The organism is Dysgonomonas massiliensis, assembly GCF_900240225.1.
Lineage (GTDB): Bacteria > Bacteroidota > Bacteroidia > Bacteroidales > Dysgonomonadaceae > Dysgonomonas > Dysgonomonas massiliensis.
The window spans coordinates 115,343-230,685 of record NZ_OEPV01000006.1 but is presented as its reverse complement, the minus strand read 5'-3'; the positions used below and the strand labels follow the sequence as shown (position 1 = coordinate 230,685).

97 protein-coding genes and 1 tRNA gene (1 of these 98 cut by a window edge) are annotated in these 115,343 nt (G+C 36.9%); 64 read left to right on the top strand and 34 right to left on the bottom strand.

Going from position 1 to position 115,343, the window contains the following annotated elements; genetic code table 11:
• Positions 1-267: 267 nt before the first annotated feature.
• Both C1A06_RS07975 and C1A06_RS07970 read left to right on the top strand, forming a co-directional pair.
• Positions 268-2,265 (top strand): DUF3857 domain-containing protein, encoded by a 1,998-nt coding sequence (locus C1A06_RS07975; RefSeq protein ID WP_101689717.1) that lies wholly within the window; start codon positions 268-270, stop codon positions 2,263-2,265.
• Between the two features lie 22 nt (positions 2,266-2,287).
• Positions 2,288-4,189: a DUF3858 domain-containing protein gene (locus C1A06_RS07970; RefSeq protein ID WP_101689716.1), complete on the top strand. Its 1,902-nt coding sequence runs from the start codon at positions 2,288-2,290 to the stop codon at positions 4,187-4,189.
• A 5-nt stretch (positions 4,190-4,194) separates the two neighbouring features.
• Here the strand turns inward: C1A06_RS07970 and C1A06_RS07965 are convergent, their stop codons facing one another.
• From C1A06_RS07965 to C1A06_RS07950, 4 genes are read right to left on the bottom strand one after another with little or no spacing between them, the layout of a single operon-like run.
• Positions 4,195-5,049, bottom strand: coding sequence for a metallophosphoesterase (locus C1A06_RS07965; RefSeq protein WP_101689715.1), 855 nt, complete (start codon positions 5,047-5,049; stop codon positions 4,195-4,197).
• 10 nt (positions 5,050-5,059) lie between these two features.
• Positions 5,060-5,686, bottom strand: coding sequence for an inorganic pyrophosphatase (locus tag C1A06_RS07960; RefSeq protein WP_101689714.1), 627 nt, complete (start codon positions 5,684-5,686; stop codon positions 5,060-5,062).
• A 42-nt stretch (positions 5,687-5,728) separates the two neighbouring features.
• On the bottom strand, positions 5,729-6,859 hold the full coding sequence (gene hemW, locus C1A06_RS07955; RefSeq protein WP_101689713.1) for a radical SAM family heme chaperone HemW: 1,131 nt from the start codon (positions 6,857-6,859) through the stop codon (positions 5,729-5,731).
• A 32-nt stretch (positions 6,860-6,891) separates the two neighbouring features.
• Positions 6,892-8,697 carry an AMP-dependent synthetase/ligase gene (locus C1A06_RS07950; protein WP_101689712.1) on the bottom strand — a complete coding sequence of 602 codons (1,806 nt, stop codon included), beginning with the start codon at positions 8,695-8,697 and terminating at the stop codon, positions 6,892-6,894.
• Positions 8,698-8,984: 287 nt separating this feature from the next.
• Here C1A06_RS07950 and C1A06_RS07945 point away from each other — a divergent pair, with 287 nt between their 5' ends.
• The 3 genes from C1A06_RS07945 to C1A06_RS07935 all read left to right on the top strand — a co-directional run bounded on the left by C1A06_RS07945 (position 8,985) and on the right by C1A06_RS07935 (position 13,901).
• Positions 8,985-10,163 carry a porin gene (locus tag C1A06_RS07945; protein ID WP_101689711.1) on the top strand — a complete coding sequence of 393 codons (1,179 nt, stop codon included), beginning with the start codon at positions 8,985-8,987 and terminating at the stop codon, positions 10,161-10,163.
• A gap of 71 nt (positions 10,164-10,234) precedes the next feature.
• Positions 10,235-11,749, top strand: a complete 1,515-nt coding sequence (locus C1A06_RS07940; RefSeq protein WP_101689710.1) for an oligosaccharide flippase family protein — start codon at positions 10,235-10,237, stop codon at positions 11,747-11,749.
• A 31-nt stretch (positions 11,750-11,780) separates the two neighbouring features.
• Entirely contained in the window at positions 11,781-13,901 is a 2,121-nt protein-coding gene (locus tag C1A06_RS07935) for a S46 family peptidase (RefSeq protein ID WP_101689709.1), read from the top strand.
• 345 nt (positions 13,902-14,246) lie between these two features.
• Here the strand turns inward: C1A06_RS07935 and dnaK are convergent, their stop codons facing one another.
• Positions 14,247-16,142: a molecular chaperone DnaK gene (gene dnaK, locus C1A06_RS07930; RefSeq protein WP_101689708.1), complete on the bottom strand. Its 1,896-nt coding sequence runs from the start codon at positions 16,140-16,142 to the stop codon at positions 14,247-14,249.
• Between the two features lie 179 nt (positions 16,143-16,321).
• On the opposite strand from dnaK, the gene C1A06_RS07925 reads away from it, so the two are divergent.
• A complete protein-coding gene (locus tag C1A06_RS07925) occupies positions 16,322-17,020 on the top strand; it encodes a MarC family protein (protein WP_101689707.1) in 699 nt (232 codons plus the stop codon).
• Positions 17,021-17,088: 68 nt separating this feature from the next.
• Here C1A06_RS07925 and C1A06_RS07920 read toward each other — a convergent pair whose 3' ends face one another.
• Positions 17,089-18,303: an L-serine ammonia-lyase gene (locus C1A06_RS07920; protein ID WP_101689706.1), complete on the bottom strand. Its 1,215-nt coding sequence runs from the start codon at positions 18,301-18,303 to the stop codon at positions 17,089-17,091.
• 388 nt (positions 18,304-18,691) lie between these two features.
• Between C1A06_RS07920 and C1A06_RS07915 the strand changes: the two genes are divergently transcribed.
• The 15 genes from C1A06_RS07915 to C1A06_RS07845 all read left to right on the top strand — a co-directional run bounded on the left by C1A06_RS07915 (position 18,692) and on the right by C1A06_RS07845 (position 31,878).
• Positions 18,692-20,035, top strand: coding sequence for an MFS transporter (locus C1A06_RS07915; protein WP_101689705.1), 1,344 nt, complete (start codon positions 18,692-18,694; stop codon positions 20,033-20,035).
• A gap of 121 nt (positions 20,036-20,156) precedes the next feature.
• Positions 20,157-20,780, top strand: coding sequence for a recombination mediator RecR (gene recR / locus C1A06_RS07910; protein ID WP_101689704.1), 624 nt, complete (start codon positions 20,157-20,159; stop codon positions 20,778-20,780).
• A 13-nt stretch (positions 20,781-20,793) separates the two neighbouring features.
• A complete protein-coding gene (locus C1A06_RS07905) occupies positions 20,794-21,207 on the top strand; it encodes a hypothetical protein (RefSeq protein ID WP_101689703.1) in 414 nt (137 codons plus the stop codon).
• A 24-nt stretch (positions 21,208-21,231) separates the two neighbouring features.
• Entirely contained in the window at positions 21,232-21,675 is a 444-nt protein-coding gene (locus C1A06_RS07900; protein WP_101689702.1) for a BT0820 family HAD-type phosphatase, read from the top strand.
• Positions 21,676-21,687: 12 nt separating this feature from the next.
• A complete protein-coding gene (locus C1A06_RS07895) occupies positions 21,688-22,212 on the top strand; it encodes a GNAT family N-acetyltransferase (RefSeq protein WP_101689701.1) in 525 nt (174 codons plus the stop codon).
• 8 nt (positions 22,213-22,220) lie between these two features.
• Positions 22,221-22,784: an L-threonylcarbamoyladenylate synthase gene (locus C1A06_RS07890; RefSeq protein ID WP_101689700.1), complete on the top strand. Its 564-nt coding sequence runs from the start codon at positions 22,221-22,223 to the stop codon at positions 22,782-22,784.
• A gap of 106 nt (positions 22,785-22,890) precedes the next feature.
• Positions 22,891-24,558, top strand: a complete 1,668-nt coding sequence (locus C1A06_RS07885) for an AMP-binding protein (RefSeq protein ID WP_101689699.1) — start codon at positions 22,891-22,893, stop codon at positions 24,556-24,558.
• A gap of 133 nt (positions 24,559-24,691) precedes the next feature.
• Positions 24,692-24,883: a PG1828 family lipoprotein gene (locus C1A06_RS07880; RefSeq protein WP_101689698.1), complete on the top strand. Its 192-nt coding sequence runs from the start codon at positions 24,692-24,694 to the stop codon at positions 24,881-24,883.
• A gap of 189 nt (positions 24,884-25,072) precedes the next feature.
• The gene (locus C1A06_RS07875; RefSeq protein ID WP_101689697.1) at positions 25,073-25,936 is read left to right on the top strand and encodes an ABC transporter permease; all 864 of its coding nucleotides are present in this window, start codon (positions 25,073-25,075) and stop codon (positions 25,934-25,936) included.
• Positions 25,937-25,949: 13 nt separating this feature from the next.
• Positions 25,950-27,230, top strand: a complete 1,281-nt coding sequence (locus C1A06_RS07870; protein ID WP_101689696.1) for an ABC transporter ATP-binding protein — start codon at positions 25,950-25,952, stop codon at positions 27,228-27,230.
• A gap of 34 nt (positions 27,231-27,264) precedes the next feature.
• On the top strand, positions 27,265-28,278 hold the full coding sequence (locus C1A06_RS07865; protein WP_101689695.1) for a class I SAM-dependent methyltransferase: 1,014 nt from the start codon (positions 27,265-27,267) through the stop codon (positions 28,276-28,278).
• Between the two features lie 18 nt (positions 28,279-28,296).
• Positions 28,297-29,172 (top strand): N-acetylneuraminate synthase family protein, encoded by an 876-nt coding sequence (locus C1A06_RS07860; RefSeq protein ID WP_101689694.1) that lies wholly within the window; start codon positions 28,297-28,299, stop codon positions 29,170-29,172.
• A 16-nt stretch (positions 29,173-29,188) separates the two neighbouring features.
• Positions 29,189-30,358, top strand: a complete 1,170-nt coding sequence (locus tag C1A06_RS07855) for an acylneuraminate cytidylyltransferase (protein ID WP_101689693.1) — start codon at positions 29,189-29,191, stop codon at positions 30,356-30,358.
• A gap of 1 nt (position 30,359) precedes the next feature.
• The gene (locus tag C1A06_RS07850) at positions 30,360-31,247 is read left to right on the top strand and encodes a 6-hydroxymethylpterin diphosphokinase MptE-like protein (protein ID WP_101689692.1); all 888 of its coding nucleotides are present in this window, start codon (positions 30,360-30,362) and stop codon (positions 31,245-31,247) included.
• The gene (locus C1A06_RS07845; RefSeq protein WP_101689691.1) at positions 31,240-31,878 is read left to right on the top strand and encodes a CatB-related O-acetyltransferase; all 639 of its coding nucleotides are present in this window, start codon (positions 31,240-31,242) and stop codon (positions 31,876-31,878) included. Before C1A06_RS07850 ends, C1A06_RS07845 begins: the two co-directional genes overlap by 8 nt.
• 39 nt (positions 31,879-31,917) lie before the next feature.
• Here the strand turns inward: C1A06_RS07845 and C1A06_RS07840 are convergent, their stop codons facing one another.
• Genes C1A06_RS07840 through rfbB form a run of 4 tightly spaced genes read right to left on the bottom strand, consistent with a single transcriptional unit; the run spans position 31,918 to position 36,116 of the window.
• Complete coding sequence (locus tag C1A06_RS07840) at positions 31,918-32,559, bottom strand: DUF6891 domain-containing protein (protein ID WP_101689690.1); 642 nt, start codon at positions 32,557-32,559, stop codon at positions 31,918-31,920.
• 52 nt (positions 32,560-32,611) lie between these two features.
• The gene (gene murA / locus C1A06_RS07835) at positions 32,612-33,916 is read right to left on the bottom strand and encodes a UDP-N-acetylglucosamine 1-carboxyvinyltransferase (RefSeq protein WP_101689689.1); all 1,305 of its coding nucleotides are present in this window, start codon (positions 33,914-33,916) and stop codon (positions 32,612-32,614) included.
• An 18-nt stretch (positions 33,917-33,934) separates the two neighbouring features.
• Positions 33,935-34,936: a UDP-N-acetylmuramate dehydrogenase gene (gene murB, locus C1A06_RS07830; protein WP_101689688.1), complete on the bottom strand. Its 1,002-nt coding sequence runs from the start codon at positions 34,934-34,936 to the stop codon at positions 33,935-33,937.
• Between the two features lie 43 nt (positions 34,937-34,979).
• Positions 34,980-36,116, bottom strand: a complete 1,137-nt coding sequence (gene rfbB, locus C1A06_RS07825) for a dTDP-glucose 4,6-dehydratase (RefSeq protein WP_101689687.1) — start codon at positions 36,114-36,116, stop codon at positions 34,980-34,982.
• Positions 36,117-36,323: 207 nt separating this feature from the next.
• Here rfbB and C1A06_RS07820 point away from each other — a divergent pair, with 207 nt between their 5' ends.
• Positions 36,324-37,658: an NADP-specific glutamate dehydrogenase gene (locus C1A06_RS07820; RefSeq protein ID WP_101689686.1), complete on the top strand. Its 1,335-nt coding sequence runs from the start codon at positions 36,324-36,326 to the stop codon at positions 37,656-37,658.
• Between the two features lie 89 nt (positions 37,659-37,747).
• Here C1A06_RS07820 and C1A06_RS07815 read toward each other — a convergent pair whose 3' ends face one another.
• The 4 genes from C1A06_RS07815 to dnaE all read right to left on the bottom strand — a co-directional run bounded on the left by C1A06_RS07815 (position 37,748) and on the right by dnaE (position 44,467).
• Positions 37,748-39,091, bottom strand: a complete 1,344-nt coding sequence (locus tag C1A06_RS07815; RefSeq protein ID WP_101689685.1) for a S41 family peptidase — start codon at positions 39,089-39,091, stop codon at positions 37,748-37,750.
• A gap of 29 nt (positions 39,092-39,120) precedes the next feature.
• Positions 39,121-39,726, bottom strand: a complete 606-nt coding sequence (locus C1A06_RS07810; RefSeq protein ID WP_101689749.1) for an IMPACT family protein — start codon at positions 39,724-39,726, stop codon at positions 39,121-39,123.
• 586 nt (positions 39,727-40,312) lie between these two features.
• A complete protein-coding gene (gene trxA, locus C1A06_RS07805) occupies positions 40,313-40,630 on the bottom strand; it encodes a thioredoxin (protein ID WP_101689684.1) in 318 nt (105 codons plus the stop codon).
• An 84-nt stretch (positions 40,631-40,714) separates the two neighbouring features.
• The gene (gene dnaE, locus C1A06_RS07800) at positions 40,715-44,467 is read right to left on the bottom strand and encodes a DNA polymerase III subunit alpha (protein WP_101689683.1); all 3,753 of its coding nucleotides are present in this window, start codon (positions 44,465-44,467) and stop codon (positions 40,715-40,717) included.
• 266 nt (positions 44,468-44,733) lie between these two features.
• On the opposite strand from dnaE, the gene C1A06_RS07795 reads away from it, so the two are divergent.
• From C1A06_RS07795 to C1A06_RS07760, 8 genes are all read left to right on the top strand, one after another.
• Entirely contained in the window at positions 44,734-45,498 is a 765-nt protein-coding gene (locus tag C1A06_RS07795; protein WP_101689682.1) for a carboxypeptidase-like regulatory domain-containing protein, read from the top strand.
• A gap of 111 nt (positions 45,499-45,609) precedes the next feature.
• Entirely contained in the window at positions 45,610-47,988 is a 2,379-nt protein-coding gene (locus C1A06_RS07790) for a TonB-dependent receptor (protein ID WP_185116830.1), read from the top strand.
• Positions 47,989-48,073: 85 nt separating this feature from the next.
• Entirely contained in the window at positions 48,074-49,231 is a 1,158-nt protein-coding gene (locus C1A06_RS07785; protein ID WP_101689680.1) for an iron-containing alcohol dehydrogenase, read from the top strand.
• A gap of 237 nt (positions 49,232-49,468) precedes the next feature.
• Positions 49,469-51,205 carry a phosphoenolpyruvate carboxykinase (ATP) gene (locus C1A06_RS07780; RefSeq protein WP_101689679.1) on the top strand — a complete coding sequence of 579 codons (1,737 nt, stop codon included), beginning with the start codon at positions 49,469-49,471 and terminating at the stop codon, positions 51,203-51,205.
• A gap of 290 nt (positions 51,206-51,495) precedes the next feature.
• Complete coding sequence (locus tag C1A06_RS07775; RefSeq protein ID WP_101689678.1) at positions 51,496-52,296, top strand: hypothetical protein; 801 nt, start codon at positions 51,496-51,498, stop codon at positions 52,294-52,296.
• Between the two features lie 156 nt (positions 52,297-52,452).
• Positions 52,453-53,028 carry an RNA polymerase sigma factor gene (locus C1A06_RS07770; RefSeq protein ID WP_101689677.1) on the top strand — a complete coding sequence of 192 codons (576 nt, stop codon included), beginning with the start codon at positions 52,453-52,455 and terminating at the stop codon, positions 53,026-53,028.
• On the top strand, positions 53,025-53,696 hold the full coding sequence (locus C1A06_RS07765; RefSeq protein ID WP_101689676.1) for a hypothetical protein: 672 nt from the start codon (positions 53,025-53,027) through the stop codon (positions 53,694-53,696). The genes C1A06_RS07770 and C1A06_RS07765 overlap by 4 nt, the downstream gene beginning before the upstream one ends.
• A gap of 334 nt (positions 53,697-54,030) precedes the next feature.
• The gene (locus C1A06_RS07760) at positions 54,031-55,122 is read left to right on the top strand and encodes a glycosyltransferase family 4 protein (protein ID WP_101689675.1); all 1,092 of its coding nucleotides are present in this window, start codon (positions 54,031-54,033) and stop codon (positions 55,120-55,122) included.
• Between the two features lie 6 nt (positions 55,123-55,128).
• On the opposite strand, the gene C1A06_RS07755 is transcribed toward C1A06_RS07760, so the two are convergent.
• The 3 genes from C1A06_RS07755 to C1A06_RS07745 form a co-directional block, all read right to left on the bottom strand.
• The gene (locus C1A06_RS07755; protein ID WP_101689674.1) at positions 55,129-55,716 is read right to left on the bottom strand and encodes a thymidine kinase; all 588 of its coding nucleotides are present in this window, start codon (positions 55,714-55,716) and stop codon (positions 55,129-55,131) included.
• Positions 55,717-55,800: 84 nt separating this feature from the next.
• Complete coding sequence (locus C1A06_RS07750; protein ID WP_101689673.1) at positions 55,801-56,334, bottom strand: RsmD family RNA methyltransferase; 534 nt, start codon at positions 56,332-56,334, stop codon at positions 55,801-55,803.
• The gene (locus C1A06_RS07745; protein WP_101689672.1) at positions 56,331-57,131 is read right to left on the bottom strand and encodes a DUF3822 family protein; all 801 of its coding nucleotides are present in this window, start codon (positions 57,129-57,131) and stop codon (positions 56,331-56,333) included. The genes C1A06_RS07750 and C1A06_RS07745 overlap by 4 nt, the downstream gene beginning before the upstream one ends.
• Positions 57,132-57,219: 88 nt before the next feature.
• On the opposite strand from C1A06_RS07745, the gene C1A06_RS07740 reads away from it, so the two are divergent.
• Positions 57,220-58,632, top strand: a complete 1,413-nt coding sequence (locus C1A06_RS07740; RefSeq protein ID WP_101689671.1) for an ATP-dependent DNA helicase — start codon at positions 57,220-57,222, stop codon at positions 58,630-58,632.
• On the opposite strand, the gene holA is transcribed toward C1A06_RS07740, so the two are convergent.
• Both holA and C1A06_RS07730 read right to left on the bottom strand, forming a co-directional pair.
• Positions 58,629-59,633 (bottom strand): DNA polymerase III subunit delta, encoded by a 1,005-nt coding sequence (gene holA, locus C1A06_RS07735; RefSeq protein ID WP_101689670.1) that lies wholly within the window; start codon positions 59,631-59,633, stop codon positions 58,629-58,631. The two genes, C1A06_RS07740 and holA, sit on opposite strands and share 4 nt — an antisense overlap.
• Before the next feature lie 9 nt (positions 59,634-59,642).
• Positions 59,643-60,416, bottom strand: a complete 774-nt coding sequence (locus C1A06_RS07730; RefSeq protein ID WP_101689669.1) for an AMP nucleosidase — start codon at positions 60,414-60,416, stop codon at positions 59,643-59,645.
• Positions 60,417-60,478: 62 nt separating this feature from the next.
• Here C1A06_RS07730 and C1A06_RS07725 point away from each other — a divergent pair, with 62 nt between their 5' ends.
• On the top strand, positions 60,479-60,934 hold the full coding sequence (locus C1A06_RS07725) for a type I restriction enzyme HsdR N-terminal domain-containing protein (RefSeq protein WP_101689668.1): 456 nt from the start codon (positions 60,479-60,481) through the stop codon (positions 60,932-60,934).
• Positions 60,935-60,995: 61 nt separating this feature from the next.
• Here C1A06_RS07725 and secG read toward each other — a convergent pair whose 3' ends face one another.
• From secG to menA, 6 genes are all read right to left on the bottom strand, one after another.
• Complete coding sequence (gene secG / locus C1A06_RS07720) at positions 60,996-61,358, bottom strand: preprotein translocase subunit SecG (protein WP_101689667.1); 363 nt, start codon at positions 61,356-61,358, stop codon at positions 60,996-60,998.
• Entirely contained in the window at positions 61,355-62,113 is a 759-nt protein-coding gene (locus C1A06_RS07715) for a DUF8458 domain-containing protein (RefSeq protein WP_101689666.1), read from the bottom strand. Before C1A06_RS07715 ends, secG begins: the two co-directional genes overlap by 4 nt.
• Before the next feature lie 15 nt (positions 62,114-62,128).
• Positions 62,129-62,641 carry an LptE family protein gene (locus tag C1A06_RS07710; RefSeq protein ID WP_101689665.1) on the bottom strand — a complete coding sequence of 171 codons (513 nt, stop codon included), beginning with the start codon at positions 62,639-62,641 and terminating at the stop codon, positions 62,129-62,131.
• A complete protein-coding gene (locus tag C1A06_RS07705) occupies positions 62,638-63,903 on the bottom strand; it encodes a sigma-54 interaction domain-containing protein (RefSeq protein ID WP_101689664.1) in 1,266 nt (421 codons plus the stop codon). The genes C1A06_RS07710 and C1A06_RS07705 overlap by 4 nt, the downstream gene beginning before the upstream one ends.
• A 111-nt stretch (positions 63,904-64,014) precedes the next feature.
• Complete coding sequence (locus C1A06_RS07700) at positions 64,015-64,506, bottom strand: metallophosphoesterase family protein (protein WP_101689663.1); 492 nt, start codon at positions 64,504-64,506, stop codon at positions 64,015-64,017.
• Between the two features lie 11 nt (positions 64,507-64,517).
• Positions 64,518-65,423 (bottom strand): 1,4-dihydroxy-2-naphthoate octaprenyltransferase, encoded by a 906-nt coding sequence (gene menA / locus C1A06_RS07695; RefSeq protein ID WP_101689662.1) that lies wholly within the window; start codon positions 65,421-65,423, stop codon positions 64,518-64,520.
• 162 nt (positions 65,424-65,585) lie between these two features.
• Here menA and C1A06_RS07690 point away from each other — a divergent pair, with 162 nt between their 5' ends.
• From C1A06_RS07690 to C1A06_RS07635, 12 genes are all read left to right on the top strand, one after another.
• Complete coding sequence (locus tag C1A06_RS07690) at positions 65,586-66,983, top strand: aspartate kinase (protein ID WP_101689661.1); 1,398 nt, start codon at positions 65,586-65,588, stop codon at positions 66,981-66,983.
• 367 nt (positions 66,984-67,350) lie between these two features.
• Positions 67,351-68,172: a MotA/TolQ/ExbB proton channel family protein gene (locus C1A06_RS07685; protein ID WP_101689660.1), complete on the top strand. Its 822-nt coding sequence runs from the start codon at positions 67,351-67,353 to the stop codon at positions 68,170-68,172.
• A gap of 80 nt (positions 68,173-68,252) precedes the next feature.
• Positions 68,253-68,864, top strand: coding sequence for an ExbD/TolR family protein (locus C1A06_RS07680; protein ID WP_101689659.1), 612 nt, complete (start codon positions 68,253-68,255; stop codon positions 68,862-68,864).
• A gap of 34 nt (positions 68,865-68,898) precedes the next feature.
• Positions 68,899-69,567 (top strand): biopolymer transporter ExbD, encoded by a 669-nt coding sequence (locus tag C1A06_RS07675; protein ID WP_101689658.1) that lies wholly within the window; start codon positions 68,899-68,901, stop codon positions 69,565-69,567.
• A 22-nt stretch (positions 69,568-69,589) separates the two neighbouring features.
• The gene (locus C1A06_RS07670) at positions 69,590-70,420 is read left to right on the top strand and encodes an energy transducer TonB (protein ID WP_185116829.1); all 831 of its coding nucleotides are present in this window, start codon (positions 69,590-69,592) and stop codon (positions 70,418-70,420) included.
• Between the two features lie 112 nt (positions 70,421-70,532).
• Positions 70,533-70,736 carry a hypothetical protein gene (locus C1A06_RS07665; protein ID WP_101689656.1) on the top strand — a complete coding sequence of 68 codons (204 nt, stop codon included), beginning with the start codon at positions 70,533-70,535 and terminating at the stop codon, positions 70,734-70,736.
• A gap of 18 nt (positions 70,737-70,754) precedes the next feature.
• On the top strand, positions 70,755-71,741 hold the full coding sequence (locus C1A06_RS07660) for a PstS family phosphate ABC transporter substrate-binding protein (protein ID WP_101689655.1): 987 nt from the start codon (positions 70,755-70,757) through the stop codon (positions 71,739-71,741).
• Between the two features lie 25 nt (positions 71,742-71,766).
• A complete protein-coding gene (locus tag C1A06_RS07655) occupies positions 71,767-73,431 on the top strand; it encodes a tetratricopeptide repeat protein (RefSeq protein WP_101689654.1) in 1,665 nt (554 codons plus the stop codon).
• 221 nt (positions 73,432-73,652) lie between these two features.
• The gene (gene metK / locus C1A06_RS07650; RefSeq protein ID WP_101689653.1) at positions 73,653-74,921 is read left to right on the top strand and encodes a methionine adenosyltransferase; all 1,269 of its coding nucleotides are present in this window, start codon (positions 73,653-73,655) and stop codon (positions 74,919-74,921) included.
• An 11-nt stretch (positions 74,922-74,932) separates the two neighbouring features.
• Positions 74,933-75,685 carry a DUF4271 domain-containing protein gene (locus tag C1A06_RS07645; RefSeq protein WP_101689652.1) on the top strand — a complete coding sequence of 251 codons (753 nt, stop codon included), beginning with the start codon at positions 74,933-74,935 and terminating at the stop codon, positions 75,683-75,685.
• The gene (locus C1A06_RS07640) at positions 75,679-76,434 is read left to right on the top strand and encodes a uroporphyrinogen-III synthase (RefSeq protein WP_101689651.1); all 756 of its coding nucleotides are present in this window, start codon (positions 75,679-75,681) and stop codon (positions 76,432-76,434) included. The genes C1A06_RS07645 and C1A06_RS07640 overlap by 7 nt, the downstream gene beginning before the upstream one ends.
• Before the next feature lie 66 nt (positions 76,435-76,500).
• The gene (locus tag C1A06_RS07635; protein WP_101689650.1) at positions 76,501-77,196 is read left to right on the top strand and encodes a M48 family metallopeptidase; all 696 of its coding nucleotides are present in this window, start codon (positions 76,501-76,503) and stop codon (positions 77,194-77,196) included.
• On the opposite strand, the gene cdd is transcribed toward C1A06_RS07635, so the two are convergent.
• Positions 77,197-77,676, bottom strand: a complete 480-nt coding sequence (cdd, locus tag C1A06_RS07630; RefSeq protein ID WP_101689649.1) for a cytidine deaminase — start codon at positions 77,674-77,676, stop codon at positions 77,197-77,199.
• A gap of 43 nt (positions 77,677-77,719) precedes the next feature.
• Between cdd and C1A06_RS07625 the strand changes: the two genes are divergently transcribed.
• Both C1A06_RS07625 and C1A06_RS07620 read left to right on the top strand, forming a co-directional pair.
• Positions 77,720-78,670, top strand: coding sequence for a glucosaminidase domain-containing protein (locus C1A06_RS07625; protein ID WP_101689648.1), 951 nt, complete (start codon positions 77,720-77,722; stop codon positions 78,668-78,670).
• Between the two features lie 38 nt (positions 78,671-78,708).
• Positions 78,709-79,614 carry a DUF3078 domain-containing protein gene (locus C1A06_RS07620; RefSeq protein WP_101689647.1) on the top strand — a complete coding sequence of 302 codons (906 nt, stop codon included), beginning with the start codon at positions 78,709-78,711 and terminating at the stop codon, positions 79,612-79,614.
• Positions 79,615-79,682: 68 nt separating this feature from the next.
• Here the strand turns inward: C1A06_RS07620 and C1A06_RS07615 are convergent, their stop codons facing one another.
• On the bottom strand, positions 79,683-80,567 hold the full coding sequence (locus C1A06_RS07615; protein ID WP_101689748.1) for an aldose 1-epimerase family protein: 885 nt from the start codon (positions 80,565-80,567) through the stop codon (positions 79,683-79,685).
• A gap of 143 nt (positions 80,568-80,710) precedes the next feature.
• Between C1A06_RS07615 and C1A06_RS07610 the strand changes: the two genes are divergently transcribed.
• On the top strand, positions 80,711-81,265 hold the full coding sequence (locus tag C1A06_RS07610) for an NAD(P)H-dependent oxidoreductase (RefSeq protein ID WP_101689646.1): 555 nt from the start codon (positions 80,711-80,713) through the stop codon (positions 81,263-81,265).
• 78 nt (positions 81,266-81,343) lie between these two features.
• On the opposite strand, the gene C1A06_RS07605 is transcribed toward C1A06_RS07610, so the two are convergent.
• On the bottom strand, positions 81,344-82,135 hold the full coding sequence (locus C1A06_RS07605) for a S1/P1 nuclease (protein ID WP_101689645.1): 792 nt from the start codon (positions 82,133-82,135) through the stop codon (positions 81,344-81,346).
• Between the two features lie 273 nt (positions 82,136-82,408).
• On the opposite strand from C1A06_RS07605, the gene C1A06_RS07600 reads away from it, so the two are divergent.
• The 10 genes from C1A06_RS07600 to C1A06_RS07555 all read left to right on the top strand — a co-directional run bounded on the left by C1A06_RS07600 (position 82,409) and on the right by C1A06_RS07555 (position 103,163).
• Positions 82,409-85,063 (top strand): TonB-dependent receptor, encoded by a 2,655-nt coding sequence (locus C1A06_RS07600; RefSeq protein WP_101689644.1) that lies wholly within the window; start codon positions 82,409-82,411, stop codon positions 85,061-85,063.
• A gap of 22 nt (positions 85,064-85,085) precedes the next feature.
• The gene (locus C1A06_RS07595; RefSeq protein WP_159461392.1) at positions 85,086-87,038 is read left to right on the top strand and encodes a choice-of-anchor J domain-containing protein; all 1,953 of its coding nucleotides are present in this window, start codon (positions 85,086-85,088) and stop codon (positions 87,036-87,038) included.
• A gap of 122 nt (positions 87,039-87,160) precedes the next feature.
• Positions 87,161-88,756, top strand: coding sequence for a SusR family glycan utilization regulator (gene susR / locus C1A06_RS07590; RefSeq protein ID WP_101689642.1), 1,596 nt, complete (start codon positions 87,161-87,163; stop codon positions 88,754-88,756).
• Positions 88,757-88,994: 238 nt separating this feature from the next.
• The gene (locus tag C1A06_RS07585) at positions 88,995-92,033 is read left to right on the top strand and encodes a SusC/RagA family TonB-linked outer membrane protein (protein ID WP_101689641.1); all 3,039 of its coding nucleotides are present in this window, start codon (positions 88,995-88,997) and stop codon (positions 92,031-92,033) included.
• A 13-nt stretch (positions 92,034-92,046) separates the two neighbouring features.
• Positions 92,047-93,618 carry a RagB/SusD family nutrient uptake outer membrane protein gene (locus C1A06_RS07580; RefSeq protein WP_101689640.1) on the top strand — a complete coding sequence of 524 codons (1,572 nt, stop codon included), beginning with the start codon at positions 92,047-92,049 and terminating at the stop codon, positions 93,616-93,618.
• 15 nt (positions 93,619-93,633) lie between these two features.
• Positions 93,634-94,686 (top strand): SusF/SusE family carbohydrate-binding protein, encoded by a 1,053-nt coding sequence (locus C1A06_RS07575; RefSeq protein WP_101689639.1) that lies wholly within the window; start codon positions 93,634-93,636, stop codon positions 94,684-94,686.
• Positions 94,687-94,714: 28 nt separating this feature from the next.
• Positions 94,715-96,928, top strand: coding sequence for a glycoside hydrolase family 97 protein (locus C1A06_RS07570; protein ID WP_101689638.1), 2,214 nt, complete (start codon positions 94,715-94,717; stop codon positions 96,926-96,928).
• A gap of 59 nt (positions 96,929-96,987) precedes the next feature.
• Complete coding sequence (locus C1A06_RS07565; RefSeq protein ID WP_101689637.1) at positions 96,988-98,838, top strand: glycoside hydrolase family 13 protein; 1,851 nt, start codon at positions 96,988-96,990, stop codon at positions 98,836-98,838.
• Between the two features lie 580 nt (positions 98,839-99,418).
• Positions 99,419-100,438 carry a LacI family DNA-binding transcriptional regulator gene (locus C1A06_RS07560; RefSeq protein WP_101689636.1) on the top strand — a complete coding sequence of 340 codons (1,020 nt, stop codon included), beginning with the start codon at positions 99,419-99,421 and terminating at the stop codon, positions 100,436-100,438.
• A gap of 256 nt (positions 100,439-100,694) precedes the next feature.
• Positions 100,695-103,163, top strand: a complete 2,469-nt coding sequence (locus C1A06_RS07555; RefSeq protein WP_101689635.1) for a glycoside hydrolase family 95 protein — start codon at positions 100,695-100,697, stop codon at positions 103,161-103,163.
• Between the two features lie 638 nt (positions 103,164-103,801).
• On the opposite strand, the gene C1A06_RS07545 is transcribed toward C1A06_RS07555, so the two are convergent.
• The 3 genes from C1A06_RS07545 to C1A06_RS07535 form a co-directional block, all read right to left on the bottom strand.
• Complete coding sequence (locus C1A06_RS07545) at positions 103,802-105,466, bottom strand: ligand-binding sensor domain-containing protein (RefSeq protein ID WP_145996363.1); 1,665 nt, start codon at positions 105,464-105,466, stop codon at positions 103,802-103,804.
• An 82-nt stretch (positions 105,467-105,548) separates the two neighbouring features.
• The gene (locus C1A06_RS07540; RefSeq protein WP_221405680.1) at positions 105,549-106,622 is read right to left on the bottom strand and encodes a response regulator transcription factor; all 1,074 of its coding nucleotides are present in this window, start codon (positions 106,620-106,622) and stop codon (positions 105,549-105,551) included.
• Positions 106,623-106,812: 190 nt separating this feature from the next.
• A tRNA-Arg gene (locus tag C1A06_RS07535) sits at positions 106,813-106,884 on the bottom strand.
• Between the two features lie 127 nt (positions 106,885-107,011).
• Here C1A06_RS07535 and ung point away from each other — a divergent pair.
• Positions 107,012-107,674, top strand: coding sequence for a uracil-DNA glycosylase (ung, locus tag C1A06_RS07530; protein WP_101689632.1), 663 nt, complete (start codon positions 107,012-107,014; stop codon positions 107,672-107,674).
• 11 nt (positions 107,675-107,685) lie between these two features.
• Here the strand turns inward: ung and C1A06_RS07525 are convergent, their stop codons facing one another.
• On the bottom strand, positions 107,686-108,642 hold the full coding sequence (locus tag C1A06_RS07525) for an aldo/keto reductase (protein ID WP_101689746.1): 957 nt from the start codon (positions 108,640-108,642) through the stop codon (positions 107,686-107,688).
• 294 nt (positions 108,643-108,936) lie between these two features.
• Between C1A06_RS07525 and megL the strand changes: the two genes are divergently transcribed.
• Complete coding sequence (gene megL, locus C1A06_RS07520) at positions 108,937-110,133, top strand: methionine gamma-lyase (protein WP_101689631.1); 1,197 nt, start codon at positions 108,937-108,939, stop codon at positions 110,131-110,133.
• 55 nt (positions 110,134-110,188) lie between these two features.
• Here megL and C1A06_RS07515 read toward each other — a convergent pair whose 3' ends face one another.
• Together C1A06_RS07515 and C1A06_RS07510 are read right to left on the bottom strand one after the other, a co-directional pair.
• A complete protein-coding gene (locus C1A06_RS07515) occupies positions 110,189-110,779 on the bottom strand; it encodes a hypothetical protein (protein ID WP_101689630.1) in 591 nt (196 codons plus the stop codon).
• A gap of 297 nt (positions 110,780-111,076) precedes the next feature.
• Positions 111,077-111,760, bottom strand: coding sequence for an SIR2 family NAD-dependent protein deacylase (locus tag C1A06_RS07510; protein WP_101689629.1), 684 nt, complete (start codon positions 111,758-111,760; stop codon positions 111,077-111,079).
• 168 nt (positions 111,761-111,928) lie between these two features.
• On the opposite strand from C1A06_RS07510, the gene bamJ (C1A06_RS07505) reads away from it, so the two are divergent.
• From bamJ (C1A06_RS07505) to C1A06_RS07485, 5 genes are all read left to right on the top strand, one after another.
• Positions 111,929-112,513, top strand: coding sequence for a BamJ family beta-barrel-assembly machinery protein (bamJ, locus tag C1A06_RS07505; protein ID WP_101689628.1), 585 nt, complete (start codon positions 111,929-111,931; stop codon positions 112,511-112,513).
• Positions 112,514-112,559: 46 nt separating this feature from the next.
• Complete coding sequence (gene bamJ / locus C1A06_RS07500; RefSeq protein WP_101689627.1) at positions 112,560-113,579, top strand: BamJ family beta-barrel-assembly machinery protein; 1,020 nt, start codon at positions 112,560-112,562, stop codon at positions 113,577-113,579.
• 126 nt (positions 113,580-113,705) lie between these two features.
• Positions 113,706-114,170 (top strand): Lrp/AsnC family transcriptional regulator, encoded by a 465-nt coding sequence (locus C1A06_RS07495; protein WP_101689626.1) that lies wholly within the window; start codon positions 113,706-113,708, stop codon positions 114,168-114,170.
• A gap of 193 nt (positions 114,171-114,363) precedes the next feature.
• Positions 114,364-114,996, top strand: a complete 633-nt coding sequence (locus C1A06_RS07490; RefSeq protein ID WP_101689625.1) for a PASTA domain-containing protein — start codon at positions 114,364-114,366, stop codon at positions 114,994-114,996.
• On the top strand, positions 114,996-115,343 hold the 5' portion of the coding sequence (locus C1A06_RS07485; RefSeq protein ID WP_101689624.1) for an RluA family pseudouridine synthase. The gene runs 747 nt beyond the window's last position; 348 of the gene's 1,095 nt are visible here — the first part of the coding sequence; it begins with the start codon at positions 114,996-114,998; the stop codon falls past the right edge of the window. The genes C1A06_RS07490 and C1A06_RS07485 overlap by 1 nt, the downstream gene beginning before the upstream one ends.

The window sequence follows — 115,343 nt, the reverse complement described above, 5'->3', positions numbered from 1 at the left end:
TAAAAGTAATATTCGAAATCGCGATACCATAGCAACTTACCTCACAGAAGACACAAAACTCAATCACATATAATAAAAACACACTTCTACGACTACACCTTATAATCTACTGTTACCTAATATCCTATCCAATCTGGTTTTGCCAAAGGATTTCAAGATAGATCTTTAAAACTCTAATTATTCGCATTTTTAATCAGAAAACAGTTCTTCCCTATTGTTTTTTTATTATTTTTACACATATATTAACACCCAAGAGAAGGAAATACTATGAAAAGAAGAACTCTAACTATTATCTGTACATTAATCTTGTCTCTAAGCTTTCCTACACTCATCCTTGGACAATCTCAATATGGGAAAATCACCATGGATGAAATGAAGATGACTACTTGTGACATTGACTCTAGTGCAAGTGCTGTAGTATTGATGAAAGATGGATTTACACAATTCTTGTACAAGGATTTAACTGGCCAATTCGTACACGAATACACCTTTCGCGCAAAGATTAAAATTTTGAAAGAAGATGGCCTCGAATATTGTGAAAATAGTATTTTCTATTATGTTGGCAGACAGATAGATTCTCGAGAAGAACTTCGGGGACTATCGGGGACAACTTATAATCTCGAAAACGGAAAAATAACCCGAACTAAATTAACGAAAGAATTTATTGTAGAAGAAGAACATGATGGCGAAAATAGACGCACTAAATTCACGATGCCCGGAGCGAAAGTCGGGTCGGTTATAGAGTTCAAATATACTATTACATCGCCTTTCAATTATAGTATTCGCGACTTTGATTTTCAGTCATACATACCAGTTCAACATGTAAAATATGAAATAATTATTCCTGAGTATTTTATATATAGTACACCAATACAAGGTTATGAAAGAATTGATTCTAAAAATGAGCCCACTAATGTTCGTATTACAATGAGACTACGTGATGAATATAATCGTCCATTTACATACGATGATAATTGCTCGGGAGTGAAACAAATCCACGTTGGAGAAAATCTTCCCGCAATGAAACAAGAGCCATTTATGTGGTCGAGAGGAGATTATATTAGCAGATTGAGCTTTGAACTTAGGAGCTTTCAATTCAAATACAGCATGGTCAAACAGTACTCTACAACATGGGCCGATATAGATAAGAGATTGTTCGAACTTGGAAGCTTTGGTGGTAGTTTAAAGAAAACGGGAATATTCAAGAATGATCCGAAACCAGCTACGCTTGACATAGCTGCTGCCTCGAAGATTATCATGGAACTTAGATCAAAGGTGAAATGGAATGAAAAGAGCAGTATTTCGGCCAGTAATCTTGACAAGATTATGAAAGAAGGGCTTGGCGACTCTGGCGACCTGAACTTCCTAGGTATAAATGCTCTAAATGCTGCGGGATTCGAAGCTTTTCCTATTATACTCAGCACACGTTCTAACGGGCGCATTCCGCTAACACACCCTTCTATTACAGCCTTCAATTACACCATATTAGGTGTAGTGATTGACAACAAATTATATACAATTGATGTTGCCGACAAATATAGCATATGGAATGTCCTTCCAGATAAAACCATGGTTACAAAAGCACGTATAATGCAGAAAGACCGTACTCGTTGGGTTGATCTTTCAAGTTCGTCTAAAGGAATTGAGTATATCATGTCAACCTATAAATTTGACGAATATGGACAATTGGTAGGTGATATAAATACTACATACAGAGGTAAAAGTGCTTACGAGTTTAGAAAAGTATATTACCAAAAACATAAGGATGAAGCTGATTATATTGACAATCTTTCAAAAGCAGTAGGTATGTCGATTGAGAATTTCAAAACAGACAACTTGAATAGCGCTTCCGGACAAGTAAAACGCAGCTTCACTATTAAACCTGATAACAGATTGGGTGATGACTTACTCTATATCGACCCGATGGTTATAAAACACATTTCGGAGAACCCTTTTAAGTCTGAAGAACGGAAATTCCCGGTTCAGTTCGATTACTTACAAGATTATATACAGGCCATAAACATTATTATTCCAGAAGGATATGTAGTAGAAGAGCTTCCTGAAAGCATTTCGTATATGTTGGATGAAGAAGGTAATATTAAATTCACTTATCAAGTTTCAGCAAATGAACATTCGGTATCAATACAATACAGATATGACTTAAAAAATCTACTTATACTCCCTGAAAAATATCAAGACATTAAAGAATTCTATGCTAAAATCATAGAGAAATGCTCCGAAGTAATTGTTCTAAAGAAAGTATAACGACTAACAAAGACTTAACGATATGTACAAAATACTCTTAGGACTTATCGTATCTACAATATCAATAATCCTGCCTAGCTATGGGCAGGATTATACTGTAAATACGATTCCCGACAGCTTAAAGAAAAACGCGAATGCCGTAATTCGCGACCTGAATCAAACTTATATTCAAACTGATGCCAATAATGGGATTTACACAGTAAATAAAGTAGTAACCATACTCAATCGTAAAGGCGATGATTATGCACATTTCGTTATATCGACCGATAAATTTTCGGAGTTGACTAAATTCTCGGGAATATTGCGCGATGCATCAGGGAAGATTATAAAAAAAATAAAAAAAGGAGATTTACTCTATTCGAGTCTCGAATTCAATAGCTTCACTACTGGTAGCTATAAAATCTCCTACGAGTGCCAATCACCATCATATCCATTCACTATCGAATACGACTATGAACTAAAATCAAAAAATGGCATACTATACTATCCATATTTCATACCTATTATTGGCACAAACATTGCTACTGAAAATATCTCTTTCACATTAGAAGCTCCTCAGAGTATAAAAGTTAGACATCATTCCAATTGCGATTACAAGATAAACCATAACACAAGCAATAACAAGGATATCTATACTATACAAGAGTCTAACATTTCAGCCATAGAAGGCGAAATATGGCAACCGAAATATACAGAACTATACCCTATAATAACATTTGCACCTAGTAGTTTTTGTTATGATTCGTATTGTGGTAATATGGACAGTTGGAACAACTATGGCAAATGGGTCAACCAATTGTTACAAAACAGAGATATCCTCCCTGCGGATTTGATAGACAAATTACAGACTATGACTAGCTCTGCCCAAACAGAGAGGGAGAAAATAAAAATAGTTTACGAATATTTGCAACAAAACACTCGTTACATCAGCGTACAACTAGGGATTGGAGGCTTACAACCCGAAACAGCTACCAATGTAGCTAAAAACAAAATGGGCGATTGCAAAGGTCTTAGCTTCTTAATGAAAGCAATGCTAAAGGTGATCAATATAGAATCAAATTATTGTGAAATATACAGTGGCAAAGGACGCAAGTACCTAGACGCTAACTTTCCGAGTATGACACAAACTAACCATGCGATATTGCTCGTTCCTCTAGATAATGATAGCATTTGGCTGGAATGTACGAACTCCACCATACCATTCGGATTCATTCACTCAAATATTGTAGATCACGATGTTATAGCAATTACCAATGATGGGGGTAAATTGTGCCATATACCAGCCTACAACAACAAAGACTATACGACTGAGACTGTGATGACAATTAATTTGGATGAAACGGGTGCTGCATCAGGATATATAGAACTCAAAAGCACGATGGACGTAGCGATGTATGTATCAGACTTAAAGAAACAGGATAGAGAAACTCAGATAAAATATTTGATGAGTGAAGTTAAGATGCCCAAAGTTAAATTTGGAAATATTGACATCGCGTACAGTCCTAGCGAAAAGCCTATAGCTACTGTTTCAAGTAAATTCGAAGCATCCAATATTGCCAATAAAACCGGTAGTAGATTATTTTTACGATCTTACCCTCTCAGCAAGGGTAATTTCAGAAGATTTGGATCAGCCAAGCGCATACACGACATAGAGATTCCTCAGCAATATATCCAATCAGATATCATTAAATATGTCCTACCAGAAGGATATTCAGCTGAATCGCTTCCTACCGATATTAGTATAGAAAATGAGTTTGGAAAATTCACAAGAAAACTTTCTGTTGAAAATAATATCGTAACTTCAAAAGTTACAATCGATATTAAATCTGGCAAATACGACAAATCGTCTTACGAAGACTTAAAATCATTTTTCGGAAAAATTGATTCGGCACTTGCAACAAGACTAGTATTCAAGAAGGATTAAAATAATTAAAGCTTTTTCAGCCTAATCAGGACAACCTCGGGGTGGGCAAAGAACCGAAAAGGAACTCCGCCCATCCCGATACCAGAACTGACGTATAGCTGTGTATCTTTCTTATTCATCCAACCATAACGATATTCATGTTTACTTGTAATCAAATCCTGACTAAATTGTCCGGGCATCACTGGTGCCCAAAATCCGAAAAGAGTAATTTGACCTGCGTGCGTATGACCAGATAAAATAAGGTCAATTTTATTGGATTTTAATTCGTCGACAAAGTTTGGTTGGTGCGACAATAAAATACAAAAATCTTTTTCCGATATATCATCAACTGTACTTTCTATACGAGTTTCATCACACCACCAATCGCCGACACCTCCTATTTTAATACTATCTGTACCAGATCGCACCCAGCACGATTGATTATCCATCATTCTGATACCTGATTTTTTCAATCCTCTGGCAATTTTATCAGCTCCAGACCAATGATCATGATTTCCCAATACAGCATAAACTCCATCTTTCGCTTTTAGCTTAGATATCTCGTCAAGAAAAGTATCGATATACTTTGCTCCAGAAACATAATCACCTCCCATCAGGATAATATCAGGATAAAGTTTATTAACACTATCAACCAATGCCCTAAGATCTCCTCGATCGAAATCGCTATCGGTGTGAATATCCGAAAGAAATGCTATTGTTTTACCATCAAAGCTTTGAGGTATATCTTTATGACTGAACACATAATTTCTTAGATGTATATTACGTGCCTCGTAATACGCATAGAGTAAGCATACACCTACTATAAAAAGAAAAGCAAGAAATATATTCCTTGCTTTTTTACTCTTTATCCATCGAATCATCTACAAGAAATTATTCGTCAAATTTATGATCTTTAATCAAGTTCTGATAATCATCTGCAGCTCTACGAACAACATCGCGTGCTGTAGCCGCATTATATATATGGAGAAGCACACATCGAGGTTCTTTCTCTCCGGGTATATCTTTATATGTAGTAAAATAATGGCGAAGACGATCAATCACCATAAACGGTACATCTTTGATATCCTGATACGAGCTATATATTGCATCACCTTCAAGAACAGCAATTAGCTTATCATCGGCTTTATCTTGATCCAACAGACGTAATCCACCGATAACACGTGCTTTCACAATGATATCACCATGGGTAATATCTTTTTCAGTGAGTACACAAATATCTATTGGGTCACCATCACCTTTCACGTCTGTTCTTTTCATCTGCTCGTTTGTCAGCTCAGCAACTTTATCGCCACAATACGTTTGTGGTAAAAATCCGTATAATGCTGGTACAATATTTGAGAAACGCTGAGGACGGTCGATAGATAGGTATCCGGTTACTTTATCTACTTCATACTTTACAGTATCAGTAGGAACAATTTCGATGAAAGCATTTACAACTTCAGGACAATTTTCGCCGAGTGAAATGCCGTGCCAAGGGTGTGCTTTATATCTTCTCATTTTTTAAATACTATTAATATTTAGCAAATATACGACATTTTATCACTTAACAAATATCAAATCACTCATAATACCATCAGAAATAAAAACTCCTTTGTCTGTCAAGATCAGCCTTCCATCTACTTCTTTCAAGCATTCACTCTTCAAATATCGCTTTGCATACCTCAAGCAGTATTCTAACATTTTGCTACCGAAACGCGATTCCAAAGTTTTTAAATCAACACCCCATTTTGTTCTCAGACCAGTCAATATAAAATCATTATATTGCTTATCTAAATCCAATATCTCGTACTCAACATCAAGCTTATCTTTGTCCAAAGCATTGATATACTTAGTTAGTGATGAGACATTCCAAGCCCGATCTTTTCCATTGAAAGAGTGCGCTGAAGGTCCAATTCCCAGATACTTCTCTCCCAACCAATACGAAGTATTATGTTTCGAATATTTGCTGTCTCTAGCAAAATTTGAAATTTCGTAATGTTCAAATCCTCCTTTTCGCAAGCGATCAATCATCAATGAGAACATGTCGTTGCTTAGTTCTTCATCAACTTCCGACACTTTATGTTTTTTTAACATTCTATATAGTGCCGTTCTTTCTTCATAAATAAGATGATATGCCGATACATGCTGAATATCTAATGACAAAGCAATATCCAAGTTTCGATTCCACACATCAATAGTTTGATCGGGAAGACCATATATCAAATCTATACTTATGTTATCAAAACCTCTGCTTTGTGCTAGTTTTACAGCATCTATTGCCGCTTGTGCAGAATGTCGGCGATTTAGAAATTTCAATTCAGGGTCGCTGAATGTCTGGATACCAATACTAAGCCTATTGAATGGCAACTTGGCGATGGAATCAAAGAAACCGGCAGTCAAATCATCAGGATTGGCTTCGAATGTTATCTCGGCGTTCGACTCAACCGTATAATTCTGATAAATAGAGTCGAATATGCGTTTAAACTCTTCGAAATATAATTGAGAAGGTGTCCCTCCTCCGAAATATATAGTTCGGATAGGTTCACCTTCAACATAATCTTTTCGGACTGACAATTCTTTTACAACTGCATCAACATATTGCCTTCTTTTCGAGTTATCCGTTCCAGTATAGAAATCACAATAGATACATCTTGTCTTACAGAATGGGACATGTATATATATACCAGCCATATCAGCAAACAGAAATTAGTACTGAATACACTTTATTCATACATCGTATCAATAAGATCTTTATACTTCTGAGCTACAGCTTTCCGTTTTACTTTCAATGTATTTGTAAGCTCACCGCCTTCCATTGTGAAAGGTTCGGCTATTAATCTGTACCTCTTTATTTTCTCAAATGGAGCAAAACTAGCCTGCTTCAACTCAATACGTCCATCAAGCATACGCAAGATTTCTTCATTCTCGATCAGATCGTTAATATCATTATATTTGATACCATTCTCATCAGCATATTCTTTCAATATGGGAAAATCAGGAACAATCAGCGCACTCACGAATTTACGATCATCGGCAATAACAACTACTGTATCAAAGAATTTATCCTCAGAGACTCTTGTTTCAATAGCCTGAGGTGCAATGTATTTTCCGTTAGATGTTTTATACAAATCTTTAATTCGTTCAGTAATAGTCAACACTCCATTTTCATACGTTCCGGCATCACCAGTTCTGAAAAAGCCATCTTCAGTAAATACTGCTGCTGTTTCTTCGGGTTTATTGTAATACTCACGCATTACCGTTTTACCTTTTACCAGTATTTCATTATTTTCACCGATTTTCACTTCTAAACCCGGCATTATTACACCTACTGAACTTAAAACAAAAGGTTCATTTGGAGGATAACAAGTAACAGTGGCGCAAGTTTCAGTCAAACCATATCCTACAACAATAGGAATATCTACTGACTGAAGAAATTCATTTACAGTATCTGACAATGGAGAACCTGCACATGGGAACATCTTGCCCCGCTGTATACCGATAACCATTTTGAGCACTCTGAATACTGTATTTTTATAGAAAAAGAACTTTATAGATGTACCTAAAGGAGCTTTGAGTCCTTTATTCTTATAATCAAGATTATATTTTTTCCCGGTACGTATAGAATGCGTATAGAGCCATTTCATCAGACCCTTCGAACTATTAATCTTCTCTTGTACTCCAGAATATACCTTTTCCCAAAAACGGGGCACACTACACATTACTGTAGGATTCATCTGTTTTATCGATTTCTGAATATTCGGAGCATCTTTATTCACAATAATACGCATTCCTTTATGCAGTGCATAAAATGACCATGCCTTTTCAAAAACATGGGCCAATGGCAAAAAGCACATTGAGCGTTCTTTGTCTGTCATATGCGGAAGTCTTATATCATGGATACGGAAGACTTCTAAAAATGTAGCATGAGTCAAGACTACTCCTTTTGGTTCTCCGGTTGTACCAGACGTATAGATTATACATGCAACATCCGAATCTTTACGAGATTTAGTACGGACACGAACGGTTACTTCCGCATTCGAGTTTTCGCCCATAGCGATAAACTCATCAAAATAAATCGACGTCTTATCTGCAGGATGTTTTACGACCTCAGGATTGTAAATTACTAAGTGTTCTAACACCGATGAGTCCTGCTGAACCTTATATGCGTTGTTATATTGAAATTGGTCTCCAACAAATAGCAATTTAATCTGAGCATCATTTACGATGTATTCAACCTGACTGGTCGAAGATGTAGCATAGATAGGAATAGCAATACATCTATTTGCAAACGAAGCAAAGTCAGTTATTAGATATTGCGGTACATTCTGAGAATAAACTCCAATGCGATCTTCTTCTTTTACCCCCAACTCGGCCATCGACCATGCTACACGCATAATATCGCGAGAGAAATTACGCCAAGATATGCTTTTCCACTTTTTATCTGTTTCGTTATAATACTTTAAGGCTGTACGTTTGCCATATTTCTGAGCCTGCTTGTGAGGCAATATGGATAGATGATAATACTTCATGCTAATCTTTAGTTGATATATGTTGCCGCAAAGTTACTCTTTTAATACTAAATTGTATAAAAAAAAAGCACTTTTATAGTTCACAGAACAGTTGTTGCCTAGACAACATACGTCTTATTATCAAACAATTATAAAGACAAAAACTATTTAGATATTTATTTTCACTAATAGAATCATACTATTTAGATAGATATTATATAGGCTACTTTCTTTTTTTATTAAGTTTGCAGCCGAAAAAAAACATTTACATTTTTAATATAAGCATTAAGTAATAGACCCCTAAAATAATGAGTCTACAAAAACGTTTCGTCATCACTGTCATCGCAATCACTACTTCATTTAATCTCTTTAGTCAAGAAGCTTCTAGTATCACCGATTGGGTGGAAGAAGGCAAATCTCTATACGAAGGAATATCGGGAAAAGAGAAAGAACATAAAAATATAAGTATTGATCTTCACTTACGCGCTGGATTCGACCTTGATATGCTCGATTCGAAAACTTCGGGCAAATTCAACATGCGTGAAGCAAGAATTGACATCAAAGGCAATCTCACAAATTGGTTATCATTCAGATATCGCCAAAAACTGAATGAAGGCAATAGCAGCAATGGAAATATAGACAATCTTCCTGCATCGCTAGATGTACTGGGATTAGGAATTAAGCTTTCAGATAAATGGTCTACATTCATAGGAAAACAAGCCGTATCATACGGAGGATTTGAATATGATCTCAACCCAATTATGATCTACGACTATTCGGAAACGCTGCTTAGCTTATACGGATTTATGACTGGAGTAAATATCATATATAATGTCACCAAAAGCCACGAATTACAATTTCAGATTGTGAACAGCCGCATGAAAAGTAATATTGACGAAGCTTACGGACCTGGATTTAAAGACATTTCACTTCCTTTTATATACACCTTGAATTGGAACGGAAATTTCAGCAATACATTCTTTACAAGGTGGTCAGCATCGTTAATGAGCCAAGCCAAAGGTAAACAAGCATATTATTACACAATGGGAAATCAACTGAATATTGACAAATTCAGCATGTATCTCGATTTGAATTACTACACGAAAGACATTGATGACAATGGTGTCATAACAGCTCTCACCGGAGGAATCAATGGTCACAATGCTTTAGACGTAGACTACAAAGGAATTGTATACCAAATTGATTACCGCCTGACACCTAAGTGGAATATATTCGGTAGAACTTCTCTTGATGTTACTTCTGTCAATAAAAGCCACAAAGAGATTGAAAAAGGAACATATAAAACTCTATTTGGTTATCAAACGGGAGTTGAATACTACCCGATGCAAAAGAGCAATTTGCATTTCTTCCTTGCTTATGTAGGCAAATACCACAAATTCAAAGAAAAAGCTAAATCATTCGAAGCTGACAATTATTCAGAAAACAGAGTAAGTGTAGGATTTATATACACTTTACCTGTATTTTAAAAATGATTTTAGCCGAGCAATAAATCCATTTCCCTAAAATATCTATTACTTTTGTAGCTAAACAATAAATTATGGCTGCAAAAGGGATGAAAGGACTGGTCAAGGATACTGCAATCTATGGATTGAGCAGTATTGTTGGTCGTGCACTCAATTGGTGTCTGAATCCTTTGTACATGTATATATTTGCCGATCCTACCGAATTGGGTAAGATGAGTGCAATATACGGATACGTCGCTTTATTATTGGTACTGCTGACTTATGGTATGGAAACCGGTTTTTTCCGATTTATGAATAACAATCAGGACGATCCGCGTCGCGTATATTCTACATCACTCATATCATTAGCATCTACTTCTATTTTATTCATTGCCCTTTGCTTTATATTCATCAACCCGATAGCATCTTGGATAAAATATCCTGATCATAACGATCATATCCTGATGATGGCCGTTGTAGTTGCAATGGATGCTTTTATGGTTATTCCTTACGCATATCTCAGATATAAGAAGAAAGCTAAACAGTTCATGCTATTCCGATTGATGTTTATTTTCTCGAACATTATCCTCAATCTGTTTTTCTTACTCGTATGTCCTGCAATACATAAATCGAACCCTGAGCTAATCAGTTGGTTCTACAATCCTAATTACGGCATAGGCTATATATTCCTAGCCAACCTACTATCGGCATTACTTGTCCTAATTATGCTGATACCAGCTACAATGAAAGACCTGAAACTCTGGTTCGACCGAAGTATTCTAAAGCGAATGCTAAAATACTCAGCCCCTCTTCTAATACTAGGTATTGCCGGCGTAGTGAGTCAAGTAGTAGCACAGATTACCTATCCTTATCTGTTTGATGATCCATCTGAGGCATTCCGCCAATTGGGCATTTACACCAGCAATCTAAAGATAGCCGGAGTCATAACGATGTTTATTCAAGCCTTTCGCTATGCTTACGAGCCCTTCTTCTTCGGTGTAAATAAAGATAAAGACAATACTCAGTCGTATGCTGATGCGATGAAGTACTTTGTACTATTCTCTTTGGTAATTTTCCTCGGTATACTATTTTATATAGACATCATTACATACATTTTGACTTTGATAGGAAAAAATTACGTAGTGGGTCTCAACATCCTACCAACAGCCATGATGGGTGAAATTCTGTTTGGAATTTACTTCAATCTTTCAGTCTGGTACAAACTGACAGACAATACTAAGTTCGGAGCTTACTTCTCCGTGATGGGCTGCATTCTGCAAATTACAATGAACATCATTTTCGTACCGATGTTTGGCTATATTGCCAGTGCATGGGCTACACTCATTAGCAATTTTATCATCATGAGTATTTCATATTATATAGGTCAAAAATATTATCCGATACAATACGATCTGAAATCGATATGCTATTACTTCATCGTTGCCGGTATACTCTTCGCCGCAGCAATGTATATTCCTATCGAAAATGATATTTTGCGGACATTGCATCGCACAGCAATACTGGCTCTGTATATTGTATTCATCTTCAAAAAAGAAGATATTCAAATTAGTAAACTGCCTTTTATAGGCAAATTCTTTAAACGTAAATAAAACCAAATAAACCATTATTAATCAGTAGAACATGAGAAAATTATTACTAGCAATAGCTTCTATCCTTCTGCTTACATCCAATATGTATGCTGACGAGGGAATGTGGCTACTAAAAGAGCTGAACAGGCAGAGTGCTGCAAAGATGAAAGAATTGGGATTCAAATACCCAATCAATAAATTGTATAGTGAAGAAAATCCTTCATTAAAAGATGCCGTCGTTATCTTCGGTCGTGGCTGTACAGGCGTATCTGTATCTGACAAGGGACTGATCTTTACAAACCACCATTGTGGTTTCGGTAATATTCAAGAGTTGAGTTCGGTTGAACACGATTACCTGAAAGACGGTTTCGTAAGCCAAACATTCGAAGAGGAGCTATACGCTCCGGGATTAACAATCTCTTACCTTCAAAAGACTGAGGATGTGACTGACTATGTATTGGCAGACGTTACTGATGCCGATAGCGAAGAAGCTCGCGAAGCTAAAGCTACTGCTAAAATCAGCGAATACCTGAAACAATACGAAGGTCAGGAATTCATCAGTGCTAAAATCATCCCTTTCTATACAAAGAACAAATACTACCTTGTTGTTTATGAAGTATTCAACGATGTACGCTTGGTATTCACTCCACCGCAATCAATCGGTAAATATGGAGACGAAACTGACAACTGGATGTGGCCTCGTCACACTGGCGATTTCTCGGTATTCCGCGTGTATGCCAACAAAGACAACAAAGCAGCAAATTACAGCAAAGATAATGTTCCTTACAAACCTAAATATTCGGTTCCTGTATCACTGAAAGGATACAAAGAAGGCGACTACGCGATGACTATCGGTTTCCCTGGAAGCACAGAGCGCTATATGTCATCATTCGGCATCAAACAAATGGTCGAATCGGAACACAAACCTCGTATTGAAGTTCGTGGCGAAAAGCAAGCGATCTGGCGCGAGGCTATGAATGCAAGCGATGCTATCCGTATCAAATATGCTGCAAAATACGCTCAAAGCTCTAACTACTGGAAGAATGCAATGGGTATGAACGAAGCAATTGCTAAGCTTGGAGTCATTCCTCAAAAACAAACTCTTGAAAACAAATTCCAAAGTTGGGTACAATCGACAAACAACACGAAATATGCTGAAACGCTTTCGATGCTTGACGAAGGTTATACGCAAACAATGGATGCGGCGAAATACCTTACATACTTCTCTGAAACATTCAACAATGGTATTGAGATCGTTCGTTTGGTCAATACATTCAAAAGAGCTCAAAGAAATGACGGCGACAAGATCGGCGAAACTGTAGATGCAAAACTTGGAGGTCTGTACAAAGACTATGAAGCTGCACTGGATCACAAATTGATGCCTACATTATTGAAGCTATATGCTGAACGTGTTCCGAAGAAATACCAACCTGCTATCTATGATACTATCCAAACAAGATTCGGTGGCGACTACAACAAATATGCTGATTGGGTATATGCAAACAGCAAATTCACTTCACTAAAAGGTATCCACGAATACATTGCAAAAGTCAAAGAAGATTCAACTTACGTTGATCCAGCAATGGAATTGGTAAGCACTATGCAACAGCCAATGATGAATATATATGCTGACATCGAACCATATGCTGATAAGCTTAGCAAAGGTAGTCGCTTGTTCATGGCCGGTCTTATGGAAATGGAGCCTAACAAGGCATTCTATCCTGATGCTACTTTCACTCAACGCCTGAGCTATGGCACAGTTAGAGGTTACAAACCTGCCGATGCTGTTACTTACAATTATTACACTACCCCTAAAGGCATCTTCGAGAAATACATTAAGGACGATCCTGAATTCCACGTACAAGATTACATTCTAGATCATCTTCGCAAACAAGACTTCGGTCGCTATGCTGACAAAGACGGATCGATGCATGTAAACTTCCTATCGAACAACGATATTACTGGAGGAAACTCGGGTAGTCCGGTATTCGATAAAAATGCACATCTTATCGGACTTGCTTTCGACGGAAACTGGGAATCATTGAGCGGTGACATTACTTTCGACAATGATGTACAACGTTGTATCAATGTTGATATCCGTTATGTACTTTATGTAATCGATAAAGTTATGGGATGCCCTCGCTTAGTTGATGAATTGACTATAGCTAAATAAGAATTACAATACAACTTTTAAATAGGCTGACTCTGTTTGAGAGTCAGCCTATTTATTTTGCCTCACTCGCAAAAAGTAACACTTTACTACAAATATTCGCCACTATATTGATTTTACCCTAAACCCCTAATGGGGCTTTTTCTTATATCTTCCCTTTCAGGGGATAAGAGGGGCATTCTGTTAAAAAGTAACACTTGTGTACAGATTTTCTTTACTGTTTTTATTACGATACTTTTATTCTTTCAATGAACTCTTCTTCTATGTATAGATAAAGTTTCTTACAAAAAACAAAAAAGCCTCATCTTTTCAGACGAGGCCTTTTCTCCTAAACTCTAAACTAATCTATTATTTCACTTCTTCAAAATCTACGTCAGTCACATTGTCGCCATCTTGGCTGTTTTCTGACGAAGCTTGTTGTCCTGCATCAGCACCACCTTGTTGTTGCTGATTGTACATATTTTGGCTCATTGCGTGAAGCAAGTTATTCAACTCTTCGATAGCTTTGTCGATAGCGTCGATATCTTGTGCTTTATGAGCATCTTTCAATTTTGTAAGAGCTGCTTCGATCGGAGCTTTCTGATCAGCAGGAATCTTATCACCAAGTTCGTTCAATTGTTTTTCTGTTTGGAAAATCATTGAGTCAGCTTGGTTCAATTTGTCGATTCTTTCTTTTTCTTTCTTATCCGATTCAGCATTAGCAGCAGCTTCATCCTTCATACGTTGAATTTCAGCATCGCTCAATCCCGAAGAAGCTTCGATACGGATTGATTGCTCTTTACCTGTTGCTTTATCTTTTGCCGATACGCTCAATATACCGTTAGCATCGATGTCGAATGTTACTTCGATTTGAGGCACGCCACGTGGAGCTGCAGGTATACCATCTAAGTTGAATACACCAATTTGTTTGTTATCTTTCGCCATCGGACGCTCACCTTGTAGTACATTGATTTGTACTGATGGTTGATTGTCGGCAGCAGTCGAGAATGTTTCGCTCTTACGTGTAGGGATTGTTGTGTTCGACTCAATCAATTTTGTCATCACACCACCCATTGTTTCTATACCTAATGAAAGTGGAGTTACGTCTAGAAGAAGAACGTCTTTCACATCACCAGTTAAAACTGCACCTTGAATAGCAGCACCTACTGCAACTACTTCATCTGGGTTTACACCTTTCGAAGGAGCTTTTCCGAAGAATTTCTCAACTTCAGCTTGGATTGCAGGGATACGAGTAGAACCTCCTACAAGGATCACTTCATCGATATCGCTTGCTGAGTATCCAGCATCTTTCAATGCTTGACGACAAGGTTCGATTGATTTACGGATCAAGCTATCAGCCAATTGTTCGAATTTAGCACGAGATAATGTTTTAACCAAGTGCTTTGGAATACCATTAACCGGCATAATATATGGTAGGTTGATCTCAGTTGAAGTTGTGCTCGAAAGCTCGATTTTTGCTTTTTCTGCAGCTTCTTTCAAACGTTGAAGAGCCATCGGATCTTTACGCAAGTCAAGACCTTCTTCGTTTTGGAATTCTTCAGCCAACCAATTGATGATTACGTTATCGAAGTCATCACCACCAAGGTGAGTATCACCATTTGTAGATTTCACTTCAAATACTCCATCACCTAGTTCTAGGATTGAGATATCGAAAGTACCTCCACCAAGGTCAAACACTGCGATCTTCATATCTTTATGAGCTTTGTCAAGACCATAAGCAAGAGCTGCAGCTGTTGGTTCGTTTACGATACGAGCAACTTTCAAACCTGCAATTTCTCCGGCTTCTTTAGTAGCCTGACGTTGAGCATCGTTAAAGTAAGCTGGAACTGTAATTACAGCTTCGTTTACTTCTTGTCCAAGATAATCTTCAGCTGTTTTCTTCATTTTTTGAAGAATCATTGCCGAAATTTCTTGTGGAGTATATAATCTTCCGTCGATATCTACACGCGGAGTGTTATTATCACCTTTCACTAGTTTATAAGGTACGCGTGGAACTTCGCTTGCTGCTTGATCCCATGTTTCACCCATGAAACGTTTGATTGAGTATATAGTTTTTTCAGGGTTAGTGATTGCCTGACGTTTTGCAGGATCACCTACTTTACGTTCGCCTCCGTCAATGAAAGCTACTACCGAAGGTGTTGTACGTTTACCTTCATTGTTGGCGATAACGATAGGCTCGTTACCTTCCATCACAGATACACACGAGTTTGTTGTACCTAAGTCGATTCCTATAATTTTTCCCATTTTAAATATTATTTATTTGTTTATTATTTTCTGTTTTTTAAATCTATCTTTTTCGGCTATCTTTATTGTCGTTGATAGCAACACTTGTAAATAATCAAATCCTATGCCAAAAATTAATCAACATTAAACTTTATGACAAGGCATGACTATTTGGCAGTTTAAAACAAACGATTCAAGATATGGATATAACGATCATCAGAGAGCTTGGAGTAACACTCGTAACCTCATTAATTACACTCTTTCCCATAGTCAACCCTATAGGAAACGGATTTCTTATCAATAGCTTTCTACATGGCGTTCCCGAGACCGAACGCAAGAAACTTATAAAAAAGATAGTAACATATTGTATATTTATAGGATTGGGGACTCTCCTACTCGGCAGATTAGTATTATTCCTTTTCGGACTACATATTTCTGTCATTCAATTGGCGGGGGGAATCGTTATCTGCAAAACAGGATTGGAATTACTTGCGGCTCCAAATGAGGAAAGCGAGAAAAGTGAAAAGGACGAACAAGAAGAAGCAACTGCCAATATTACACTCAGTAAGATTAGAAAACAATTATTTTATCCGATAACGTTCCCTATCATTATGGGTGCCGGTAGTATTTCCGTTATTCTGACAATGATGGCAAATGCTACGATGCAAAATTCCTCATTACTGCACACTCTTATTAGTTCTGCTATTATTGCAATAGCTATCATTGGCATATGTTTGTTACTATATATCACGGCTACCCAAACCAGACTAATAGTGAAACGATTAGGTCCATCCGGACATATAATCATCAACAAACTCATAGCCTTTATTACATTCTGTATAGGGTTACAGATATTACTGCAAGCAATATCCGCTCTATTCAGTATAAAGATATTCTAAGCTTACAAATACAAGAGAGCCCTATTCCTTTACGAAACAGGGCTCTTTATTATTAATATCATAACGGACTATTCTTCCCAATCATCTCTTCCATGATGTATTGCCAACCCTCCAGTAGATGTTTCTTTATACAATGAAGGCAAATCATGTCCGGTTTGTTTCATCGTGATGACTACCTTATCAAATTTAATTAAGTGTGTTCCATCCGATAACATGGCATACGAGCATGAATCCAGTGCACGAACAGCCGCAAAGGCATTACGTTCGATACATGGCACCTGAACTAGCCCACACACTGGATCGCATGTCAATCCCAGATGATGTTCCAATCCCATTTCGGCAGCATATTCGATCTGTTTTGTCGAACCGCCAAACAACTGAGCTGCAGCCGCTGCTGCCATAGCACAAGCCACACCGACCTCGCCCTGACAACCGACTTCGGCTCCTGATATCGAAGCGTTATATTTAACGACATTACCAAACAAGCCGGCAGTCATCAAAGCTCTTATTATTTTTTGGTCGCTTACACCATGAGCTGTTTTCAGATGATAAAGTACTGCAGGTAGAACTCCGCATGATCCGCAAGTAGGTGCTGTTACTATTTTTCCGCCCGACGCATTTTGTTCCGAGACTGCCAAAGCATATGAGTATATCAATGCCCTACTTTTCATAGAACCCGAATATCCTTTTGCTTTCACAAAATAAGTTGAAGCTTTTCGTTGCAAGCCCAAACATCCCGGAAGAAGCCCTTCGGCATCGAGCCCTATACGTATAGCCTCTTGCATTGTTTCCCAAACTTCTGTCAGATATTCGACAATTTCATCACGTCCTTCTCTATCTTCGACATACTCCCAATAGGTTTTACCCGTTTCCTGACACCATGCAAGAATATCTTTCATCTTGCTTTTGTCGTAAACGACAGCTTCATCTATTCTAGAATTTTCGTCGGCTAAGTCGCCTCCACCAATACTATATATCAACCATTCGTCAAAAACATTGCGTTCTGCATCTAAAGCTTCAAACAATAATGCATTCGGATGGAAAGGTTTATTCTCTTCAGGTTTCCAGACTATTTCACATTCAACTGGCTCAAGCGTACTTATAATTGCTGTATCAGTTAAGTGACCTTTTCCGGTTGCAGCCAGACTTCCATACAATGTTACTCTGAACGAAGCGGCCTGCGGATTACGTTCTTTGAACATTACAGCTGCTTTCTGTGGCCCCATAGTATGACTACTGGATGGACCATAACCAATTTTGTAAATGTATTTTATAGATTTCATAGCCTTGGGAATTATGAAGAATTAACGAGTCTTTATAATATTTTTTAATTTTTTATATCGTTTATTATGTAAATATAACCTATTAAAATGGATATATAGAAATTATTTTTATTAATATTGTGAAATGTTTTAAAACATATTTTATAATTAGGTCAACTTCATTTTAGATGAGTAATTTTGCTATGTAAAATAAAAATGAAACAATCTTCATATACCCTAATTAACCATGAAAACTATGATAGCCTAAACAGGCATCATCCGATAAGATCAAGAAGTAACAACTAACGCAACAGTATTACTTCTTGATCTTATTTTGTTAAAGCTCATCCGAAAACAATTTAAACAAGAGAAACCAAATATAAACCAAAAACGAAGAAAACAATTAATTATGACTACTGACGTACAAAAAAAGAATTACACACTACCAATCATTGTGATGATATTCCTTTTCGCAATGATCGCGTTTGTGACCAACCTTGCTGCTCCTATCGGAGTTATATGGAAAGGTAAGTTCGAAGGATCGAACATGCTAGGAATGATGGGTAACCTAATGAACTTTGCAGCTTACTTTTTCATGGGTATACCTGCAGGTAAATTACTAGCAAAACACGGATATAAAAAAACAGCCCTAGCGGCGATCGTGGTTGGATTCTTAGGTATCTTCACTCAATACCTATCTGGTGTATTAGGAGTTAACTCTACATCATTCGGACTACCTACAAACTTCATCATCTATCTACTAGGTGCATTTATCTGCGGTTTCAGCGTATGTATGCTTAATACTGTAGTAAACCCTATGCTAAACACGCTTGCAGGTGGTGGTAACAAAGGAAACCAATTAATCCAAGTAGGAGGTACATTCAATTCATTAGCAGGAACACTTACTCCACTTATGGTAGGTGCTATGATTGGACAAGTTACAGCTTCGACTGCAATGTCTAACGTAAATCCACTTCTATTCATCGCAATGGGTGTATTTGCATTTGCATTCATCATACTTTCAATGGTTGCTATCCCTGAACCACATTTAGTAAAAGCTAGTACAGAAAAAGCTGTAGTTAAAGAAAAAGACAAATATAGTCCATGGAGCTTCCGTCACCTTAAACTTGGTGTTATTGCTATCTTTATCTATGTAGGTATCGAAATCGGTGTACCGGGCACATTGAACTTCTTCTTATCAGACACAAGCGCAAGCGGAGCAGGCTTAGATCCGGCAAATGCTTCTGCAATCGGAGGTTCGGTAGCTGCTACATATTGGTTCTTGATGCTTGTGGGACGTTTTATCGGTAGTGCTATCGGTTCTAAGATTTCTAGTAAGATGATGCTTACGGCTGTATCTAGTACAGGTTTAGTATTGGTATTAGCTGCTATCTTCTCTCCTATTGAGACTCTAGTATCTATGCCTGTATTTAACGGATCTGCGTTTGGAATGGTACAAGTTCCTATCAATGCACTATTCTTAGTACTTTGTGGACTTTGTACTTCAATCATGTGGGGTGGAATCTTTAACCTTGCAGTAGAAGGACTTGGAAAATATGTTGCAACAGCATCAGGAATCTTCATGATGATGGTTGTTGGTGGAGGTATCCTTCCATTCTTCCAAAACTGGGTTGCCGACCAAGCTGGATATCTAGCTAGCTACTGGGTAATCGTTGCAGGACTAGCTTATTTGTTATACTACGCGCTAGTTGGCTGCAAGAACGTTAACAAAGACATACCTGTAGAAGACTAATCATCTACATATTAATAGAATATAAGAAAAGGCTTCCGTCACATTAACGGAAGCCTTTTTACATTTCATAACTCTAAAATTATTATCTTTGCAAACCTCTTAAACGAGTGCTGTATAAATAATGAATCAAAAATATCCATCCATATTATTAGAAAATGCAGTAAATGAGTTTGCCAAACTACCAGGTGTAGGGCGTAAAACTGCATTACGTTTTATTCTGCACATGCTGAGACTCGACACAGATTCGGTCGACGCATTTGCTGAAGCTATTGTTCGATTGAAACACGAAATCAACTATTGCAAAGTTTGTCATAATGTATGCGACGAGGAAGTATGCTCTATATGCAGCGATCCAAGACGAGACGCATCAACAGTCTGCGTAGTTGAAAACATCAAAGAAGTGATGGCTATAGAAAACACCATGCAGTACAAAGGATTGTATCATGTACTTGGCGGCATCATTTCACCAATAGACGGTATCGGTCCTGCAGATCTACAGATCGAAAGTCTCGTAGAGCGTGTATCTACTGGAGAAATCAAAGAAATCATATTGGCACTAAGCACAACAATGGAAGGTGATACGACTAATTTTTACATCAACAAGAAACTAGCACCATACAATCCTAAAATATCAATCATAGCACGAGGAATATCGATTGGTGACGAAATAGAATATGCCGACGAAATAACCTTAGGTCGTTCTATCGTCAACCGAACCCCATTCAACGATTCGTTCAGAATGTAATAACATAATAAATATGCATAAGCAATTTAAAACCATATATTGGATCAATCTTCTTATTTTCATTATTGGATTCCTTGGCCTTTTACAAGTAAAAGGTCCCGATTTTGGCACTAATATAGAATCTGACATTGCCTTCGAGAGATATGCGATCATCATAACTCTTGCTAGTATACCATTAGCACTGAAGCTATTTCACAACATGATGTCTAAAACCAAGAACCTGGATGCATACGCCACTGAAACAATATATAAAAAAGCTTATTTCATCCGTTTAGGCATATTGGATTTAGCTGCAATAATCAACATAATCGGATTTCATTTATTCGAAGCTACAAACTTTATCTATATGACTATTGTTGTATTAGCAGCAATGCTGTTCTGCTATCCGAGCAGTAACATACAGAAAACTGAAGAGGAAGAGTTATAATTTATCTCTAAAAAAACAACAGCTATGATTATCGCAGTAGACTTTGATGGTACAATCGTTGAACATGAATACCCCAGAATAGGCAAGCCCATTCCATTTGCAATTGAAACGCTCTTACAATTACAAAAAAAAGGGCACACCCTCTTACTATGGTCTGTTCGTGATGGCGAATTACTTCAGGAAGCTATAGATTACTGCGCCAACAAAGGGCTTGTTTTTTATGCGGTCAACAAGAACCATCCGGACGAAGATCCTCAAAACGTTTCTCGTAAGCTGAATGCCGATATCTTTATAGATGACCGCAATGTAGGTGGACTTCCCGATTGGGGAGTAATATACAATCTTATATACGATAATGACTTCAGCGGAAACTCACTCCAAACAATGATGGAGGAAGACAGGCATTACCCACGCCGAAAAAGGAATTTCTTTATCCGCTTGGGCGAAATGTTTGAAAAGGGATATTAAATCAGTAATCTGATGTTACTAAATAATTCTATATTGCAACTCAGAGCTCTCGAGCCGGAAGACTTGGACATGCTCTATATATGGGAAAATACCCCTCCCCTATGGATTCATGGGAACTCACTGTCTCCATATTCGCGGATGGCTCTTCGTCAATACATAAACGAGACTCAGCAAACCGATATATACGAAAGCAAACAACTTCGCTTGATAATCGAATTAATGGAAGATAAATCTGCTGTTGGAGTTATCGATTTATACGATTTCGATATCAGAAACAGCCGTGCAGGAATAGGCGTACTTATCGATGCTAGCTATCGTAACAAAGGCTATGCAGCACAAGCTCTGACAATAATAGAAGAATACGCATTCAATTTCCTAGCTCTACATCAACTCTATGCTCATATATTAGCGAGCAACGAAGTCAGCTTGCGTCTATTTCAAAATGCAGGGTACAAAGAGACCGGTGTTTTAACAAATTGGGTGCAAACAAAAAAAGGAACTTTCGAAAATGTACATATTGTACAACTCAATAAATAACTATTCAGATGAACGAAGACATAAAACAAGCACTTGATGTGCTCTACGCCGGAGGATTGATTCTATACCCTACCGACACTATTTGGGGAATAGGCTGCGATGCGACCAACGAAGAAGCAGTAAAGAAAGTTTACGAGCTCAAAAAACGCGTCGACAGCAAGGCTCTTATCACACTGGTAGACAATATGTCAAAAGTCGAATTTTACGTAAAAGATGTACCAGGAATCGCTTGGGATTTAGTAGAAATTGCAGACAAGCCTCTGACTGTAATCTATGACAATGCCCGCAACCTAGCTCCTAATCTTGTAGCCGAAGACGGAAGCATAGCAATCCGTGTAACTCAAGAAAAATTCTCTCAGACACTCTGTCAACGTTTCCGCAAAGCTATAGTTTCTACATCTGCAAATATTAGTGGCGAACCATCACCACAATCATTCGAAGATATCAGCGAAGAAATAAAAAATGGAGTAGATTATATCGTAAAATTCAGACAAACCGAAAAGACGAAGTCTAAGCCATCAAGCATCATAAAACTTGGAACTTCGGGACAAGTCAAGATTATCCGCGAATAAATATCCGATAATTTTGCATCTTTTTGCAGTAAGTTCATTAAAACTATTTGGTAATTCTTTTTCCTGTTGTATATTTGCACACTTACACTAAAAATGTGCAAATCTTATGATAAAAGAGAATTTTATTAAATTATACGAAACAAGTTTTAAGAAAAACTGGGATATGCCAGCGATGTCTGATTATTCGAAGAAAGAAAAACTTCACTATAAAGACATCGCTTTCGAAATAGCCCGCCTACATATATTACTGGAAGAGGCCGGAATACAAAAAGGAGATAAAATTGCCCTAGTAGGTAAAAACAATATCCCTTGGTGTGTTGCCTATCTTGCAAGCATCACATACGGAGCAGTGATTGTTCCTATACTACAAGACTTTCATCCCAATAATATCCAACATATTATTCATCATTCCGATTCGAAACTGCTTTTCGTCAGCAATTCAATCTGGGAAAAGCTAGAAGGCGAGCAACTGGAAAACATCGAAGCTACTTTTTCTACCGATTCACTATCGTTTGATCTATTGGAAGAAAAAGAAGAAGGCAGGTTCTGTAAAATTCATGCTACAATTGATTCTCGCATCAAAGAGAAATATCCAAATGGCTTTAAAGCTGAAGATATCAAATATGCTGATGTTGACAACTCCGAACTTATTATAATAAACTACACATCCGGAACAACCGGATTCAGCAAAGGCGTAATGCTTACAGCCAACAATATGGCCGGAAACGTAACTTATTCGCATTACTTAAAACTTTTACGTCCAGGCGATGATATCGTTTCCTTCTTACCATTGGCACATGCCTATGGCTGTGCATTCGAATTTCTTTATGCACTGACTGAAGGCTGCCACGTAACATTACTAGGCAAGGCTCCGACACCTAAGATACTACAAGATGCACTTGCCGAAGTTAAGCCACATCTGATAGTCACAGTTCCACTTATCATCGAGAAAATTTATAAAAAAGCAATACTTCCTCAGATAGAAAAACCTGCTATCAGAATGGCTCTGAAAGTTCCTATCTTGCGCGAAAATATATATGCAAAAATCAAGAAAGGACTTATGACTGCTTTAGGGGGCAATTTCAGCGAAGTCATTATCGGAGGAGCTGCCCTAAACAAAGACATTGAAGAATTCTTATACAAGATAAAATTTCCATTCACTGTAGGTTACGGAATGACCGAATGCGGTCCACTAATATCTTACGATCATTTCGATGAATTTGTACCTCGTTCATGTGGCCATATCCTAGACAATATAATGGAAGTACGTATTGACTCAGAAGATCCGTATAATGTAATCGGAGAAATTCAAGTCAAAGGTGAAAACGTAATGAAAGGCTACTACAAAAACGAAGAGGCTACAAAAGCAGCCTTCACTGAAGATGGATGGCTAAGAACCGGAGACTTGGGTACAATCAATGAAAAAAATCAGATCTTCATCAAAGGACGATCAAAGACAATGCTTCTAGGAGCAAATGGACAAAACATTTTCCCTGAAGAATTGGAATCACAATTAAATAACCTGCCTTTCATCCTTGAAAGCTTAGTTGTTCAACGCGAAGGCAAACTGGTAGCACTCGTATATCCGGATTACGAATCGCTAGACGTAGCAGGAGTAGATCAAGATATGCTTCCGGCAATTATGGAAGACAACAAGAAAGTTATAAACAAAGCCGTCGCTAGTTACGAAACTATTAGTGCGATACAGATATACCCTACCGAGTTCGAAAAGACACCTAAAAAGAGTATAAAGCGCTATTTATATGAGAATTAATGGTCATTTTAACCAAATCGTAAAAAAAACGTAATTTTCTCAAAAAAAACCTTGTTTATGTTGTACAACATATGAAAAATTGCCGTACATTTGCGCCGTAAAACGAACCATTAATTTTTAATTACACTAAGCAATGAAAAAAATTATCCTTTTAGCTGCTGCTGCAGTTGCTATTTCTTTCGCATCTTGCGGAAACAAATCAGCTCAACAAGAAGAAAACGCTAACGAAGCTGTAGAAACTGCTGTTGAAACAGTTGTAGAAGAAGCTCCAGTTGTAGATTCAGTTGCTGCTGTTGCAGACACTCTAGTGAACGCAGCTCAATAATTCTGAAAAGAATTTCAAAAAAGTTTAACCTGTATGAGTTTCTCATATAGGTTTATTTTTTTTATAAAAACGACACAAACAAACATTTGCAAGACTTATACCTTATCCTATATACAGCTAGTAATTTAGAAAGATAAAATAATTATCTTTGTAGGTATTTGTTCACAAGCTTCAAATAAAAATCAGCACATGAGTTTCCAATCCAATGAACATTGGGATATAATAATTGAACCTAAAACCAGACGTTTTTCATTAAATCTGAAAGAAGTGTGGCAATATCGCGACCTACTACAGATGTATGTCAAAAGAGATATCGTTACGATGTACAAACAAACCATACTAGGTCCGCTATGGTTCATCATACAACCCCTATTTACAAGTATCATGCTGATGTTTGTATTTGGTGGCATCGCAAATATATCAACAGACGGGCTTCCGCAGATGCTATTCTACATGTGTGGTGTAATGAACTGGACTTATTTTGCAGAATGCCTAACCAAAACATCCACTACGTTCACTACGAATAAGGATGTTTTCAGCAAAGTATATTTTCCCCGATTAGTGGTTCCTATATCGGGAGTTATATCCAATCTTATCCGACTGGGCATACAAATAGGGTTATTCTTGTGTATGTACTTGTATTTCTATTATAATGGAGCAAATATACATTTCACGTCATACATATTTCTATACCCATTCTTTGTCGTATTACTTGCAGCCCTCAGCCTAGGGTTCGGGATTATAATATCATCATTAACAACAAAGTATCGCGATTTAGCAATTCTTTTTACTTTTGTTATTCAATTATGGATGTACGCTACACCAATAGCCTACCCGCTATCGGTTATGAAAGAAAACTACGAGCAATATATGTGGATAATTCAACTAAATCCCGTAACATCCATAATGGAGGCTATACGTTATGCCTTCATGGGCGTAGGAACATTTAGTTTAGAGTCATTGATATACAGCATCTGTTTCACCATCATAATATTACTAATAGGTATTATCATCTTCAATAAAGTGGAAAAAAGCTTTATTGACGTCGTATAAACGAGAAATCAATATGTCAGATATAGCAATAAAATTTGAGAATATATCGAAACAATATCGTTTAGGTGTTGTAGGTACGGGCACAATCAGCCATGACCTCAACCGTTGGTGGTATAAAGTGAGGGGCAAAGAAGATCCTTATCTGAAAATCGGCGATACGAACGACCGCTCGCAAAAAGCCGAAAGTGATTATGTCTGGGCACTTCGCGATATCAGCTTCGACGTAAAACAAGGCGATGTATTAGGTATTATTGGTAAAAATGGTGCAGGGAAGTCAACCTTACTCAAAATATTATCCCGAGTTACATCTCCCACAACGGGTTCCATTAAAGCAAAAGGCCGTATAGCATCCTTACTGGAAGTAGGAACAGGATTCCACCCTGAGATGACCGGTCGTGAAAACATCTACATGAACGGAGCTATTATGGGTATGACTAAGACAGAAATCACCCGCAAGCTAGACGAAATAGTTGATTTTGCAGGAATAGAGCGATATGTCGACACACCCGTAAAACGTTATTCGTCAGGAATGACTGTACGCTTGGGATTCGCTATTGCGGCACATCTTGAACCCGAAATCCTAGTCGTAGATGAGGTACTTGCTGTTGGTGATGCCGAATTTCAGAAAAAAGCAATCGGCAAAATGCAGGATGTATCGCAAGGAGAAGGTCGAACAGTTCTTTTTGTGAGCCACAATATGGGATCAATCAAAAGACTTTGCAATACAGGAATCTTACTACAAAACGGAACAATTATTGATAGTGGAGACATAAACTATGTAACCGATCAGTATCTAAAGGCATATATGAATCAGCAGATACGATACTCTGCTTTCGATATCAAAAAGAAACAACCAATAAACATCAATAGCATCGAGGTATTTGCTGCCAATAAGAAGGAAAGTACAATTTTCGACATCGAAGATCAGTTGCATGTTAAAGTCGATTACACCGTCAACGAAGATAATCTGACCGGCTCTAACATATCCTTTGCCTTATTCAAGGATGGGGCTTTACTGCTTAGATCTTGGGATGTAGATATGAATCAAAGTCTATTGAAAGGACGTAGTAAAGGGCATTACGAAGCAACTTTTGCCTTACCTGATTTCTTAACGACCGGAACTTACTCAATATCTATCGATTGCGGCAGAGCTGGTGTTGGAGTATACCAAAAACAAGACGATTGCTTGGTATTCGAATTGGAAAATACCGAAATAGATGGAGCTGCCCGCAGCTTCACCAGAGGCGGAATAGTCCGTACGAATATCGATTGGACAAACGATTTAATAGTATAAAACACACAAACTACAAAATAACTAAGACTTAGATATGATAAGCAACAGATATAGGAACGATAATAAAAATGGAATTCCTCTTAATTCTACTCAGCAAGAAGCAAAAGCTAGAGTTGAGCAGAAAATTAAAAATGGCACATATACATTTGAAAATGTATCATGTCCTATTTGTTCCAATAGTGATGATTTCGATACATTAGCAGAAAAAGACAGATACGGATTGTCATGCACAACTGTAGCTTGCAAACGCTGTGGTTTGCTACTCACAAACCCAAGGATGACTCAGGAGTCATACAATCAGTTTTATGATAAAGAATATCGTCCTCTATATTCCGGATCAGGTACGTCAACCGATTTCTTCTTTCAGCGTCAACACAATTCAGGGATGAAGATCAGCAACTTCATTAAAGAACACTCTCCAATCAAAGATTTATCGGGAAAATACGTGGTCGAAGTTGGTTGTGGTGCAGGAGGTATTCTCAAAGCTTTTAAAGATCTGGGTGCAACAATCACTGGATTAGATCTTGGCACCGAGTATTTGAAATATGGAAGAGAAAAACACGAGCTCAATCTCGAATCGGGAACTATACATAGCTATAATTTCGAGAAAGCTCCGGATGTTATTATATACTCACACGTATTCGAACATATTTTGGATGTTGAGAAAGAAATTGAAAGACTAAAAGCCATCAGTCACGAGAAAACAATTTTCTATATCGAAGTACCTGGTGTATATAGTATTGATACTGTATATAGTTCCGATATTCTATCGTATCTTCAGAATGCGCATACTTACAATTTCACACTGAAAACATTAAAAAATTTGTTTGCAAAGCATAATATCGAACTAATATATGGAGATGAATTTGTACATTCGCTATTCAGTCCTAACGACACTAGCATAGAAAAAGAAATAGAAAATATATACGAAGAAGAAATTGCATATTTGCAGAAAACGGAGAAGCGTTTCAATACGTTATCTTTTACTATCAGCCAAAAGATTGCAATTCTATCGATGAAAATCAGACGTCGCCTTTTCAAAAAATAAATCACTAACTTTCAAAATATGAATAAGCCACAAATAATAGCTGAAATCGGATGTAACCATAAAGGTGATATGGAGATTGCTAAAGAAATGATAATGGTTGCAGCATCATTCTGTAAAGCAGATGTTGTTAAGTTTCAAAAAAGGAATAATAAAGAACTTCTTTCAGATGAAGAATATAACGCACCGCACCCAAATCCGGGCAATTCGTACGGAGCAACATACGGAGCACACCGCGAATTTCTTGAATTTGATCTTGAGCAGCATAAACAACTAAAACAATGGTGCGAAGAATATGGTGTAATCTATTCTACATCAGTATGGGATCTAACTTCAGCTGAGGAAATTATTTCTCTAACTCCGAAGTTGATTAAGGTTCCTTCGGCTTGTAACTTGAACAAAGAAATGCTTGAATACCTCTGCGATCATTTCGATGGCGAAATTCACCTTTCGTTCGGCATGACTACTCAGGAAGAAGAAGAAATGATTGTTTCTTTATTCGAAGAAAAAGGCAAAGCTAAGAATCTTGTAATATACAGTTGTACTTCGGGTTATCCTGTTCCGTTCGAAGATATTTCATTGCTCGAAATAAGTCGTTTACGCCAAACATTCGAACATCGTGTGAAAGCTATCGGCTTCTCAGGCCATCACCTTGGAATTGCGGTCGACTCGGCAGCAGTAGCACTAGGCGCTGAATGGATCGAGAGACACTTCACATTAGATCGCACATGGAAAGGCACTGACCATGCAGCATCATTGGAGCCTGATGGTATGCGCAAGCTAGTTCGCGACTGCAACGCGGTATGGAGATCTCTCACATACAAAAAAGAACAAATCTTATCAATAGAGGCAGTACAACGCAACAAACTGAAAAAGAACCAAATCAAATGGCAATAAGCCATCAATTAAAAATATGTCAATAATTGCATTTATTCCCGTAAGAGGAGGAAGCAAATCAATACCTCTAAAAAACATCAAGCCTTTGTGCGGCAAACCTTTGGTTTGTTGGAATATCGAGGCTCTTGAAAACACCACTCAGGTAGATAAAATTATTGTTGCTACCGATTCGGAAGAGATTATCAATACGCTTCACAACTTCGATTACAAGAAAGTAGAAATTTACAGACGATCGGCCGAGAACGCGACCGATACAGCAAGTACAGAAAGTGTTATGTTTGAATACATAAACAAGTCCAACTTAAAAGTGGATGATCTGTTTATGTTAGTTCAGGCAACTTCGCCTTTTACGCAAGCTTCGGATTTCGAAAATGGAATAAATAAATTAAAATACACCCAATCCGATTCACTTCTTAGTTGCGTCCGTTTCAAAAGATTCATCTGGAATGAAGACGGAACGTCTAAGAACTACGACTTCAAAAATCGTCCTCGTCGTCAGGATTTTAAAGGAGAATTGCTTGAGAACGGAGCTTTCTATATCAGCTCTGTTGGGAATATATTAGAAAGTAAAAACAGACTATCAGGGAAAATCGCAATTCACGAAATGCCAGAATTCACGGCTCTCGAAATAGATGAGCCTGATGACTGGATCACAGCTGAAGCTTTGATGCAAAAGCATATATTACAGTCTGATAAAAAAGTTTCAGATGTAAAAAACATCAAGCTGTTCCTTACCGATGTTGATGGTGTTTTGACCGATGCAGGAATGTACTATACCAATAGTGGCGATGAATTGAAGAAGTTCAATACTCGCGATGGCATGGGTTTGCAGTTACTTCAAAAAGAAGAAATAAAAGTTGGCATAGTAACATCTGAGGATACTAAAATCGTAGAGAATCGTGCAAAGAAACTCAAAGTCGATTATCTTTATCAGGGTAAACGAGATGGAGGTAAATTGAGTGCTGCTCTCGAAATATGTAAGCTCGAGAATATCTCAATCGAAGAAGTAGCATATATCGGCGACGATGTGAATTGCTTCGAATTGCTTTCGAATGTAGGATTCCCTGCTTGTCCGGCAGATGCTGTTGACAAGATAAAGGCAATACCTTACATCAGGATCATGCAGAAGAAAGGAGGCGAAGGAGCTGTTCGCGAATATGTGGATTACATATTGACTCACAAATAATATGCTAGATAGACTTAAATATTGGTTTGTACCGCAAGGTTGGAGTAACCTGATCTGCAAAATAGGGCAAAAAGCCGGAGTTGGTCATGGCTATAAAAATATCCAATTTGATGCAGAGAAACTGAAAGCTTTCAAAGGCATTCACAAAGGTGAGCGTTGTTTTATTTTGGCATCGGGACCATCCATAAACAAGCTAGATTTAATGCCTCTGAAAGACGAATATTGCATTGCTGTAAGTCAGTTTTTTCTACATCCCGATATTGAGACTATTAAACCTGAATATCATTGCTTCGCACCTCAACACGAGCCTTTCGACGATGAGACGAACAAGATTATCTTCGATAACTATACGAAACATTATACATTTCCTATAAAGGCTTTTATCGGGACATCAGATTACGAGTATTCTTATTACAACTACCTGATCAAACATCCCGAATGCAAGGTTGATGCTACGTTTATCAATTATCAACAAGCACCTCATATGGATGAATCTAATTATCTCGATTCTGAATTATGGAATCTAGACAAACATCCATTCGGACTTTCGACAGTTATTTATACTGCTATCCAAGTAGCATATTACTTGGGCTTCTCGGAAATATACTTACTTGGCGTCGACCATGATTACCTCAACGATCTTGATCGAAGCGACGGGCATCATTTCTATGATGACAAGAAGAGTTATAGCGACAAAGAGCATCTGAGCAAAATTTCGAAAGAGAAATGGTTCTACATCTATTATAGTAGGTGGATGCAATATCGACTGATGATGCAGTTTCTGAACAAGCAGGGAGTTAAGATTTATAATGCTTCTCCAGGCAGTTATCTCGATGTATTTCCTTTTGCTGATTATAACGATACCATAAGTAATAAAACAAATGGCTAATTTATTAAAGAAAATACTCAGAGCCCTTAGATCTCTAGATGGTTCTAATTTATTTTACAATGCTAATCGTGTAGTATGCTCTACAATTAGCCCGACTGTCAAGTTGTGCAATAAGCATATTGTTAACCATTCAACAATAGGAGATTATACTATTATTGCAGAAGGTTCGCGCATCGATCTAACTACAATTGGCAAATTCAGTTCAATAGGGCCAAACGTTATGTGTGGCTGGGGAATCCACCCTACAAATGGAATTACAACATCATCGATGTTTTATTCTACACGTAAGCAAAATGGATTTTCTCTTAGCTCTACAGATAAAATTGTAGAACGCAAGAAGATTACAATAGGCAACGATGTATTCATTGGCATGAATGCTATTATTCTGGATGGTGTTACAATTGGCGATGGAGCAATCATAGGTGCAGGGGCTGTCGTTTCGAAAAATATCCCCCCTTATGCAATTGCTGTCGGCTCACCAATACAAATAATTAAATATCGCTTCGATGAAGATACTATAAAGAAATTACTCGAAATAAAATGGTGGGATTGGGATCTGGATAAGCTCCAAGATGTAGAAGGGTATTTCTTCGATATTGACCAATTCGTTGCTAAACACTATAAAAAATAAATGCCTGATCAAAATCAGGCATTCGTTTTATTGTATCAATTAATCTCGCATGTTAATTAGTGTTCTATCATAGGTCCATTTTTCATCGGCATCTTCATCCGAAACGAAAGCATTTTGCCAATTAAAATTAACTATAGATATCGGCTGAGAAGCTGTATTATTCCAGCTTACTTCAAAACCTGCTTTAGTTAATTCTTCTCGAATAATATTTCCAATCAAGATAGACTTTTTATCATCATTTTCTTTGGCTCCACCAAAATGTAAATCAAGCTGATCCTCATTTATTGCTTGTTCAAGATCTTCTTCGCTATAGAAACAGTAACCTATAGGAGACAAGCCCTCATCTTCGGCATCAATCCAAATATCCTGAACATCAAACATTGCATCTGATGCGTCAACTCCAGCATTATGCAATGCTATAATTCTCAGACTACTCAAGGTATCAAAAACCACTTGCAATCTATCTAAATCTGTTGGATGGCTCCAAGACTTACTTGCTTCCTGATTTTTATTATACTCACGCGTTAAAACTTCACGTATCCAAACCTCGGTTACTTCATGCCCCCAACCTTCATCATCAACCATGTCTTGAGCATTTGCGATAATATCTTCGAGAGATTCAAATCCTGCCTTAATACTTATAAGGAAATGATCGAAGATGTATTTTTCATTCTCTGTCATAGCCTTAGTCAAATTCGTTTTTTTGCCTTAATTAATTTTTATTGTTAACAATTTAATTTACACGTAATATATTTGCTCCTAATTGATTCAAGCGGACATCAATATTTTGATAACCTCTGTCAATCTGGTCAATGTTATGAATCGTACTTGTTCCATCAGCACACATTGCTGCAATAAGCAATGCAATTCCGGCACGGATATCCGGCGAAGTCATTGTAGTAGCACGTAATGCACAACGACCACGTCCAATAACTGTTGCGCGATGCGGATCGCAAAGAATAATCTGTGCACCCATATCAATCAGCTTATCTACGAAGAATAATCGGCTTTCGAACATCTTCTGATGTATCAGTACACTGCCTCTTGCTTGTATAGCTACCACCAGGATTACGCTCAACAAGTCTGGTGTAAGTCCAGGCCAAGGGGCATCAGCTATTGTAAGGATAGAGCCATCGATAAAAGTATCGATCGTATATTCATCTTGTTGGCGAACAACGATATCATCCCCTACTCTTTCTAGATTGATACCTAAACGGCGGAAAGTATCTGGTATGATACCCAATTCATCATAAGCTACATTCTTTATAGTTATTTCTGATCCGGTCATTGCTGCCATTCCGATGAAACTACCTATCTCGATCATATCTGGCAATATGCGATGTTGAGTTCCCCCCAATGAGGTTACTCCTTCAATACTTATCAGATTTGAGCCAATACCCGTAATCTTTGCTCCCATACGATTCAGCATTTTGCATAATTGCTGCAAGTACGGTTCGCAAGCTGCATTATAGATAGTTGTTTTACCCTCAGCAAGTACTGCCGCCATGATAATATTTGCAGTACCAGTTACCGAAGCCTCATCAAGGAGCATATATGCTCCTCTCAACTTATCGGCAGTAATGCTATATAACTGTCGCATCGAATCATAAGCGAAATCTGCACCTAATTTTTGTATTCCAATGAAGTGCGTATCCAGACGACGACGACCTATTTTATCACCTCCTGGTTTTGGTAGTAAAGCTTTTCCGAAACGTGCTACTAATGGTCCAATAATCATCACCGAACCACGAAGCGAAGCGCTTTTCTTCAGAAATTCCGGTGTTTCAAGGTACGCCAAGTTTACTTCGTCTGCTTTGAAAGACCAAGTATCTTCACTCAAACGTTTCGTTTTCACCCCCATATCGCTCAGAAGAGCAATAAGGTTATTAATATCTAATATATCGGGAATATTTTCAATAACGACCTCCTCAGGTGTAAGCAAAACTGCGCATATTATTTGCAATGCTTCATTCTTTGCTCCTTGAGGTGTTATTTCTCCGCTTAGACGGTTCCCTCCTTCAATTATAAATGATGCCATTCTATGTATTCTAATTTTCTAAAATATTCTTACTTCTGGTTCTAAATCTATATTAAATTTATTCTTGACAGCCGATTGAACCTCGTTCATAAATTCAATTATCTTATTACCGTCAGTTGTTCCATAATTAACAACTATCAATGCCTGATTTTGGTATGTACCAATGTCTCCAACTCGTTTTCCTTTATAGCCGGCCTTATCGATCAGAAAAGCAGCCGATGTTTTTACCCAACCATCGCGATATGGGTAGCATGGCAAATCCGGATATTTCTTTTTAATCTCATCTGCCTCTGTTATTCTGATATATGGATTTTTGAAGAAGCTACCGGCATTTGGTAATACTTTTTCATCAGGAAGTTTACGGCGACGGATTCTTATTACAGCGTCGCGTACATCTTGTACTGTAGGTTCATCAATATCTTCCAGTTCATTATTCAAGTCTATATATTTAGGGATATAATTGAAGCTTTGTTTCAAATGGAAGACCACTGATATCACGACATATTTCCCCTCACGTTTGAATATACTATCACGATATCCGAACCCGCATTCAGCACTCGTGTACGAAGAAATTTCACCACTATGCACATCCAAAGCTATTACCTCACGGATACAATCCTGAACCTCGGCTCCATAAGCTCCAATATTCTGTATCGGAGCTGCACCAACCGTTCCTGGAATAAGCGATAGATTTTCCAAACCGGAAAATCCGTTTTCGACAGTATATTGGACAAATTGATCCCAATCTTCCGAAGCCATAGCTTCAATATAGACATCATCGTCTTCGTCACTCGAACTCTCGCGCAAGCCGTACATCTCAGGTTTGATTACCAATCCATCAAAATCTTTCGTAAAGAATAGATTGTTTCCTCCGCCTATTATGAGTTTTTTCTCATTCGGATAATCCGACAGACACTGTTTTAATTCTTCGATATTGGTAGGCTTACAAAATATCTTTGCAAAAGCCTCTGTCCTAAATGAATTGTATTCTTTAAGCTGGTGACGCCTATAATACTCCATGGTGGAATTGAATTCTGATTAAATTATTCTAATTAAGTATTATTTATCTATTGCCATACATAGACTCGTAGTACTTCATATAATCGCCCGAGGTAACATCATCTACCCACTGCTGATTATCGAGATACCAATATATTGTTTTCACAATACCCTGATCGAACATTGTTTCGGGTAACCAGTTCAGTTCTTTCGATATCTTCGTTGGATCGATCGCATAACGTTTATCGTGTCCTTGGCGGTCACGTACAAAAGTGATTAGATCGTTATTTATCCAACTAATATCTATGGAACCATCTGCTGTCGATTCTTGTTTTTTCAGTACTTTTCTATATTCAGGCTCTTTTTCCATGATATCATGTATGGTTTTTATAACCAGTTTCACAATATCGATGTTAGTTTTCTCATTATGTCCTCCTACATTATACACTTCGCCTAGTCTACCATTGTGTAGAACAGCGTCAATCGCTTTACAATGATCTTCAACATACAACCAATCGCGCACGTTGCTACCATCTCCATATACCGGAAGCGATTTTCCGGAAAGTATATTTTTAATAATAAGAGGAATCAATTTTTCCGGGAAGTGATAAGGTCCATAATTATTCGAGCACCTTGTAATATTTACCGGCATTTTATAAGTCTCGCTATAAGCTTTCACTATAAGATCAGCACTCGTTTTTGAAGCACTATATGGCGAACGCGGATCTAGCGGAGTATCTTCTGTGAAATAACCCTCATCACCTAGCGAGCCATAGACTTCATCAGTTGATACTTGCAAAAACTTAACACCCTCTAGCCATATAGGATAACCATTATCATCCTGACCATCGGTCCAGTATTTCTTTGCTATATCTAGTAAGTTCTGAGTACCTAATATATTTACCTGTAGAAATAGTTGCGGATTTTCGATACTTCTGTCAACATGACTTTCAGCTGCAAAATTTATTACATAATCAATTTTATGATTCGAGAAGACTGCCTCAACATCTTCTTTGCTACAAATATCTCCTTTCACAAAAGTCAATCGCGAATCTTTCAATTCTTCAGAAAGTGTAGCTAAATTTCCAGCGTAAGTTAACGCATCAAAAACTATGAATTTTGCATCCTGATACTTTTTAAGCATCAGTTTTACAAAATTGGAACCTATGAATCCAGCTCCGCCGGTAATAAAGTATGTCATGCTATAAATCTACTAATAGTCTCTTTATTCTACAATTAACTAATACACAAAAGTAAGTAAAATAATCAATTTACAATACAAAGGTTTCTCAAGTTTAGAAAAATAAAAAACACAACACAAAAAGATATTTTTTATCATAAAATGTAACATTTTTCTATTTTTATTCGTACTTTTGTTACATAATTAATCAAAACACTATAAAAGAAGATGAATACTGAGCAAATTTTAAACGAGCTAAAACAAAGATTCCCCAACGAGCCTGAATATCACCAGGCTGTACATGAAGTTTTGGACTCAATCGAGGAGGTTTACAACCAACATCCTGAGTTTGAAAAAGCAGGTATAATCGAAAGACTATGCCTCCCTGATCGTATCTTCTCTTTTCGTGTAACATGGGTAGACGACAAGGGTAATGTTCACAACAACATGGGATACCGCGTTCAACACAACAACTCAATCGGTCCTTACAAAGGAGGTATTCGTTTTCACTCATCTGTAAACTTATCAATCCTTAAGTTCTTGGCCTTCGAGCAAACATTCAAAAATTCACTTACAACACTACCAATGGGTGGAGGTAAAGGTGGTTCCGATTTCAATCCGAAAGGGAAATCAAATACAGAGATCATGCGTTTCTGTCAAGCTTTCACAACTGAACTTTGGCGCCACATTGGCCCAGACACCGACGTTCCAGCTGGAGATATAGGTGTTGGCGGTCGTGAAATTGGTTATATGTTCGGTATGTACAAAAAACTAACACGCGAATTCACTGGAACATTCACCGGAAAAGGCTTAGATTTTGGAGGATCACTTATCCGACCAGAAGCTACTGGATATGGCAATGTATACTTCTTACTGGAGATGCTAAAAACGAAGGGTATCGATATAAAGGGTAAAAAATGTATCGTTTCTGGATCAGGTAATGTAGCACAATATACATGCGAAAAACTAATCGAGTTAGGTGCTATTCCAGTAACTTTATCAGATTCGGATGGTTACATTTACGATCCGTCAGGAATCACTTTGGAAAAACTAGAATATGTCAAAGAGCTTAAACAACTATATCGTGGTCGTATCCGCGAATATGCTGAAAAATTTGGCTGCAAGTATGTTCCAAACGAACGTCCTTGGAGCGAAGTCGGCGAGATAGCACTTCCTTCGGCTACTCAAAATGAGATTAGCGGGGAAGATGCTAAAAAACTTGTAGACAACGGAGTTATTGCTGTATCGGAAGGTGCAAATATGCCTTCGACTCCTGAAGCTATCAAAGTATTTCAAACAGCCCAAATCCTTTATGCACCAGGAAAAGCAGCGAATGCTGGAGGTGTATCGGTATCAGGACTAGAAATGACTCAAAACTCGGAACGACTTACATGGTCAAGCGAAGAGGTTGACGAAAAATTGAAATCGATAATGACAAATATCCACTCGGAATGTGTAAAATACGGTACCGATGAAAACGGTTATGTGAACTACGTAAAGGGTGCAAACATTGCCGGATTCATGAAAGTTGCGAAAGCAATGATGGCACAAGGAATTATCTAACATCATCTATATCTACTCGAAGCAAGCGATTATCAATACAGATAATCGCTTTTTTATTGCATCTTAGCTCATAATCTATCTAGTATCGATTAATGTTTCCTCTCTGAATTTATCATATTCAACACATAGTCCATAGCCTGATCTGCATCCACTTCATAATGAGGAATAGCTCCATGAGTATTTTCATCTGTTGCGCCATAGACATAGAATTTCTTACAAGACATTCCTATAGGTAATTTTGTAATAGGCAGATAATCCATTCTAATATCTCCAAAACAAACAGCCTGCCCTCCTGTTTCTTCTCCTACTACAGTTCCCATATTGAAATACTTGAATACCCACGCAAAATCTGCAGCTGAAGAAAATGTATAGTTGCTTGTCAAAAGATAAGTATTTCCGGTGTATCTGAGAGGATTATCCCGCAACTCGATCAATTTAGAATCGTCATAAATAGTAAGTCCGCGTTTAGACTTAGCTTTCGCCTCCTCAGATAATTTATTCCATAATCGATTACCTATTTTCACGGTAGTATGACCAAATAACTCGAAAGGAACCGATGAAATATATTGAAATAATTCCTTACCTAATGCAGAATATCCACCTCCATTATTCCTTACATCAATAATCAGATTGTTGATGTTTTTCTTTTTAATTTCAGAAAAAGACGAGTCTAAAAACACTTTAAATTTATCCAAATTATCAAAGCTTCTGAAATCAATAGTAGCTATACTCTTATCTTCATCGATATCCAACACATATGGTTCTCTATCCTCACTCGATTCGTTTATATTTCCGAAAACGACAGACGGATCAACAGCCGGAATAACACAAACGGCTGCAGGTTCATCATTATATCTATAAGAAATTTCATATTCATCAGCAAGATACTCAATCCATAGCAGATAGCCGAAACGGAGTTTCAAAGACTCCAATCTATAAAAATCTTTCTCTCCACTCACGTATTTCAGCAAAGAGAAAATAACATCCCTACTTTCAACTCCATTGATAGAAAGAATTTCCGCTCCTATAGGGATAGATCCTGATTCAGCAAGATCTTTCAACATAGTCAACGACAGATTTTTCTTATCTATATTTATTTTCAGTGGGAAACATTTAGGTGATATACCATCCAAATTTTCCTCGATAATTCCCAGGTTAGTATGCCCATCCCCTAGTTTAACCACCAGAGGTGCCATTTTTTTATAGAACTCTAGAACTGTCATAGAATCTGCTAGTGAAGACTTTATCAGGGTTAACTCTTTTTCGAAAGCCTCTTTAGGCATTACCTCAAACATATTAGGATGATAATCGTCTATAATTGCATACAAACTATCAGCATCAGCGTACAACTCACTCTTACTAAACTTCTTTTGTGCAAAACTTGCATTTACACAGATAGCAAACAATAATAAAATCAGGCTTTTGGTATTCATAATATTTAGATTTTGGGTTAACTAACATATCAGTCTTTATCATCAAATCTTAAGCTCTCAACTTTTTCAAGGCGACCTATCAGCTGATCAAAATCGCCTTTACGAATCCGCAAACTCATCTGACAATCCATATCATAACTTTGAGATAGTATCGTAGGTTCTAAATCTTTCACAATCTTCATTACATCGTTCATAAAAGGATATTCGAAGACGAAAGACACATCACAATCTACAGTCTTTTCTATTATTTCAGCTTCGCCAATGGCTTGTGCCGCCGCTTCGCGATACGCTACGATCAAGCCACTAGTTCCGAGTTTAATTCCACCAAAATAACGAACAACAATAACCAGAATATCTGTCAACTCATTCGAGTTTATCTGGCCTAATATTGGCTTACCGGCCGTACCCGATGGCTCGCCATCGTCATTCGAACGAAATTCTATTCTATCGGCACCTAACATATATGCCCAACAAACGTGGCGAGCATCGTAATATTCTTTTCTGTATTTTTCCAATTCTAATTTTACATCCTCAACAGTTTGCACAGGAATGGCATAACCGATAAACTTGCTACGCTTCTCGGTAAAAATACTTTTAGTTGTTTCTTTTATCGTTTTAAAGACATCATCCATCATAAGAACAAACTTACAGAAAAAAGGCGAATCGCTGAACATCAGTCTCCAATTTGTTAAAAAGCAACACTTGTGTACAACTTTCAGCGTATTTATTTCGTGCTACTTTTCTAAACTTCGCTTTTCTATTATAGATAATTTTCGAAAATAAAAAAGCCGATACTCAAACCGAATAAAAACTCATAACAAATCAAATGAGTCTAATATTATTCTCTAAAATATTTTACAATTAAATAAATACAGACTAAGATTATATGCAGAACCGTTATGGCAATTAGATAAAACCACCAAACTAAACCAGAACCTCCATCACCTTGAAAAAACAAACAATAATGTAGAAATAAATTATATACTAAAAATGCCCCTAAATTTACAAGCGTAAATTTCCTACTATATCTAAAAGAAGACAGAATCAATATTAAACAAATAAAACTACATACATACAATAGCAGATTATCGCTCATAGAAGACTTTGAATTAAAATTAGAGTTTAGCAGCACACCTAAAACACCCACTCAACATCCACAATATTACAAAAAAACCGATACTCAATAAAGAATACCGGCTTATATTTCAGATAGAAAATAGCTTACTTCAATAAGTTATTTATTTTTTCGATGAATGCAGTTTTTTGAGCTGCTCCGACTTGTTTATCTACGATTTCACCATTTTTGATGAATAGAATTGTAGGGATGTTGCGGATTCCATATTTCGATGTAATCTCGTCGTTGTTGTCAACATCTACTTTGCCGATTACAACTTTTCCTTCGAATTCTTCAGCCAATTCATCGATGATAGGGCTCACCATACGGCATGGTCCACACCATTCTGCCCAAAAATCCAATACTACTGGTTTGTCTGATTTCAACACTTCTTCGAATGTTGCATCTGTTACTTCTAATGCCATAATTTGATTTTATTTTAATTCTTATTAATTTTATATTCTCTGGTATTATACAAAGATAATAAAGGATTTTGATCTGTAAAAATCTTAGTTTATTTTGAAAACCAAGCTCTCACTTTCGGTCAGATAATCGATCAATTCTTTTTTCACCGACACCTTTACATTTCGCGAGAATAAATCTACCTTCATATTACGTTCGCCATCTACAACTTCGAAATAAAGCAATGAATTTCCGGGCGAATCTTTTGTCAACATAAATAATTCCTCAACAGTCTGTTTTGTCATATCATGTAACGGAAGTGTTATAGTAATTTTCTCAATCAGGCTATCTTTTACATCAGGTAACAGCTGTATCGATACGATTTTAAATTCAAGCTGATTTTCGTTGAAACGACGTCCTTGCACACGCCCTTTGATAAATACATACAATCCTGGACGACCATATTTCGAGAAATTGATATAATCATCGCCAAAAAGAGGGATCTCACCACTACCAGAGAAATCTTCAATCTTCAAGATCATATATGGTTTCCCGTTTTTAGTAATTCCTTCACGGGCATCAATAACTAAGCCTCCTAACGATATTTCTTTATTTTTGAACGATTCTTTGTCCTCCATATCAGCCATCTTCATATTGCAGACATGCTCCAATACCAAAGAGAATTCATCCAGTGGATGAGCCGAAAGGTAAATTCCGATAAGATCACGTTCTTTACCCAAGCGTTCGAGATCGGACCATTTAGCAGCAAAAGGAATTTCAGGATGCGCAATTTCAACAGCAGCATCGCCACCAAACAACGAAGTTGCCGCCTGCTCTTTATCTAGTTGATACTTATTTCCATATCGCACAAGCAAATCAATAAACGCCTCACCTCTCGAATTTAATCCAAAGAATTGCTCACGTGTTATTTCTTTAAACTCATCAAATGCTCCTGCCAAAGCTAACGATTCTATATTCTTCTTGTTACAAGAACTTAAGTTGACACGTTCCACAAAATCGAAAATACTTTTGAATGGTCCATTATTCTGACGCTCTTCAATTATATTTCGAACAGCACCTTCGCCGACTCCTTTTACAGCTCCCATTCCGAAACGGATATCACCAGCTTTATTTACCGAAAATTTAAGCATCGATTCATTCACATCCGGACCCAGTACGTTCATTCCCATCGCACGGCACTCATCCATAAACTTCGTGATCTCCGTTATGTTCGACAAGTTTCGTGAAAGAACTGCGGCCATATATTCGGATGGATAATTTGCTTTCAACCATGCAGTCTGATAAGCTACCCACGAGTAACATGTCGCATGTGATTTATTGAAGGCATACGAAGCAAATTTTTCCCAGTCGGCCCATATTTTATCCAATACCTTCTTATCGTGTCCGTTCTTTGTCCCTCCGGCAATAAACTTATCTTTCAGCATATTCATCTTATCGATAAGTTTTTTACCCATCGCCTTACGAAGCTCGTCGGACTGACCACGAGTAAAATCTGCCAGAAGTCGCGACAAAAGCATGACCTGCTCCTGATACACAGTAATACCGTAAGTATCACTCAGATAACGCTCCATGATGGGAATGTCGTATGATATCTCTTCACGTCCGTGCTTACGAGCAATAAACGACGGAATATAATCCATCGGTCCCGGACGATAAAGCGCATTCATCGCAATAAGGTCTTCAAACTTACTTGGCTGAAGTTCTTTCAGATATTTCTGCATACCAGCCGACTCGAACTGGAACGTTCCGGTTGTTCGTCCGGCACTATATAATTCGTAAGTCTTAGGATCTTCGAGCGAAATAGTATCTATGTTTACTGTTTCACCCGTAGTATCTTTTATATTTTCGAGGGCTTCTTTGATGATCGACAAAGTTTTCAATCCCAAGAAGTCCATTTTTATCAATCCCGTTTCTTCAATAACCGAGCCCTCATACTGGGTAACCAGCATCATTTCTCCGGTTTCTTTATCTTCGGCCGTACTTACCGGTACAACATCCGATATATCTTGTTGTCCAATGATAATTCCGCAAGCATGTACTCCGACATTACGCACATTACCTTCCAGCATTTGTGCATATTTCAGCGTATCGCGCATTGTTGGGTCGGGGCTGTTCGCCGCTTCTTTCAACTCTGGGACATAAGCAATGGCATCTTTTAGCGTTACTTTTTTCTTATCTGGGATACGATCGGGTACGAATTTCGCCAAGCGGTTCGAATCTGCCAAAGGCAGCTTCTGTACACGAGCAACGTCTTTGATTGCTGACTTAGTAGCCATCGTACCATAAGTAATGATATGCGCTACGCGTTCTTGCCCATATTTATTGGTTACCCATTCCAAAACCTTACCACGACCATCGTCGTCAAAGTCGATATCAATATCGGGCATCGATATACGATCGGGATTCAAGAAACGCTCGAAAAGAAGGTCATACTTAACAGGGTCAATATCCGTGATTCCGAGACAATAGGCTACTGCAGATCCGGCAGCAGATCCACGACCGGGGCCTACGGCTACACCCATTTCGCGGGCTGCAGCAATAAAGTCTTGCACGATAAGGAAGTATCCGGGGAAACCCATAGTTTTCATAGTTTCCAACTCGAAATCCAAGCGTTCGACCAATTCCGGATCACGATCTTTTCCATATCTTTTGTCGGCACCTATCATTGTCAGATGTCGCAGATAATCGGACTCCAGTTTAATACGGATCACCTTGTCGTAATCACCTAATCTGTGATAAGCTTTTTCGCCAAATTCAGCTATCAGGTCTTCTTCCGAATATTTCTTTTTATATTCTTCTTCCGTACCGAATGATGCATCAATATTGAAGAATGGCATCAAAGCATCCGAATCGATCGAATAATATTCTACCTTGTCTGCTATTTCCAGCGTATTGGTCAAAACATGTGGAATATCAGCATAAATTGCTTGCATTTCGGCAGTCGTTTTCAACCACTCCTGCTTTGTATATCGCATACGCTTCGGATCATCAAAATCTTTACCTGTACTTAGACAGATAAGTCGATCGTGCGCATCAGCATCTTCTTCTTCGGCAAAGTGTACATCGTTTGTCGCAATTACTTTCACTCCTAGTTTTTCACCAAGACGAAGTAATTCGGCATTCACTTGTTGTTGCAAAGGATATGCTTCAACATTTGCATCGGGACGAGTTGTTTTATGACGTTGTAGTTCCAGATAAAAATCTTCACCAAAAAGATTTTTGAACCACATAATAGACTCTTCTGCACCCTCGAGGTCACCTGCCATGATTTTTTTAGGAACTTCACCTCCTAGACAAGCAGTAGAAACAATCAAACCTTCGTGATATTTTTCCAAAAGCTCTTTATCGATACGCGGACGCATATAGAAGCCTTCGGTCCAACCATGAGATACAAGTTTTATAAGATTCTTATAACCTTTTTTATTCTTAGCAAGAACCACCAAATGCCAGCCACTCATATCTGGCTTACCTTCTTTCAATTTTCGGTTTCGACGAGCAACGTAACACTCGCAACCTATGATTGGCTTTAGTTTTTTTGATTCTTGTTCTTTTATTTGACGATCCAAATCAGCAAGCTTTGCTTTTTGCTCGTCGCTTTCGGGTTCTTCAAGAAGTTTTTTCTGCTCAGCTTTCAATTCTTTGATAGCCGAATCAAACTTCGAATTTTTCTTTTTTGTATAGTTATAGAACTCTTTGATACCAAACATAGCTCCATGATCGGTAAGAGCAAGAGCAGGCATTCCATCACCCATAGCTTTATCTACAAGATTGGATATACTAGCCTGACCATCAAGCAGCGAATACTGCGAATGGACGTGTAAATGAACGAATTCACCCATTTAAATAAACTTTTCTGTATTTTTTTTAGAGTTGATAAAGATAACTCTTTAATCAGAACTAAACCGATTAATTAACATACATTTTATCAACATCTGAGTTCTTTATATTCTAAAATCGTTTCGATTATTGAGAACTAAACAATTAGAGTCTGGTTAAAGTTTTCCATCTCAATACTGTTTTTTTAACAAAATTTTCTCTTTCAACTGTAACCTTTTACATTTTCAGTTCGTCTCATAAATATAAGAGTCCTTAAAACTATTAAGCTATGAAAAAATTATTACTATTTACTCTTTCTCTTTTCTGCTATTGCATCATAAATGGTCAAAATACGGTTACTATTTCAGGACAAGTTACAGACTATGAAGGTAATCCGATTGACAGCTGCTGTGTTGCACTACATTACAATAATTTCACGGAAGCTTATAGCAGCTATACAGACAAACAAGGATTTTATTCTTTAAAGAATGTCAAAGCAGGCAAATACATGGCAATGTATGCATTACGACTAAAAGAATATCCCAGAGCCGATCAGGTACCAGATGATGATAAACGTTTGGAATTCTGGGCTTGGAATATCATAGCAGACAGAGATTTGGTCATTAATCCCAAATACCATCGTCTGGAGCTATATGGCACAAATGCATATAAAGTCGAAGGGGGTTATCCCGGGCTATTTATATACACCCGTCCCATGAGTACTGGAAAGGTTCTCAAGTATTCTAAAGAAATACAATTAAACAAAGCACTCGCCGAAAAAGTAGCTGACATTTCGGTAAAACCTGAGCATTTCAAAGTTCAAGTATATATTGACGACAAAGAAGTCCGAGTAAATTCAGTCCAGCCGGTCACAGAATATGTTGGCGACAATAAACCTATGGGAGCATTTCTCATACAAACGGAGCTACCTAAAGAAAAAACCGGCAAGCCCTATCTTATAATAAGAGTAGTCGCCGAAAATACAGAAGAAGGTGAGAAAGGCGAAAACATTATTTTCTACGAATTAAAAGACTACCAAAAGGCTCCTAAATAAAAGAATTACCCAAACTTTCATTTTTGATATTAAGCACACCCACTAAATAACAGTTATAACGAAATATATTTTACTTTTGTTATAACTGTTATTACTTTAAGATTGCGACTAATGTCAAAAAAAGCTTTTTTATTCATTCTATTATTTATACCAACTTTACTCTACGCACAACAAATCAGAATACACGGTAAAGTATACAACGAACTCCATCAGCCGCTGGAGCATGTCACTGTTTCAGTGCTAGAAAAAGAAAATAGCAGTATTTCCGACAAAGATGGGAGTTTCAACTTCTATATTAGCACAACCGACAGCATAACTATCCGATTCTCTATTTTGGGATATCAAAAAGCCGATGTATTTATCGGCAAGCCAAAAGATGATTTCAAGGTAGATGTTATATTAAAACAGAGCGACAAAGAATTAGCTCCCGTAAGTATCAACGCGACCCGCCGACAGACAAATGCGATGGAGCAGCTAAAACTATCGGGAGCAGCACTATTACCCTCTTCATCGGGCGGAAATATTGAAGCTTTGATTGCGACATTAGCTGGTGTTAGCTCAACCAGCGAATTGAGTTCTCAATATTCAGTTCGGGGAGGAAACTTTGACGAAAACATGGTTTATGTGAACGGCTTTGAAATATACAAGCCTCTTCTCGTCAGATCTGGACAGCAAGAAGGTCTTAGTTTTATCAATTCGGATATGGTTGACAAAGTCGGCTTTTCATCGGGTGGATATGGAGCTGAATATGGAGATAAATCCTCATCCGTACTTGATATAAAATACAAAGCTCCTCGTAAATTCGAAGGTGCTGTATCGGGCAGCTTGTTGGGAGGAAGTGCATACTTAGGGAACAAAACCGGCAATTTTTCTCAGATAACCGGTATCAGATACAAGACAAATCGTTCTCTGCTAAAAAGCAACGATACAAATGCCGAATACGATCCATCTTTCATGGATGTGCAAACATATATTACATACGATCTAAGCCCAAAATGGGAAGCTTCTTTTCTTGGAAATTACGCTTACGACAGCTATAAATTCACACCTAAGACCCGAGACACTAAATTCGGCCTACTTGACAATCCTATGCAATATAAAGTATACTTCAACGGATGGGAGCGTGACAAATTTGTAAACTATCATGCTGCATTAAGCATTAAGGGACAGATAACTGACAAGCTGCGTTTAGGATTTACAGGAAAAACTTTTTCGTCTGACGAACGGGAATCATACGATATCCAAGGACAATACCGATTAACTGATGCTAACGATGAGCTGAAAGGTATCGGCACGTATATGGAACACGCACGTAACAAACTGAAATCCGAAGTATACGCAATCAGCCATAATGGTAGTTATCAAACGGGCAAACACTCTCTGAAATGGGGATTGACATATCAGCAAGAAAAGATAAATGATCGCATATCGGAATGGGAAATGCGCGATTCGTCGGGATATTCTTTACCCAACATAGATGATAAAGTTCGTGTTTACTGGAATCTGAAATCGAAAAACAAACTCAATACTTCGCGATACAGTGCTTTTGTTCAAGACAATTTTCTTCTCGATATATCAGCAGGAACATTCATCCTAAATGCCGGAGTACGTGCCTCGTATTGGGATTACAATAAAGAGTTTTTGATAAGTCCTCGTGCATCGGTCAGCTTCTTACCTTCATCAAACGATCAGTTGGCTTTTCGATTTGCAACCGGTCTATATTACCAATCGCCGTTTTACAAAGAGATATTGCAGATACATAGCACGGATGGTAACAATACAATGAAACTAAATGAGAACATTAAATCTCAGCGATCTATCCATTTTGTAGCGGGTAACGATTACTATTTCAAAGCAAGCGACCGCCCATTTAAACTAACAACCGAAGTATATTATAAACATCTGTCTAACATCAATCCATATATCATCAACAATGTAAAGATCCGCTATCAGGGCGATAACATAGGGAAGGGATACAGCATGGGATTGGATCTGAAACTTTACGGAGAATTAATACCTGGTACAGACAGCTGGGTAAGCTTCTCATTAATGAAAACCGAACAAGAAATTAACGGTAAAAAAGTTCCGTTACCAAACGATCAGCGCTACAATCTCTCAGTTTATCTACAAGACTACATGCCGGGATACGACCGATTGACTTTATCTGTCATAGGATATTTTTCGCAAGGGCTACCAGTCAGCGCTCCGTACAAAAACTTCGACAGTGGCTATTTTCGATCAAATGCATATAAACGTGTAGACATAGGTGCTGCATGGCAATTACTGGGAGAAGATTTTCCATCGCGCAAGGAATCGCCTATACTTGGAGCATTTCGCAACATATGGCTCGGCTTAGATGTATTCAACCTCTTCGATATGAAAAACGTGAATACCTACTATTGGATTTCCGATGTACACAACGACCAGTACGCCGTACCCAATTATATGACTGGACGTCAGCTAAACATCAAACTGAGAGCCGAATTTTAAAATCACTTTTTAATACTACTTATCCATTATTCATCGAAAGTTTTACTAACTTCGTTAGGTAGAATAACCAATAAGAAAATTCCATATGAAAAATTTCAGCTATCAAAATCCCGTAAAGATTATCTTTGGAAAGGATACGATCAAAGAAATATCGAAAGAAATACCGGCAAAAAGCAAAGTGCTCATCATTTATGGTGGTGGTAGTATAAAACAGAATGGAGTTTACGATCAGACGATAAAAGCTCTTGCTAATTTCGAAGTACATGAGTTTAGTGGTATTGAGCCAAACCCTCATTACGAAACTTGCATGAAAGCAGTAGAACTGATTAAAGAAAAAGGCATCACCTATATTCTTGCCGTAGGCGGCGGATCGGTTATAGACGCTACAAAATTTATTGTTGCAGCTGCATGCTACGAAGGCGAAGACCCTTGGAATATTCTTGCTAAAAACGAGAAAGTAAAAAAAGCTCTTCCATACGGAACAATCCTTACTCTATCGGCTACCGGTTCGGAGATGAATAGTGGCGCTGTTATTACACGCGTCTCAAGTGAAGAAAAATTAGCTTTTCACTCCGCAAAAGTATTTCCTCAATTTTCAGTTCTCGACCCAGAAGTAACTTATACCCTCCCTGCAAGACAAATCGGCAACGGAGTAGTCGACGCATTTGTACATGTTATGGAACAATATCTGGTGGCTTCGGACGAAGACACAAATATGCAAGATTATTGGGCCGAATCTCTACTAAAACTTTTGATTGAAGAAGGACCAAAAGCCTTACGCGACCCTCAGGATTACAATGCACGAGCAAATCTGATGTGGGCTTCGAGCTGGGCTCTGAACGGCTGGATAGCTTGCGGAACTGATGAAGACTGGGCTACACACATGATTGGTCACGAACTAACAGCATTCTATGGTCTGGATCATGCGCAAACATTAGCTATCATTCTTCCCGGAGTTATGACGGTTCTTAAAGAGCAGAAAGCCAAAAAGATCATTCGTTTAGGTAAAAATGTATTTGGCATAACGACTCACAACGAGAAAGAAATAATTGATCGTACCGTACGAGATGTAGAGCGTTTCTTTGAATCTTTAGGCGTTAAAACACGTTTGTCTGACTACAATTTAGGCAAAGAAGCGATCGATCGTGTTCGCGACAGGCTCAATTCTCGTAAATGGAAATTGGGCGAATACCAAAATATTACGGGTGATGTTGCAGCACAGATACTAGGCATCAGACTATAACATCAATTTCGAATAAAAATATACCGGTTTCAGACCGGTATATTTTTTATCTGCTAGAAAACTTAATAATCCATATAAACATTTTTCTATATTTATTTTGAAATACCACAACAATCCACATCCTTAGCAAAATATGAGTAATAAAATACTTCAAAAAGGCTTTTTTTACTATCTTTGCTTGGTTTTTGGCCTACTGGTCATTTCTTTAGAATAATTACCGTAAAATAGATACGCATTATGCTACATGAATTTACACTTTCCAACGGAAAGGCAATGATTAATTACACTCTGAAGTACTGTGATACTAAACAAAAACTGCTCAACAGTTATGGCTTCCGCCGTGTAATCGAATCCTTCATCAGACAAGTCCTTAAAAAAGAAGAAATCGTCATATATAACTACTATCTCGAAACGTTCAAGACAGAAGAAAATCTGACTAACTCATTGATCGAGGTTTTCAAGCTTCTTACCGTTTTCAACATCAAAGAAGTAATACAGGTCAATAAAAATTTCGCAATATTCTTTGAAGACAAAGACTTGTTTATCGAGATTACCGAACTACTTCTTGCATACTGGAAACGTTTGGAACGTTATGCAATTGTACATAGCAATCGTATCAGCGATGGTATTCAGAGCACACGTTTCATCCCTGCAAATACAATGTTCAATGAGCTGATACTTGCAACAGCACGTCGTATACAAGAAACCGTAAACGAACATCCTACACGTATATATCGTCAAAGCACAGCCGGAGCATGTGCCGGAATTACTCTTAACGACGTGAATTGGAACTGCCCTGTAGAGTACAAAGGATTGGCAGGAATACCATTCATCAGTAAGGTCATCATTCAACCGCCATTCATATCATACACAAAAATGAATACCCGTTCGGGATTGTTCCAAGAATACAAACAAAATCCGTTAACGAATATCATTTTGAACGAAGACGATTGGTTTGCATTTCCGGTCAAAGTTGGTAATATGCTTACATTCGTGTATTTCCACCGCGACTTTATGGTACACGGAATTTCACTATCCAATCTGTTTGAAATAGCAACCGAAAACGAATATATCGGTAAAAAACCGGATATTATCTACGTATTCGGATATCCTGATGGTGATGAGGAGAAACGTACATTCTATTACAAGGATAAGAAAAACGACATACTGATCGGTTATGCTAATCATTGTGACGAGATCGACTACTTCGGATATATGAAGAAAATGTTGTTGACACTTCACAATGTTAAGCAAATCGAGAAAAACAGACTTCCTATACACGGAGCAATGGTAAATATCGTTCTTAAGAACGGATCAGAATCAAACATTGTCATCATGGGGGATAGCGGCGCAGGTAAATCTGAAAGCCTCGAAGCGTTTCGTATGCTGAACGATAGCTACATCCGTCATATGCGTGTAGTATTTGATGACATGGGCTACTTGACCAAAGAGGAAGACGGAACAATAAAAGGATACGGAACAGAGATCGGAGCATTTGTCCGTATCGATGATCTTGATCCAGCATACGCATACGAGCAGATGGATAGAGGTATCTTCACCAATCCGGACAAGGTAAATGCGCGTGTGACTATTCCGATTTCGACATACGAAGTCATCTCGAAAGGTTATAAAGTTGACCTTATGCTATACGCTAACAATTACACAGAATCTGACAAGAAAATCTTATTCTTTGATGACTTAAACAAAGCAATCGAAGTATTCGAAGCGGGAACACGTAAAGCAAAAGGCACAACAAGTGAAACTGGTCTGGTTCATTCATACTTTGCAAACCCTTTTGGCCCTGTACAAGAACAAGCTAAAACCGAAACCTTAGTTCGTTCATACTTCAAAGATATGCAAGAAGCAAATGTTAAGATAGGAGAAATATACACATCTTTAGCTATAGATGGAAAGTCTAAAGACGGACCTCGGGCTGCAGCGGAAGAACTATTCAAGCTAATCAATAATGAATAAATAACCAACGTAACAGCCGTACAAAAATTGTATGGCTGTTACGTTTATACTAAACAAACTTTCAGAATTTTCCATCAACGCAACGCAATAAAACACAAACAGTTATTATTCAACCAATAATAGGGCAGCCCCGTTAGGAATAATTAAAAAAATAATATTATTTTTGCTTATATATAAAAATAAGATTTAACTTTGCAGCCTAACATTTTATATTATATCTTAACATAGTATATTACTGCAGCACTCTTTAACAAACTTTTAAAAATTACATCGTCTCTTACTGTGTGCATATGAAAAAAATTTATACAACGATACTTATATCTTTTTGCGCATCATTATTCTTTAGCATAACACTTTCAGCTCAACAAAAACAACAAAGATGGTTTGATCGTAGAAAGCATATATTTCTTAACCAAATTGTTCTGTCAGCCAATGTATCTACAATGGGGATTGGACTTGAGGCTTCTACGGCACTCAGTGATCATTTCATGATACGCTCAGGAATTGATTTCTTTCCCAAAAGTATTGGTTTAAGTGATCAAATTGCAGTAAAAGATGATATATTGCGAAGAGAAGTTGGCTATCATCCCGACTATGACGTGAAATTCAAACCTCAAGTATTTACAGGACATGTCGTGGTAGACTACTATCCAAATAAATTTAAAAACTTTTTTATTTCGGGAGGACTTTATGTAGGTATCACAGATATAAAAGCTGAAGGATATCTAGTAAAACCTGGCACTAACGAACGCTCTGAACTGATAGATCCAAAAGGAGAATGGCCAACTCTAGTATTAAGAAATCAACGCTTGAATATTGACGGGGGACAACTTAATGCAACAATCAGATTAGGAGAAATAGTAAAACCTTACCTAGGTATAGGTTATGGGCGAGCAATTCCAAAATATAAAAATGACTGGGGGTATCGCTTCGAACTTGGAGCTTTAATACTTGCAACTGATGAAATTCGTCAAGGAGGTCGCAGAGCTCCAGTAGATTATAGAAGCCCTGCTATTAATATTGATAAATACTTTAAATGGGTAAAGGTCTGGCCAATGCTTAGTTTTAAAGTTACATTTAGAGCAAAATAACTACAACGACAAAAATAAATTGAAAAGGCCCAAGCTTTACTGTTTGGGCCTTTTCAATTTTAAGAAAAATAAGTTTACAACCATCAACTAAGATCTAACATTCCATCCAATCAAAATATTTGAATAAAATGCTTAGATTTGTAAAAAGAATTTTAATTGCGCTTATTTAGTAAACATAAACAAGAGCTCACGGATGATGAGCTGCTAGAGTTGATAAGAAACGGGAAAAGTCAACCGTATTTTGGACAGCTCTACGAACGATATATTCCACTAATATATGGTTTGTGCCTAAAATATCTAAAAAGCGAGGCTCTTGCTCAAGATGCAGTCATCGACATATTCGAGAATCTTTCTTCTAAGATTGAAACATACGAAATAAGCAACTTCAAAAATTGGATGTATAGCGTTGCCAGAAACCACTGTTTCCAGATTCTACGTGACAATAAAAAAGAAATTCTTGTAGATTTCGACTCGAATATTATGGAATCTGACGAAATTTTGGATCTATTAAGCGAAGAAACTCTAGACAAAGAAAAAGAATCGGCTCTAAACAACTGCATAAAACATCTTCCAGAGCCACAACGAATAACTATAAAAATGTTCTTCTACGAAGACAAATCATATGCAGACATAGCTACAGAGACTGGATTTAACCTTAAGAGTGTCAAAAGTTTCCTTCAAAATGGAAAACGAAATTTAAAAATTTGTGTAGAAAAACATCTAAAAATATGAACCTATTAGATTACATACAAGGAATCAGGAAGGGACGCGATGCCAACCGCATCGAGAAAGATGCTTTACGCGATATTTTCACTTACGAAGCTCTGGAAGGATATGACTCTGTAAAAGGGAACCACAGTGCAAACATAAGTAAGCTACAGAAGCAGATTCAATCAAAGAGCAAACAATCGAGCAATAGCAATCTATTTATCAGAGTAGCTTCAATAGTTGCAGTAATTGTATTTGGAATTGGCGGATATATGGTATTCGACCTTAGCAATCCACACTCCACTAGCCAAGGCTTATCTGCAATGGATTCGAAGAAAACCGTAGCTATCATCAATATATTTGTTCCTGATGATTTTTACAAAGAGCACAAAGCGTCAATAAAGAAAAATAACTATCAGGCTAAAAAGAAATATTTATCTGTAAATATTACCCCTTTCAACATCGAAGAAGAGATCACAGCAAAAGTTAGTAAGCAAGAAATTTCAGAACTATCTAAACTTCGAAATAAATCTATCATTGATATATATATTCCAAATGAAGAATATCAACGAAACGAAATCGAAATAGCAAAAGGAAATAATAGAGCAGAAATTATTAGTGAAGAATCTAGTTCCAATACAATCGATATATACATCCCATCCGAAGAGTACAATAAGCAAAAAGGCAATTGATATTTAAAGAAAAAGATCGTTTGTGAAGAAGAACGAAACCCTATAAAAGCAGAAAAGCCCGCAATATCACATCGCTGACTTTCCAACCTTAACACAAACAGTGCAAATATAAATAAATATTATAAAACAAGCAAACCGATTGAAAAAAACTTTTTCATATTTCAGTGTATATATATACAATTTATCTATACTACATTTACATAAGAAACAAAAAGACAAAGACGATTATGTATCTATGCTAATATTGGGATGAATATTTATTCTTAAACCCAGTTAGACAAAAGACATAAACAACTAAATACAAATAAAATAGACAGCAGAAACAATATCCTTCATGCAATCAAGAAAAATAAATAAGAAAATAAACTTCATTTTGCCATTCAAGCCACGCAGACCTGCTGGGGGATTTAAAATAATGTATGAATATGCAAACAGACTTGTTCGCATAGGCTATGATGTACACCTATACTATCCTATCGAAACTCCTTTTATGAATTATAGATTGCCATATTTGTGTAGATATATATTGACTTTCATTGAAGGATTTAGAAGAAATAAGTGGTTTGATTTCGATAAACGAATCACCATGTCATACATTCCATCCGTTAAGGATAAATATATCGCTGATGCTGATGTTTCACTTGCGACTTGGTGGGCAACTGCCCAAGAAATGGGAAATCTTTCGAAAGAAAAAGGCAAGAAAATAAACTTGATACAAGGCTTCGAGAATTGGGAGGGGCATGAGGAGCTTTTATTCAAATCTTATGACATGAAAGATGTAACAAATGTAGTAGTTGCCAATTATCTTGCAAACATAATTAATCAACATACCAAAAAAGAAACTTATATTATACACAATGCTGTAGACAGTGATATATTCAAAATTAGACAACCCGTCGAAAAAAGAAATCCGTTCTCTATAGCAATGGTGTATTCCATCCAAGAAATTAAAGGTTCGAAATATGGAGTTGAAGCACTTCGATTAGTAAAAGAGCATATACCTCAATTAGAAGTGGAACTATTCGGTATTTGCCCACAGCCTGAGGATTTACCAGGATGGATGAAGTTTCATCGCAACCCAAGCGATTTACCTGAATTATATAATCGTAATTCAATCTTCATAACCAACAGCTTTAACGAAGGATTCAGTCTGGTAATACTAGAAGCTCTATTATGCGGCTGCGCTGTAGTATGTACAGACATTGAGGGACATCAGCATTACAGATCACCAGAAGGAAATGCTGCAACGTTTGTTGAAGCCGGCAATCCTAAAGCAATGGCCGAGGAAATCATAAGATTAATTAAGAACAATGATGCACGAATAGATTTAGCCAAACGAGGAAATATAGTGGCTCAACAATTCGACTGGAATAATGCAATCAACAAAATGGATAGCCTGATAAAGAAATTACTTGAAACAAATTAATATCAGTTATTTATCAGATCGATGCGCAGCATTATAACATGAACGACACAGAGGCTGATATTCCTCAAGTTCTCCTAACATTACTTGCTTATCATTAGCTACCAATCGATGTGAATAATTTGCCAGACAACCACAACGAACGCATATTGCATGAACTTTCATCACATCATCTGCTATAGCACAAAGTCCGGGCATAGGTCCAAAAGGAGTACGTTTAAAATCCATATCAAGCCCTGCAACTATAACACGAATACCTTCATCGGCCAATTGTTGACATACACCAACTAAGCCTTCGTCGAAAAACTGCGCTTCGTCTATTCCTACAACCTCAACGTTGGATGATAATAATAATATATTGCTTGAATGTTCTACCGGAGTAGATGGTATCGAATTCTTATCGTGCGAAACGACTTCACAATCCGAATAACGCACATCAATAGAAGGTTTGAAAATCTCAACAACCTGTTTAGCAATCTGAGCACGCTTCATACGGCGAAGTAATTCTTCGGTCTTACCCGAAAACATCGATCCACAAACAACCTCAATACTACCGCGTTTGGTAGTTTCGTTCATTTTATTTTCCGTATAAATCATCTCAGATAATTATGATATTCTTTGTTCAGTACTTATTAACAAAATAAAAACACCTACCATGAGGTGTTGTCTTGCAAAGGTAAATTATTTCTCGAAAATACTAAAATTTACACTTCCGTATTCACGCCTCTCGCGAAACGACGGATATGAAGAAAAATCATAATCTTTAGAATGCTCAAGAATAAAAAGGCCTCCGTCTTTTATCATATCCTTTTCCAAAATTAAGCGAGGCACATCTGCAAAGTTTTTCAGATCGTAAGGTGGATCGGCAAAAATAAGATCGAACTGATCTTTACAGAAAGATAGATATTTAAACACATCCATCTTGAACACCTTCATATTATCAATCTTCAATTGCTCTTGTACTTTTTCGATAAAAGCAGCATGAGAAAATTGTTTTTCGACACAAGTCACATACTTGCAACCGCGTGAAGCCAATTCGAAACTAATACTTCCAGTTCCACCAAAAAGATCAAGCGCTTCAACATCCTCCCAATCTATCTCATTATTCAGAACATTGAATAGATTTTCTTTTGCAAAATCGGTTGTCGGTCTTGCTTTGAACGAAGGTGGCGGATTGAACCGACGACCACCATATTTTCCACTTATAATTCTCATAATGCTAATAAATCAACAGGAACTTGTTTACCTCCAAGATTAGGAAAGAAGAGTGTATCAAATTTATCGAAATGACATATTTTCTCTATATACGTACTCAGTACGTCATCAACCATTGCTGGACGATCGCCGATAATATACAATTGATCGTCTGACTGATCCAATCCACACTGCTCCCACAATTTAAGTATAAAATAAAGCTGAGTTCTGATATTCTGTTCTTTGTATGTCAAGCTATGTTCTACACTATTATCCGAAACACAAATCACATCCATAAGGCCTGAATGATAATTTACATACATACGTCGCGATGTAATTTTTCCGGAAGTTTGCTGGCTGAACAATTCACACAGAGGGCTTATATGGTGAACAAACTCAGGTCCGCACAGACTTCTTTTAAGAAATTCGCACAACTCTTTTTCGACTGCAAAAATCGTATGACTTGATTGACTTTTATTTGCACAACTTAGCACCGATTTAGCCTCAACCGAGCTTACGGCATTGTACATATCCAAACGTTCTTTTTCCTCGAAATATTTATCTGGAACTATTGTATATTGAGGTGTTACAAAAATCACTGAAACTGACCGAAATTCCTGAGTTAGAAAATTAAAATCGAATATTATTCGCTGAATGTTTGACAACAATGTATCCTGAGAGAACTCGGTTCCACTCACAAAACGATTGTCGGGATGTTCGGCATCGGCAATAGAGAACATAAACTCATCATCTTTAATACGGATAACAAGATTATAATTTTCAGATTTACCAAGATCAATCGTTTCGGGGATAAACATGCTTTACTTCTTTTGTTTGTGCAAATGTAGCAAAAGATATTTTTATCTGCTACTTTTGTCTAAGCATTAAAAATTGACGACTAGACAGATGATCCAGAAATTCTTCCTTGAAAAAATAAAGCAAAACTTTCCATTCGAACCGACAGCAGACCAGAGTCTGGTATTGGAGCAGATTGTTGAGTTTTTATTTACGCAAAAGGATGAACTGGTATTTCTTCTGAAAGGTTATGCCGGAACGGGGAAATCATCTTTACTTGGAGCATTGGTCAAAACAATGACCGAATTTAAACAGAAAACCGTCTTATTGGCTCCGACTGGTCGTGCCGCAAAAGTCTTTTCGGCTTATGCTAATCATCCGGCTTTCACAATACATAAGAAGATTTATCGTCAACGAAAATTCTCTGAAGATGTAGGTAGTTTCAGCATTATGGACAATCTACACAAGGATACACTTTTCATCGTAGACGAGGCCTCTATGATCAGCAACGATGGATTGGATTCGTCTGTTTTTGGAACGGGACGGTTACTTGACGATTTAATTCATTATATCTATTCAGGCGAAAACTGCCGTCTGCTTCTTATTGGCGATACAGCTCAGTTACCGCCAGTCATGCAAGAAGATAGTCCGGCACTTCAAAGCCCCGTTCTTGAGGGCTATGGACTGAATGTTACCGAAACATTTTTAACTCAGATTGTCCGTCAGGCCGAAAGTTCGGGAATATTATTTAATGCTACGAATATCCGTACTGCACTGCACGAAGAAACTACTGACGATTATCCTAAATTACGTTTAAATGGCTTTGATGATATAGTCAAAGTTTCGGGCGAAGAATTAATTGACGAAATAGGTTCGGCATATGATCGCGATGGTATCGAAAATACAATGATCATTTCCAGATCGAATAAACGTGCAAATATATACAATCAAGGAGTACGGAATCGAATTCTTTGGCGTGAAGAAGAATTATCAACCGGTGATCTGCTGATGATAACGAAGAATAATTACTTCTGGACCGAAGAGATTAAGGATATTGAATTTCTGGCTAATGGTGAAATTCTAGAAGTCTTACGCATCCGAAAACAGCAGGAATTATATGGATTCCGTTTCGCCGACGTTCTTGTCAGAAGCGTTGATTACGACACCGAACTTGAGATAAAAATACTACTCGACACGCTTACATCAGAAAGTGCAGGCTTGAGTCGTGAACGATCGCAAGAACTGTTCTATAACGTATTGGAGGATTACAGCGATTATTCGACTAAAGCTGCAAAAATGAAAAAGATGAAAGTCGATCCTTTCTTCAATGCTGTACAAGTAAAATTCGCCTATGCCGTAACATGCCACAAGGCACAAGGTGGAGAATGGAAGAATGTTTTTTTGGATATGGGCTATGTTCCTCAGGAATTTCTAGGTGTCAATTTCTACCGCTGGCTATATACTGCTATCACACGTGCTAGCGGGAAACTTTATTTGGTAAATCTGCCTGACGAGTTTGTTTAATGCGCTATTTTATATAATAGCTCCTTCAGCAATTCGCCATCCGAAACCGAAATATTTCCGAAGCCTTTTCCTTTTGCATCATAAGTCCGAAGCAAACTAATAATTTCCATGCATTTGAATGCATTGTAGTTACGTACGCCAGTAACATAATCGCGAGCCTGAAAAGTACTGCGTAACCCTAGCTCTGCAGCCAAGCCTTGTTCGGTCTTATCTTTTGCCCAATAACAGATCATCAAGTTACTGAAATAATTAAATAAGACTGTCAACGTTAGAATCAATGGATTATTTTTGGGATTCTTCTCGAAATAATCAGCAATCTTGTTCATCTTCAAAACATCACGCTCTACAATAGCTTTCAACAACTCGAAGTTATTATAATCTTTACTGATTCCGATATTCAACTCAATCAGTTCGGCCGTAACCTGCCTTGTATTAGGAGGCATAGCTATCAACAGCTTATCAACCTCATTGGTAAACTTCTTCAGATCGTTACCCAAGTAGTCAGTCAACATCTGCGAAGCTTTACTATCAATACTCAATCCTTTCGATTGAATATAAGAAGTAACAAAAGCGGGCATCTTGTATTCGGGAACTTTGTTCGACTCGAATACGACACCATGTTTATTTATCTCGCCATAAAGTTTTTTACGTTTATCCAACAATCCTCCTTTGTAATTCAAGACGAGAATTGTACTATTCAGTGGATTTTGTGCATAAATAGCTAACTCTTCCAATTTACTAACATCCTGAGCTTCTTTTACTACTATCAGCTGATATTCCGACATCATCGGAAAACCTCGTGCAGTAGTTATCAGACTACGTACATCCGTATCACGACCATACATGATAATCTGATTAAAGTCTCTTTCTTCTTCGGGTAATACCGTATTCATCAACAAGTTTGTCAACTCGTCAATATAATAAGGCTCTTCCCCCATCAAAAGATAGAGAGGTTTGAATCGTTTGGCACGAATCTCCGCTTGTAGTTGCTCGAATGTCATCCTATTCTGTTAATCGAAACGTAAATGTTTTACAGTTTCTCCTTTATTTATCAATGTTTGAAGAGCCTTGATACCTACCATCACATGCTCGTCGACAAATTTTCGAGTTACCTCGCTATCACTTTTCTCTGTTTTCACACCATCTGAAATCATAGGCTGATCCGATACCAACAGAAGTGCTCCGGTAGGAATTTTATTGGCAAATCCGCAAGTAAACAAAGTCGCTGTTTCCATATCAACAGCCATTGCTCTGATCTTACGAAGATAGTCTTTGAATTCGTCATCATGCTCCCAAACGCGACGATTGGTAGTATAAACAGTTCCAGTCCAATAATCACGATTGAAATCCCGAATATTTGAAGACAATGAACGAAGAAGATTAAATGCTGGCAATGATGGTACTTCTGGCGGAAAATAGTCATTCGACGTTCCTTCTCCTCTGATAGCTGCAATTGGAAGAATATAATCTCCAAGCTTATTAATTTTCTTGATACCTCCACACTTACCTAAGAATAGGACTGCTTCGGGTTCAACAGCACTCAATAAGTCCATAATTGTAGCTGCATTAGCACTACCCATACCAAAATTGATAATCGTAATACCCTCAGCCGAAGCATTGGGCATATTACCATCTTGTCCAAGGATAGGCACTTTAAAATAGTCAGCAAAAATCTCGACATAACGAGTAAAGTTTGTCAATAGAATATGCTTCGTAAATTGCTCTAATGGTCTTTTGGTATATCGTGGCAGCCAATTTTCTACTATTTCTTGTTTCGTTTTCATATATGTCTTATTTTTGTTTTAGCTTATCATACAGCCGGACAAATATAATAAAAAACGACCAAATGTTCGAGTTAAACCTACCCTCATTCAACCCCAATATCAAAAAGGTAAATGGACGAATATCAATATTCGATCGTCTGCGTCGTCGTTTTGTAGCCTTAACACCCGAAGAATGGGTACGTCAGCATTTTGTCAATTTCCTTATTACTGAACGTAATTACCCCGAATCGCTAATTGCCAACGAGATCCAGATTGACCTAAACAAGCAAAAGAAACGTTGCGACTCTGTGGTATACGGCAGGGATATGAAACCTTTGCTTATACTGGAGTACAAAGCTCCTGAAATAAAGATTACGCAGGAAGTATTCAACCAGATTGCAAATTACAATATTGTCCTTCATGTAAATTACCTTATAGTATCTAACGGTATGGAACATTACTGCTGTTACGTAGACTACGAAAAGCAAAGCATTAAATACCTTGCGGATATCCCGTCGTACGAATCTCTATTAAAATAACATGCAAAAGAAAAAGACACCTCATTTGAGATGTCTTTTATATATTTTATGCTTAAGAGTATTACTCTGCAGGTTGTGCTTCTTCTGTAGCTGTTCCTTCAGCCGGAGCACCAAGATCTAGAGGTAGAGCTGAGTTTGTTCCCATATCCGGAGTCAATGGAGTTGTAACCGGAGCTTGAGGGATAATATCTTCTACTGCAGCTTTCGGGCGTACTACAACAGCTAGAATACTCATCACAATAATGAAACTAGCTAGTCCCCAAGTTGCTTTTTCTATAAAGTCAGTTGTTTTTCGAACACCCATAACAGCATTCGATGATGCAAAGTTAGAAGAAAGACCTCCTCCTTTTGATTTTTGAACTAAAACAGCCAATATCAATAATACAGATGCAAATACAATTAATACAGTAATAAGCGTACTCATTTTTTATCTTCAAATTTCGAATTTATAATCAATTTTTCGAGAAAACTCAATTGGTCTGCAAAGTAAATGTTTTTTTTTGGATAATTCAAACTTAAATGTTTAATTATTTTATAAGCTTTCTCATATTTATGTTGTTTGACATAGATTTTAGCCAAGGTCTCCGTAAAAAACAGATCATCTGCTAGTTCCTCTTCTTTGTCGATATCTGGTATTGGTGTAGACTTTGCCGGATCGGTCGCGTCTATCTGTATACTTATGCCCTCATCTGCTTTTTCGATAAAGGAATCAATAATATTTTGATGCTTTAAATTATTTGATGTTTTCGAAGATACTTCATCTGACACATCATTTATATCACCAATATAAGCCAGATAATCCGATGAAGCCAATGTTGTACTTGATAAGTTATACTCAAAATTGTCATCAAAATCATTTCCTTTAGTCTCAAAGAATGCATCCAATAAGATGCTAGTTCTATCTTCCGACAATTTACGTCGCTCGACTGTATTAAAGAACTGATTATATTCTTCTTTCAGGATATAAAAGAACAAAGCTTTCCGATCTTGAACGAAAACACTATACTTTGTCAACTCGCCTCTGAATGACTTACTATCATACAAATAAACAGCCTTCAGATACAAAAATAATGCCCCTTGAAAATATGGATACTGATCAACAATTGACTTCAGCCGCAAGATATCCGACACTTCCAAGTCATCGTCGACTAACAGCCTGTACAATTCATCTTTATCCATCTACTGAAATCCGTATTACCAATTAGACATTGTCGAGTTAAATATTTGGTCGATAATCTCTTCGTTTATCTCTCTAACAAGTTGCTCCTGAACCTCGTCAATACTCTTACCGCTTTCAAAATCTCGATATGCAGTAAAAACCTCCCCATCTTTATCCTCTTCAGGATTCACATTGTTACGATAACGAATACGAACAGAAACCGTCATACGTGTTTCTGAAGCATACATATCTTCTTTAACTGCCAAGGGAGCGAAATCGTAGCGAATAATTTCGCCTTCCAGCTCTACATTTGGATCATAATCCGTAAACTTCAATTTCGTATTACGTGTAAAAACATCACGCAGCCTCTCATTAAACATCTGAGCCATCGGCGCGTAAACTAACGTAGCATGATTATTGAAATCATGAATTTGAATTGTTTTTATTTTACTATAATCAATCGACGCCCCATTGAAGCTATAGGACACTTTACACGCACCTAACAACAACGTAAACCCGAGCATCAAAAACAAGATGACTTTCTTCATAAATCTTCCAGATTATAAGCTTTTATTTTTCTATATAGTGTACGCTCGGATATCTTCAAGTCCTGAGCTGCATTTTTACGTTTTCCCTGATGACGTTCCAATGCCTTTCTTATCATTTCCTTTTCAACTTCCTCAAGAGACAATGAATCTTTATCAACATCGGTCGAATCAATAACCTGAAATTCACCATCATCATCAATCACATCCTCTTTGTCGTATAAATTAGCATGCGTATCCTTCGTTATGATAGCAGGTACATTCTTATCTGTCTGAACAACTATAGGCTGATATGCCATGTCTTTTTTTACTTCAGCAGCAGTAAGATTTCCTGAAACCAAATCGTGAACAATCTTTTTCAGGTCATTCATATCCTTTTTCATATCGAACAAGACCTGATAAAGTATCTCACGTTCATTATTGAACATACGCTGTCCATCCCCATCATGAGGTTGTAATGCTATCATACCAACTTCGTTTGCTGGCAAATACAATTTCAGAATCTCTGGTGTAATTTCACGGTCTTGCTCTATTACCGAAATTTGTTCGGTAATATTCTTCAACTGGCGAATATTGCCCGGCCAACGATAATCAACCAACATCTGACGTGCAGCATCTGTCAAGACTATAGCCGGCATATTATACTTCTCGGCACAATCGCTAGCAAATTTGCGAAATAGTAAAGGAATATCTTCTTTTCTATCGCGTAACGCTGGGATACGAATAGGCACAGTATTTAAGCGATAATACAAATCCTCGCGAAAACGACCATTCTTTGTAGCTTCAACCATATCCAGATTCGTAGCCGCAACAACTCTAACATCAGTCTTTTCTACTTTCGACGAACCCACTTTCATATATTCTCCGGTTTCGAGAACGCGTAATAAACGAGCCTGAGTAGATAGAGGTAGCTCCCCTACTTCATCTAAAAATATAGTTCCTTTATTCGCATATTCGAAATAACCTTTACGTTCGCCGGTAGCTCCCGTGAAAGATCCTTTTTCGTGTCCAAACAACTCCGAATCGATTGTACCTTCGGGTATCGAACCACAATTGACCGCTATATAAGTACCATGTTTACGATGGCTATTTTGATGTATAAGTTGAGGAAAGTTTTCTTTTCCAACTCCACTTTCTCCGGTAACAAGTACAGAAAGATCGGTTGGTGCCACCTGCAAGGCAACCTCAATAGCTCTATTCAACTCAGCATTATTACCAATAATACCAAATCGCTGTTTAACTTGTTGTATATTTACTTTTGCCATTACAAGAATATCTGATTGTTAAAGTAACTGACAAAGTTACATATTTATTCCAACTTTGTCAGGCTTTCGTTCTTAAGATTTACTAAGACACACAGAGAATACTTCCTCGAACTAACCATTTAATTCTATCACTTCAAGATCCGTAATATTCCCATCATCCAAGACAAAACGCACCAAAGTACGAACGCGATGAAAACCGGACTTCCCTGCCGCACCTGGATTTATATGCAGGCACTTAAGCGTTTCATCATATCTCACTTTAAGGATATGCGAATGCCCTGTAATAAATAACTTTGGAGGATTTGCAAACAGTATTTTCCTTACACTCGGCTCATATCTACCCGGATATCCTCCTATGTGAGTCATCAGCACATCCACTCCTTCCAACGTAAAACGTTGAAATTCGGGCACAGCACGACGAACACGCGCATCATCTATATTGCCGTAGACTGCACGCAACGGTTTAAAAGCCTCAAACTTCAACAGCAGATCCATCGATCCTATATCACCCGCATGCCACACTTCGTCACAATCCGCAAAATACGATTCATACTTATCATCCCAACAGGAGTGGGTGTCCGAAAGCAATCCTATCTTTTTCATTCTATTTCAGATTACAGATTTATACAAATCACAAAAAACAACGACAAGAAGAAGGTGGATACAGAAGTAAACTTCAAATAAGGGTCCAAAGCTTTATTATCGGTTATTCGAAAAACGTCAGTCAATATTTTCAAAAATGCAACAAAAACAACTAGATACAAGCACTGATACCAAGATGACATATATAGCAAATTGAAAGCTATGAAACAAAATAAAGTTCCGAGTATCAGAAATGCGTGATACTTCTTGGCATTTGCCAATCCAATGCGAACCGGAACTGTTATTTTACCGGCATTGCGATCGTTATCCAAATCGCGCATATTATTGGTATTAAGAACTGCTGCCGACAACAAGCCCAATCCTATAGCAGGTAACCATGGGAAGAAATTCAACTCGTGCGTATGTAGGAAATAGGTACCAACAACGGGAACTGGGCCAAAAAATACAAATGAAAAAACATCACCCATTCCTTTATATCCGTAAGGATTATCTCCGACTGTATATTTCAGCGCTGCTATTATAGCAAGAAGTCCGATCAACAAAAATGCTATTATATATATAGGTGATAAAAACTGTAGAGCAGAATACACTAGCAGAACACCAATAACAGCCGACAACAACACCGTTATATATATAGCTCTTTTCATCTCGACGTATGTTATTGCCCCACTTTGCATTGCTCGCTGAGGCCCCAACCGCTCACCTGTAGTATCCGTTCCGTGCTGAAAATCGCCAAGATCATTAGCAAGATTAGAAAGCAATTGCAATATAGCAGCTATTGCAACTGTCAGGACAAAGATCCACCAACTAAATTTACCACCATAATAAGCCATTCCACTGCCACACACTGCAGTTCCAACGGCCAAAAACAGCGTCCGAGGCCGAAACGCAGACACCCAAGATTTTAATGAAGCCATTTTATTTACATTCTATTTTTCGTTCAAAATTACATTTTTAAATGCGATTTCCGGTCAAAACAAGCGGTTTAAGCTCCAAAAAAAATATTTTACGACAGAATTATGTATATTTGCAGAATATTTAAACATTTCATTATTAATTAAGACTAGCTTAATAGCAATATGCTTACAGTAGAAAAAATTGGCGGAACATCCATGTCTCAATTCAAAGACGTAATGGATAATGTGATCATCGGGAATAGAACTCCGAATGAATTGTATAACCGAATTTTGGTTGTATCGGCATACAACAATGTTACCAATTGGCTACTAGAGCATAAGAAAACCGGTGAACCAGGCGTGTATGTTCAATTTCTTGAAAATGCCGATTACAGCATAGGACTTGACAGCCTTTGCCAAAGACTTCTGCACATCAACGAAGGATTCGAAGAAATCGGACTTAATCTAAAAGAAGCCAAAGAATTCATTACCTATCGTATAGAACAAGCTAAGACAATGCTATTCAGCCTTACACGTGTATTAGCTTCGGGATACGTAAATGTAGATGATATATGCCTTGCAGCACGCGAAATACTAGCTTCGATAGGCGAAGCACACTCTGCATGGAACTCTGTAAACATCCTTAACAACAATGGTATTACGGCTCGTTTTATCGACCTATGCGGATTCAACGATTCAATGCCCCTTACTATTGACGAACGTATACACAAAGCATTCAGCAAAATAGACTTCAGCAGCACGCTATGCATAGCTACCGGCTACACAAAAGGCACTGAAGGAATTATGAGAGCATTCGATAGAGGTTATACCGAAGTAACATTCAGCAAAATAGCAGTAGAAGTTAATGCTCAGGAAGCTGTCATCCATAAAGAATACCACCTCTCGAGCGCCGACCCAAACATTGTTGGTGTTGACAAAATTGTACCAGTAGGACAGACGAACTTTATCGTTGCCGATCAGCTTGCTGATATTGGCATGGAAGCCATACATCCGAAAGCGGCAAAACCCCTAGAACTTGCCAACATAAACATCAGAATCAAAAACACTTTTGAGCCAGAACATCCTGGAACGCTGATTACAAAGGACTATGTATCCGAGGTACCCAAAATAGAAATAGTTTCGGGAACAAAGAAAGTTTTAGCAATAGAGATACACGACCCGATGATGGTAGGCGAAGTCGGTTTCGACCTCAGAATCATGCAAACTTTCGAGAAATATGGTGTAAGTTACATCCTAAAATCGACGAATGCCAATTCCATCACAATGGTAGTATGGGACAACTATAAATCGCGCGAAATGATAGCAGACCTAGAACTTAACTTCTATCAAGTAACTACAAAACGAGTAGCCTTAGTATGCGTTATGGGAACAAACATAGCTCTACCGGGATTCTTGTATCAAGCAGCAAAAGCATTATTTGAACAAGGCATCAATGTCGAAAGTTTTGCCCAATCACTAAGACAAGTCAACATGCAGTTTGTCATCAGTCGCGAGCATTACGAAAAGGCTGTAATTGCATTAAATGATGCACTTTGCCTAAGGAATCAACAAGAATTATAAATAATACTAAATTGATTGGATATATATTATTATTATTATAAATTTGCCGCCGAACAAATAACAAGGAAACACTTTTCTTAAATCGAGAAAAAAAGATAATTGCTAATACCACATTTTCGATCGTGACAAACCAGTTAATTAAAATAATACCAACATCCGTAAACAGAACGTCTAAAAGTCGTTAAAATTATTCAATAAAAATAGGTGAAACCATTGTTTAACGAAATGGATTTGTATATTTGTGTGCCAAATAAAATCAAAAATGAGGCATAACTAATATCAGAAGCGACAAATAAAACGAAATATTTATTTGAAATATATTATTAATTATAAATTTATTCACTAAACTAATTTATTTATTATCACTATGGGAACTAATAAAAGCGCAAGTAAACCAGCAAGCAGATCTAAAGGAGCATCAGCTGGATTTATCATTTTAGGCTGTGCAATTATTGCATTTTCTTTCTTTATCTTCGTAGCTGGAGATCCTAGCGGATTTGACGACAAAGGTAATCCAAAACCTGGAAACTGGTTTGCTATCCTTTACACTGGGGGATATGTAATTCCTATCGTTATCACACTATTACTAACAGTATTATCTCTTTCTGTTGAAAGAATCTTCGCTCTTAACAGAGCTAGCGGTAAAGGTAAAATCGCAAAATTCGTTATCGAAGCTAAAGCTAAACTTGCTAACGGCGACATCGACGGCGCAAGCAAACTTTGCGACGAGCAAAAAGGTTCAGTAGCTAACATCCTAAAAGCTGGTCTTGTAAGATACAAAGACGTAGAAGCTATTTCAGGTATGACAAATGACCAAAAAGCTGCTATCATCCAAGGCGAAATCGAAGAAGCTACAACGCTAGAACTTCCTTACCTTGAAAAAAATCTAAACATTATCGCAGCTATTTCATCTCTAGGTACACTATTCGGACTATTAGGTACGGTACTTGGTATGATCAAATCGTTCCAGGCGATGAGCCAGGCTGGATCACCAGACTCAACTAAACTAGCTCTAGGTATCTCTGAGGCCTTGATGAATACAGCGATGGGTATCGGTACAGGTGCTGCAGCGATCATCTCTTATACATACTTCTCTGGTAGAGTAACTAATATGACTAATGCTGTTGACGAAGTTGGTTTTGCTATCGGTCAGACTTATACTGACGCTCACGGTGGTATCACTAAATAATTCGCGTTAACGATATTTACATATTAAACTGTGGATTTCTGTATAGAAATCACTCTATTAAATAAAAGAAGTAAAATAAAATGGGAAAAGTAGCAACTAAAAAACACGATACATTTATCGACATGACCGCCATGTCGGACGTGACTGTACTATTGCTTACTTTCTTCATGTTGACAGCGACTTTCAAACCGAAAGAACCAGTAGAGGTAATTACTCCAGGATCTATTTCGGAACGTAAAATACCAGAAAACGACGTAATGACAATCCTTGTGGATGATAATGGTCGGGTATTTTTAAATCTGGATAAACCAGAAGACAAACTAGCTGTACTAGGCAAAATGGCTGCATATTATCAGCTTCCTGAATTGAATGGACAACAAAAAGCATCATTTAGAGATTTAGCATCTATCGGTGTTCCAATGAACCAACTTTCAGGATTCTTGAAATTGCCTTTGCTTGACCAAGATGAAGAATTGAAGAAAGGGAAGGGTATTCCCCTAGACAGCGGTAACAATCAGTTAGCAGACTGGATTCGTTTTTCGAAAGAAGTAAACGAAAACATGAAGTTCTCAATCAAAGCTGCAGAAAAAACACCTTATCCACTAGTGGACAAAGTGATGAAAACTTTGGTTGATCTGAAAGAAAATCGTTACAGTCTTCAAACCGTACTTAAAGGTATTAGCGAAGAGTAATCTTCTGCACAATTAAACAAAAGAAAAGAAAAAGATGGCAAATATTTCAGCAGGCGACGGTGGCAAGAAAAAAGGCAAACCGCAACAACTAAACCTACGAGTAGACTTTACTCCGATGGTGGACATGAACATGCTTCTTATCACTTTCTTCATGTTTGTTACTACTCTGGCTAAACCTCAAGTTATGGATATTGTAATGCCACTTGACGATAAAAACCTTAATGAAGAAGACAAAAACAAGGTTAAAGAATCGAAGGCAATTACAGTACTACTTGGAGGTGACGATAAAGTATATTACTATACAGGACAGTTAGGTGCTGAAGCTTATAACGATTATACATCTGTAACTCAAACAGATTTTTCGGCAAAAGGACTTCGCGCACTACTGCTTGAGCGTAATGCTGTAGCTGTAGCCAAGATGAAGGCGCTTAAAGAAGAAGAGCGCACAAACAGAAGGTTAACTGAAGAAGAGAAGAAGCAAAGAGAAGACGAGATTAGAAACGACAAAGAAAATCAAGTGGTAATTATCAAACCAACTGATGAAGCAACTTTCAAAAATCTTGTTGAAGCTTTGGACGAAATGGCAATATGTAGTATTGGTACATACGCGATTGTAGAAGCGACTGACGGAGACAAGTTTCTTGTGAAAAACTATGAGACTAAAGGACAGTTCGGACGTGATAATCTAGCACCAGCCAAATAATTAATGTTTAAAACTAGAAATTATGAAAGATATTAATATAAATTCTGGCGAATGGTGTGACGTTGTATTTAAGGATAAAAACAAACAATACGGAGCATACCGTTTGCGTCAAACATCTTCTAAAAGACACGTTGTAGCTTTAATAGTAATCCTTATTTTAATGCTTGTTATATCTTTCCTACCAGGACTAATCAGTGCTGTTAAGGAATTGAATAAAGCTAATGATTTGGGAACTATGGAGGATGAGATGGTAATGTCAAATATTCCAGTTGAGCAAGAACTTCCTCAGGAACAAATTGCAAAACAAGAAATGGCACCACCACCACCACCATTGAAGTCTACAATCAAATTTACACCTCCAGTGATCAAAAAAGATGACGAGGTGAAAGAAGAAGACGAAATGAAAGCTGTGAGCGAAGTACTAGAAACAAAACTTCAGGTTTCGATGGCAGACGTTAAAGGTACAGATGAAAAATTCGGTATCGCTATTGACGAGCTTAAAGAACATAAAGTTATTGTTGAAGAGAAACCACAAGAAAAACCATTTACGACGGTAGAACAAATGCCGACGTATCCGGGTGGTGAAACTGAGATGTACTCTTTTATTAGTAAACAATTGAAATACCCAGTAACAGCACAAGAATCAGGCATACAAGGACGTGTTATCGTACGATTCGTTGTTACATCAACAGGTGAAATCTCTGACGTAAAAGTATTACGTGGTATCGACCCTGCTTGTGACAAAGAAGCTACTCGCGTTGTAAAAATGATGCCTAAGTGGGTTCCTGGTAAACAAAATGGACGTAACGTAGCTGTATACTTTACACTACCGATTATATTCAAGTTACAATAATAAAAGCAACTCTCGCTTAACAGAGAAGCTAAGACTATTATTTAGCAAAAAATACTTAGTTCAAAAGAAGAGAAGTTGGGCAACCTCTTCTCTTCTTTTTCAAATTTAGAAGATGGAAAATAAAAATAAAAACAAAAAATCTCTCCGTTTTGTATGGAGTTTTGTCATGATTTTCGTCTATTTAAGTGTAGCATATATGCTAACTCAAACCAAAATATTCGAAAATATAAGCGAAACAATCCGCTACGCCATGGCTGTGGTATTTGCAGTATATGGTATTTTTAGGGGCTATCGTTTATATAAACATGGGAAATAAAACAAAATCCAGAAAATTATGAAAAAGCTAAGTTTATATTTTTGCGCTATTCTAACTACAATTATTTTGGCATCTTCTTGCTCGAGAGGGCCCAAAATAACAAGAACCGATACCGAAACTAGCGGTGTTGCACAAATCACTGTGGACGAATGCTTAGCACCGATCATCGATGAGCAAATTCAAGTATTTGAAGCATTGAACTACGAGGCAACGGTAGTTCCTCTATACACAAACGAAAGAAATGCATATGATCTTTTCGTAAAAGACAGTGTGAGGTTAATAATTGGCACACGCGAATTAACAACAAACGAACAAAAAACCATTGAAAGCCGCGAACAGACAGTATGGTCACAACCATTAGCTGTTGACGGCATTGCTTTGATAGTAAACAAAGCAAATAAAGATACACTGATATCAACACATGATATCAAGCGAATTGTGAATGGTGAAATCACAAACTGGAAACAGCTATATCCAGATTCGAAATTAGGCAATATCGATATAAGATTTGACAGCCCAAATTCAAGTACAGTAAGATTCATCACTGAAAACATCAATGATAATATACCTCTTGCTCAAAACGTGAAAGCAATATCTAATGATACTGCAACTGTAGACATCAGCGAAAGGACACCAAACCAAAGAGTTATTGACTACGTTTCTGAAAATCCGAATGCATTAGGACTAATAGGAGTAAATTGGATCAGTAATCCGAGTGACTCGCTAAGTATTAGTTTTATCAATAACGTAAAGGTAATGTCAGTCAGCAAAGAAGAAAAAGCTACGAAACAAAACAGTTACAAACCATTACCATATCAGTTTTCACTACAACTATATCCACTTCAACGCATCGTTTATATAATTATTTCTGATGCACGTGGTGGACTAACAACTGGTTTTGTTAAATTTGCAGCAGGCGAGAAAGGCCAACGTATTGTTTACAAAGCTGGGCTTTTACCAGCATCACAACCGGTAAGACTACTACAAGTAAGACCTGAATATTAATAAAAACAACTAAATAATAACAGAAATGAAATTGAAGTATTTATTAACAGCTGCATTAAGCTTTGCGATCAGCCTGTCAGCCTTGGCTCAAAACAACCTAGGCTTCGACTATTACAAGCTTGGAGAACTTGACCTTGCAAAAGGAGTATTAACTAAAGAAGTAGCACAAGATCCAATTAAATCAAATTATTTTCTTGGAGAAATTGCTTACCGCGAAGGTAAACTCGACGAAGCAAGAGCATATTACCAAAAAGCACTAGCAAATGATGCAGAAAATCCATATGGACTAATCGGTATCACAAAACTTGATTTTAAAGCAAATGCAAAAGAGGCAACTAAAACTCTTAACAACATTGCTAAAAAGAACAAAAAAGATGCTGATATTTTAGTAGAAGTTGCTCAGGCATTCCTTGACAATGGTCAAGAAGAAGATGCACTGGCAAAAGCTGAAGAAGCTCGCAAAGCTGACAAAAAATCACCTTGGGTTTACATCTTCTTGGGCGACTACCATCTAAGCAAAAAACAAGCTGGAGATGCAGCAGCTCAATACGACCAAGCTGTAACGTTCGATCCTAATTGCGCAGTTGCAAACATTAAAAATGCAAAAATTTATATGCATATCAATGCTGAACAAGCAACTGACAGACTTAAAAAAGCGATCGAGTCGAGACCTGAATATACAGTTACTTACAAATATTTAGGAGACAGCTACTATGACAGAGGTTTCTACAAAGAGGCAATGGACGCATATAACAAATTCTTTGCTACTGGAAACTATGCAATCAAAGACATTACAAACTATGCTGCAGCAAACTTCTTTACTGACAACTATGCAGAAGCAGGTCGTCTTATAGCTAAAGGATTGGAGCATAACCCAAATGATTTTGTATTGAATCGTCTAAAAATGTACACTCTTAACAAAGAGCAAAAATATGACGAAGCTGCTGAAGCAGCTGCAAAATTCTTCGCTATTACAAGAACTGACAAAGACACTGTAAAATATATTGTACTAGACTACACTAGCTATGCAAATATTTTGAAAGCAAAAGGTGATATCGAAGGAGCAATGGCACAAATCGATAAAGCAATCGAACTAGATCCAACACAAGTTGTATTCTATAAAGAAATTGCTGCTGATCTAGCTAACAATGACAATTACGGTGGCGCTGCACAAATGCAAGCAAAATATATTGCTAAAGCAGGAGAAGCTGCAGAAGCTCAAGATTACTTCCAACTTGGACGCTACTACTACATGGGAGCTTCTGAACTTAGAAGTGCTGAAGATGAAGAAACAATAGCTACAAAAAATGGATATATCGCAGAAGGAGATAAAGCCTTCGCTGAAGTAGCTACAAGAATCGAAGACAGCCACCTTGGTAACTTCTGGAGAGCTCGTATCCAAACTCTAGCCGACCCTGAAAGTACTGAAGGTTTAGCAAAACCATACTATGAAGCTGCAGTTGAAACTATCCTTTCAAAAGAAGATCACAACAACGACAGAGAGCTTGTCGAAGCTTACACTTATCTAAGCTACTACAACTATCTACAATGGGATTCTATGACTAAAGCTAAAAAGAATACAGAAGCGAAAGAAGCAAAAGAAAATATGCAGAAATATACAGACCTACTATTAGGAGTAGATCCAGAAAATGCAACAGGTCTTCAATTCAAACAAGTATTGGAACAATAATTCAGATCTATATACGTGATTAAGAAAAGAATCCATTCCTTTAGAAAATGGATTCTTTTCTTTTATTGATTATCATATACTTATTTTTTATAACTTTGCATCCGAATTAAAAGTGGAAAGATTTGTATGATTGCAACCACAGGTAAAAAATGCTAAAATAGTTATCAAAGCTGCTGCATACCCTTTCAATTCACATAGTTGAACAAACAAAACAAACCTTTATGAGTTATTTATTTACATCAGAATCGGTATCAGAAGGCCATCCTGATAAAATTGCCGATCAAATTTCGGACGCACTACTCGACGAATTTTTAGCGTATGACCCTGATTCGAAAGTAGCATGTGAAACTCTGGTTACTACCGGACAAGTTGTACTGGCTGGAGAAGTTAAATCAAAAACATACATCGATATTCCTGAAACAACAAGAAGAGTAATCGAAAACATCGGTTATACAAAGAGTGAATATCAATTCGAAGCAAAATCTTGTGGCGTACTATCTGCTATACACGAACAATCTGACGATATCAATCGCGGTGTAGATGGTAAGAGCGACCCGATGGAACAAGGAGCAGGAGACCAAGGTATGATGTTTGGATATGCGACAGATGAGACAGACAATTACATGCCTTTGGCACTAGACCTATCTCATGCACTTCTACACGAGCTGGCTGCGATTAGAAAAAATGAAATCGAGCTAATGCCATATCTACGTCCAGATGCAAAATCTCAAGTTACGATCGAATACGACGATTGCGGGAAACCATTACGTATTGATACAATCGTGATCTCGACACAACACGATGAGTTCGGCGACGATCAGAAGATGCAAGATAAAATTCGTGAAGATGTTATAAACATCTTAATTCCTCGTGTAAAAAACAAATATAAATTCCGTGAAGATGTTATTAGTCTCTTTACTGAAGACATCAAATATTTTGTAAACCCAACCGGCCGTTTCGTTATCGGAGGTCCTCACGGAGACACAGGTTTGACTGGCCGTAAAATCATTGTAGATACTTACGGTGGTAAAGGTGCACACGGAGGGGGAGCCTTTTCGGGCAAAGATCCATCGAAAGTAGACCGTTCTGCTGCTTATGCATCTCGTCACATAGCTAAAAATCTTGTAGCTGCTGGTGTTAGTCCAGAAGTCCTCGTACAAGTATCTTATGCTATTGGTGTTGCAAAACCAATGAACATCTATATCAACACATACGGGCGCAGTAACGTTAAGCTTTCGGATGGCGATATAGCTAAGAAAGTGGAAGAGCTATTTGATATGAGACCAAAAGCAATCGAGAACAGGCTTAAATTGCGTAACCCGATATATCTGGAAACTGCTTCTTATGGACACATGGGACGTAAGCCTCAGGTTGTAAAGAAAACATTCAAGTCAAAATATCATCAAGAAGAACTTGTACGTGAGGTAGAGTTATTCACATGGGAAAAACTTGACTATGTAGATCAAATTAAAGCAGCTTTCAATCTATAAAAGAGTGATTGATGATAAGTGCAACATTACTAACTAATATATCGCAAGGGGGTATCTTACACGAAGGCATCCCTTTGCCTTTTAGTCTCGAGCAAGCCGACGGGATATTTATCCTTTGTACGATTTGCTTTATGATGTTTGCATATATCTATCAAGGAAGTTTCAAGACAGCAAAGACAAATCTATCTCTTGCTTTTTCTTTCAATCCAGATAGCTACGAGTCACATAGTCTAACAACTCGCGACATATGGTATAGCTACTATCTGATTCTGCAATTCACCATTTTCGTATCGATAACTGCATACAGTTATTTTATAGAGAATCCTGGGTATAGAGCCTATGATGGGGAACCATCTATTACTATAATCATGTTTATAGTAGTAATATCAACCTTTCTTCTGTTAAAGCGGTTGATCTACAAAATGATTGGATCGATATTCGATATTCAGCAGGAGATGAAGATATTCGAATACTCACAATTATTTATAATCGAACTGTTAGGCATTATCTATTTTATACCGACATTATTGGTAATATATTCAGGATATGCACACAATATGATATGCATATTGATGGCTGTTGTTTTTATAGCAGTACAATTTATATTTTTTTGCCAACAACTGACTTTTTTTGTTCGCAAAAAATTTAACTTTCTCTTTAGTATTGCCTACCTTTGTACCGTGGAAATTATTCCATATGTATTACTAATTACAGCTATAATTTATTTATATAATAACACCAAAGCATTAATTGTTTTATGGTAAAAGTTAAAAAAATATTAGTATCGCAACCTAGCCCACAAACCGAAAAATCGCCTTATTTCGATATTGCTGAAAAATACGGTGTACAAATGGATTTCAAACCTTTTATTCGTGTAGAAGGCTTAGATGCTAAAGAATTCAGACAACAAAAGATTAATATCCCTGAATATTCGGCAATTATCTTTACAGCAAAAGTAGCTATAGATCATTTTTTTGCGCTTTGTGAAGAAATGCGTATAACTATGCCAGAGGATATGAAATATTTCTGTATATCTGAGGCCGTTGCGCTTTACCTACAAAAGTATATTGTATACCGCAAGAGAAAAATCTTCTTCAGCACGACAGGTAAAATGGACGGACTAGCTACATCACTAACAAAACATAATAAGGATAACTTCCTTATGCCTGTATCTGATGTACACAAAGATGATATCACTGCTGTTTTAGAAGAAAAGAAAATCAAATATACCAAAGCTGTAATGTACCGCACTGTGAGTAATGAATTTACAGAAGCTGAAATTATGTCTTACGATATGTTTATTTTTTTCAGTCCAGCTGGAATAGTATCGTTATTTAAAAATGCTCCTCACTTCGAGCAAGGAGATAAAGCAATAGGTTGCTTTGGCGCAGCAACAGCTAAAGCTGTTAAAGATGCAAACCTAACGCTAAATTGTGAAGCTCCGCTACCAGGTATTCCTTCAATGACTGCAGCTCTGGAGAACTTCCTTAAAGAAAATCACAAGAAAAAATAAGGATTATAACAACAAATAATCAGGAGCTTAATCTTTTATACAGATTAAGCTCTTTTTTATGAAAAGATGATTAAGCATTACGAAGAAATAGGAGAAATTGATATTCGCCCCAACCCCAAGGCTAAATCGATTATTGTACGCTATCGAGATGGGATATTTCGATTGACATACCCTATAGGCTTAAGACAAAAAGATATAGACCTAGCTATATTAAGACTTCGAAAAAGACTAATTGCGATGAAAGAAAATGCCCCTAAAAGTCATCAATTCATGCCTTCAAATGATTTTCAGACATTTAGTTTCACCGCACGAATTATAGAAAAAGAGAAAACACAGTTCAGTCTTATATTTAAAGAGGGAATTTTATATATAGTGTGCCCTTCGGGCTCTAATTACACAGATCAGAATCTACAAGAACGCATAAAAAATGCTATTACTCTGGTCATGCGTAATGAAGCTAAGCGTTTGTTCCCTGATTGGATTAGAAACTTAGCAAAAAGGAATGGTTTTGAAGTAACATCGGTCAAAATAAACAATAGCCAGTCTAGGTGGGGAAGTTGTTCTTCACAGAAAAACATAAATCTTTCATTATACTGCATGCTTCTCCCCCAACACCTGATTGAGCTTGTGATGTTACACGAATTATGTCATACGGTCGAGATGAATCATAGCGAACGATTTTGGTCATTACTAGATAAAGTAACAAACGGCCGTTCAAAAGAATTGACGGCCGAATTGAAAAAGTTTAAGACAAACTTTTAATTATATCATCGAGTTGAATCCAAAGCTCAAAGGTAGAAGATCTTTGACTGACCCCAACTCATATACTGTATCTTTATTACACATCAGAACGCGAATAGGCTTCGGATTCTTATCTTGAAACTCACTCATCACCTGCCGACAAGCTCCACAAGGAGTACAAACTTCTTGTACATATTCTCCATTGGTATATGCCGTTACCGCTATCGCCTCTATTTCCATATTCGGATTTTGCGAGTGAGCATAAAACAAAGCTGTTCGTTCCGCACAAGTACCTGAAGGATAAGCCGCATTTTCCTGATTATTACCCACTAATATACTTCCATCAGTGAAAAGGATGGCAGCACCTACCGAATAGTTAGAATAAGGAGCGTATGCTTTCAAACAAGCTTCACGTGCACTTTCAATTAATTTTTTCTCAACTTCACCACACTCATCAATTTTGTATATGAGTAATTTTGTTGATAATGTTTTTATTTCCATAGCAAACAACTATTTTTACACTAAATTTTGATTAGTGACTGTTATGAAACAAAAATACATATATAAAAGCTTTAATAAGCTATTTTTAATTCTTTTTATTTTTTGCTTGCCCTTCGCAGTTTTGGTTTCTCAAAACAAAAGATACAAACTATATGACGATTACATCGACAAATATAAAAATGTCGCAATCGATCAGATGAAAAAACATAAAATTCCAGCTAGTATTACTTTAGCACAAGGCTTATTGGAATCTGGAGCCGGACAAAGCAAGTTGACTAAAAGCTCGAATAATCACTTTGGCATTAAATGCCATAACGATTGGAAAGGCGAAAGTGTACGCCATAACGATGACTTCAACAACGAATGTTTCCGTAAATACAGAAATGCTCATGAATCTTTCGAAGATCATTCTAAATTTCTTTTACGTCCGCGATATAGAGCACTATTCAATCTCAAAATTACAGACTACAGAGGTTGGGCAAAAGGACTGCAGCAAGCAGGTTATGCCACAAATAAAGCATACGCCAATAGTCTGATTCGATTGATCGAGACTTACGAATTATATAAATACGATAACCCTAAATATAGCAGTGGTACAGCACAGAGTAAAGGCAGTACCCAGCTTGGTCCAACTACGCAACCAATACAACAATGGAAACATACACCATACAAAGATCACAATCTTGTCTATGTAGTTGCTCGAGATGGCGATACTTATGTAGGTATAGCTACTGAATTTGGATTCAAAGCAAAAGATCTATGTAAATACAACGAAGTTCCAGAAGATTTCCCTTTAAAAGATGGAGATATCGTTTACCTCCAAAAGAAAAAGAGCAAAGCAGACAAACCAAACTATGAGCACGTGGTGCAAATAGGCGAGTCGATGCATAGTATATCTCAACAATATGGTATCAGAGTAAAGAATCTGTACAAGATGAACAAAAAAGACTTTGAATACATACCAACAGAAGGTGATGTTCTAAGACTTAGATAAACAATAAATAACAATTTAAACACAACAATTTTTACACAATGAGAAGAATTCTACTTATGGTATTATGTGCTGTATGCGCATCTTATGCATTCGGGCAAGATGCCGAAGCTGAAAACACGGATAAGAAATGGATATTAAAAGGAACTACTGGATTAAATATCACTCAAACACACCTAAGTAATTGGTCAGCTGGAGGTGAAAGTTCATATGCCGGAAACTTATATCTGAATGGTAGTCTCAACCACAAATTCGGAAATTGGTTGTGGGAAAACATTTTAATATTAGACTATGGTCTTACACGAAACAAGACAAATGGAGTCCAAAAGACAACAGATAAAATAGACTTCTCTACAAAACTTGGATATTCGACAAACGACAAATGGTTCTACACAGCAATGGCAGGATTCAATAGTCAATTCTACAAAGGTTATAATTATCCGGACAAAGAAGAATATATCTCTAAGTTTATGGCTCCAGGATACTTGACGACATCAGTCGGTATGGAGTATCGTGCAAAGGACCGTTATTCTGTATATATGTCTCCACTTACGAGTAAAATGACTTTCGTAACAGACAATTACCTATCAAATATTAAAGGAGGATCTTTTGGTGTAGATGAAGGGAAACATTTCCGTTCAGAATTTGGTGCATATATTAAGGCTCGTGCTGAGCAACCGATCATGGAAAATGTAAAAGCTGTAAGTACTCTTGATCTTTTTACAGCTTATGATGATAGCTTTGGAAATATTGATATTGATTGGGATCTGATGATAACCATGAAAATAAATAAGTTTTTATCTGCATCCATCAATACAACTTTAAAATATGATGACGACATTAAGACTTTCAAAGCATCTAATATTGAAGGGGAAGAACCTATCCAAAGAGGAGCAAAAGTTCAGTTCCGTGAGATATTAGGTATTGGTGTTGCTTATACTTTCTAAATATACTAGTTAGATAAATAAAGAGGACGATTTCAAATTTGGAATCGTCCTCTTTATTATAAGTATCATTAAATATTGTCTATCTCAATAATATATGATGTGCTGAACTCTTGTCCTATATCCAGACGATTCATATAATCGCGTCCAGAAATATCCCCCTCGTACCCTACTTTATCGCAACGTCCATACCAAGGTTCAATACAAACGAAGGGACAATCATTTATAGCAGGAGACCACAATCCGACCAAAGGCGCATCGAAATGTAGAGACAGATAAGGCTCTTTTTTCTTTGTCAGTAATGAGACTGTACGAACTTGACCATCTTCTATTATCAAAGCATCTTTGTTGAATATATTAATATCGATAGGTAAACTTCCATCCGACGCTAAGTTCATCTGGTATTTGACATCGGGATCAATACAACCCTTTTCTTTTATTAACTTATACTCAATTTCTGACTTTTTATCAAAGCTAAAATATCCACGTAGGCTTTCTTTGGCATCAAAATCGGGATAATTAAATGCCGGATGAGCACCAATCTGAAAATACAATACCTTATCATCTGTATTTCGGACTTTCCATTTTACAATTATTGACTTATCTAGCAATTCATAACCAATAACTAGCTCAAAATTAAACGGATATTTTTTAAAAGTTTCATCATTACTTTTCAAGATATACGATACGCTAGTTTCTGTATCCTCAATCAAAACAAAATCACAATCACGGGCGAAGCCATGCTGAGACATATTATATACTTTTTCCGCATAACGGAATTGTCCGTTCCATAAACTACCAACTATCGGAAATAAAACCGGAGAATGACGTTTCCAAAACTTAGGATCAGCTTGCCACATATATTCGTATCCAGTCTTGTTTGCTACGACACTAGAAAGTTCGGCACCAAACGACTTTATCTTGATTGTCAAATTCTCATTCTTCAATATTTTCATAGTCAACATTTTAATTTAGTACAGCAAAGGTAAGAATAATAACAAGAGGTCAAGGATGGATTAATACTAGTATTTTTAATTTATTTAGTTATATTTTGACATATATATTTAGTAACTTTGAGATACTAACTTAAAGACAAATTATGATAACAATTTTATTTACACACCCATGGCACGGCAGCTTTAACAAGGCTATTTTAGACACCGTTACAGCAAAACTAGACAAAGAGAATAAACAGTATCAAGTTATTGATCTAGTAAAGGATAATTTCAATCCTGTAATGCAAGAAGCCGACCTAAGATTATATAGTGCAGGGAAAGCTGCTGATCCATTAGTTGATAAGTATCAGAAGATGTTAAAAGAATCTGATGAAGTAATCTTTATATATCCAATGTGGTGGGGCATGATGCCTGCTGATCTTAAAGGATTCTTTGATAAAGTTCTTTTAGTTAATTTCTCTCATAATTACGAGAATGGATGGACTCCACTTCTTACAAATATTAAAAGAACTTTAGTCTTTACGACAAGCCAAAGTCCAACAGCAAACTATAAAAACTTCGTTGAAGAAGTTTTCTTGAAGACAATGTTATACCCTGTAGGCTTCCAAAACGGAGAATGGATTAACTGTGAAGGAACAAGTCATGGCACAAACGAAAATCGTCTCGAGTTCTTGAAGAAAGTAGAAGAAACTGTTTAAACATGCAATAGCTGATTTATCAGCACAAAAAAAGGATTTTATCATATGATAAAATCCTTTTTCCGATATATAATGTAGTTAAAAAATATCATTCAACATTTTAGCTAATCTAAGTCCTGCCTTTTGAAGTTGGCTATTAAGAATTGGGCTAACTTTATAAAAATAATTATAGCTTAGTTCATCATCAGGCTTAACCATAGCATATAGATCATCCGCTACCAAATGAGAATCATACAACCAATCTTCTATAGTTCCCGCTTGTATTCTTTTTTTATCTTGTTTCGAAATCACATTCAATACTGTAGCATATTCGGTATATGAGTATTTCTCATTATCAACAAGTTTTGAGTCCCACAATGAATGCAGATTCGTTTTCTGACCAAACCATGTAAGCTTAACAAAATTGCCACCTCTATCTTCTTCTCTGCCAGCATGCATAGGTTGGTGCATATCACCAACAAGATGAATTAAAAAGATTAAGGCTTCGCGCCTTTCTGCTACAGGCTTCTTCTTATCTTTCAATATAGCTTCAAGATGTAAAACTGCCGAATATAAGTTATCTTGTCCTGCATTCTTGATATGCTCCACATATTCTTGCCTAGTACCTCCCTTAGGAGCGTTTACAAAATGCCATACATGCGTATTATCCCATCTGCCTGTTGTATCAGATTTTATAAAATCAGCCCAGTTTGACCAATATGCCATATGCTGATTACCTAACAATTTCTTAACATTTCTCTTAGCTTTACAACTCAAATTACGTTCTGCAATCTCAGCAATAGTACGATGCCCCGTAGTTCCCCAAGCAAAGATATTGGATGAAAAAGACAGCAGAACATATAACAAAATAAAAAATAAATATCTTCTCATATCATGAATTTTAGTGGTTACAAAAATAATTAAAACTATTCTATATTAAAGGATAAGGCGATGAACATGTTTTAAGTCATCATAATTTTAAATTAAATTGGACAATTTAACATTATCTTCACAAATCTATAGTAACTTTGCATATAGATGTTAAAGGATTTGAATGTTTTTACTCCAACTCAGCATCAAACTGATATATGGAGTTCTGTACAAATAATTAGTAATCTACATTGAACTAGTATTTAAATTATTAATGAATTAAAACAACCACTTATGAAGCTTAAGTTGACATTTATTATGTTATTCTTATTGACATGCACTCTAACTGCATTTTCGCAGGTTACAGTAAAAGGTGTCATCGTCGATAAAGACTCACAAGAACCTCTTATCGGGGTATCAATATATTCCGATACAGATAAAAAAGGAACAGTCACTGATTTGGAAGGAGGTTTCACTCTTAATTTAGCTAAAGAAGGAGTAAATCTAAAAATTAGCTACATAGGATATATTGACCAAGAACTTCCGGCAAAATCGGATATGGGAACAATTGGTATGGTAACATCTACAGTAGGACTAAAAGATGTTGTTATTACCTCTTCAATAGCAGTAAGACGTAAAACACCAGTAGCACTTTCTGTTGTAGAGCCTGAAATGATTGAAGCAAAATTAAGTACTCAAGAATTTCCGGAAATTTTAAATACTACTCCTAGTATATATGCGACTAAAGCTGGGGGAGGTTATGGTGACTCACGTATGAATATGCGCGGTTTCGAAAATGCAAACATTGCTGTCATGATTAACGGTATCCCTATGAATGACATGGAATGGGGCGGAATCTACTGGTCGAATTGGAGTGGTTTGTCTGATGTAACTCGTTCGATGCAGGTTCAACGTGGACTTGGTGCTGCAAAAGTATCAGCTCCATCAGTAGGAGGTCTTGTGAATATCGTTACTAGAACTACAGATGCAGAAAAAGGCGGATCAGTAGGTTATGGTATGGGAAATGACGGATACAACAGAATAGATTTCAGTTTATCAACAGGTTTAACAGACAATGGTTGGGCTGCATCAATATTGTTATCTAAGAAGTGGGGCGATGGATATATACAAGGTACTGAATTTGACAGCTACACATATTTTGCAAATATATCAAAACAATTAGGCAGCGACCACCAGTTGTCATTTACTGCTTTTGGCGGACCACAATCACACTATCAACGTAAAGACGATATGCTTATTGAGGAATGGCAAAAACAACCAGAAAAATATCGTTATAACGCAGCTTATGGTTTTGACATGAATGGCCAACGCAAAAAAGGTATAGGTTATAATAAATATCACAAACCTCAAATTTCACTAAACCACTCATGGAATATTAATGATCGTTCTAGCTTATCAACTAGTGCTTATGTTTCATTAGGATACGGATACGGATTATCAGGACAAGGCTTTGATAGCAGTTGGAGAAACAAATGGTATGCAACGTCAAATGATGGTAAAATAAATAACGAATTCAGAACACCTGACGGTACGTTTGACTATGGAGCTATCTATGAAATAAACCAAAATAGTGAAAATGGGTCTATGATGGCGACATCAAAAAATATGAACAACCATAATTGGTACGGTTTATTATCAACATATACTACACAGCTTACAAAAGAAATAGAAGTATATGGAGGTATAGACTTACGTTATTACAAAGGGATGCACAAAGCTGTCCTAGAAGATTTATACGGAGGAGAATTCTTCAACAACTATGATAACAGAAGAAATGTTGGTTATAAAAAAGGAGATACTGCTTGGCAAAATCAAAAGCTTAAAAAAGGAGATGTAGTATACAGAAACTATAATGGGTATGTTGTAGAATATGGTGTTTTTGGACAAGCAGAATACAACAAAGACAAACTCTCGGCATTTGTCGCTGGGTCACTGAATAACAAAACTTACTGGAAAAAAGATTTCTTCTACTACGAAGGTAAAGACCAAAAATCAGACTCGAAAGGTTTCTTAGGTTTTACGGCTAAAACTGGCGCAAACTATAACTTTAACAAACATCATAATGCATTTGCGAACATAGGATACATTTCTCGCGCACCATTCTTCTCTGGAGGTTTATTCCTAAATGCTGAAACAAGCAACGAGATGAACAAAAAAGCAAAAAATGAAAAGATCTTCTCTTTCGAACTAGGTTATGGATTTAAGTCATCGATCTTCTCTGCCGACTTGAACTTATATAGAACAATGTGGATGGACAAATCGATGGCCACAACATTTACAATTGAAGGCTCAGAAGAACGTGGAAAATTGAATCTAACAGGTGTAGATGCATTGCATCAAGGAATAGAACTTGAATTTGCAGTATATCCAATCAAAGATTTAACACTAAAAGGGATGATATCTCTCAATGATTGGCATTGGACAAGTAATGCATCAGGTTATTCTTATGATTCACAAGGACAGCCTCTAAATTCATCTGGAGGACAAGCTTCAGGTGTTGGAGCTCCGGATCATGCACTAACTCAAGTAAACCTGAAAGATGTAAAAGTAGGGAACTCTGCACAAACTACATTTGCATTAGAAGGGAACTATAGAGTACTTAAAGATATCAGATTCGGTTTAACTTATAAATATTTTGCAAGAAACTATGCCGAATTTAAACTTAGAGGTCAAGACATGAATGTTGGGGGTACAAACGACTATACAACACCATGGCGTATCCCATCTGCTGGAGAATTGGATGCAAATTTAAGCTGGAGATTCAAGTTTGCAGGTTTGGATGCAACGCTTTATGGAAACGTAAACAACTTGTTGAACAATATTCGAATAAGCGATGCTGTTGATGGTTCGGGACATAATGCTCAAACTGCTCAAGTATACTACGCATTCGGACGTACATATTCATTAAGACTAAAAGTCAATTTCTAATCCATCAATGAAAGAAATAATTATGAAAAAAATATTTTTACTTTTATCATTATCAACGCTATTCATGTATAGCTGCCAGGATGTGAATGACGATTTCGATTGGCTTGACGGCCTAACAGATCCTCAGAATGTCAAGGCTTATGAATACACGATCGCCGAAGCTGATTATGCGACTATTGCTTCTGCAGCTAAAGGAACTGAAAATGAAGAATCTGCTAAATTGCTACAAACGGCTAAGATATTTTCAGATGTAGCTCCTGCCGACAAATTAGTACCATATCTTTTAGCTAAGAAGTATTTTACTGCTGACGTCGGGTCTTCGGCTAAGATCACTTATCAATACCAATCTGAGCGGGATGCTGTTGTAAGTGCATTATCAACATCAGAAGATAATACACCATATATTCTCAAAAATGAGGACTACAAAGAGATTTGGGATAGAACGCCTTTCGCAACGGCATTAACACCAGCAAAATCACCTGAGACGGTACTTCCTGGACTACTAAAAACAAAATATACAGAAGCAAAGTCAGGAGACTACAAGATCATAGAGTACGCTTATTCTGAGGATGAGCCTATTACTAAGATTGTACAAGATATGAAAGTCGATGAAGATTTTGAAAACAATCCGTCAGGAGCTGGTACAAACATCAAAGTTGATATCGAGAATTGGACGAATGTAGATGTCAGTACAGCAGCAAATATATTCTGGCAGTCGCGAGAATACTCTGGTAATAAATATGCTCAGATTACATCGTATAAATCAGGAGCTCTAAATGATGCTTGGCTTATTTCACCTCAAATTGATTTAACAAACTCTACCACTCCTTATTTTTCATTCGACATTGTTACTGGAAACTATAATGCAACATGCTTAAAAATTTTCATATCTGAAGATTTTGATGGCAATACAGCCAATGTACTAGCCGCAACATGGACTGATATTACGACTAATTTCACTCTGCCAACTCCAGCCTCTGGCTATTCCGCATGGGCTAGTGCTGGAACAATGCCAATAGGACAATACAAAGACAAAAAAATACATATTGCATTCAGATACGAAGGAGATGATTTGAATACAACAAAGAAAACTACTACATATCAAATTGACAACGTAAAAATATACGATGAAGTAGTTGGATTTGAAGTAGAATCTAAAGAAACACAATATGCAGCATACACATTTGATGGTTCTGCATGGAAAGCCGCTGCTAGTTACATCAAAGTTCTTCAACCTAATGATTATGCATCCATGACTTTGACAAATGGAATTCTAGCCAAAGATAAAGCATCTCACTATCTGCCAATATACGCAGCGAAAAACTTTGACTATACATTACCAGGCAACGATCTAGTATTTGTATATCAAAATGAAAAAGGAAGCTTCTACGCAGATCGCGTAAAATGTGTTGAAGTTGGGAAATGGGAAGTTCAGAACTTCATTGAGACTAAGACAGAGCAATTTATGCTTTCGACTATTGGATGGGTATTCGATCCGACTTTCGTTGTAACGATGGTTAAAGGTAAAGGAGAAACAGATGATTATATGCTTGTTGTACAAGAAGTAATCGACACTAAACTTGAGAGTACTCCTACTATTGTCAACTCATACAAGGATACTGAATACTACTATGGATTCAATGCTAACTATGGTAATATCACATACCGTGACAAAGACCGCGTATATGACCCATCATATCCAGCTAGCGCATCAGAGGATGAGAAACGTGCATTCTGTGAACAACGTACATTAGAAGGCTTTGCAATATATCTGAGAAAGAAATTTCCAGATGCTGCAGCCGAAGTGAATGGTGTGGAACAAAAAGCAAGGATTACAACCACTTTGTATTATGGTCCTGCATCTTCTGACACTGAAGCATTTACTTATGAATTCCAATGTTTAGGAAATAATGAGTGGAAATATCTACAACGTACATCATTAGCTACAGGAAAAGTGGAAAAAGCAGAAGAATAAAATTTATTCTAAATATAATTTAAAAAAGCCACTTCATGATAGAAGTGGCTTTTTTTATAGATTAAATTGTCATTCACAAATGAATGTTATACTTTTATTATTACATAATAGAATTAACATCTATGAACCGAATATTAATCTTTATTATACTCTCTTTTCTTAGTATAGCTTCGATAGCTAATACATTTGATCTTGATTCTGCTTTCAAAGTGCTTGATCAGGCAATAGCTCATCGCAATATATACGAAGCAAAAAAGCTAGATAAAATATTAGAAATAAAAAATCAGATTCCTTATATTCTCGATGATGCTTCTAAAATTACACGATACGATCAGCTTACGCAAGAGTATAAAGGCTATCAGCTAGACTCTGCATTGATTTATGCACGTAAGAAATTCAACCTTTCAAACAAGCTTAATGATCAGAAGCTAATACAATACTCCCTAATGAATGAATCAGAAATACTTAGCATGATGGGAATGTACAACGAGGCTCTTGGGATACTCTCTAATATAGACTCAAAAACTCTAGATAAAGACCTTCTCCCCTATTACTATCATATCAGCCATTCGACATATTTATATTTAGCAGACTATGCAGTTGAGCAGGACGAAAAAGACAAATACAACAAATTAGTATATCAATATAAAGATTCAATATTATCATTGTTAGACGAAAACACTGTCAACTACCGCATTGTTAAAAGTGCCCAATACCTGATGGATAGAGACTTTACAAAGGCTCTTGAATTAGCAGAAAGTGCATTCAATGAAGCTACGGACGAACACACGCAAGCAATATGTGCCTATGTATTATCGGATATCCATAGCCAGATGGGAAATAGAGACAAAGAAAAAGAATATTTGATAATATCTTCAATCAGCGACATAAAATCAGCAGTAAAAGAATACATATCCTTGCGTAAATTAGGGATATTACTCTACGAAGAGGGTGATATTGATAGAGCATATACATACATGAAACTCTCACTTGAGGATGCTATATCTAGTAATGCAAGAGTAAGAACACTGGAAATATCTGAAATGCTGCCTTTGGTTAGTAAAACATACGACCTGAAGATGAAAGCAGAAAACAAGAGACTTGTTACAGCGTTAATTATCATATCAGTACTATCTGTCGTACTAATTATTTCTATATATTCTGTATACATTCAACTGAAAAAATTGGCTAAAGCTAGGCGTAACCTCAAAGAGATAAATAACAATCTGAAACGTTTAAATCTTGAATTATCCGAATCAAACTATATCAAAGAGGAATATATCAGCTATGTATTCGTAATGTGCTCTGAATACATTGACAAGCTTGAAGATTTCCGAAAAATGGTAAATCGCAAAGTTAAAACTGGACAAATAGATGATCTGCATAAAATAACTAGTTCTTCGTCATTAGTCGCAGATGAACTTAAATCATTTTATAAAAGCTTTGATACTATATTCCTAAATCTTTATCCTAACTTCATCGATGATTTCAATTCTTTATTACTAAAAGAGGAAAGAATAACACCTAAAGAGAGCGAATTATTAAGTCCAGAAATGCGTATTTTTGCCCTAGTAAGACTAGGAATTAATGATAGTATTAAAATTGCAAACTTCCTTCACTACTCTTCTCAAACCGTTTACAACTATCGTTTGAAGGTTCGAAACAAGGCCATATCAAAAGACGATTTTAACGATGCAGTTACTAAAATTGGCAAGTAATTTCAAGTATAAAGCCTACTTTACAGAGTAAATAAACTTACTTTTTTCCAAAAACAACAAAACTTATAACATTGTATATCTGTTTATTAATAAATAGCAGGACTTACTTTGTTAATCTACCGACATAAATCATGGTAGACATATCATTCTATATTTGCAATATCTCTTATTGACCATGTAAAACAGTCAAAAGTCGATTAAACAAATAATAGAATTTATAAATATTTAAGTCTAAATCATGAATCAAAAAATGCAGATGAAAAACGTAAACGTCTTTCTTGGATTCCTTTTAGGGTTATTCCTTTTGTTCAACAGTAATATGCAGGCACAAAATGCCAAGAATATTACAGGCCAAGTATTGGACAATATGGGTGAACCTCTAATAGGCGCAAGTATTGTTGAAAAAGGTACAACAAATGGTACCAGCGCAGACCTTGATGGTTATTTCTCCCTTAATGTACAGCCAAACGCAACTTTGGTTATTTCTATGATTTCATACAAATCTCAAGAAATATCAGTTGCAGGTAAAAATGAAATAAAAGTTACTCTTGCCGAAGACAATGCTTTGCTTTCGGAAGTAGTTGTTATCGGTTATGGTAGCGTTAAAAAAGAAGATGTTACAGGTTCGGTATCCACTATTAAGATTGATGACCAAAACAAAGGTCAAGTGACAACTGCTCAAGATCTACTATCAGGAAAAATAGCCGGAGTATCTGTCATCTCTAGTGGAGGACGTCCCGGAGATGGAGCACAAATCCGGATAAGAGGAGGATCATCATTAACAGGTAAAAACGACCCACTGGTAATCCTGGATGGAGTTATCATGAGTAACGATCTTCCGGGTGCTTCGAATTATTTAAGCATGATCAATCCGAATGACATTGAATCATTCACTGTACTGAAAGATGCCTCAGCCACAGCTATCTATGGCTCGCGCGCTTCAAATGGTGTGATCATGATCACAACGAAGAAAGGGACTGGCAAGAAAATACAACTTTCATATAATGGGACATTCTCATTGAGCAAAACGAGAAATACTGTTGATGTCATGAATGGCGATCAATACAGAGAATTTATTCATGAGAAATTTGCAAACAACAGTAAATATAACGAGGCGATAGCGGCACTAGGAAATAGTAACACAGACTGGCAAAAACAGATTTTCCAGACTGCATTCGCGACAGATCATAATGTAAGTGCTTACGGAGTTGTTGCTAATATACCATATCGTGCTTCGGTTGGATATACGAGTGAAGAAGGAACACTTATCACATCGAAACTAGATCGTGTAACATCAAATATTTCATTATCTCCATCACTATTCGATAATCATCTGAAGCTGACATTCAACGCCAAAGGAATGTTCTCGAAAACTAGATTTGCAGAAGCTGGAGCAATTGGAGCAGCATTAGCTTTCGACCCAACACAGTCGGTATACGACGAAAATAGTATTTTCGGTGGCTATTTTACTTATGCAAATGGGAAACAACTAGTAACATTAGCTCCTAAAAACCCAGTTGCGACACTTCGTATGCGTGACAATACTGCCAACGTACAAAACTTGATAACAAACCTTCAAGCTGATTATAAACTTCATTTCTTCCCTGATATGAAAGTAAATATGAACTTGAGTCTGGATGTTGCCAAAACCAAAGGTACAGACTATAAAAATCCATTTAATCCTGATGGTTATAATAGTATTGATACTGAAAGTGGATTACGCAAGCGTTTCGAAAACTTCAGAAACAACCAGCTTTTCGAAATGTATGCGCAATATACCAAAGATATAGAATCTATCAAGAGTAAGTTTGATGCGATGGTCGGTTATTCTTGGCAACGCAATAAGAAAACAAGTGATGAGTATTCTCATTGGGTCTCAAAATACGATGATTCAAACCTAGAGAGATCTGACCGTGGTGCAAATTTCTTTGTACTCCGCGAGAACTATTTGATTTCTTACTTTGGACGTTTCAATTATACATACGATAACAAATACTTATTGACATTTACACTGCGCAGAGATGGTTCTTCTCGTTTTAGCGAAGATAACAGATGGGGGGTATTCCCAGCCACAGCATTAGCTTGGCGCATAAGCGAAGAAAAATTCATGAAAGGTTTTGATTCGTTAAGCGATCTAAAACTTCGTTTGGGATGGGGTGAAACAGGACAACAAGATTTAGGAGATGAATATATGTATCCAGCAAAACCGATATATATTGCAGGTAAAGAGTTAGGATATTATCCAATGGGGTTGAATGAAGATGGTTCTATCAATTGGATAAAACAAATGAAACCAAGATCATACAATCCAAATCTGAAATGGGAAACAACAACAACATGGAATGCCGGCCTTGACTATGGATTCTTGAATAATCGTATCAATGGGGCAGTAGATGTATATCTGAGGAAGACAACAGACCTGCTGAATCGTGAAGCAGAACTTGTCGCAGGTATCAGCTTTGATGAGCGTATGCCGCGCAATATTGGTTCACTCGAAAATAAAGGTATCGAATTCTCTATAAACGCAATTCCTGTTTTAACAAAAGACTTTGAATGGAGTTTAGGTTTTAACATTGCATACAATAACAGCAAGATTACAAAACTTAACGATGTAGAAACCGAAGGATATACTGGATTAGGTGAAGGGAATACAGGTGGTGACGGAGGAGAAAGGCCTCAACGCTATATGGTAAATCAAGCTCCACGCGTATTCTACTTATTTGAACAAGTGTATGATTCGAATGGGAAACCCCTAGAAGGTGTATATGTTGACCGCGATGGCGATGGTACCATTACTGATGCCGATCGTTACTTCGGTGAAAAACCGGCAGCTGATGTACTTATGGGATTCAATTCGAAAGTAACATACAAAAAATGGGACTTTGGATTCAATGGTCGAATTTCGCTAGGTAACTATGTTTACAATGCAGTTGCAGCCAACAGAGCAGAAATGGCTCCAGGATCTATTCTAGCTTCAGGAGGATACTTAACAAATAGGCCAACGTCAGCATTCAGTAGTAATTTCGAAAGCAAAATGCTATTATCAGACTACTATGTACAAAACGCATCATTCCTGAAGATAGATAATATTACTTTAGGTTACACATTTGATAAACTATTCAGCTCCAAACTGAAAGCCAGAGCTTACTTCACTGTACAAAATCCGATTGTATTCTCGAAATACGATGGACTTGACCCTGAAGTAGTTGATGGTATAGATTTCGACATCTATCCTCGTCCTTTGACATTCTTATTTGGATTTAACTTGAATTTCTAAAAAGTAATTACTCATGAAAAAAATAATATACAATTTCAGAAAAGTTATGTCTATTGTGGCTATACTTATTGCTTCTACAACTCTGGCTACATCTTGTACAGACGATTTAAACACGAAAGAAGAAGGGCCTAACGTAGAAGAGGATCCTTATGCAGACCCTGAGAATTACCCTATTCTTCTCGCTAAAATATATGCCGGATTCAGCCGTATTGGATTAACAGGTCCTGATGGAGACGGGGATATACCTTCATCGCAAGATCAAGGAAAGACTAACTTTCTGAGAATATATTTCAACATGCAAGAGTTAACTTCTGACGAAGCAAAATGCGCATGGAATGATAATGATGAGAAATACTACTCGCAATCGATGCTTACACCAGACAACGCAATCGGATATATGTTCTACCAGAGATGTATGGCCAACATTGCCTTTGCTAACGAATTCATAAGACAAGCAAAATCAAAGATCGTAGAAGTAGAAAATATCGATCGAATGATAGACGAAGCACGTACATTGAGAGCATTGAACTACTATTTCTTACTCGATCTTGTAGGCAATCCAGGTTGGATATCAGACGAACACCCTATTGATGGTTCGTACAAACCTCAACAAATAGGTAGAGCTGGTTTATTTGAGTGGGTAGAAACCGAACTAAAAACTGTCTTAGAAGACGGAAAACTACTTGACTATTCAGCTTCAACATATGGACTAGTAACTAACCAAATGGTCCAAAGCATTCTTGCTAAATTATACATTAATGCTGAGGTCTATACCGGAACTGCTCGCTGGAAAGATGCTCTTACATATGCAAAAATGGTTACTTCTCATGCCCAATTAAGGCTAGAAGACAATTATCAAAACTTATTTTGTGCAGACAATCACAAATCGCAGGAGATAATTTTTGCTCTTACTTACGATTATGATAATGCGCAAGACTGGGGTGGCACTAAATTCATTATGGCTTCCTCTAAAGATGATAATATAAGTTCTGACATGTTAAACTTTGAAGAAGGATGGGGTGGCAACAGAGCTACTCAGCAATTAGCAAATCTTTTCGCTCCGGCTGATAAAAGAGCACTTTTCCATACCGAAGGGAGAACTAAAGAGATGGAGCATCTTGGAATTTTCTCAAGTGGATGGGCTGTTGTTAAATTTACAAACAGAAGCTGGGATGGAGCAGTGAATCCGAACGGTACAAATAAATGGCCTGATACCGATTTCCCAATGTTCCGCCTTGCCGATATAATTCTTATTCAAGCAGAAGCTGAACTTAGATTGAACGATAATAATGCTATCAATACATTCAATAAAGTATATGCACATCCAAGAACAGGCTTAACAAAGAAAAGCTCAATTACTCTTCAAGATATTTTAGATGAAAGAGGACGTGAACTATACTGGGAAGCACATCGTCGTACCGACCTTATCCGCTTCGGCAAATTTGCGACTGGATATAACTGGGCTTGGAAAGGTGGAGTAAAAGATGGAAAAGATATCGACAAAAAATACGAGTTATTCCCACTAAGTACAAGACACTTGACAGGAAATCCTGACCTAGAGCAAACAGAATTATACAGAAATTAAAAAAGAGAAAGAATCATGAAATTCAAAAATATTTGGTTACTACTACTAATGTCTGTATTTGCATTTCAGGCATGTGAAGATGATAAAGATCCAAAATATAATGGGCAGGCAACTTCTGCGCAGATATTAAATACCCTGCAAGAACAATATACTTTTAAGAAAGAAATTGCTGAAGAGACTTTTGAAGTATTCAGATTTGCAGAAGCTGACTTCGGTTATCCTGCATCAATTACATACACTTTGGAAGCTGATATAGCAGGTGAAGAATTTAAACAACCAGTAGAAGTGGCAACTAGTATAGGAGTCGACAGTATGCTGGTAACTGTTGCTCAGATCAACAAAGCGGTAAATACTCTGAGAAAAGAATATAAATTGAACAACGAATTCGAAAAAGTTGAGCTTCGTATAAAGGCGAATATATCTACATTCGTAGAAGCTGTATATTCAACTATAGTATCTACAGAAGTGAATGTATATGAAGATCTTCCTGAAAACATCTACATGATTGGTAAAGCCTTTGGTGACTGGAACTGGAAGAACCCTGGAGTTGTGAATATGACTCCAGTAAATGATGAAGCTGGTAGATTCTGGGCAATCAGATATATTAAAGCAGGTAGTCCATTCAAGTGGAATAAAATTGAAGATTGGGATGGTGGAGATTTTAATAGTCTAACAGTCAACAGTGGTTTCAGCGTAGTAGATGGTAATGCAACTGTAGACAAAGACGGATTATATATGATATACATTGATATGGCTAGTGCCAAACAAGAAATACGTATTGAGCCGGCTACAATATACGGCATTGGTGATGTCTTTGGAGGTTGGGATTCGGCTAAATATCCATTCGAGATAAAAGACAGCGTAGCAGTCATCACTGCACCAAATGCTGGGAACTTAAGAATGTATGCAGGCCTTACAAACGGCAGTGATTGGTGGAGAAGAGAATTCAACGTATTTAGTGGAGTGATCAAATACAGAGGGAATGGAGGCGACCAAGATCCAGTAAGCGTTACTGCAGGACAAATCGTAACCCTTGACTTCAACGCTGGTACAGGAACGATTAAATAAAAATACAAACTAATAATTTATATTTATAATGAAAAGAACAATTGTACATATTGTCATGCTTTGTATGTTATTTACAAGCATGGCATATGCCCAAGAGCTAAAATCTCCGAATGGAAATTTCGTAATGAATTTCAGCATTCAAGAAGGTGGTATACCTACTTATAGCCTGAAATATAAAGGTCAGGATGTAGTAAAACCGAGCAAACTTGGCTTCGAGTTGAAACGCAATATAGATGGAGCACCTGCTAGCTTCGATGATTTCGCACCTAAAGCTGATGCAGATTTCAATAACAAATTAACTTCGCTATACGATGGTTTCACATTGGTGAATGCTGCAACTAAATCGGTGGACGAAACTTGGCAGCCGGTATGGGGCGAAACAAAAGATATTCGCAACCATTACAACGAACTACTTGTAACACTTGATCAAAAAGCGACAGATCGCCAGATGATGATCCGTTTCCGCATCTTTGATGATGGTCTTGGTTTCCGTTACGAATTTGCAGACAGCAAGAATCTAACCTACTTTGTTATCAAAGAAGAAAAAACTCAGTTTGCAATGGCTGGAGATCATAAAGCATGGTGGATTCCTGGTGACTACGATACTCAAGAGTATGACTACACGACTTCTAAATTATCAGAAATCCGTGGTCTGATGAAAACTGCAATCACACCAAATACGTCTCAGACTCCTTTTTCTCAGACTGGTGTACAGACATCTCTACAGATGAAAAGCGATAACGGAATTTACATCAACTTGCACGAAGCTGCTTTGATTAACTTCCCTGCTATGCATCTTGATTTGGATGACAAGACAATGACATTCAACGCACACCTAACTCCGGACGCTGTAGGCGACAAAGGCTATATGCAAGCTCCATGTACAACTCCTTGGAGAACAATCATCGCTAGTGATGATGCACGCGAAATTCTAGCTTCAAATATGACATTGAACCTAAATGATCCTTGTAAGATTGAAGATACTTCATGGATTAAGCCAGTAAAATACATGGGTGTCTGGTGGGAAATGATCACAGGAAAAAGCAGCTGGCAGTATACAGACGAATTAAATGGTGTGCAATTAGGTGTAACTGATTACACAAAAACTAAACCTAACGGTAAGCACGGTGCAACAACTGAAAATGTAAAAAGATATATCGATTATGCTTCTAAACACGGCTTCGATGCACTTCTTGTTGAAGGTTGGAACGAAGGATGGGAAGATTGGTTTGCTCGTTCGAAAGATTATGTATTTGACTTCGTAACTCCATATCCTGATTTTAATGTTGCTGAAGTACGCGACTATGCAAAAAGCAAAGGTGTGAAAATGATGATGCACCACGAAACTTCAGGTTCTCTTCGCAACTACGAACGTCATATGGATAAAGCATATCAATTCATGGTAGATAACGGGTACAATTCTGTGAAAAGCGGCTATGTTGGTAACATTATTCCACGTGGTGAACATCACTATAGTCAATGGGCTGTGAACCATTATCAATATGCTTTTGAGAAAGCTGCTGAATACAAAATAATGGTTAATGCACACGAAGCTGTACGCCCAACAGGTGTTTGCCGTACATGGCCTAATCTTATAGGCAACGAATCTGCTCGCGGAACAGAATACCAAGCATTTGGAGGTAACAAACCTAATCATACAACTATTCTGCCTTTCACTCGCCAAATTGGTGGCCCTATGGACTTAACTCCAGGTATCTTCGAGATGAATATCTCTAAACTTAACCCTGATAACGGATCACATGTAAATTCTACAATAGCTAACCAGTTATCGCTTTACGTAACAATGTACAGCCCACTGCAAATGGCTGCAGATCTTCCTGAAAACTACGATCGGTTCTTGGATGCTTTCCAATTCATCAAGGATGTAGCAATTGATTGGGACGAAAGCAAATACCTTGAAGCTGAGCCGGGTGAATATGTTACCGTTGCCCGTAAAGCTAAAGGAAGTAACAATTGGTTTGTTGGTAGTACTTGTGGTGAAAAAGGTTATTTGTCTAATATTTCATTCGATTTCTTAGATGCTGATAAAACATATATAGCTACTATATATGCAGATGACAAGGATGCACATTACAAAACAAATCCTCAAGCATATACTATCAGAAAAGTGGTTGTAACAAATAAATCAAAATTAAAACAGCAGCTTGCTCCTGCCGGCGGTTATGCTATCAGCATAATAGAAGCAGATAAGGCGGCGACGAAAGGTCTGAAAAAACTTTAATCATACGCTAAAGAAAGACAGACTAAAAATCTGTCTTTCTTTTTTATAAAATATTTGAAATGAAAACTCTTTATACAATACTGTTTTTCGCAATTATAACTAGCCAAAGCATATGGGCCTTTGAAGTAAAAAAGGTTGATCCTGCATTTTGGTGGTCGGGAATGAAAAACAGCGAATTGCAAATCATGCTCTATGGAGATGATATAGCTTCTAGCGATATTAGTATTACATCGAAGACTGCCACGATCAAAGAAATAGTAAAACTGGAAAATAAAAACTACCTTATTCTTTATCTTGATCTATCAAAATCAGAGCCTGAGAAGTTTAATATATTATTAAAACAAGGCAAAAAGACCAAAACAATTCCTTACGAACTGAAACAAAGAAAAGAAGGTTCTTCAGAACGTATAGGTTTCAATTCGAGCGACGTTCTATACCTTATTATGCCAGATAGATTTGCAAATGGAGATGAATCGAATGATGTCATTGGAGGGATGAGATGTCAGACTGTAGACAGAAATAAACTAGATGCTCGTCACGGAGGTGATATTAAAGGGATTGAGAACAGCCTCGATTATCTTCAAGATCTGGGCGTAACAGCTGTATGGCTTAACCCAATACAAGAGAATGATATGACACACGGATCATACCATGGATACGCCATAACAGACTACTATAATGTAGACAGACGCTTTGGGAATAATGAAGACTTCATTCGTCTGGTTGACAAAGCACATGACAAAGGTCTGAAAATAGTAATGGATATGATCTTCAACCACTGTGGTGACGAACATTTCTTCTTTACTGATAAGCCTTCGAAAGATTGGTTTAACTTTCAGGAAAATTATGTTCAGACTTCATTCAAAACAGCTCCTCAGTTCGATCCATACACATCAAAATACGATTTTGAAAAAGCGGTTGATGGATGGTTTGTTGAGCCTATGCCCGATCTAAATCACCGCAATCGTCACGTAGCCCGCTATCTCATGCAAAGTAGTATTTGGTGGATAGAGTACGCTGGCATAGATGGTATACGTCAGGATACGCATCCATATGCTGATTTCGATATGATGGCACAATGGTGTAAAGAGATTAACGAAGAATACCCGGACTTTAATATCGTAGGTGAAACCTGGTTGAATAGCAATGTTGGTGTTTCGTTTTGGCAAAAAGACAGTAAACTTGCGCAGCCTCGAAATTCGAATTTGAGATCGGTAATGGATTTCCCACTTATGTCAATAATGGGTTCTGCTTTCGACGAAGAAACTAACGAATGGGATAAAGGTTTGGCACGTATTCACGATTATCTTTCGCAAGACATTATCTATGCAGATCCCCAAAATTTACTCATATTCTTAGATAATCATGATACAGACCGCTTCTACAAAAATGAAGAGCAAACAGCTAACCTAGATAGGTATAAACAAGGTCTAACATTTTTGCTAACAACACGTGGAATTCCTGAACTATACTATGGAACCGAAATTCAGATGTATGGTAACAAATCGACGGGAGATGGAGCTATTCGTCAAAACTTTCCTGGGGGCTGGCCGCAAGACAAAAGATCGGCTTTCAATAAAAAGGAACGTACAGATAGAGAAAATGCAGTCTTTAATTTCACTAGAAAACTACTGAACTGGAGAAAAGGAAATGACGTAATTGCAAAAGGAAGTTATAAGCATTTCTCAATACAGAATCAAATATATGTGTACGAGAGAAAATTAGGAGAGAGATCAATCGTTGTAATTTTGAATGGAGCGGATTCCGATAAGTCGATTGATTTAACAAGTTACAAAGAAGTACTACCCTACTCGACATCTACAGATGTACTAACTGATAAAACAATCAATCTAGATAAAACTCTGAATATTGCTTCGCGTGGAGTTTATGTACTAGAATTTGGCAAGTAATAATTTATATAATAGATTTTACTAAAATAGAAAAGGCATCCTTAGGGATGTCTTTTTTTGCATATGCCTTAAAATAAGAAATGGCTGTCTCACGACAACCAACCTTCATTGTTAACCTTAAATCTAATACCATGAAAAACACAGTACAAAGATAGCAATATTTATGTTATACAACACAAATTGCAATAAAATTAATGTTAAAATTAAATTATTATTCTGTTACTCTAAATTAGATAACTATCGGACGGGAGTTGAAAACACTTGCTTTAAATTTAAGAAAGGATTTAAGCATATGCCCTAAAATAAGAAATGGCTGTCTCACGACAACCAACCTTCATTGTTAACCTTAAATCTAATACCATGAAAAACACAGTACAAAGATAGTAATATTTATGTTATACAGCATAAATATAGACACAATCAATGTTAAAACATTTTCGTCTATTAAGCGATTAAATAAAAAGCCACAAGAAAGCATAAGGCTAGATGCATAAAAAAAGTTATCAATGGTATGAAGCAATAAACATTCTCAGCGAAACAAAACAAATTAATAAATTACATATTATATTTATATTTGTGTATGAAAAAAGTCAGACATACTTCGTTGAAGGATCTAGCGACCGAATTGGGAGTTTCTATTTCCACTGTTTCCCGGGCTTTGAAAGACAGTCCTGAGATTGGTACTGAAATGAAGAAAAAGGTTAAAGATCTAGCTAAAAAATTAGGCTATCGTCCTAATCCATTTGCTATGAGTCTTCTAAAAAATGCGCCGAGAATTATCGGAATTATTGTGCCTGATATCGTAACACACTATTATTCTTCTATTACAAGTGGAATTAATGAGGTAGCTCGTCAAAATGGGTATTCTACCATTATTTCTTCTTCGTATGAGCAATATGAAAGAGAAAAAGAATGCCTTGAAGACCTTATCAATATTCGTGTAGAAGGAATCATTGCATGCCTTTCTCAAGAGACAAACGAGTACTCACACTTCGAGGCATTATATGATCAAAATGTCCCACTTGTTTTTTTCGATCGTGTTTGTCTGACTAACAAATTCTCTAGTGTTATTACAGATAATGTTGATTCAGCAACTATTGCAACAAATCATTTTTTAGACACTGGATCTAAGCGGGTTGCATTCATTGGCGGGGCAAATTCTTTAGAGATTGTCAAGCAACGTAAACATGGCTATCTGCAGGCATTGAGAGAGCGTAAAATAAAAATTGAGAAAGATTTGGTTTTCTGCAAAAGAATTGGATACGATGCCGGTTACGAAGGAGCCAAAACGTTACTCTCACTACCTAATTCACCAGATGCAATTTTGTGCATGACTGATAGTCTTGCATTTGGAGCAATGAAAGCGATTAAAGATAATGGACTCAAAATTCCTGAAGATGTAGCTCTGATAGGTTATACTGACGAAATCCATTCCAACTATGTTGATCCACCATTAACAGCCATGACTCATCAAACATATAAAATGGGCGAAACTGCTTGTGAACTATTACTGAAACAAATACAAACAAGAAGTAAAATTGAACAGGTAGTTGTGCCATGTATTCTCTCTATAAGAGATTCGTCGATAAAACATAAGTAGTTCTTGTATTTACAAAGTATCATTCTGTACTTCTAAACAATATATATTCAACTATTTTCGACTTAAATGTTGGCTAATTAGAACAATCGATTCTTCGCAAACCTTTGCGTATGGTTTTAACCAGATTTGCTATTCTTCGAATGATATAATAAATATTTTTGAGCAGAATCAAGCATAAATCTAACCTAGAAATACGATGTTCTCATTACGGAGTTGAACTCCTGAGTTGAGGCATCAAAATAAAAAACAATGTACAATGAATAAGAAAGCTGTAATTTTTTTACTCCTTAGTTTAATATCAGTCTGGGCTTTTAGCCAAAACAATCTTAAACTATGGTATGAAAAACCTGCTAAGAAATGGACAGAGGCTCTACCTCTAGGCAATGGTTTTATTGGGGCAATGGTTTTTGGTGATACCGAGAATGAACTAATCCAATTGAACGAAGGTACGTTATGGTCAGGAGGTCCTCAGAAAAAAAACATCAATCCTGATGCTCACAAATATCTAAAACCTATACGTGAAGCATTGGCTAAAGGAGAATATAAATTAGCAGACGATCTTTGCCGAAAAATGCAAGGATATTATAGTGAAAGCTTCCTGCCTTTAGGTGATCTGCATATAAAACAATCATATAAAGATAAAAGTCGTTTCAAGAACTATTATCGTGATCTAAGCCTGAATGAAGCGATTGCAACTACTAAATTTGAACATAAAGGAGTAAAATATAATCGTGAAGTATTTACTTCTGGACCAGATAGCATAATGGTTATCCGCTTCACTGCAGACAAAGAAGGGATGATAAATCTCGATTTATCATTAAACAGCTTATTAAAACATACTGTTTCTTTCAAAGGAAACGACCAATTAGTCATGAGCGGAAAAGCTCCGGCTCGTGTAGATCCAAATTATTACAATAAAGAAGGACGTGATCCTATTTTACAAGAAGATATAAGTGGCTGCAACGGAATGCGTTTTCAAAGTATATTGAAGGCTATTCCTAATGGAGGTTCTATGACTGCCGACAAGGATGGAATACATATAAAAAATGCGAATAGCGTAATTGTATTATTCTCAGCTGCAACCAGCTTCAATGGTTTTGACAAATGCCCGGACAGTGAAGGTAAAGACGAAAAAGCAATATCAGAGCGATATATTGCTAAAGCGCAAACAAAATCATTCGAAATATTAAAAGCAGACCATGTTGCAGATTATAAACAATATTTTGACAGACTGAGCTTTGAATTACCTAACAGAAAAATGACAAAGGCGACTAATGATAGACTTCCTTCAGATCTTCGTCTGAAATTATACTCATATGGTAATCATGACCCTGAATTAGAAAGCCTATTTTTCCAATATGGCCGTTATCTGTTAATATCGTCATCTAGACCAGGCGGTTCTGCTGCTAACCTTCAAGGAATATGGAATAAAGAGTTCCGTCCTCCATGGAGTTCAAACTATACTATCAATATCAACACCGAAATGAATTATTGGCCAGCCGAAGCTGGAAATCTTTCGGAAATGCACACACCTTTATTGCAGTTTATTCCAAATCTAGCGAAAACCGGAGCTGTAACAGCTAAAGAGTTTTATAGGACCAGAGGTTGGGTGGCACATCATAATACTGACATTTGGGGTTTGAGTAACGCTGTAGGTGATTTCGGAGATGGTGATCCAAGCTGGGCCGGATGGTTTATGGGAGGCAATTGGTTAAGTCAGCATCTATGGGAGCATTATAGTTTCACAGGAGACAAAGAATTTCTGAAAAGCACTGCTTATCCAGTAATGAAGGAAGCTGCTCTTTTCAGTCTTGACTGGCTAATTGAGAGAGATGGTTATTTGACTACATCGCCATCAACTTCTCCTGAAGCTTTATTCATTACAGAGAAAGGAAGTACTCATTCGGTTACCGAAGGTTCAACGATGGATATTGCTATAATTCGCGATCTATTTACGAATTTGATAGAAGCTTCAGAAGATTTGAATATTGATCATAAATTCAGGAAACTGCTTATTGAAAAACGTGCGAAGCTACTTCCTTATCAAATTGGTTCGCAAGGCCAATTGCAGGAATGGGCTAAAGATTATAAGGATCAAGACCCTCAACATCGCCACCTTTCTCATTTGTTTGGCCTACATCCTGGACGACAGATTTCACCTCTCACAACTCCTGAGTTAGCTAAAGCTTGCGAGAAAACATTCGAGATTCGCGGAGACGAAGGTACTGGTTGGAGCAAAGGTTGGAAAATAAATTTTGCTGCCCGTCTGCTTGATGGCGATCATGCATACAAAATGATTCGTGAGCTAATGCAATATGTAGAAGAAGGTCAAGGTGGTGCAGGAGGTACTTATCCAAATTTTTTCGACGCACATCCACCATTCCAGATTGATGGCAACTTTGGAGCTACAGCCGGTTTCATGGAAATGTTGCTGCAAAGCCACTTAAAAGAGCTACACTTATTACCAGCCTTACCTACTAATTGGAACGAGGGCAGCATCAAAGGATTGAAAGCTAGAGGTAATTTTGAGGTTGATATAACATGGAACAATAATCAATTGAAGGCGGCTTCAATAAAATCGAATCTAGGTAAAAAATGTACTATTCGGACAGATGTGCCGATTGAAGTGATCGGAGCCAAAACCGAACAAAAGACTGATGGAAAATACTACTTAAATTCTTTCGAAACAGAGAAAGGCAAAGTATATCAGATAAAAGCTAAATAAAGAAAATATTTTTATTGAGATAAAATAATATAGCCTACCCTAAAAGTAGGCTATATTGATAAAGGAATATATACCCAAAGATATTAAAGCTATAAATATGACATATAGAACATTAAGCTTAAACATCTTGTCCTCAGTACTATTTCTTAGTATAAGAACAATCCAGACAATACTAATAAAAAGTAAATCGAAGTAAATGATCAGTCTTTTTACTGCCATAGACTCACCATCTCCACTAGCAATATCGCAAGGATCTTTTAACAAAGTACTAATTACTGTATAAAGAAAAGATATCCATATATATTTATTCCAATTAGAACCTATATTCTTGCATAGATAAACAACTATCAACAAAAAAATCCAATTAAATAATATGTGCAACATAGGATGAGTAGCCTTAACTAATAGCCATACAACACAAACTAAAACCATAACAATAGTTTTAACTCGTTTCATTTTATCAGCTTTCTCCATTTTATTTTAAAATAATTCTTTTAAATTCGATATTAGCACAACAGATTTCTCGATAGCCATTTATCATTAATTATTTACAGGTCTTAATATAAGGAATTATATCGTAGTCATCAAAATAGAAGCGCATAAATTCAGACTCTTACCTGAACACAAAGATTTTCTTTTCATTTTTTTACGACTTCCATATTTCCGTCATCTTTAGTTATAACTTCCCAATTTTCGTTTAGATCTATTATATAAAATTCTCCGACAATTTTCGTCTCAGTTATCTCTATTGGTAAAGGGAAAATAAAATAACTTATATTATCTTTTTCATAACTTAAAACTCCTGATTCTCCTAATTTATCTTTGCCCTTAATAGTTGAAAAATTCCCAAAGTTTCTTCCACCCGATTTATCTGTTCCTACTATATCCGAATATACAATTCCTTTATCATTAAGAGTTAATGTTCCATTCATATTGAAAGTACGGTTATAACTATCGTTAGTAAAAGCAACTCTTAATACCGGTCTATCAATAAGTAAATCAGTATAATATTTGACCAAATCTTTTTGGATTTCCTCTCTTTTCATTTCTTGTTTGTGGATTTCCTCAAAATTATTTCTTTGTTTTGCTTGTTCAAACTCTATTTCTGGAACTTCAAGCTTCGATTTATGAATATAAGTTTCATATATATCGGCAAAGTTGTAAATTTTGTCTAAGCCATGCCGCCAGGGCACATTCAAATAATCGAAAATCATCCCATAGCCAGGCCCTGTCGCATAAGGAAAAGGTCGAGTATAAGTTTCAGCTTTCTCTCTTTGATTGATTTCAGCTATAGCTTTTTCGTATTTATTCTCGTAGCTTGATAAGACAATTCCAGTATAATTAGCTAAACCTTCTAATGTTTCTAAATCTAACTCCCCACCTAGATATTCTGTATATTGTTTTTGTCTCTCATTTCTAAATATAACAGCATCTTTTAGATAGCTCTTCACTTCATCAATTTCTTCATTTTGATCTATGGCTTTTAATGTTTTTTTTAACGCCTGATATTCCAGCCGAAGCAAAATACGAGCATTAGTTTCGTCCAGATAATTAATAGGATTTCCTTCGTATTTCCTAAATTTAAATTGTAAAAGGTGGAACAATTCATGAATAATGGTTGAACTTTTATCATTCATATAATTGATCAAAACAGTCGCGTATTCATTCTCATCATATGGTTGAGTAGTGTTTACAAAAGACAAAACATCAGGCTCAATCTTTTTATAGTATAGTGTATCATTATCCGTTTTACTGTTCGAAAGCTTAGTCAGGCTGTAGATAGTATTGTCATAATCAATAACAATTAGACTATCATTCCATATAGGATATCCCCAAAGATTACCATTATCATTTTCTAAAATAAATTTTGCTTCAAGTAACTTCGCCTGTACATTTTGCTTGGTTCTACGAGGAAGCGATCTATTATTTTCTTCAATTTTAGAAATGATACTTGCCCATTCTATAGTGTCCTTCCATTTCTCAAATTCTATTTGCTCACTTGTCTTTTTAAGGTCTGAAAAATAACGCTGATCAATCAAATAATTAAATATTTTAAAAAAAGTATCTTGATCGTTATTCCCTGCGAAAATAATAGTCCCTTGAAATAAAACATAATCAGACAATTTCTCAATTCCACCAGCCATTTCTATCACTTCCATGAATTCGCATGCTGATTTATTGTATTTTTTAGCTTCACAGTTTTCTACCGCAGATTGAAAAACTTGGTTGATGTTTTTTTCCTGAGCATTAATAAATGGCAAGATAATACACAATAGAATAAAGAATAAAAGAATCTTTTTCATTTCCATAAATATTTAGAATTATGGAAATAAATGTATTTATAAAAATATCTAAAATAGGGCTGATACAGGGTTGAAATAGGGACTAATCCTCAGTATGATTTTTGAATTTATTACTCAATTCGTGTCTGTTTGTCACATTTAATTTGGCATATAGATTCCGGATATGTGTTTTCACCGTACTTAGTGAAATAAAAAGTTCATCTGCAATCTCTTTATTTGATTTACCCTCTAATATTAATTTGGCAATTTTTTCTTCTTGATTAGTTAACGTCGAATCAAGATTATCATATTGTTCTTCTTTGACTAGTAATAATCTTGTTTTTCTGAAAAGAAAGACAGAATATAATATCGAAATTAGAATTAAAATACCTAAAACATAATTTAATCTTTTGTGAAATGAATATTTTTCCTGAATAATAGTATTAGATATTTTAGAAATTTCGTCTTGATACTGTAGGTAATATGATGTCTTGGAATAATACTTCTCAAGCGAGTTTAAAAGATCATTGTAATATTCTGGATCATTCTTAAAATCAGCTTTTAAGTCTAATTTACTATTTTTTATACCAGCAAATGCTAAAAGCTTAACCAACGGATGTGAGATTTTTTCAGCACAATATGATTTTACATTCTTTGCATAATTGTTTATAGCTTGTTGCCTTGCCTCACTATTCTTGATCTGTGAATAGCCTTCAATCAGTTTCTTCTCAAAAGATTTAAATTCTCTCCATTCGTAATCTGCCTTATTGGTATTCTCTGATTGATTAAACCAATTACTGCGGAAACTTTCGAAACAAATAGTATCTGAGTTTGAAAAAATAAAATTAGAGTAATTACTTTCATCGCTATTACTTACTAAGTTTAAACCTTTTGAGTTATCTGAATTCGAATGAATGCGGTAAAGTTTATCTTTTTCGGATAACAATTGACCTTTAAATTCAAAATATCCAAGGCTATCGGTTTGGGTCGAAAAAAGAATTTGATTTCCTGTTATCATTGTTTCTTCATCATACATTAACAGACTCAAATAAATAGTTCTTTGTTTCTGTTCAGAATCAATATATCCCGATATTTTGTATTGCCCATAAGAATTGGGAATAGCCAGAATGACAACGATAAAATATACTATGAATCGACCAATTGCTCTATGTTGCATCTTACTTATATGATTATATAAAACGTATTATTAGTACAACAAAACATCTCCATTTATAACAGAATTAGACAATGGATGTGTTTCCCTATCAATAACAGACTCATAAACAAGTCGTTTACCCTTTAAAAAGATAGATTTTGACGCAATAGCTATTTTCGCAACAAATGAGAACTCAAAACTCAACATTTTGTGACTCTGGCGGGAATCGAACCCACATCGAAGGAACCGGAATCCTTTATTTTATCCATTAAACTACAGAGCCATATTGGGCAATACAAAAGTATAAAAATATAAACAGTATTCAATCTTTATCTCAAAACATTATTTACGAATTGACTATCTCCCGAAAAAAGCATACTTTTGAGTAAAAGTTAATCATCAAGCCAATTATGAACGTAAAAATAGAAGAAAGCTGGAAGAAACAATTAACCGAAGAATTTGAAAAACCATACTTCGTTGCGTTAACCAATTTTGTTAGAAATGAATATAAAACAAAAAAAATATTTCCTCCCGCAAATCTTATATTCAATGCATTCGACTCTACTCCCTTCGATCAGGTAAAAGTGGTCATCTTAGGCCAAGACCCATATCACAATGACGGACAAGCTCACGGGCTATCATTCTCTGTCAATGACGGTATTCAGTTACCGCCATCGTTGATCAACATCTACAAAGAAATAAATCGGGATTTACAAATACCTATTCCCTATTCAGGCAATCTCGAACGATGGAGTAAACAAGGAGTTCTACTCCTCAACGCGACTCTAACTGTAGAAGCCCACAAAGCAGGATCACACCAAAACCGAGGCTGGGAAGCTTTTACTGATGCAGCAATTCATAAATTAGCTGATCAAAGAGAGAATCTGGTTTTTCTTCTGTGGGGAGCTTATGCTCAGAAAAAAGCCTCATTCATCAATCCTAATAAACATTTGATTCTTACATCTCCACACCCATCTCCCCTATCAGCCCATCGCGGTTTTCTAGGGAATGGACATTTCAGCAAAACAAACGAGTATCTATCTCAACACGGAAAAGCTCCAATCAATTGGTGACTCACATCTAATTATTCTCGCGTAATAGCGTCAATAAGTGCTAATTCCTCGGGAGAGAAATCTACATTTTTGGAAGCTTTTAAATTGTTTTCCAACTGACCGACAGAGCTTGCTCCTATAATAACAGAAGTAACATTCTCATTATGTAACAACCAAGCCAAAGCCATTTCGGCTAACGATTGTCCTCTCCCAGAAGCAATATTGTTTAACTGCGATATTTTCTGGATAACAGAAGCCGTCACATCACTTTCTTTAAGAAAGCCCGTACTTTTATGAGCTCGCGAGTTCTCTGGTATTCCATTCAAATATTTATCGGTCAAGAGTCCTTGAGCCAAAGGCGAAAAAGCGACAAAGCCTACTCCCACTTGTTTATTTAAAGCCATATGTTCTTTTTCTGGATTTCTGACAAGCATACTGTAGCGGTCTTGATATACGAGGCAAGGAACTCTCTCGCTTCGCAATATAGCATAAGCCTCAGCAGCTTTATCTGCAGGATATTTTGATAAACCAACATATAAAGCTTTCCCCTGTTTCACTATATCAATCAATGCTTGCATTGTTTCTTCCAATGGAGTCCGTGGATCGTAACGATGGGAGTAGAAAATATCGAAGTATTCCAATCCGGTACGTTTCAGACTCTGATCAATACTAGCCATTATATATTTACGTGAACCTCCATCTCCATATGGTCCATTCCACATCAAATGACCGGCTTTCGACGAAATAACTAATTCATCTCTATGACTTTTTAATTCTTGCGCTAGTATTTTACCAAAGTTGGCTTCTGCACTTCCTGGAGGTGGACCATAATTATTAGCTAAATCAAAATGAGTGATTCCATTCTCGAAAGCATAGAGTATCATAGATCTCGAAACCTCGAGATCATCCACATCTCCAAAGTTGTGCCACAAGCCCAAAGATATTTCGGGAAGTTGTAAACCGCTTTTACCACAAAAGTTATATTTCATCGTTTTCAACATTTATTGCTTAATACCATTAAAAATACGTTTTAATTTTCAATTCTAAGATCACGAAGCTATATTATAGAGAAAGTTTTATGCACACTCTCATTACATACAGAGAGAGCCTGAATAGATCTTTTTTACATTTAGACACGAATAACCAGAAACAACATCCTTAAAGAAAGCCACAGACACGTCATATAACCATTAAAGCATAATAACACTTACATTTTATTGTATCCATCACAACAAATTATTATCTTCACAGATGAAGAACACACCTAAATCTAACGTAAAAACATGAAAAAAGAAGAACTCAAAAAAGCAGGCTTCGCAACAAAAGCAATTCATGGAGGAGCTCAAAAAAATCAGTACGGAGCTTTATGTTCTCCGATATATCAGACCTCAACTTTCATTTTCGATAGCGCCGAACAAGGTGGTCGAAGATTTGCACTCGAAGAAGACGGATATATCTATACTCGACTGGGTAATCCTACAGCAACAGTTGTAGAAGAAAAAATAGCTTTGCTCGAAGGAGCAGAAGCAGCAGTTGCTTGTTCATCAGGGATGGGAGCTATTACTTCTGCTATTTGGTCATGCGTGCGACAAGGAGACCACATCATTGCAGCTAAGACACTTTACGGATGTACTTATGCATTCCTTAGCCATGGCATTGAACGCTTTGGTGTTGAAGTGACTTTCGTAGATACAAGAGACGTAGAAAATGTGAGAAAAGCAATGCGCCCGAATACCAAACTGATTTATTTCGAAACTCCTGCTAATCCGAATATGTATATTAGCGATATAGAAGCAATAGCCGAAATAGCTCACTCGGTTGAGAATTGTATTCTGATGGTTGACAACACCTATGCAACACCATACCTATGCCAACCCTTGTCGTTTGGAGCTGATGCTGTTGTTCATTCTGCCACTAAATACCTAAATGGACATGGAGACGTAGTAGCAGGATTTGTCGCTGGAAATTCTGAGTTCATTCAGCAAGTTCGACTATTCGGCGTAAAAGACATGACCGGAGCTAATATCAACCCATTTGATTCATTCCTTATTACTCGTGGATTGAAAACATTGGAAATACGTATGGAAAAACATTGTTCTAATGCACAGAAAGTAGCCGAGTTTCTAACTACACATCCAGCAATTACGAATGTTATGTTTCCAGGATTGCCTTCATTTCCGCAATACGAACTTGCAAAAAAACAAATGAGATTACCTGGAGGCATGATTGCATTCGAACTAAAAGGAGGAATTGAAGCCGGAAAGAAGCTAATCAACAATGTAGAAATGCTTTCAATTGCTGTCAGCTTAGGAGATACGGAATCATTAATACAACACCCCGCAAGCATGACTCATTCGGTTTATACACCAGAAGAGCTTAAAGCTAGCGATATAGCAGAAGGATTAATACGACTGTCAGTTGGATTAGAGAATCACGAAGATATTATTGCCGATTTAAAGCAAGCTTTAGATAAGTTATAATAAAATAAAAATAGCTAAGCATATGCTTAGCTATTTTTATTTTACAGAATCTATTTTAATCGATATATTCTTCATAATCGACCTCTCCGTCTGATACTTTTTTTAGTACTAAATCATAAGTTGCCTTTTCTACTACTACATTTTGAATATCAATTTCTATAGCATTATTCGTTTCGTTGTTATATTCGGCTAAGATTCTTTGCAATTCATCCATATCTTCGGAATATTCCTTTGTTACATCGTCATGAAGCATAATTTTTCCATTCCCTATTTTCACAGAAATATATTGAAATACTGCATCAGTATCATATTTGATACCTAGTTTGTCATCTTTTAGATCATAAAAAAGGTCGTCAGCACGAAAATAGGCAACTTTATTAGATTCTTCTACATACCAGCCATCATACCCTCCTCCTTTGCCATCAAAGTAAAGCAGAACTTCATCTGCATCACGCTTTGTCTCAATATGCCAAACAATGACTTTAGTCATATTTTCATCATTGGTCTTAACTACTATATTTTCATTCTTTTCTTCAATCCATGTGCCTTTCAAATCACTTTTACCATAATCATTATCATCGTCCGAACACGAAAAGAAAGCTACAGAAAGTAGCACCGCTAAAAATAGTTTACTTAAATTTTTCATTAGATTGTTTGTTTAGTTTAAATAGTTTGATTATTTGTATATAATTACGTTGTGTTAAATTCTTTTCTCTTTTCGAGAGCCTCAAAAATATACATTATTTAACATCAGACAAGTAAATTTCTATAGATTTAATCTATAAGATGCCGACTCTATAGCATTTACATATCAGACAGCATAATACCTATCACCAAACACTAATAAATTCAACAATACTATTTAATGAAAGGCAAAGTATAGACTATGCAAAAAGGGTTAAGATAACTCTTAACCCTTTACACTAAAATTGTTGATACTTTCTTATTTCAATCTATGACGTAACTCTGCAACGCCCTCCGATGCGCCTTTCTTTATAAAATAAATATCATTTCGATATGCTTTCACATCATTGGGATCGATCAAATATATTGGTGTACCAGCTTTCACGTAATTCAAGAGACCTGCAGCTGGATAAACATTCAGCGATGTACCTATCACAACCAATATATCAGCCTGTCCAACTACATGAATAGCTTCTTCTATCATAGGAACAGCTTCGCCAAACCATACAATATGCGGTCGCAATTGTCCCCCGTCTTCAGCTTTATCTCCTATATGTATGTCTAACTTATCGCCCGAAAGTTCATAAATTAAATTAGGATTCTTCGTTGAACGTACTTTCGATAATTCGCCATGCAGATGGATCACATTACTACTTCCCGCTCTTTCATGCAGATTATCTACATTCTGGGTAATTATAGTTACTTTATAATCATTCTCCATTTCAGCCAATCCTATGTGTCCTGCATTCGGCTTAGCATTAGCTGCATCGCGACGACGCTGATTATAAAACTCCAGAACCAATTGCGGATTAGCAGCAAAGCCTTCGGGTGTAGCTACATCTTCCACACGATGTTGTTCCCACAAACCTCCGGTATCGCGAAAAGTTGCTATTCCGCTCTCAGCACTCATACCCGCCCCTGTCAATACTACAACGTGTTTCATAATTTTAACCTTTTAATAAAATTCTCTCTTACAAAAATACGTTTTTTAATGCTGAAAAAATATGTAATTCGCTTTAAAAGACTTATTTTTGTCGGAATTTTGAGTTAAAAAATAATATTCTGTTATTCACTCTTTTGCAGAATAACCAAATCAGATAAAACAAAAAATATGGACAAAATCAGTTACGCATTAGGATTAAGCATCGGAAATAATTTCAGAGCTTCAGGAGTAGACAAATTAGATATCGAATCATTCTCGCAAGCTATCGCAGCTGTTCTAGAAGATAAAGAACCAGCTATGTCATACGACGAAGCTAAAAACGTAATCAACGAATACTTCACTAAACTTCAAGGCGAAAGACTTGAAATCAACAAAAAAGCAGGAGAAGAATTCCTTGCAATAAATAAAAACAAAGAAGGTGTAGTAACTCTTCCTAGCGGACTACAATATACTATCGTTAAAAAGGGCGAAGGCAAAACTCCGGTAGCTTCTGATACGGTTAAAGTACACTACGAAGGCCGCCTTATCGATGGACACGTATTCGATAGTTCTATCCAACGTGGCGAACCAGCTACATTTGGTGTAACTCAGGTTATCGCAGGATGGGTAGAAGCTTTACAACTTATGCCAGTAGGATCGAGATGGACTCTATATATCCCATCGAATCTTGCTTATGGGGAAGCTGGAGCAGGCAACAGCATAGAACCAAACTCAACACTTATATTCGACGTTGAGCTACTAGATATCGTATAAATTTGAAATAACAATTATATCAAACAATTAATTTTAATAATCTAATATGAAAAAGCTTTCATTATTATCGTTAGGGACTTTTTCTTTAGCCCTAGCACTATTGACATCGTGTGGCGGAGGAGTTTCTACAAAGCCATCATTAAAAACTGAAAACGACTCTATCGCATACAGCTTTGGTAGCCAACTTTACGACACTGGCCTAGGTCAATACATTGCCCAAATGGGAGTTACAACTGACACAATGATGTACAGGAACCAATTGGAACGCGAAATAGCAATGGAGAATGACGAAGCAAAAAAACAAGTTCTTCAAAATGCCCTTAAAACCAAAATGGACTCAGTATCTACTGCTAACAAACGTAATGCTGCTGAATTCTTAAGAGGTCTTACAGAAGGTCTGAAATCTGCTAAATCGCAAGGCAATTACTACAGCGGATTGATGGTAGGTCGTCAGATATCGGAACAAATGATGCCCGGACTTGAACAGCAACTATTTGGAGAAGGAGTAGAAGGTAAATTAAGCAAAGACTTAGTTGCTTCTGCTATAGCAGTAAATCTTACAGGTTCTAAAGCAGTGCTAGAAAATCCATCTGCATTCTTAGACAACAAAATGAAAAAAGCAAACGAAGCGGCTGAAGCAAAAAAAACGGCTGAACTAAGTGAAGCTAAAGAAGCTCAAGAAGCTATAGCTAAAAAATTCTTCGAAGAAAATGCAAAAAAAGAAGGTGTTGTTACACTTCCTAGCGGATTGCAATATAAAATCATCAAAGCTGGCAATGGTCCAATCGCAACTGAAAACGACCAAGTAGAAGCTCACTACCACGGAACATTGCTTGACGGAACAGTATTCGACAGTTCTGTAGAAAGAGGTACTCCAGCGACATTCGGCGTAACTCAAGTTATTAAAGGATGGACCGAAGCCCTACAATTGATGCCTGAAGGATCGAAATGGGAACTATATATTCCTCAAGATTTAGCATACGGAGAAATGGAAAGAGGAGCTATCAAAGCTTTTTCTCCACTTGTTTTCGAAGTTGAAGTAATCAAGGTTATCAAGTCAAAATAACAAAATGACAGATTCGCCCTCAAATGTTAAAATAGCATTTTGATAAATTTTTATTCAAAAAAAGCATTTTTTTAGCAAAAAATACATTACATTTGATTAGAAATAAATCAAAAAAACTAAATAAGCATGCAGAAAATAGATAAACTTGACAAAAAAATTCTGGAGATAATATCGCAAAATGCAAGAATTCCATTCAAAGATGTAGCATTAGAGTGCGGTGTATCACGAGCAGCCATCCATCAACGTGTACAACGTATGATAGAAATGGATGTGATTGTAGGGTCAGGATATTTCATCAATCCTAAAGTATTAGGCTATAATACTTGCACTTATATAGGTATCAAGCTAGAAAAAGGCTCTATGTACAAAGTTGTTATACCTGAATTAGACAAAATTCCGGAAATCGTTGAATCTCATTTCACAACCGGTCCATTTACTATTCTGGTAAAACTTTATGCACGCGACAATGAACATTTGATGGAATTATTGAATAGCAAAATACAAGCTATCGAAGGCGTAGTTGCTACCGAAACTATGATCTCACTTAGCCAAGGAGTAAAACGTCAGATTCCAATAACAAAAGGCGAATAATCATTCTGATATTAACAAATAAAAGACCAATCTCATTTATTGAGATTGGTCTTTTTGCATTTGCTCCATAATCATAAACCTTTAGTTTAAGGGTTTTTATGAAATACAAGAGACATTATAGAACAAAAAAAATCATACTGACTCATTTTTTCTTAATTTTGCAGTTTAAAACAACGCTATCCGGCATTGAAATATGGCAAAAAAAGAAAAAAAGAATATAATACAACGTTTTAGCCCAATCTTGACATCTCTTTTAGCGATGATAGGAATATCATTAGTCTTGATATTCATTACACTACAAGCACTAGACGTGTATACTAAGCACGATGAATCCGTCCTAGTGCCTGATGTAAAAGGATCTCAAGAGGCTACTGCTGCAGATATACTACTCAAAAGTGAGCTAGGCTATGAAATAGTAGACTCGGTGTACCGAGCAGACGCTAAGGCTGGTGCTGTTTTAGAACAGATTCCGAAAGAAAATACGAAAGTAAAACGAGGACGTACTATCTACCTTATTATACAAGCTAAAGGCAAACAGATGGTAAGCATCCCTCCTTTGAAAGACTATTCTCGCCGTCAAGCCGAGGCACAACTTCAAGCTCTAGGCTTTACAAACATAAGTATCATTGAAGAACCTTCGCAATTCAAAGGGTTAGTCATAAAAGTCTTGTATCGTGGCAATGAACTGGAATCCGGCGCAAGCATTCCTAAAGGTTCAAGAATTGAACTTGTAGTAGGTGCTGGAGGCGGAATAGATGACGAAATGTTAGACGACTCTGATAGTCAATTAAATCAAACTCCACCTATAGACGAATCTTTTTTCTAATGATAAACGAAAATCAATTTGACGATTTCGACGAAATAGACGACTTCACGTCCGACACTGTCATTGAAACTGAAGAAAACGACGGAGAGCTTTTCGAACACTTCCGTTTTATTTCCGACAAAGGTCAAGGACAAATAAGAGTTGACAAGTTCCTGAGTACACGTATCATCAATGTATCGCGCAACCGGATACAAAATGCAGCTGATGCTGGATACATCTTAGTCAATGGTAACTCAGTAAAATCGAATTACAAAGTCAAACCTAACGATGTGGTAACCGTCATGATGGCGCGTCCGCCACGAGATCAGGAAATAGTTCCAGAAGATATTCCTCTTGATATTGTATAT

Excerpts from the sequence above, each read along its gene's own strand:
- C1A06_RS07755 (WP_101689674.1), bottom strand. The coding sequence starts at position 55,716 with ATGATTTATACGGAAAATAAAATGAACGAAACTACCAAACGCGGTAGT.
- C1A06_RS07860 (WP_101689694.1), top strand. The coding sequence starts at position 28,297 with ATGAATAAGCCACAAATAATAGCTGAAATCGGATGTAACCATAAAGGT.
- C1A06_RS07645 (WP_101689652.1), top strand. The coding sequence starts at position 74,933 with ATGATAAGTGCAACATTACTAACTAATATATCGCAAGGGGGTATCTTA.
- C1A06_RS07760 (WP_101689675.1), top strand. The coding sequence starts at position 54,031 with ATGCAATCAAGAAAAATAAATAAGAAAATAAACTTCATTTTGCCATTC.
- C1A06_RS07525 (WP_101689746.1), bottom strand. The coding sequence starts at position 108,642 with ATGAAATATAACTTTTGTGGTAAAAGCGGTTTACAACTTCCCGAAATA.
- C1A06_RS07895 (WP_101689701.1), top strand. The coding sequence starts at position 21,688 with ATGTTACTAAATAATTCTATATTGCAACTCAGAGCTCTCGAGCCGGAA.
- C1A06_RS07515 (WP_101689630.1), bottom strand. The coding sequence starts at position 110,779 with ATGAAAAATTTAAGTAAACTATTTTTAGCGGTGCTACTTTCTGTAGCT.
- C1A06_RS07925 (WP_101689707.1), top strand. The coding sequence starts at position 16,322 with ATGGATATAACGATCATCAGAGAGCTTGGAGTAACACTCGTAACCTCA.
- C1A06_RS07570 (WP_101689638.1), top strand. The coding sequence starts at position 94,715 with ATGAAAAGAACAATTGTACATATTGTCATGCTTTGTATGTTATTTACA.
- C1A06_RS07950 (WP_101689712.1), bottom strand. The coding sequence starts at position 8,697 with ATGAAGTATTATCATCTATCCATATTGCCTCACAAGCAGGCTCAGAAA.
- bamJ (WP_101689628.1), top strand. The coding sequence starts at position 111,929 with ATGGACAAAATCAGTTACGCATTAGGATTAAGCATCGGAAATAATTTC.
- C1A06_RS07815 (WP_101689685.1), bottom strand. The coding sequence starts at position 39,091 with ATGAATACCAAAAGCCTGATTTTATTATTGTTTGCTATCTGTGTAAAT.
- C1A06_RS07795 (WP_101689682.1), top strand. The coding sequence starts at position 44,734 with ATGAAAAAATTATTACTATTTACTCTTTCTCTTTTCTGCTATTGCATC.
- C1A06_RS07855 (WP_101689693.1), top strand. The coding sequence starts at position 29,189 with ATGTCAATAATTGCATTTATTCCCGTAAGAGGAGGAAGCAAATCAATA.
- C1A06_RS07865 (WP_101689695.1), top strand. The coding sequence starts at position 27,265 with ATGATAAGCAACAGATATAGGAACGATAATAAAAATGGAATTCCTCTT.
- C1A06_RS07510 (WP_101689629.1), bottom strand. The coding sequence starts at position 111,760 with ATGAAACACGTTGTAGTATTGACAGGGGCGGGTATGAGTGCTGAGAGC.
- C1A06_RS07845 (WP_101689691.1), top strand. The coding sequence starts at position 31,240 with ATGGCTAATTTATTAAAGAAAATACTCAGAGCCCTTAGATCTCTAGAT.
- megL (WP_101689631.1), top strand. The coding sequence starts at position 108,937 with ATGAAAAAAGAAGAACTCAAAAAAGCAGGCTTCGCAACAAAAGCAATT.
- holA (WP_101689670.1), bottom strand. The coding sequence starts at position 59,633 with ATGACATTCGAGCAACTACAAGCGGAGATTCGTGCCAAACGATTCAAA.
- C1A06_RS07880 (WP_101689698.1), top strand. The coding sequence starts at position 24,692 with ATGAAAAAAATTATCCTTTTAGCTGCTGCTGCAGTTGCTATTTCTTTC.
- susR (WP_101689642.1), top strand. The coding sequence starts at position 87,161 with ATGAACCGAATATTAATCTTTATTATACTCTCTTTTCTTAGTATAGCT.
- cdd (WP_101689649.1), bottom strand. The coding sequence starts at position 77,676 with ATGGAAATAAAAACATTATCAACAAAATTACTCATATACAAAATTGAT.
- C1A06_RS07890 (WP_101689700.1), top strand. The coding sequence starts at position 22,221 with ATGAACGAAGACATAAAACAAGCACTTGATGTGCTCTACGCCGGAGGA.
- C1A06_RS07680 (WP_101689659.1), top strand. The coding sequence starts at position 68,253 with ATGGGAAAAGTAGCAACTAAAAAACACGATACATTTATCGACATGACC.
- C1A06_RS07710 (WP_101689665.1), bottom strand. The coding sequence starts at position 62,641 with ATGAAGAAAGTCATCTTGTTTTTGATGCTCGGGTTTACGTTGTTGTTA.
- C1A06_RS07715 (WP_101689666.1), bottom strand. The coding sequence starts at position 62,113 with ATGGATAAAGATGAATTGTACAGGCTGTTAGTCGACGATGACTTGGAA.
- C1A06_RS07740 (WP_101689671.1), top strand. The coding sequence starts at position 57,220 with ATGATCCAGAAATTCTTCCTTGAAAAAATAAAGCAAAACTTTCCATTC.
- C1A06_RS07920 (WP_101689706.1), bottom strand. The coding sequence starts at position 18,303 with ATGAAATCTATAAAATACATTTACAAAATTGGTTATGGTCCATCCAGT.
- C1A06_RS07605 (WP_101689645.1), bottom strand. The coding sequence starts at position 82,135 with ATGAGAAGATATTTATTTTTTATTTTGTTATATGTTCTGCTGTCTTTT.
- C1A06_RS07560 (WP_101689636.1), top strand. The coding sequence starts at position 99,419 with ATGAAAAAAGTCAGACATACTTCGTTGAAGGATCTAGCGACCGAATTG.
- C1A06_RS07915 (WP_101689705.1), top strand. The coding sequence starts at position 18,692 with ATGACTACTGACGTACAAAAAAAGAATTACACACTACCAATCATTGTG.
- C1A06_RS07975 (WP_101689717.1), top strand. The coding sequence starts at position 268 with ATGAAAAGAAGAACTCTAACTATTATCTGTACATTAATCTTGTCTCTA.
- C1A06_RS07780 (WP_101689679.1), top strand. The coding sequence starts at position 49,469 with ATGCTACATGAATTTACACTTTCCAACGGAAAGGCAATGATTAATTAC.
- metK (WP_101689653.1), top strand. The coding sequence starts at position 73,653 with ATGAGTTATTTATTTACATCAGAATCGGTATCAGAAGGCCATCCTGAT.
- C1A06_RS07850 (WP_101689692.1), top strand. The coding sequence starts at position 30,360 with ATGCTAGATAGACTTAAATATTGGTTTGTACCGCAAGGTTGGAGTAAC.
- C1A06_RS07970 (WP_101689716.1), top strand. The coding sequence starts at position 2,288 with ATGTACAAAATACTCTTAGGACTTATCGTATCTACAATATCAATAATC.
- C1A06_RS07945 (WP_101689711.1), top strand. The coding sequence starts at position 8,985 with ATGAGTCTACAAAAACGTTTCGTCATCACTGTCATCGCAATCACTACT.
- C1A06_RS07745 (WP_101689672.1), bottom strand. The coding sequence starts at position 57,131 with ATGTTTATCCCCGAAACGATTGATCTTGGTAAATCTGAAAATTATAAT.
- C1A06_RS07730 (WP_101689669.1), bottom strand. The coding sequence starts at position 60,416 with ATGAAAACGAAACAAGAAATAGTAGAAAATTGGCTGCCACGATATACC.
- C1A06_RS07600 (WP_101689644.1), top strand. The coding sequence starts at position 82,409 with ATGAAGCTTAAGTTGACATTTATTATGTTATTCTTATTGACATGCACT.
- C1A06_RS07940 (WP_101689710.1), top strand. The coding sequence starts at position 10,235 with ATGGCTGCAAAAGGGATGAAAGGACTGGTCAAGGATACTGCAATCTAT.
- C1A06_RS07545 (WP_145996363.1), bottom strand. The coding sequence starts at position 105,466 with ATGAAAAAGATTCTTTTATTCTTTATTCTATTGTGTATTATCTTGCCA.
- C1A06_RS07635 (WP_101689650.1), top strand. The coding sequence starts at position 76,501 with ATGATTAAGCATTACGAAGAAATAGGAGAAATTGATATTCGCCCCAAC.
- C1A06_RS07965 (WP_101689715.1), bottom strand. The coding sequence starts at position 5,049 with ATGATTCGATGGATAAAGAGTAAAAAAGCAAGGAATATATTTCTTGCT.
- C1A06_RS07840 (WP_101689690.1), bottom strand. The coding sequence starts at position 32,559 with ATGACAGAGAATGAAAAATACATCTTCGATCATTTCCTTATAAGTATT.
- C1A06_RS07670 (WP_185116829.1), top strand. The coding sequence starts at position 69,590 with ATGAAAGATATTAATATAAATTCTGGCGAATGGTGTGACGTTGTATTT.
- C1A06_RS07620 (WP_101689647.1), top strand. The coding sequence starts at position 78,709 with ATGAGAAGAATTCTACTTATGGTATTATGTGCTGTATGCGCATCTTAT.
- dnaE (WP_101689683.1), bottom strand. The coding sequence starts at position 44,467 with ATGGGTGAATTCGTTCATTTACACGTCCATTCGCAGTATTCGCTGCTT.
- C1A06_RS07870 (WP_101689696.1), top strand. The coding sequence starts at position 25,950 with ATGTCAGATATAGCAATAAAATTTGAGAATATATCGAAACAATATCGT.
- C1A06_RS07905 (WP_101689703.1), top strand. The coding sequence starts at position 20,794 with ATGCATAAGCAATTTAAAACCATATATTGGATCAATCTTCTTATTTTC.
- C1A06_RS07615 (WP_101689748.1), bottom strand. The coding sequence starts at position 80,567 with ATGAAAATATTGAAGAATGAGAATTTGACAATCAAGATAAAGTCGTTT.
- bamJ (WP_101689627.1), top strand. The coding sequence starts at position 112,560 with ATGAAAAAGCTTTCATTATTATCGTTAGGGACTTTTTCTTTAGCCCTA.
- ung (WP_101689632.1), top strand. The coding sequence starts at position 107,012 with ATGAACGTAAAAATAGAAGAAAGCTGGAAGAAACAATTAACCGAAGAA.
- C1A06_RS07555 (WP_101689635.1), top strand. The coding sequence starts at position 100,695 with ATGAATAAGAAAGCTGTAATTTTTTTACTCCTTAGTTTAATATCAGTC.
- menA (WP_101689662.1), bottom strand. The coding sequence starts at position 65,423 with ATGGCTTCATTAAAATCTTGGGTGTCTGCGTTTCGGCCTCGGACGCTG.
- C1A06_RS07580 (WP_101689640.1), top strand. The coding sequence starts at position 92,047 with ATGAAAAAAATAATATACAATTTCAGAAAAGTTATGTCTATTGTGGCT.
- hemW (WP_101689713.1), bottom strand. The coding sequence starts at position 6,859 with ATGGCTGGTATATATATACATGTCCCATTCTGTAAGACAAGATGTATC.
- murA (WP_101689689.1), bottom strand. The coding sequence starts at position 33,916 with ATGGCATCATTTATAATTGAAGGAGGGAACCGTCTAAGCGGAGAAATA.
- C1A06_RS07765 (WP_101689676.1), top strand. The coding sequence starts at position 53,025 with ATGAACCTATTAGATTACATACAAGGAATCAGGAAGGGACGCGATGCC.
- C1A06_RS07725 (WP_101689668.1), top strand. The coding sequence starts at position 60,479 with ATGTTCGAGTTAAACCTACCCTCATTCAACCCCAATATCAAAAAGGTA.
- C1A06_RS07625 (WP_101689648.1), top strand. The coding sequence starts at position 77,720 with ATGAAACAAAAATACATATATAAAAGCTTTAATAAGCTATTTTTAATT.
- C1A06_RS07490 (WP_101689625.1), top strand. The coding sequence starts at position 114,364 with ATGGCAAAAAAAGAAAAAAAGAATATAATACAACGTTTTAGCCCAATC.
- C1A06_RS07565 (WP_101689637.1), top strand. The coding sequence starts at position 96,988 with ATGAAAACTCTTTATACAATACTGTTTTTCGCAATTATAACTAGCCAA.
- trxA (WP_101689684.1), bottom strand. The coding sequence starts at position 40,630 with ATGGCATTAGAAGTAACAGATGCAACATTCGAAGAAGTGTTGAAATCA.
- rfbB (WP_101689687.1), bottom strand. The coding sequence starts at position 36,116 with ATGACATACTTTATTACCGGCGGAGCTGGATTCATAGGTTCCAATTTT.
- C1A06_RS07575 (WP_101689639.1), top strand. The coding sequence starts at position 93,634 with ATGAAATTCAAAAATATTTGGTTACTACTACTAATGTCTGTATTTGCA.
- C1A06_RS07785 (WP_101689680.1), top strand. The coding sequence starts at position 48,074 with ATGAAAAATTTCAGCTATCAAAATCCCGTAAAGATTATCTTTGGAAAG.
- dnaK (WP_101689708.1), bottom strand. The coding sequence starts at position 16,142 with ATGGGAAAAATTATAGGAATCGACTTAGGTACAACAAACTCGTGTGTA.
- C1A06_RS07610 (WP_101689646.1), top strand. The coding sequence starts at position 80,711 with ATGATAACAATTTTATTTACACACCCATGGCACGGCAGCTTTAACAAG.
- C1A06_RS07595 (WP_159461392.1), top strand. The coding sequence starts at position 85,086 with ATGAAAAAAATATTTTTACTTTTATCATTATCAACGCTATTCATGTAT.
- murB (WP_101689688.1), bottom strand. The coding sequence starts at position 34,936 with ATGGAGTATTATAGGCGTCACCAGCTTAAAGAATACAATTCATTTAGG.
- C1A06_RS07790 (WP_185116830.1), top strand. The coding sequence starts at position 45,610 with ATGTCAAAAAAAGCTTTTTTATTCATTCTATTATTTATACCAACTTTA.
- C1A06_RS07705 (WP_101689664.1), bottom strand. The coding sequence starts at position 63,903 with ATGGCAAAAGTAAATATACAACAAGTTAAACAGCGATTTGGTATTATT.
- C1A06_RS07690 (WP_101689661.1), top strand. The coding sequence starts at position 65,586 with ATGCTTACAGTAGAAAAAATTGGCGGAACATCCATGTCTCAATTCAAA.
- C1A06_RS07540 (WP_221405680.1), bottom strand. The coding sequence starts at position 106,622 with ATGCAACATAGAGCAATTGGTCGATTCATAGTATATTTTATCGTTGTC.
- C1A06_RS07750 (WP_101689673.1), bottom strand. The coding sequence starts at position 56,334 with ATGAGAATTATAAGTGGAAAATATGGTGGTCGTCGGTTCAATCCGCCA.
- C1A06_RS07675 (WP_101689658.1), top strand. The coding sequence starts at position 68,899 with ATGGCAAATATTTCAGCAGGCGACGGTGGCAAGAAAAAAGGCAAACCG.
- C1A06_RS07700 (WP_101689663.1), bottom strand. The coding sequence starts at position 64,506 with ATGAAAAAGATAGGATTGCTTTCGGACACCCACTCCTGTTGGGATGAT.
- secG (WP_101689667.1), bottom strand. The coding sequence starts at position 61,358 with ATGAGTACGCTTATTACTGTATTAATTGTATTTGCATCTGTATTATTG.
- C1A06_RS07810 (WP_101689749.1), bottom strand. The coding sequence starts at position 39,726 with ATGATGGATGATGTCTTTAAAACGATAAAAGAAACAACTAAAAGTATT.
- recR (WP_101689704.1), top strand. The coding sequence starts at position 20,157 with ATGAATCAAAAATATCCATCCATATTATTAGAAAATGCAGTAAATGAG.
- C1A06_RS07885 (WP_101689699.1), top strand. The coding sequence starts at position 22,891 with ATGATAAAAGAGAATTTTATTAAATTATACGAAACAAGTTTTAAGAAA.
- C1A06_RS07900 (WP_101689702.1), top strand. The coding sequence starts at position 21,232 with ATGATTATCGCAGTAGACTTTGATGGTACAATCGTTGAACATGAATAC.
- C1A06_RS07875 (WP_101689697.1), top strand. The coding sequence starts at position 25,073 with ATGAGTTTCCAATCCAATGAACATTGGGATATAATAATTGAACCTAAA.
- C1A06_RS07665 (WP_101689656.1), top strand. The coding sequence starts at position 70,533 with ATGGAAAATAAAAATAAAAACAAAAAATCTCTCCGTTTTGTATGGAGT.
- C1A06_RS07495 (WP_101689626.1), top strand. The coding sequence starts at position 113,706 with ATGCAGAAAATAGATAAACTTGACAAAAAAATTCTGGAGATAATATCG.
- C1A06_RS07685 (WP_101689660.1), top strand. The coding sequence starts at position 67,351 with ATGGGAACTAATAAAAGCGCAAGTAAACCAGCAAGCAGATCTAAAGGA.
- C1A06_RS07660 (WP_101689655.1), top strand. The coding sequence starts at position 70,755 with ATGAAAAAGCTAAGTTTATATTTTTGCGCTATTCTAACTACAATTATT.
- C1A06_RS07820 (WP_101689686.1), top strand. The coding sequence starts at position 36,324 with ATGAATACTGAGCAAATTTTAAACGAGCTAAAACAAAGATTCCCCAAC.
- C1A06_RS07640 (WP_101689651.1), top strand. The coding sequence starts at position 75,679 with ATGGTAAAAGTTAAAAAAATATTAGTATCGCAACCTAGCCCACAAACC.
- C1A06_RS07775 (WP_101689678.1), top strand. The coding sequence starts at position 51,496 with ATGAAAAAAATTTATACAACGATACTTATATCTTTTTGCGCATCATTA.
- C1A06_RS07655 (WP_101689654.1), top strand. The coding sequence starts at position 71,767 with ATGAAATTGAAGTATTTATTAACAGCTGCATTAAGCTTTGCGATCAGC.
- C1A06_RS07935 (WP_101689709.1), top strand. The coding sequence starts at position 11,781 with ATGAGAAAATTATTACTAGCAATAGCTTCTATCCTTCTGCTTACATCC.
- C1A06_RS07960 (WP_101689714.1), bottom strand. The coding sequence starts at position 5,686 with ATGAGAAGATATAAAGCACACCCTTGGCACGGCATTTCACTCGGCGAA.
- C1A06_RS07585 (WP_101689641.1), top strand. The coding sequence starts at position 88,995 with ATGAATCAAAAAATGCAGATGAAAAACGTAAACGTCTTTCTTGGATTC.